We start from the raw sequence: 115343 nt of genomic DNA, 5'->3' as shown, positions 1-115343 counted from the left end.
CCCGCCGGTCGCATCCGGGAGTGCCCGGCGGAGGTGGGTCCGGGACGGCGTGTCGCTACAGGGACGTCCTGTAGGGATCCGACCGAAATGCCGCTTCTGGTGTGGAATGCGTCACATGCCCGCTGTGCGGATGGGGGTGGACCCGGCGAGCCGGCCGCCGATCGTGCGGGGCGCCGGAAAGCCGGGAATTCCGGGGTGCCGAAGGATCTCCCGCACGGCATGGCGACGGCGGCAGAGCGGGGCCATTCCCGGGGGTGTGAGTGATCGGCAGCACTGTACACGCCGTCTCCGGCATGGCCGAACGTGCGAGCGAAGTTCCCGGCGGGCGGCGGATTCCTTGATCGACTTCCGTCGGCCGAGGTCTCTTCGCGGCCCCTCCGGGCCCGGTCGGGGTGCTTTGCCGCTCTCCCGTGATGTGCCATGAGTTCAACTCCAAGTTGCCGTCAGGTGAAGCGATTTGGCGATGTGTCACGTCTGCGCGCCGGCCCTGCGGTCCGGTCCTCGACGTGCCGGTGTCAGGTCCCCGGGGTGAGGACGCCTCCTCAGGAAGTCCCCAGGTGAGTCTTGACGCCGGTGAACACCCTACCTATGGTCGTTCCAAATGCTGGCGCGAGTTCGAGATAATGAACACGGGTGGTCAAAGATGACTCAGCAGGTGCGGGCTCTGGCAGGAACGCGGGTGATCGACGCCGCAACGATGGTTGCGGGCCCGCTGGGCGCGTCGATCCTGGCTGACTTCGGTGCCGACGTGGTCAAGGTGGAGCCCATCGCGGGGGACGAGTCCCGTACGTTCGGCCCCGGCCGGGACGGTATGAGCGGTGTCTACGCCGGGGTCAACCGGAACAAGCGGGCGATCGCACTTGATCTGCGCACGGAGGAGGGCCGGGAACTCTTCCACGAGCTGTGCGCCGGCGCCGACGTGCTGATCGAGAACATGCTGCCCGCGGTGCGTGCCAAGTTCGGCCTGACCGACGAGGAGCTCCGGGAGCGCCACCCCCACCTGATCTGCCTGAACGTGAGCGGCTACGGTGACAGCGGCCCGTCGGCCGGCCGGCCCGCGCTGGATCCCGTCGCCCAGGCACTCACCGGCATGATCCAGGGCACCGGGGACCCCGACGGCCGCGGCATCAAGGCCGGCCCGCCGGTCGCCGACAGCTCGGCCGGATACCTTGTCGCCATCGCGGCCCTGGTCTCACTCTTCGCCAGGCAGAAGACCGGAGCCGGCCAGAACGGCTCGGTGTCACTGGTGGCCTCGCTGTTCCACCTTCAGTCACCGTGGCTGGGCCAGTACATGCTGGCCGACTACGTGGCACCGCGCGTCGGCAACGCGAGCAACTTCTACGCGCCGTACAACGCGTACGCGACACGCGACGGCGGGGCCGTCCACATCGTCGCCTTCAACGACCGGCACTTCGAGCGGTTCGCGAAGGCGGCCGGCGCCGAGCACCTGCTCGACGACGAGCGGTTCACGAACGCGGCGAGCCGGCTGGCCCACCGCGAGGAACTCGACGTGGTGCTCGCTCCCTGGTTCGCCGAGCGCGACCGCGACGACATCGTCACCCTGCTCACCGACCAGAACATCATCTGCGCCCCGGTCCTCGCGTACGACGAGGCCGTCGAGCACCCCCAGATCCGCGCGCTCGAGATGGTCGTCGGCCTGGAGAGCGAGGCACTCGGCGAGGTCCGGGTACCGGGCCTGCCGATCAAGCTGTCGGACACTCCGGGCCGTGTGGAGCGTCCGCCGACCGCCCTGGGCGAGCACACCGCCGAGCTTCTCAAGGAGCTCGGACACAACGACCAAGACATCGCACGGCTGCTGGCCGCGCGCGTCGTCCGCTGAACACACAACGTCCTGACAGGAGCATCACATGAAGGTTGGTATCAGGATCCCCGGCGCCGGTCCCTGGGCCGGACCGGACGCGATCAGCGAGGTCTCCCGCTACGCGGAGAAGATCGGCTTCGACTCGCTGTGGATGACTGACCACGTGGCCCTGCCCACGAAGGTGGAGACGGCCTACCCGTACACCGCCGACGGCAAGTTCCTCTGGGCGCCCGAAACCCCCTACCTGGACTGCCTCACCGCGCTGACCTGGGCCGCGGCCGCGACGGAGACCGTCGAGCTGGGTACGTCCTGCCTGATCCTGCCCTGGCGCCCGCTGGTGCAGACGTCGAAGACGCTCGTGAGCATCGACGTCCTGTCCAAGGGCCGGCTGTCCGTCGCCATCGGCGTCGGCTGGATGAAGGAGCAGTTCGAGGCGCTGGGCGCGCCCTTCAAGGACCGCGGCCGCCGGGTGACCGAGATGGTCAAGGCCATGCGCCAGATGTGGACCGAGGACGAGGTCTCCTGGGACGGCGACTTCTACAACCTGCACGACTTCATGATGTTCCCCAAGCCCGTGCGGGGCACGATCCCGGTCTGGTTCGCCGGCTACAGCGAGGCGTCGCTGCGCCGTATCGCCGCGATCGGTGACGGCTGGCACCCGCTGGCCGTGGGCCCGGAGGACTACGCCGGCTACCTCGCCACGCTGAAGTCGTACGTGGCGGAGGCCGGCCGTGACATGAGCGAGATCACGCTCACCGCGCGCCCGCTGCGCAAGGCGCCCTACAACGCCGAGACGATCGAGGCGTACGGCGACCTCGGCGTCACGCACTTCATCTGCGACACCTCGTTCGAGCACGCCACGCTCGACTCCGCGATGGAGGAGCTGCAGGCCCTCGCCGAGGCGGTCCTGCCGACCGCGCACCGCCTCCCCTGAGGCCCGAACGAAAGAGAGCCGATCATGCGTGCACTGACCTCCAGTGTTCCGCTGGTCCTCGGTGACCAGCTCACGGACGCCTCGAACGGAGCCACGTTCGAGACCGTCAACCCCGCCGACGGCAGTGTCATAGCGAAGGTCGCCGAGGCGACCGTGGACGACGTCGCCCGCGCCGTCCAGGCCGCGCGAGCCGGCGCCAAGGCCTGGCAGCGGATGCGGCCTTCGCAGCGCACCCGCCTGATGCTGCGCTACGCGGCGCTCATCGAAGCGAACAAGGAGCGGCTCGCGGAGCTGCAGACCCGCGACATGGGCAAGCCGATCCGCGAGTCCGCGAAGATCGACCTGCCGGTCATGGTCGAGACCGTCGAGTACTTCGCCGGGCTGGTGACCAAGATCGAGGGGCGGACGACCCCCGCCCCCGGCCGCTTCCTGAACTACACCGTGCGCGAGCCGATCGGTGTGGTCGGTGCGATCACCCCGTGGAACTTCCCCGCCGTGCAGTCGATCTGGAAGATCGCGCCGGCGCTGGCCATGGGCAACTCCATCGTGCTGAAGCCGGCGCAGCTTGCGCCCCTCGTGCCGGTGGCGCTGGGTGAGCTGGCCCTGGAGGCCGGCATCCCCGCCGGTGTCGTGAACGTCCTGCCGGGCCGCGGCTCGGTGGCGGGCAACGCGCTGGTCCAGCACCCGGGCGTCGGCAAGATCACCTTCACCGGTTCGACCGAGATCGGCCAGGAGATCGGCAGGATGGCGGCGGACCGGCTGATCACCACCTCCCTGGAGCTGGGCGGCAAGTCGGCACTGGTCGCCTTCGCGGACGCGTCCCCGAAGGCGGTCGCCGACGTGGTCTTCACGGCCATGTACGGCAACCAGGGCGAGACCTGCACCGCGCCCAGCCGGCTCCTGGTCGAGCGCCCGATCTACGACGAGGTCGTGGAGCTGGTCAGGGCGCGGGTCGACGCGGCCAGGGTCGGAGACCCGCTCGACCCCGAGACGGAGATCGGTCCGCTGGTCAACGCGGCACAGCGGGACTCGGTTCACTCCTACGTGGTGTCGGGTGCCGAGGAGGGTGCCCGTCTGCTGGCGGGGAGCACCGAGGCTCCGGCAGACGGTCCGGGCTTCTTCTACCAGCCGGCGCTGTTCGCGGACGTGGCCCCGGACATGCGGATCGCTCGCGAGGAGATCTTCGGCCCTGTCCTCGGCGTACTGCCGTTCGAGGGTGAGGAGCAGGCGATCGGGCTGGCGAACGACACGATCTACGGCCTCGCGGCCGGCGTGTTCACCCGCGACGTCGGCCGGGCCCTGCGCTTCGCGGGGACGCTGGACGCCGGGAACGTGTGGATCAACAGCTGGGGCGTGCTCAACCCGGCCTCGCCGTACCGCGGGTTCCGCCACAGCGGCTACGGCAGTGATCTCGGGCGCAGCGCGATCGAGAGCTTCACGAAGGAGAAGAGCGTATGGGCACGTCTGGACTAGCGCCGCAGGGCGCCGACGTCCCGGTCGTCGCCCGCCTGCGGGACCTTCGGGGTGTCTCCCGGTGGTCGCCGGCCGCGGACTACTCGATCGCGCAGGACGCGCTCTTCGCGCAGGATCCGGACGCGGTGGCCGTGCTCACGGCCGGACCGCAGGAAGTCGGCGAGATCACGTTCGGCGAGGTCCAGGAGGCCGCGCTGCGGGTCGGCGATGTACTGCGGGCGCAAGGAGTCGCTCCGGGCGACCGGGTCGCGCTCTACCTCGACCCCTCGCCGGCCGCGGCGGAGGCCGTCTTCGGAGTGCTGGCCGCCGGGGCGGTGCTCCTTCCGATCCCGCGTCTCATGGCCGGCGGCTCGGTCGCTCACCGCCTGAGCGACTCGGGGGCGAAGGTGCTCGTCACCGACGGGCTGGGTCTTGACCGGCTGCGGTCGACGGGCTGCGACGTCGAGGGCCTCGCCGTGCTGACGGTCGACGGGACCGAGGGGAGGGGGATTGCCGGCCGTAAGGTCGACGACCACTCCGCCGCACCCTGGCCGGCCGGTCCGACGACCCCCGCGCTGCTGATGTACACCTCGGGCACCAGCGGTCCGCCCAAGGGCATCCTGCACGGCCACCAGGTGCTGCTCGGCCACGCCGGAGTGGACTACGCCTTCGAGCTGTTCCAGCCCGGGGACGTCTACTACGGGACGGCCGACTGGGGGTGGATCGGCGGCCTCATGCTGGGGCTCCTCGTCCCGTGGTCGTTCGGCGTCCCGGTCGTCGCGCAGCGGCAGACGCGTTTCGATGCGAACGCCACGCTGGAGCTGTTCGAGCGGTGCGGCGTCACGACCGCCTTCCTGCCGCCTTCCGTCCTGCGCCTGTTGCAGGCGAACGGCCGGACGCCGGAGCGCAGGCTGCGTGCCGTCGTCACCGGCGGCGAACCGGCGGGGCGCTCGGAGATGGCGTGGTCCCGGCTGCACCTGTCGCAGGCCGTGAACAAGGCGTACGGCCAGACCGAGGCGAACGCTCTCATCGGTGACTCGGCGGCGCTGGGCTCCGTCGACGACGACACGATGGGCGCCCCGTATCCGGGTCACACCATCGCCCTGCTCGGCGAGGACGGCCGGGAGGTCGCCCACGGTGAGGTCGGCGAGATCGCCCTGCGGCTTCCCGACCCGGTCGCGCTGCTGGGGATCTGGGATGCGAGGACCGAGGGGCCGGTACCCCCGGCCGGCGAGTGGCACCGGACGAACGACCTGGCCAGGCGTGCTCATGGACGGCGCCTGGAGTACCTGGGCCGCGCGGACGACGTCATCAAGAGCCGCGGCTACCGGATCGGCCCCTCGGAGATCGAGGACGCCCTGGTGAACCACCCGCTGGTGGCCGAGGCCGCCGCGGTCGGCATCCCGGACGACAGCATCGGCCAGCGGGTGAAGGTCTTCCTGCGGTTCACCGGCGGCGAGACCGGCGGCGAGGTCGGGGAGGCGCTCCGCGCGGAGCTGTGCGACCTGGTGGCCGCCACGGTCGGTCCGCACGCCAGACCCCGGGAGTTCGAAGTGGTCTCGTCCCTGCCGAGGACGGAGACCGGGAAACTCCTGCGTCGCGAACTCGCTCCGGCCCCGCACTGACCGGGCCCCTTCCGAGGCACCACCGCCCGAGACGGCGTCCGGCGGCGTCCGTGCCCGGTTGTCACACACAGACACACATCACGAGAGGGACCACCTATGCGTAGATTCTGGCATGTCGGTCTCAACGTCACCGACATGGACCGCACCATCGAGTTCTACCGGCTCGTCGGCTTCGAGGTCGTGCAGGACAAGGAGGTCGACGACGCCAACCTCGCGCGGGCGTTCATGATCGACCAGGGCAGCAGGCTGCGCTTCGCGCACATGCGCCTGAACAACTCGCCCGACGAGGCGCTGCTCGACATCATCGAGTGGCACGACGTGCCGGCGACCCGCGAACGGGCCGTCGCCGACACCGTCAACCCGGGCCTGTGCCGCTTCTCGATCCTCACGGACGACATCCAGGGCGAGTACGACCGACTGAGCGTCGCGGGCGTCAAGTTCCTGCACACCCCGCAGACCGTGATGGCTCCCGACGGGGTGAACGGCTGGAAGATCCTCTTCGCGGCGGACCCCGACGGTACGCTGTTCCACTTTGTCGAGTTGGTAGGGGACTCAGCCAAGCACTGAGGCTTCCCTGACCGGAAAGTAGGAGACGTGGCGAAGGGGCCTTCCGAATCCAGCGACGTGGTCGCCGACGACGATGCCGAGCAGGGAGCCGGGGTTCTCGTACCGGCGGTGTCACGCACGGTACGGGTACTCGACCACCTGGTCCGGCATGTCGACGGGGCGACGGTCACCGAACTCGCCAAATCATGTGGGCTGGCCAAGAGCACGGCATCGAACCTGATCCGGACGATGGTCAGCGAAGGTCTCATCGAGTACGACTCCGACACCCGGCGTTACAACCTGGGACCGCTGCTCGTGGAGTACGGCGTGGCGGCGGTCACCAGGACCACCCCGGTCGCGGAGGCGCGGCCGTTCATGGAGCGGCTGGCCGAGCGGACCGAGCTGGCGTGTCTCGCGATCTCGCCGATGCCCGACGGGCACTTCACCGCGATCGCGAAGATCGAGAGCCGCAAGGACATCAAGATCACCATCGAGATCGGCTCCCGGTTCGACCGGGACGCGCCGCTGCTCAGCCGGCTGACCGACGCGTGGCATGACGTCGTGCCGGCCGCGGACGACGATGCGCGCCGCGAGGAAGTGCGCTCCCGCGGTTTCGGAGTCGTCTTCGGGGAGTACGCCCCCGAGCTGAACGTCATGGGTTTCCCCGTCTTCGACCGTGACGGGCAGCCCTGCCTCGTGATCAGCCTGCTCGGCATGGGAACGGATCTCACGCCGCAGGACATCGACGAGTTGGCCCCCTACCTGGTCACCGCCGCGCGTGCCATCACCGTGCGCAGCGGCGGCCGGGTACCGGCCGACTACCCGGAGGCCGGACCGGAGGGATCCGCCGGCTGACCCCATCAGACCCACAGGACCGGCGCCCGCACGCCGGTCCTGTGAACCCGCACCGCCGGTCGCGGGCACTTCCTTGAGGAGCACGAACCATGGACAGCCACACCATCGCCGTTGTGGGAGGTACCGGACCACAGGGCAAGGGCCTGGCCCTGCACTTCGCCCGCGCCGGCCACAAGGTCGTCATCGGATCCCGCTCGGCCGGGCGCGCCGAGGAGGCCGCGGCCGAGATCCGCGCGCGTGCCGGCTCGGCCGTCGACGTGCTCGGCCTCGACAACAAGGGTGCCGTCGAGGCGGCCGACGCGGTCCTGATCGTCGTGCCGTGGGACGGCCACGAGGAACTGGTCGCGGCGCTCGCGCCGGTGCTGGCGGGGAAGCTGGTCATCAGCTGCGTCAACCCGCTCGGCTTCGACAAGCGCGGCGCGTACGGCCTGGACGTCGAGGAAGGCAGCGCCGCCGAGCAGACGCAGAGGCTCGTGCCCGACGCCGTGGTCGTCGGCGCCTTCCATCACCTGTCCGCCGTCTCCCTGTGGGAGGCCGAGGGTCCCCTCGGGCACGAGGACGTCCTGGTGGTGGGTGACGACAGGGACGCCAAGGAGAAGGTCGCCGCCCTCGCCGCGACGATCACAGGCCGGCCCGGCATCGACGGCGGGGTCCTGCGGCTGGCCCGTCAGCTGGAGCCGCTCACCGCCGTCCTCATCAACATCAACCGGCGCTACAAGACCCGTTCGGGCGTCTCGGTCTCCGGGATCCCGGCATGATCCTCGAACTGCGCGAGTACACCGCGCTGCCGGACCGGACCGAGGACCTGCACAGGCGCTTCGCCGACGAGACCCTCGGCCTCTTCAGGGATTTCGGTCTCGACCTCAGGGGTTTCTGGCATGTCGTCGACGATCGACGGCGGATCTACTACCTGTGTGCGTTCGAGGATGTGAACGCGGCGATCGAGTTCTGGGATGCCTTCAGGGCGGATCCGCGGTGGATCGAGCTGAAGGAACGCAGTGAGGCCGATGGCCCGCTGATCGAGGAAATCGTGAGCACGTACCTCACCGAACCCGAGTACGTGGCGGCTCATCGCTGAATTTCCGGCGGGGCCGGATGCGGTCGCGCATGCGGCCCCGCCGTGACCGGCCGACGGTCGTTCAAGCCTCGGCCGGAATGGATTCGCAATTCCCTTTTATCCATTGCCGTGGACACTGTTCACCATCGTGAATCGAGAGTCGATGATCAAGGGCATTCAGCTACACGCCTGGGCAGGTGGACCGAGCCTGGTCGAGGTCGCCGAGGTCGCCGCTCGGACCTTCGAGACGATCTGGGTCACCGACCAGATGCAGTCGCGAGGAGTGGGCGCCGTCCTGGGGGCGATCGCGGCCAGGACCGGTGCGGGTGTCGGCACGGCGGTGACGTTCCCGTTCGGGCGCAACCCCCTGGAACAGGCTTCCACGATGGCCACGTTGGCCGAGTTCATGCCGGCCGGCCGCCAGGTGAGCATGGGGATCGGCACCGGCGGTGGCCTGGTGAGCGCCCTGATGGAGCGGCAGCAGCCCGTCGGCCGCGTCGCCGAACTCATCAGGTTCTGCCGCGCGCTCTGGCGGGGTGAGAGCGTCCGCATGGGCGACTACCCCCTCACCTGCGCGGACCTGGGTCTGCGTGCGGAGGGCCGGGCGTCCCTCGACTGGGTGGACGACCCCGCGGTCCGGGTGATCGTGGCCGGCACGGGTCCCAAGATCCTTGAGATGACGGGCGAGCTGGCCGACGGTGTGATCTGCGCCAGCAACTTCCCGGCACACAGCCTCGCGGCCTTCCGCAGCGGCCAGTTCGACGCGGTCAGCAACCTCGACCGCCTCGACGCCGGCCGGGAGCGCAGCGACCGCCCGGAGCTGACCCGTATCTACGGGGTGAACGTGTCCGTCTCGGCGGACCGCGACCGCGCCAACGCCGCCGCCCGCCGGCAGGCCGCCCTGATCGTCTCCCAGCAGCCGCACGAGAGTCTGCAGCAGGTCGGCTTCGAACAGTCCGACTACGCGGCGACCCGTGAGGCCGTCCACACGGGCCGGGGCATCGCCGCCGCGGCCGAACTCCTGCCCCAGCACGTGGCCGACCAGCTCGTCATCTCGGGAACTCCCGGCGACTGCATCGCGTCGCTCGCCGAACTCCTCGAGTACGCCCGCGGGGCCGGCTTCACCGAGGCATACGTCGGAGCCCCCGTCGGTCCCGACCCGGCGGAAGCCGTGGACCTGCTCACCACCGAAGTTCTCCCGGAGCTCATATGAACGCCGTCGCGGACGAGACACCGCTGTGCCTGTCGGAGACCGGGGGCGGCGTCGCGACGGTGACGCTGAACCGCCCCGACGCGCGCAACGCCATGAACATCCCGCTGCTCCAGCAACTGGTCGCGGCGCTCAAGGGCGCCCGCGAACAGGGTGTCGGCGTCCTGCTGCTGAAGGCCGAGGGCCCGGCCTTCTGCGCGGGTGCCGACGTGCGGTCGGACGACGGCACCGCGATGGGCCGGCCGGGCCTGCGCCGGCAACTGATCGAGGAGGCGTGCGACCTCGTCGAGGCGTTCCCCGCCTCGGTCGCCGCCGTGCAGGGCCCGGCCGTGGGCGGCGGGTGGGCCCTGGCCGCCGCCGCCGTGGTCACCCTGGCGGCTCCGGGCGCGATGTTCCGCTTCCCGGAGCTCCGGCTGGGCTTCCTGCCCCCGGACCAGACGGTCCGCCGCCTGCGGGCCGCTGTCGGTCCCGCCGCGGCGTTCCGGCTGCTGGTGGCAGACGAACGTTTCACCGGGGACGACCTGGCCCGGCTGGGCCTGGTCGACGTGGTCGGGGCCGCGGACCTCGGCCACCGGGCCCGGCACCTCGCCGAGCAGTTCGCGGCCGCGCCGTCGGATCTTGTCCAGACCCTTCGGACGGCTCTCACCACCTGATTTCCCCCGCGGCGACCGCACCGTTCGGACCACCCGATCCACCGGCCGCCCGATCCCCTCCGGAAAGGCGACAACCATGAGTGCGAACCCCTTCATCGAGTCCGAGGACCAGGAGCAGTTGCGGGCCACGGCCCGTGCGGTGATCGCACGGCACGCTCCGCAGCGTGACGTGCGGATCTGGGACGAGGAGGGCTCCTACCCCGAGCACCTCTACCGCGAGATCGCGAAGCTGGGCTGGTACGACATCGTCGCGGACGACGAGCCCCTCGAGGGCATGGCCGGCCTGCTGATCGCGCTGTGCGAGGAGGTCGGGCGGGCCAGTTCCGATCTGGTCGCGCTGCTGAACCTGAACATCAGCGGGATCCGCGACCTGATCCGCTGGGGCACCCTCGAACAGCAGGAGAAGTACGCCGAGCCCGTGCTGCGGGGCGACGGCCGGTTCTCCATCGCGGTCTCGGAGCCGGACGTCGGCTCGGACGCGGCGAGCGTGGCGACGACCGCGGAGCGCGTCGAGGGCGGCTGGCTGCTGAACGGGCAGAAGACGTACTGCGAGGGCGCGGGGATCCCGGGCACGGTGATGGAGCTGTTCGCGAAGACCGGCGACAGCGGCCGCAAGCGGGACGACCTCGCCGTGTTCCTGGTCCCCTCCGACCACCCGGGTGTCGAGATCCGCCGGATGCCGGCCCTGGGCCGCAACATCAGCGGGATCTACGAGGTGTTCCTCCACGACGTCCTGGTCCCCGACGAGGCCCTGCTGGGCGAGCCGGGCCAGGGCTGGCAGATCCTCAAGGAGCGGCTGGTCCTGGAGCGGATCATGATCAGCTCGGGGTTCCTGGGCAGTGTCGGACAGGTCCTGGACATGACGGTCGAGTACGCCAACGAGCGCGAGCAGTTCGGGAAGACGATCTCCTCGTACCAGGGTGTGACGCTGCCGCTCGCGGAGATGTTCGTCCGCAAGGACGCGGCGCGCTGCGCGGTGCAGCGGTCGGCGGCGTTCTTCGACGCGGGCCTGCCGTGCGAGACGGAGAGCACGATGGCGAAGTTCCTGTGCGGCCAGATATACGCCGAGGCGTCGGCGCTGGCGGTCCAGCTGCAGGGCGCGTACGGCTATGTCCGCGACCACACCCTGCCGATGCACCACTCGGACGGAATCATCGCGCGGGTCGTGGCCGGCCCGCCGTCGGTGCAGCTGAACTTCATCGCGCGGTCCATGGGCCTGCGCGGCAACTGACCATGCCTGAGCGTCCATGTGAGGAGACCGCGGTGACTTCCGCACCCGTACGCCGTGCGCTGGCCAGGGCCAGGGCGGGCAAGAACATCGACCGCCGGGAGGCGGCGGCCCTGCTCGGGGCGCGCGGCGACGACCTGGCCTCGCTGTGCGAGGTCGCGGGGTCCGTGCGCTCCGCGGGTCTCCTCGACGCGGGGCGGCCCGGCATCGTCACCTACAGCAAGAAGGTGTTCGTACCGCTCACCCGGCTGTGCCGGGACCGGTGCCACTACTGCACCTTCGCGACCACCCCGGGCCGGGTCGAGGAGGCCTACCTCACGCCCGGGCAGGTCCTGGACATCGCCCGCGAGGGTGCCCGACTGGGCTGCAAGGAGGCCCTGTTCACGCTCGGGGACCGGCCGGAGGACCGCTGGAAGGCCGCCCGGGAGTGGCTGGACGCGCACGGCTACGAGGACACCCTCGCGTACGTGCGGGCGATGGCGATCCTGGTGCTGGAGGAGACCGGCCTGATCCCGCACCTGAACCCCGGGGTGATGAGCTGGACGGAACTGCAGCGACTGAAGCCCGTCGCGGGGTCGATGGGCCTGATGCTGGAGTCGACGGCACGGTCGCTGTGGTCGGAGCCGGGGGGCTGCCACTACGGGTCCCCGGACAAGGACCCCGCGGTGCGGCTGCGGACCATCGAGGACGCCTCCCGCAGCAGTATCCCCTTCACGACGGGGATCCTGATCGGTATCGGCGAGAGCGCCGAGGACCGGGTCGAGTCGATCCTGGAGATCCGCCGCATCGCCCGGCAGTACGGGGCGGTCCAGGAAGTGATCGTGCAGAACTTCCGGGCCAAGCCCGACACGGCCATGCGGGCGGTGCCGGACGCGGACCTGGAGGAGTACCTCGCGGCGATCGCGGTCGCGCGCATCCTGCTGGGCCCGAAGACGCGGATCCAGGCCCCGCCGAACCTGTCCGACCCGGACGAGCTGCGGCTCCTGCTCGCGGCCGGCGTCGACGACTGGGGCGGTGTGTCGCCCCTGACGCCCGACCACGTCAACCCCGAACGGCCCTGGCCGCACCTGGAACGCCTCGCGGAACTGACCGCCGGGGCCGGATTCGAACTGCGTGAACGCCTCGCGGCACAGCCGGAGTACATCCGCGCGGGCAGCCCCTGGGCGGACGCCCGCGTCCAGCCGCACCTGCGGGCACTCGCCGACCCGGACACCGGCCTCGCCGCCGACGTGCTGCCGGTGGGGATGCCGTGGCAGGAAGCAGCCGAGGCCGTCTCGTCCGGGCGTACCGACCTGCACACCGCGATCGACAGGGAAGGCCGGCTCACCACCGCGCGCGGTGACTTCGACAACGCGTTCGGCGACTGGCAGGTCCTGGCCGACCAGGTGCACGACCTCCCCACCGGAGCCGGCGCGGGTGCACCGGAGCGCCTCGACAGTGACGTCGCCGACGCCCTGCGGGCGGCCGAGCGGGACCCGGCGGGCCTTACGGACGGACAGGCGTTGGCGCTGGCCTACGCGGACGGTCCGGGGCTCGACGCGATGTGCAGGCTCGCGGATCAGGTCCGCCGGTCCGCCGTCGGAGACACCGTGACCTACGTGGTGAACCGGAATGTCAACTTCAGCAACGTCTGCTACGTCGGCTGCCGGTTCTGCGCGTTCGCGCAACGGGAGACCGACGCGGACGCCTACCGGCTGTCGCTGGGCGAAGTGGGCGACCGGGTCGAACAGGCCTGGGCCGTGGGCGCGACGGAGGTGTGCATGCAGGGCGGTATCGACCCGGCCCTGCCCAGCAGCGTCCACCACGACCTGGCCCGCGCGGTCAAGGAACGCTGCCCCGACATGCACCTGCACGCCTTCTCCCCGATGGAGATCATCAGCGGCGCGTCCCGGATGGGGATCTCCGTCGCCGAGTGGCTCGCCGGGGCGCGCGAGGCGGGGCTGGACTCCGTCCCGGGCACCGCCGCGGAGATCCTCGACGACGAGATCCGCTGGATCCTGACCAAGGGCAAACTCCCCGCCGCGGAATGGATCCGGGTGGTGAAGACCGCGCACGGACTGGGGATCCCCACGACCGCGACCATGATGTACGGGCACGTCGACGAGCCCCGGCACTGGGTGGGGCACCTGCGCACCCTGGTCGGCATCCAGCGGGAGACGGGCGGGTTCACCGAGTTCGTACCGCTGCCCTTCGTGCACCACTCCTCCCCGATCTACCTCGCCGGGATCGCCCGGCCGGGCCCCACCCACCGGGACAACAGAGCCGTCCACGCCCTCGCGCGCCTGCTGATGCACGGGCACATCGACAACATCGAGTGCTCGTGGGTCAAACTGTCGCCCGAGCAGTGCGTGCAGATGCTGCGCGGGGGCGCCAACGACCTGGGCGGGACACTGATGGAGGAGACCATCAGCCGGATGGCGGGCTCGACGAACGGGTCGATGAAGACCATCGCGGACATCGAGGCCCTCGCCGCGGCCGCCGGCCGGCCGGCCCGGCAGCGCTCGACGACCTACGGCCAGGTCAGCGCGGAACGCGCCGAAGCGGCCCGCCGGTTCGACACGGAGGTCCACCGGGTCGTGCCGCTGAGTGTCGGATTCGTACGATGACCACCGGCCGGCCCGGCCGCGGCCGCGCGGACGGGGGTACGCACGGCCGGGCCCACCACCCCGCCGACAGGGACGGACACCGCGACAACCGTGCGCGCGGTGAGGTGCGTTGGGCCGTCGTCGTCCCGCAGAAGGACCTCCGCCTGGCGAAGAGCCGCCTCGCACTCGACTCGCCCGACCGGCAGCGGGTCGCGAGCGCCCTGTTCCGCGACACCGTGGCCGCCGCGCAGCACACGCCTGGCGTGGCCACGGTGATCGTCGTCGTCGACCGGATCCAGGACCTCGAACCCGTCGCCGGTCTCGGTGTCGGACATGTCCTCGGGACCGGCCCGGGTCTCAACGAGGCACTGCACCAGGGAGAACGGGCCGCCCGTGCCGGCCACCCCGGATGCGGTGTCGCCGCGCTCCCCGCCGACCTGCCGCTGATCGAACCCGCGCTCCTCGGCCGGGCCCTGGCCGAGGCCGGGGCCCACGACCGGGCGTTCCTCCCCGACGCGGACGACGAGGGCACCACGCTCCTCACCGCCCGTCCCGGACACGCGCTCGGTCCCGTCTACGGAATCGGCTCCCGCGAGGCCCACCGCCGTTCCGGCGCCGTCGAACTGACCGGACCCGGCCTCGCCGCGCTGCGTTACGACCTCGACTGCCTCGCCCACCTCGCCCTCGTGCCACCCCCGGCACGACACACCCACCTCTCCGACGTCCTCGCCCGTCTGCGGCCCGTACCGTCCCTCGTGGACGCTTCGTACCTCCCCGGCCTCCCCGGCCTCCCCGGCCGTACCGCGCCGCCGGGCGTCGTACGTCACCCGCCGCGGGCATGAGAACGACCTTGGCGGCCGGAGAGATCGAGGGTGCCCGGCCGCCAAGGCCGTTGTTCTTCGGGGATGGCTCTCTTTACGGGTAGTAGTGCGTGAGGGACTCCGCGACGCAGGCGGGCTTGTCGGATCCTTCGAGTTCGAAGGTGAAGGCGCGGTGCACCTGGATGCCGCCCCGGCTCACCTCGCGCACCTCGGTGATCCCGGCGTGCAGGCGGATCCTGCTGCCGACCGGCACGGGCGCGGGGAAACGCACCTTGTTCACACCGTAGTTGAGGGCCATGCCCACGCCGGTGACCTGGAGGAGTTCCGCCACCATGGGGATGCCCCAGCTGAGCACCATGTAGCCGTGCGCGATCGTGCGCCCGAACGGGCCCGCGGCCGCGCGTTCGACGTCGGTGTGGATCCACTGGCCGTCGCCGGAGACCGCCGCGAAGGCGTCGATGAGCTCCTGAGTGACTTCCCTCCACTCGGAGTGTCCGAGATCGCGGCCGGCCAGCTTCGCGATCTCCGGTATGCCGTTGGCGGTCAGTGTCACGATGGACTCCGATTTCCTTGGTTCAGTTCCTGGTTGGATGACGGCCGGTCATCGGCCGGTCGGTGCCTGCGGTCCGGCGGGACGTCAGCCGGTGATGCGTTCGAACACCGCGGCCAGGCCCTGGCCTCCGCCGATGCACATCGTCTCCAGGCCGTAGCGGGTTCCCCTGCGGTGCATCTCGCGCACCAGGGTGGCCAGGATCCGGGCGCCGGTCGCCCCGACGGGGTGGCCGAGGGAGATGCCGGAGCCGTTGACGTTGATCCGCTCGTGGTCGGCGTTGGTCAGACCCAGCACCCGTGTGCAGGCCAGTACCTGGGCGGCGAAGGCCTCGTTGAGCTCGATCAGGCCCATGTCGGTGAGCGTGAGCCCGGCCCTGTCCAGGGCTTTCCGGGTGGCCGGCACCGGGCCGATCCCCATGGTCTCGGCGGGCACCCCGGCGCGGGCGAAGGACACCAGCCGCACCAGCGGGGTCAGGCCCAGACGCCCGGCCGTGGCACGGGTGGTCACCAGGCAGGCGGCCGCCGCGTCGTTCTGACCGCTGGCGTTGCCCGCGGTGACGGTCGCCTCCGGGTCGGACCTGCCCATGATCGGCCGGAGTGCGGCCAGTTGCTCCGCCGTCGTGCCGGGGCGGGGGTGTTCGTCCTCCGCCACGGTGACCTCGCCCTTGCGGGTGCGCACCGTGACGGGGACGATCTCGTCCTTGAACAGCCCGGCCGCCACGGCGGCAGCGGTGCGCTGCTGGGAGCGCACCGCGAGGGTGTCCTGGTCCTCGCGGGAGATGGAGTAGGCGCGGCGGAGGTTCTCCGCGGTCTCGATCATGCCCCCGGGAACGGGGTGGTTGACGCCGCCGGCGGTGGCCCGGCCACGCGCCAGGGAGTCGTGGAGTTCGAGACTCGGCGTCCTGATACCCCACCGGCCGTCGTGGGTGTAGAAGGGGGCCGCGCTCATGACGTCCACCCCGCCCGCGACGACGACATCGCTGAAGCCGCTGCGGATCTGCATGGCGGCGTCGAGGACGGCCTGGAGGCCCGATCCGCAACGGCGGTCGACCTGGACGCCGGTGACCGAGTCGGGCAGCCCAGCGTCGAGGGCGGCGACCCGGCCGATCGCGGGGGCGTCGGAGGTCGGGTAGGCGTGGCCCAGGATCACCTCGTCGATCCGCTCGGGACCGATCCCGGTGCGGCCGACGATCTCGGCGATGACGAGCGCCGCGAGACCGGCCGGACGCTGGTCCGCGAGCGCGCCGCCGAAGCGCCCGATCGGTGTGCGCAGCGGCTCGCAGATGACGACATCGGCTTGTTCGGACATGCGACTGCCTTTCCCTGGTGGGGGAAGCTCTACGGCGGAACCGTTCCCACCGAGCCTCGCACTCCGGCACCAAGAAGATCCAATACCTGATTCACGCCGGACTCGGACGGAAATCGTCTAGGTGCTCAGGGTGGGGGTCGGCAGCGCCTCCTCGGCCACGGTGAGGACCGAGTGCAGCGCGGCCGAGGGATTGTCCGTACGCCAGGCCAGCGCCGCCTGGAGCCGGATGGGCGGCCCGGCCAGCGGGCGGTACACCAGGCCGGTCTGCTGGACGTGCAGGCAGGACGTCAGGGTCAGCGTCACCCCGACTCCGGCGGCCACCAGCGCCAGGATGGTGTGGGAGTCCGGAGCCTCCTGGACCACCCGCGGCGTGAACCCGGCCGTGTCGCAGACCTGGAACGTGGCGTCGCGCAGGCTGGAGCCGGCGTTGGCGGGGAAACTCACGAAGGGCTCCTCGCCCAGGGCGGCGATCGGGATCCGATCGCGCTGGGCCAGGGGGTGGTAGGAGGGCAGCGCGCAGATCATCTCCTCCTCCCCGATGACCCGCAGTGTCACACCCGGGGGAGTTGCCGAGAGCCGGACGAAACCGAGGTCCAGCGAGCCCTCCGCGACGCCCGCCAGGGCCGCGTTGGCGTAGGTCTGGCCCTTCAGGACCAGCTCGATGCCGGGGTGGACGGCTCTGACGGCCCGGGTCAGCCGGGGCAGGCTCTCGTGGCTGGAGGCGCCGGCGAAGCCCACGGTCACGCGCCCGTACTGGCCCAGCCCGGCGGCCCTGGCGGCCCGGGTGGCCAGGTCGAGGTCCTTGAGCACGGTACGCACCGGTTCCAGGTAGGACTGGCCGGCGCTGGTGAGCCTGACCGAGCGGGTGTTGCGCTCGAAGAGCTGGACCCCCAGCTCCTTCTCCAACTGCCGGATCTGCTGGCTCAGCGGTGGCTGGGCCATCTGGAGCCGCTTGGCGGCACGGCCGAAGTGCAGTTCCTCGGCGACGGCTACGAAGGCGACCAGGCGGCGCAGTTCCATGGTGGTTCCCACTGTTCCGACTCCGGGAGGAATCCCGGTCATTCATCGAATGAACGTCTTAAAGCGTGTGCCATTTAGTATTGGACATTAATGGATTACGGCTGGCAGCGTAAGACCGTCCGCTGAACCGGTCCGCGCAGCTCCGGCCTGGCGTCCGGGCGCGGGCGTTCCCGCGTGGCACACCGGCGGACACGTCCGTCCACCTCGGACGGCGGCCGTTCGCGCGGACTTCGGTCTCCCCAGAGTCGGGAGGTCAGGGCGACAGGGCCCCGCGGGGTGCGTCGGCGGTGGGTGGTCACCGCACCCGGGCCGCGACACGCCGGGTGTCAACGGGGCCCGGGCACGGGAGGCGCGGAGTGCCGGCGATCCGCCGGCGGCCGCGGACCGAAGCGGCCGGGTCAGCAGAACGCATCCGGCTCCCGCACCACCGGAGCGGGAGCGGAAATCCGAGAACCGAGAGGGAGGCGAGATCCACATGCGCATCAGGATTGTCGGCGCCGGCGCCATGGGCCGCGGCATCGCCCAGTGGGCGGCGGTCGCCGGCCACACCGTCGAACTCGCCGATGTGCGGCAGGAGGCCGTCGGCGAGGCCGTCGTCTTCGTCCAGCACATGCTCGAACGCGCCGCCCAGAAGCAGCGGATGACCGAAGAGGCCGCCGGAGCCGCTTCGGCACGGCTGCTGCCGGTGGACTCGCCGGCCGCGCCGGGCGACGACGTGGGGCTGGTCATCGAGGCTGTCCGCGAGGACCTGGCCACCAAGACGGAGCTGTTCCGGCAGCTGGAGGACATCCTGCCCGCGGGCACGGTCTTCGCGACCAACACGTCCTCGCTGCCTGTGACACAGATCGCGTCGGGACTCCTTGATCCGTCCCGCCTCTGCGGCCTGCACTTCTTCAATCCCGTGCCGCTGATGAGGATCGTCGAGGTCGTTCCGGGCGCGCTGACGCGCCCCGAGATCCCCCGGACCCTCGTCGAACTGGTCCGGGCCACCGGACACGCCGCGGTAGTCGCCTCGGACACCCCCGGCTTCCTGATCAACCACGTCGGCCGCGGCCTGATCACCGAGGCGTTCGCCCTGCTGGAGGAGTCCGTCAGCGACACGACGGGCATCGACCGCATCGCCCGCGACGTACTCGGACTGCGCATGGGCCCCTTCGAGCTGATGGACCTCACCGGCCTGGACGTGACCGCCGCGGTGACCGACTCCATCTGGCAGGGCTTCCGGCACTCCGACCGGCTGCGCCCCTCCTACCTCGCTCCCAACCGGGTGGCGGCGGGCCTGCACGGCCGCAAGACCGGGCGCGGCTTCTACGCGTACGGCCCCGGCATCCCGGCCCCCGCCGACCTGACGGAACAACCCGTCACCGGCGATCCGGGCCGGCCGGTGTGGGTCGCCGGCGAGGGCCGGGACGGCGACACGCTGCGCACGGTGCTCAGCGAGTCGGGGGCGGCCCTCGAAAAGGCGTCCGCGCCCTCGGAGCAGGCTCTCGTGCTGTGCCCGGTCTGGGGAACGACCGTCGCCTCCGCGATCGCCGAGGGCGGCCTGCCGGCCGAGCGCACCCTGGGCGTCGACCCCCTGTCCCTCACCGCCCGTCGCCGGGTGCTGGCCATGACCCCGGCGTCCGACGGGACCGCGGTGCGCGACGCGCGCGCGGTGCTGGCACGGGCGGCCGGCGGTGCAGAGGCCGTCCCGGTGTCCGTCGTGCGCGACACGGCGGGCTCGGTCGCCCAGCGGGTGCTGGCGTCGATCATCTCGGTGGCGGCCTCCGTCGCGGAGCGTTGCCTCGCGGCCCCCGGCGACATCGACCTCGCCGTCACGGCGGGACTCGGCTACCCGGTCGGTCCGTTGGCCTGGGGCGACCGGATCGGGGCCCGGCGCCTGCTCGCCCTGCAGGAAGGGCTCCACCGCAGCACCGGTGACCCCCGCTACCGGCCGACCCGCTGGGTCACCGAGCGCGCGCATCTCGGCCTGCCGCTCACCGAACCGGGCGCCGTCCCGCCGGTCGCCGACGCCTGAGGCACGCGCCCCCTCCCGCTTCCGGGAACGCATCGCCGGGGCGAGCGCCCCGGCACGACGAACGAATCGCACGACAACGCACGAGCGAAGGAAGAACAGTCATGACCCTGAGGATCACCGTCTGCGTGAAATACGTGCCCGACGCGACAGGCGACCGGCACTTCGCCGACGACTCGACGGTCGCCCGCGAAGACGTCGACGGACTTCTCTCGGAACTCGACGAGTACGCGGTCGAGCAGGCCCTCCGGATCGCCGACGAGTCGGACGACGCGGAGATCACCGTACTGACGGTGGGTCCCGAGGACGCCAGGGAGGCGCTGCGCAAGGCGCTGTCCATGGGCGCCGACCGCGCCGTCCACGTGGAGGACGACGGCCTGCACGGCACGGACGTGCTGGGCACCTCGCTCGTGCTCGCCAAGGCCATCGAGCACATCGGCTACGACCTCGTCGTCTGCGGCATGGCCTCCACGGACGGCGCCATGGGGGTCCTGCCCGCGCTGCTGGCCGAGCGCCTGGCCGTCCCGCAGGCCACCCTGCTGTCCGAGGTCTCGGTGGCCGGCGGTCAGGTCACGGGCCGCCGGGACAGCGACGCGGCGTCCGAGCGGCTTCAGGCGTCCCTGCCGGCGGTCGTGTCGGTGACCGACCAGTCCGGTGAGGCCCGTTACCCGTCGTTCAAGGGCATCATGGCGGCCAAGAAGAAGCCGGTGGACTCCCTGGACCTGTCGGACCTCGGCATCGACCCCGACGAGGTGGGACTCAAGGGCGCCTGGACCGCGGTGGAGGCGGTGGCCGAGCGCCCGGCCCGCACCGCGGGCACGATCGTCCAGGACGAGGGCGAGGGCGGCAAGCAGCTCGCGGAGTTCCTGGCGGCCCGGAAGTACATCTGAGCCCGGGCCGACGCCCACCCGTCCACGTCCTTCTTCTTCATCCGCAGGAGACACGTCCATGACCCACATCCTCGTGTACGTCGACCACGTCGACGGAGCGGTGCGCAAACCCACCCTCGAACTGCTCACACTCGCCCGCCGCCTGGGCGAGCCGGTCGCCGTGCATCTCGGCGCCGGCGCGCAGGCCGCCGCCGAGATCCTGGGCGACCACGGCGCGGTCAGGATCCTCGCGCACGACGCCCCCGAGTACTCCGAGTACCTGGTGGCCCCCAAGGCCGACGCGTTGCAGGCCGCCTGCGCCGCCGTCTCCCCGGCCGTGGTCCTCCTGCCGTCCTCGGCCGAGTCCAAGGAGATCGCCGCCCGCCTGGCGCTGCGCGTCGGCGCCGGCCTGGTCACCGACGCCGTCGACGTCGAGGCGGGCCCCGACGGCCCGGTCACCACGCAGTCGGCGTTCGCCGCGGCCTTCACCACCCGCTCGCGCGTGACCCGGGACGTCGCGGTCATCACCGTCAAGCCCAACTCGGCCCCGGTGGAGGCCGCCCCGGCCGCCGGCACGGTCGAGGAGCTGGCAGTGGTCTTCGCGGACCGGGCGACGGGCACCAGGATCACCTCGCGGACCCGGCGCGAGTCGACGGGACGCCCGGAGCTGACGGAGGCGGAGACCGTCGTCGCCGGTGGCCGCGGTGTCAACGGCGCGGAGAACTTCCGGATCATCGAAGCCCTGGCCGATTCGCTCGGCGCGGCGGTGGGCGCGTCCCGCGCGGCCGTCGACTCCGGCTGGTATCCGCACGCGCACCAGATCGGCCAGACGGGCAAGAGCGTGTCGCCGCAGCTGTACGTCGCGGCGGGTATCTCGGGCGCGATCCAGCACCGGGCCGGCATGCAGACCTCGAAGACGATCGTGGCGATCAACAAGGACGCCGAGGCACCGATCTTCGACCTGGCCGACTACGGCGTGGTCGGCGACCTGTTCGAGGTCGTGCCCCGTCTCACCGAGGAGATCCGGGCCCGCAAGGCCTGATCGCGTCGAGGCCCGCGCACCGCGCGCGGGCCTACGACACCAAGGGGAACCCCTCCCGTTCGCCCCAGCCCCCTGAACCCCCGAAGGCACTGACAGCGACACCGCACATCGATGTCAGTGCCTTCGGGCTGCCCCCAAGCGCACGGACGCCCGGAGCGGAGAAGTCGTCGAAGCCGGTGAACACCCTCGCGTTTCCGGACTCGCTCCGAGACAGGTCGGATGTCGTCATACAAATTCCGTCCCAGGTCTAGGACTTGGCGACACGGTTCCGTACATTCATCGGATGTCTGAGCCTTCGCTCGTCCTGTGGGAGATCGACTATGCGCACCAATGTCGCCGCGTGCCTTGCTGCCGCCGTGGCCTGTCTGGGTTTCACCGGCGGCCCGCCCGAAGCCGTCGCCGCCGACGCGTCCGCCCACGCGGCGGACACTCTGCATGTCGCGCCAGACGGGCGCGGTTCGGCGTGCAGTGACCGGAATCCGTGCAGTCTCGAGACCGCTCGCGACCGTGCGAGATCTCTCGTCCCGCAGGCCCCGGGCGATGTCGTGGTCGAACTGGACGGCGGGACCTACCGGCTCACCGCTCCCTTCCGGCTGGGCGTCCAGAACTCCGGCCGGCCCGGCCACCCGGTGGTGTACCGGGCGGCCGCGGGGCAGACGCCGGTGCTCAGCGGCGCGACCCGGATCACCGGCTTCGCGCGCGTCGACGCGGCGAAGAACATCTACCGGGCCAAGGTTCCCGCAGGCATCACCAGTCGGGAGTTGTTCGTCGACGGGAAGCGTGCCGACCGCGCCCGCGGGACGCGCAACCCGTCGGGGTTCTCCGTGACCGCCACCGGCTTCACCACCGCTGACGCCTCGTACACCGCGTGGACGAACCCCGCGCAGGTCGAGGTCGTGCACAACAGCGGCTGGAAGCAGATGCGTTGCCCGCTGGCGTCCATCACCCGCTCCGCGCACGGCGGCTCGGACCTCACCGTCGATCCCGGTTGCTGGAACAACAACCACAACGCGGTGCCCAACCCGAGCTTTCCCTTCAACGGCGCCGGACTGCCGTCGATGGACGGCATCACCTGGCTGGAGAACGCCTACCAACTCCTCGGCACACCAGGCCAGTTCTATCTCGACGAGAACGCCGGGTACCTCTACTACGTGCCACGCGCGGGCGAGAACCTGGCGACGGCGGACGTCGAACTGCCGGTGGCGCCCGAACTCGTCGACGCCTCGGGCACCCCGGGACACCTGGCCCCGGTCAACGACACCGACTGGCGGGCGACCTACACCGGCAACTGGGGCTACTCCGACGGCCGCCACCTCGGCGACCTGAACGCGGACGTGCACTACACCTCCGGCAACGGCGACGCGGTCAGCTACACCTTCACCGGCACCGGGATCCAGGTGGTGTCGGAGACCAACTCCGACGAGGGCACCGCGGACGTGTACATCGACGGGAAGAAGGTCTCGACGGTCTCCGGCGACGGCCCGGAGCGGCTGGCCCAGCAGGCCATGGTCTCCGTCACCGGACTCCCGAAGGGCAAGCACACCCTGCGTCTGGTCAAGACCGGCGGGACCTACCTGCTCGTCGACGGATTCACCGTGATCCCCGACGTCGTGGCACCCGTGCACGACATCGTCTTCTCCGGGCTGACCTTCGCCTACACCACATGGAACGCCCCGTCCGCCGAGGGCTACGTGGACAACCAGGCCGGGGTGCTCTGGGACCCGGCGACCCGCACCCCGATCCGTATCCCCGCGGCGGTCCAGGTGCACCGGGGCAAACGGATCTCCTTCTCCGGCGACGTGGTCCAGCACACCGGGACCAGCGGCATCGACCTGGCCGACCAGACACAGGACTCCACGATCGAGGACAGCTCCGTCACCGACACCTCCGGCAGCGGTGTCTCGGTCGGCGAGGTGGACGACTACTACCAGACCGACCCCGCCCTGATGACGAGCGGCAACACCGTCTCGGGCAACACCGTGCAGTTCCCCGGCCAGGAGTACCAGGACGCGGTCGGCGTCTGGGTCGGCCACAGCAGGGCGACGACCGTCTCCCACAACGACGTCGGCTACACCCCGTACTCCGGCATGTCCATCGGCTGGGGCTGGGGATGGGCGTCGAACTGCACCCTGCAGGCCAAGCAAGGTCTGCCCGACCCCTGCCTGCACGGCACCACGTACGCCGGCGGCAACAAGATCCTCGGCAACCACGTGCACAGCGTGATGGGCGCGCTCTTCGACGGCGGTCCGATCTACACCCTCGGCGGCCAGTCCGCACCCTCGGAATTCGCCGGCAACGTGCTGTCGGAGTGCATCGACGGCTGCAACATGATCTACCACGACGAGGGCAGCTCGATGTGGAACACCCACGACAACGTCGTGCGCTTCGCCAACGGGTCGCTCTGGACGAACCTGTGGACGCCGAGCATCCACGACGACTCGATCCACGACAACTACAGCGACACCGCCTCCTACAACAACAGCGGCACCGACATCTCGTTCGAGCAGGCCACCGTGGTGACGGACGGGAACTGGCCGCCGGCGGCCAGGGCCATCGTCGACGCCGCCGGCCCCGGCACCCTGCCCGGCCGCACCGTCGACGACGACGACCTGCGGATCTCGTACACCGGCAACTGGTCCTCCAGCGGTTCCCGCGGCTACGGCGACCTCGACAACGGGGTGCACTACGCGCAGCACGACGGCGCCGCCGCCACGATCACCTTCACCGGCACCGGCATCAGCTTCCTCACCGAGACGAACTCCGACGAAGGCGACATCGCCGTCACGCTGGACGGCCACTCCAAGGAGACCGTCAGCGCGAACACCCCGCAACGGCACGCCCAGCAGAGCGTGTTCACGGTCTCGAACCTGCCGGCCGGCACGCACACCCTGACTCTCACCAAGGCCGGCGGCGACTACCTCCTGGTGGACGGCTTCACCCTCGACTGACCGCGGTCACAGGCAACTCACCGCCACCGGGCCGGCCATGCGCCGGGAGAAAGGAAACACCCATGTTTGCCGCACCCAGACGTAAACTGCTCACCGTGCTGACGGCACCCGCCGCGGTCGTCGCACTGCTCGCCGGCGCGCAACTCGCCGTAGGCCGCACCGCCGACTCCCCGGCGACCGCGTCCACCGCCTCGCACGCCCAGGCGCCTCAGGACCGGCGGGTCGCGGCCTGGTCGCCGAGCATGACGGTCGGCGGACCGAACTTCAACGACCAGACCATACGGATGGTCGCCCACTCCACCGTCGACGGCGACGCACTGCGCATCCACCTGTCCAACCTGCGCGGCACGATCCCGCTGTCGGTGGCACACGTCACCATCGGCGCGCAGGCCGACCGGGCCACGGCGGTCGCCCGGTCGCTGCTCCCGGTCACCTTCGACCGCCGGCGGTCCGTGACCGTCCCCACCGGCGGGGAAGTGGTCAGCGACCCGGTGGCCATGCACGTCAAGGCCGACCAGAGCATCCTGATCAGCATCTACCTGCCCCATGCGACCAGTTCCGCCACCTGGCACTCCGACGCCTTCGACACCAGCTACCTGTCGACGCCGGGCGACCACACCGCCGAGACCTCCGACGCGTCCTACGTCGCGGCGAGAACCTCCTGGTACTACCTGTCCGGGATCGACGTCGTCCCGACGCACGCCCGCGGCACCGTGGTGGCCTTCGGCGACTCGATAACCGACGGTTACAACACCCCGGCGGGGGCCTACCGCCGCTGGCCCGACGACCTGGCCCGGCGGTTGGCCGCCACCAGCCCGATGGGCGTCGTGGACGCCGGTATCGGCGGCAACCGCGTCCTGACGGACGTCCCCAACATCTGGCAGGGCGTCAGCGCCACCAAGCGCTTCGCCCATGACGCGCTCGGCCAGCCAGGCGTCAGGGACGTGATCCTCTTGGAGGGCATCAACGACATCGGCAACAACGCCGGTCCCGGCGGCGCGCCACTGACCGCGCAGGACCTGATCGACGGCTACCGCGACCTGATCCGGCAGGCGCACGCCGCGGGAGTCCGGATCATCGGCGGCACCATGCTGCCGGACAAGGGCAACGGCTACTACAGCGACTCCGCGGAGGCGATCCGCCAGGCGGCCAACCAGTGGATCCGCACCAGCGGGGCCTTCGACGGGGTGGTGGACTTCGCCAAGGCCGCCGCCGACCCGGACGACCCCGCCGCCCTCAACCCGGCCTACGACTCGGGCGACCACATCCACCCCAACGAGGCCGGCATGCAGGCGCTGGCCAACGCGGTCGACCTGTCCCTGCTGACGTGACCGTCCCCTCTCCGGCGGTGACCCGTTTCGGATTCCGCCTCCACAAGGCCCGATCGGCACCCCGCGGTGCCGGTCAGCCGCGGTTGTTGGCGGGCAGGGGCGGGGCGGCGGACGCGTCGGCCTGCCGGAGTTCCGCGAGGAGCACGTTCTGCCCGTCGAGGAGTTCGGTGAGGATGCGGCGGGCGGCGCGGAGGAGTTCGGCGACGTCGCCGCCGGCCAGCGCGTAACTGACGCTGGATCCCTCCCGGATGGAGATCACGATGCCGGACCGGCGCAGGACGGCCAGCTGCTGCGAGAGGCTGGACGGTTCGATCTCGATGTCGGCGAGAAGGTCCCGTACCGGGACGGGACCGTACTGGAGCAGTTCAAGGACCCTGATCCGTACGGGGTGCCCGAGCATGCGGAAGAAGTCTGCCTTGGCCTGGTAGAGGGGGACTTGCATGACCGCTCGCTCTCTGCCGGTCGGATCTGTAGGGGATGTCTGGGTGCGGCGGCGCCTCGCGACGCCGCCGCATCGGCCCTGCACAGCCGATCCTTGCCTTCCGAGGCCGTGTGCAGACATGATTTGGGATCATGCTGATGTGGTGACTTGCAGAAGTCTTCACATCGTGGGCGCAGGAAGCCCGGTGTTCTGGAGTGGCGCTAGACCTCGAGCTGTTCCTCCACCCGCCTGAGTTGGTGACGGGCCATGGCCAGGTTCGAGCGCTCCTTGTCGAGAACCAGATACAGGAAGAGGCCGTTCCCGTTGCGGCCGGTGATCAGACGGATGAGGTGATACTGCTTCTCGAGTGTGATCAGGATGTCCTCGATCCGGCTCTTGAGGCCCAGCTCGTCCATCGTGCGTACCTTGGCCCTGATGACGTCCGTGTTCCCGGCCGCGGCGATGGTCAGGTCGAGGCCCTTGCCCCCACCCAGCGTCCCCAGGGCCATGCCGGTGGTGTAGTCGACGACCGCGGCCCCCAGCGATCCCTCGACGGCGGTCATCATTTCCTTCAGTGACACTTCCACGCTCGCCATGACGGCGCCTCCCCTTTGGATGTCGGTGGCGACGAGACCGGTTGTCACGGCCTCGTCCCATGCACGGACCGTAGGCCGGGGCGCGCGAACCAGGGACGGTGTCTTCGGGGCTGACGCATGATGACCGAAGCCCTGCGCCCTCGGTCCGTTCGGGCGACGGAAACTGATCGGGTCACTGCAGGCGCCGTTGATGACCGGCGGCGGCGGTGCCCCGGCCGCTGCAGTCGATGAATCCGGCTATGGCGGCGGCGACGGCTTCGGGCTGCTCATCGGGGATGAAGTGCCCGGCGTCGGGGACGACCACTCCGGTGGTGTTCTCGGCCCACGGGCTGATGGAGGCCGCCATGTCGGGGACGGAGCCGTGGCTGCTGGAGATTCCGAGGACGGGCGACCAGGCGTACCGTCTGGTCGGTACGCTATCGAAGGGCGGCCCGATCGACTACCGCCCTGCACCCGCCCGGTTGCCGACAAGATGCCGGCCGCAGGGCGGGTGACGTCACCGGGCTCGCGAGTGCGCGAGGCTCCTGGCGGGAGGGAGTGTTCCTCTTGGGCATCCCATCTGCCAGGAGCTTCGCCGCCGTGCGGTGCCACCCCGCTCAGCAGGTGAGGTTGGAGCCTGTCGGGACGCCGAGGATGGAGGTGAAGGAGACGTAGTCGTTGACGCGGTCCTGCATCTCGGCGGTGTTGCCGCCGTTGCACTCGATGCTGCCGTTGATGCTGCGGATGGTCTCGCCGAAGCCCGCGCCGTTGACCATGGCGTTGTGTCCGGTCATCGTGCCGGGGCCGGTCTGCGTGTTCCAGTACCAGAGGCCGGTCTTCCAGGAGACTGCCGGGTCCGAGGCAACCAGGCCCGGGTTGTCGAGCAGGTCGATGCCGAGGGCGTCGCCGGCCGCCTTGTAGTTGAAGTTCCAGCTGAGCTGCATCGGGCCGCGTCCGTAGTAGGAGTACGTGCCGGCCGGGCAGCCGTACGGCTCGCTCGCGCAGTAGTTCCCGGACTGATCGACCTCGTTGATGTAGACCAGGCCCCCGGTCTCGTGGTCGACGTTGGCCAGGAACGCCGCGGCCTCCTGCTTCTGCACGGTGGCGCTGCCGGTGGTGGCGAAGCCGGGGTAGGCGCTGAGCGCGGCCACCAGGCCGCTGTAGGTGTAGAAGGAGTTCCGGCTCGGGAACATCTGGTTGAACTGGGCCTCGCTGACCACGAATCCGCCCGTGCCGCCTCCGCCGGAGCCTCCGGTGCAGGTGTAGGGGGACCAGTACCAGGTGCTGATGGTGGGGTCGTATCCGGGGTTGTCGTGGGTGGCGATGTAGTACTGGCCGTTGGGGGTGTACCGCACGATGGCACCGGTCGCATAGGACTGCCCGGCCGCCCATGCGGGGTAGTTGCAGCTGCCGCCGGTGCCTCCGCCACTGGAGCCACCGCAGGCTCCTTGGTCGGCCCAGACGTCGGCGGCGCCGGGTGTCTCACCCTGTGTCCACCACTTGGCCTGCCAGTTGTGGCCGTTGTAGGAGGCGGTCATGCCGCCGGTGTAGACCGAGCCGGAGCTCCACGCCGCAGCGCAGTCCGCCGCGGCCGCCGGGCTCGCGGTACCGAGGACGGTGAACGCGCTGAGGAGGCAGGCCAGGACGGTCAGTACGACCGCCATGTACCTGCCATAGCTGGATCTCTGCTGCCTGCTGGGCATGGTTGTGCTCATCTGCCACTCCAGAGGTAGGGGGGTGAGTGGTGGCTTCAGCAGCAAAGCCTGATTGGTCCAGACCAGTCAAGAGCGGGGGGAGGGTATTTGCCAGGACGTGAGCAAGGGTTGCTTCCCCGGCCGCGGCCCGGCGCAAGCGGCGCGGCGGACAGCCGGTGGCCCTCGGCGGGGTCCGCCTGGACGGACGATCGCGGCGAACGGCGCCCGCGCGACCATGTCCTGGGCCGGCGGGCGCTTCTGCGGCCAGGACGGCGCCGGTCGTCGCTCGGACGTCTTCAAGCGCGGTCCCAAGGTGCCCATCACGCTCCGCGGACACGGGAGATACGAGGGCTGGACCCACGTCCGGTACGTGAAGGTCTGCCGACGGCGCCAGGTGGCCCAGCCCGCATCGGTGAGCGGGGCTGTGGGAGGGTTCGGGTCCTCCCGCAGCCCCGCAGCCCCGCAGCCCCGCTGCCCCGCAGCCCCGCTGCCCCTCGGTCAACGGTCTCGTCGCTGTCCCGGTCAGAGTTATTGACGCCGTGTCATCGACGGTGGTTCAGTGGCTCAGCCACTGAACCACCAATCACCGGGAGCCGAGGTGGAGGCACTGCCACGCGAGACGATCGTCGACGCGCTGGAGAAGCGACTGCGCGAGGACATCCTCGCCGAGCGTCATCCCGCCGGAAGCTATCTGCCTCCCGAACGTGAACTCGCCGACGGATTCGGGGTCACCCGCACCTCCCTCAAGCACGCCTTCGGGCGACTGACGCACGCCGGGCTCCTGGAGACGCGCCACGGAGTGGGGACCCGGGTCAGGGACTTCCTGCGCCTGGGCGGGGCGGACCTCCTGCCGATGCTGGTGCTCCACAGTCCCGACTGGATCGGTGAGATCTTCGAAGTCCGCCGTTCCGTCGGCATGTTGATCGCGGAACGCGCGGCGACCCGTGCCACGGCAGTCCAAGTCACCGAACTGCGCCTGCTGTTGGCGGCCGTAGGGGACGCGGCGGGCGGGGAACCCGTGCAACTGGCGGATGTCGAGGTGCACCGTGCGCTGGCCCGGGCGACGGGCAACCGGGTGTACGTCCTGCTGACCAACACCCTGTTCAACGCCTATCTGCCGGTGCGCGGAGCGCTGGTCGGGCCCTTCGAGGATCCCCGGGCCGCTCGTGACCGTCTGGCTCCGGTCGTCGAGGCCGTGGCCGCCGGCGACCGGGAGGCGGCACGCACCGCCGCGGGCGACTATCTGTCGGCAACGGAAGCCATGATGCTCGACGGGCTGGCACGCTCCCGCCGACGCCGGGAAGGTGCCCTGTGACCTCACGCGGAACGATGTTCAGCGAGACCCTGCTGGGCCGTGTGCGTCTGGCCGACGAGGACCGCGACCGCGCCGTCCGGCTGGACCTGCTGGTCCGTTCCGACATGGTGCCGCTGCCTCATCGCACGACGCGGGCGCAGGTGACCGCACGCGTACGCGTGGCGGGACGCGCCGACGACACCGAAGCCGTGGGCGAACTGGAGACCGCGCCCCGTTCGCGCGACTGGATCCGCTACCGGATCACCTTCACCATGGAAGGCCGCCGCCTCACTCTGGTCGGACGCAAGTCGATGTCGCCCAGGCGTCCGATCGCCTCGCTGACCGTACTGCCGTACACCCTGTACGAGAGCGGTGACCGCGTGGGCGAGGGAACGCTGCGCTTTCCCCTCGTCACCGGCCTGCTGCCCTTCCTCGCGAGCTTCCGCTTCCCGCGCGCCGGCGCGTCCTCCGCCGACAGACATCTGGCGTCGCGCTGGGACGGCACACCGGGGCGGACCGAGGTCTGGTACACGACCCTGACCGATCCGGCCACCGACAGCGGGGTCTGGCTGCACCACGAACTGGTGGCGCCCTCCGACGGTTCCGCCGCGTACGCGCACGGCTGGATCGCCGTCTTCCCCAAGGACGGCCACGTCGAACACGCACGCTTCGGCCCCGTACCGTGGACGGGGCATCCGGAAGGCTTCACCACCGAGGACATCAGCGTCCGACCCGGGCAACTCACGGGCTCCGCGGGCACGTTCACCTGGGCGCTCACCGAGAGCCCCGAGGGCCCGCCGCTGTACACGTTTCCCCGCTGGTCCTGGCGACGCCCCTGGCTTCCGGCGTCGCACATGCTCCCCGCCGGCCGCTCCCGCTACAGCGGAACCATCCGGTACGGCGCCGGTGAGCTGCGACTGGACCATGTTCCGGGGGCCGACGCCCGCATCTACGGCCATGGCAACGCCCGCCGCTGGGCCTGGCTCCACGCCGACCTGGGTGGCGGTGACGTCCTGGAGATCGTTGCCGCGGTGTCCATGCGACGCGGACTCGACAGGCTGCCGCCCCTGGTCTTCCTGCGCCTGCACCGCAACGGCCGCGAATGGCCCCGGCGCGCGGAACGCTCCGCCGTGGGCTGGGCGGGCATCGGCCGGTTCCGCGCGGACCTCGGCCTGCCCGAGTGGCGGGTCGAGGGCAGGGCGGGCCTGCGACGCATCAAGGTGACGGTCACCCAGCCGCCCGACCGGACACTGACGCTCGGCTACACCGACCCCGACGGCTCCGCCGCGGTCTGCCGCAACAGCGAGAGGGCGGACGCGGTGGTCAGTCTGGAGCGCTGGTGGGGCAGATGGCGGCGGGAAGCCGAATGGCGGCTGTCGGGTTCCGCGCACGCTGAGGTCGGCGACCGATGAACCATCGAGATCCCCGCGCCTCGGCGGACACGTGGTCGCCCGGCTCTCCGCCTCGGGCGCGGCTGGGCGGGGGCAGGCCATGGGCACGTCCGGTTCCCACCGGCGCCGGCGAAGAGCCGGCCGTCCCCACTTCGCCCGTGCCGGGATACGGGTCGTCGTCATCGTGACCCGGTCGGCTCACGCCTTCCACCTCTGCTCCTGAGCAGAGCGCCCCGTCCTCGGGCTGCCGGACACCCGCCATCGGCGGTCTCTCCCGAGCGACACCACCCGTTTCCGCGTCCAGGAGGTCCTGTGTCCCCTGTCTCCCCTGTGCACCTGCGTACGACCGCGGCCGGCTTCGCGCTGGCCCTCGCGTTCTGCGCCGCGCTGCTCCCGAGCCATGACGCATCCGCCGCACCCGCCGCACCCGCGGGATCGGCCACCGCCGTCCGTGCGGCGCAGACCGCGAGCACCTCCGCGGTCCGGACGTCCTCCGACGCGCCTCCGGTCGGGCCCTTCACCGAGCCGGGCTTCGCGGCCACGTGCACCTGGCACGACTTCGGCGAGGGTGAACAGCCGCCCCTGTGGCTGATGTTCACGAACCCGCTGTGCGTGGAGTACAGCAAGCGCGACATCACTTTCGACGACGGTGGAGCCCTGCGCTTCCTGGTCGCCGAGCCCTCCCGCTTCGCCATCACCATGCTGACCTGCCGCTACTACCAGAAGGACCACTGGAGCGTGCAGGCCACCCACGGCGCCGTACCGTACGTGGCGTGGGACGGCCAGTACTGGTGGGACAAGACCGCCCGACGGGCCGGCGCCCGCCTGACCCACTTCAGCATCGACGGCCGGACGGTGGGCGTCGGCGACGCCGTCGCCGCCCTGCGCGCCTCGGACTTCGACAACCTCGCCGACGCGCTGTCCGAATACGGCCAGGAGGCCGGAGAGACCGGTCTGACGGTGGCGCTGCCGTACGACCTCGGCTGCGCGCTGATCGGCTGACCGGCCATGTCCACCATCGACCGACGAGCGATCCTCAAGGCGCTCACCGCATCGGTCGCCGTGCTGGCCACCGGGGGGCTCACCGCCACCCCGGCGGCCGCCGCGGCGCATGCTTTTGAGAGCTGGACGACACAGACCCTGGGGGCGTTCGCCGACACCCTCATCCCAGGTGAGCACCGGTTCCAGGGTGACCAGGTGTGTGCCGGAGCGGTCACCGGTCCGGGCGCCGTCCAGGCGGGCGTCATCGACGTCCTGAACTCACCTCAGTTGCCGCTGGCCCCGCTGCTGCCGGAGATCGCGGCCCTCCTCGACGCCCGTGCCGTCGCCTATGCGGCGGTCCGGCTGATCTGGCTGTCACCGAGCCGGCCGCCCTTCGTCGACCTGTCCTTCTCGCATCGGACCAACCTGGTCAGCGGCCTGTTCGGTTCGGGCGACATCGACGAGCCGGTCTGGCAGGTGATGAGCCTGATCGTCGGCATCGCGTTCGACACCGCCGGGCAGTCCGACACGGCCGCCGCGCTGGCCCAGGGCCATCCGGGCCTGACCTGGCTGAGGTTTCCCAAGCCGGACCCGGACGGCCTGTGGCGGTTCGGGGACTTCTCCTACGGCCGCGCGCTCGCGGCGCTCCACCCCGCCACGACCCCTTCCGGGAGCCCGGCATGACCGAGACCACGGACGTTCTGGTGATCGGCAGCGGCTTCGGTGGGGCCATCCCCGCCTACTACATGGCCGCGGGCGGAGCACGCGTCACCGTTCTTGAGCGCGGACCCCGCTGGGGTGCGGAGCAGTTCAGCCACTCCATGCGCCTGGGAACCTACAACAAGATCGTCGATGTCATCCGCGGCGACGGCGTCTCGGTGGTCGCGGGCAACTGCGTGGGCGGCGGCAGCGTCGTCTACTTCGCCGCCTCCCTCCGGGCGCCGTCGTACGCCTTCGAACGCCACGGCAGCATCGGACGGCGGATGTGGCCGGCGTCCATCAGCCGTGCCACGCTCGACCCCTGGTACGACCGCGTGGAGCAGGCACTGCCGGTCGCCCGCACCGGCTGGTCGGACGTCTCCTACGCGGGCGGGGTGCTGGCGGCCGCCTGCCGGCGGGCCGGGCACACCTGTAATCCGGTTCCGGTGGCGGTGGACACCGCGACCTGCACCAACTGCAACTGGATGCTGTCGGGCTGTGCGTTCGACGCCAAGCGCTCCATGCTGCTCAACTATCTTCCCGCGGCGGAAGCCCACGGCGCGGTCGTCCGGCCACTCCACGAGGTTCAGCTGATCACCCCCTCCCTGGAGTCCGGCTACCGCTACGCGGTCGCCTACACCGTCCTCGACCCCGACGACTACACCTGCATCGCGAGCGTGGGGATCATCCACGCCAAGGTCGTGGTGCTGGCGGCGGGCGCGGTGGGCACGCCGGTGATCCTCCAGCGGTCCTCCCCGCTGCTCGGCGGTATCCCGGGTGCTGTCGGCCGCTACTTCTCCGGCAACGGCGACCACGTCAGCGTCGCCGACGTCGACGAGAGCAAGGCAGGGTCGCTGCTCGGACTCTCCCGCCCCGACGGGACGGTCTACCAGGGGCTGCCGATCGGCCGGCCGATCACCTCCGCCACGTACGACTACCTGGATCCGTCCGCACCGGAGTACAGCCGGTTCATGCTCCAGCAGATCTACTTCCCGCCCCTGACCAACGTCCTCGCCCAGACGACCGGCACACCAGGCTGGCTCGGCGTGGACAAGCGGCAGATGCGGGCCCGTTGGCCGTCGTGGCTCACCCTGCTCGCCATGACCGAGGACGACAACGAAGGCAGCTTCGGAGTCGTCCCTCCCACCGGGAGCTTCATCCGCCTGGCACCCGGTCTCGGGCAGGGCACGATGTCCTTCCACCCCACCACGCGAACCCGCCAGGCATGGGACCGGGCGGACACGGCGCTCCGCGCAATCCTGGAGAAGGACGGTCTGTCCCGGGTCCGTCCGTGGACCGAGGCCCTGGCCGGTACGGTCACGGCCCACCCGCTCGGGTCCGCCCGCATCGGCGACGACCCGACCACCAGTGCCCTCGACGACAAGCACGAACTCCGAGGATACCGGGGCCTGTTCGTCACGGACGGCTCGGCTGTTCCCGCCTCGCTCACCGTCAACCCGTCCCTGACCATCGCCGCGCTGGCCGAACGTGCCACCGCCGGGATCGCGACCCGCGCCGCCGAGGCCGGAGTGACGATGACAGGGGGTGTCCCGCTGCCCGGACGATAGAACCGGGGGAGGGCAGGGTGCCGCATCCGGTTGCCGACGGAATATGAGCGCACCGTACTATCAGGGGACGATCCACGGGTTTCCGGGCCCGGCCCGGCCTGATGCCCGTGTGCGGCCGTGCGAGGCGAGCGACCGTGCGGTCATCGACGGCGTCGGCCCGGGAGCGGCCCACCCGGAGCCGACAGCAGGGACAGGCGACGTTGAGCGAGCAGCACGACCCCGCCGACTCGGCGGTCCAGAGGATCAGGGCATTCCTACCGGACGGTTCCACGTTGCGCCGCCGCCACCGAAGGGCGGTGGGGCAATTCGCGTTGTGCGTGTGTGTGCTCGTGCCCTGGACCGTCTACCTGGCCGTCTCACTGCCCCATCGCTTCGAGGCCCGTTACTGGCCCATGGTGTGGGTGGGCTTCGACATCATGCTGCTCGTCTCGCTGGTCGGCGCCGGGGCGGCGGTCTGGCTGAGACGGCAGGCTCTGATTCCGATGTCGTTCGTCGCGGCCACACTCCTGGTCTGCGATGCCTGGTTCGACATCTCCCTGAACCTGGGCGGAGGCGACGTGTGGGAGAGCGTCGCTTCGGCTGTGCTGGTGGAACTGCCCCTCGCCTGCCTGCTCGTGCTGCGCGCGCGCCGGGTGCTGAAGATCTCGGCCAGGCTGGCCTGGCAGCGACTGGGGCTGGCGGGCGAGCCTCCTTCGCTGTACAAGATGCCGCTGTTCGTCGCCATGGCAGCGTCGAGCACCTTCCAGCCGGACTCGGAGGGTGCCCCGGACGCCTGAACAAGGCCAAGGGACTGTCTGCGGACAGGTTCGCCACGTCGGTCTGTCACAGACGGGGAGGCCGTCCGGTCTTTGCTCATGACGTTTTCCATTGGGAGGAATCCATGAGTGCCGACCACGCGCACCTGCCCCCCGGGGTTGAAATCATTGCGATCCGGCCGGACGCGGCGGCCGGGATCCCCGCCGCCGCCGAGGCCAGGACCGTCCGGATCACCCTGAAGCCCGGTGATCCCGGTGCGCCCCCGCACCGGCACCCCGGACCGATCTTCGGCTACGTGACCCAGGGCGAGGTCCTCTTCGAGCTGGAGGGACAGCCGCCCCGGGTACTCAAGGCGGGCGACGCCCTTTTCGAGCCCGGGGGCGACGTGATCCACTACCAGGGCGCCAACAACCTTCAGGACGCGCAGTCGCAGATGGTGGTGACCATGTTCGCGCCTCCTGGCACTCCGGTTCTGACCGTGGTCAGCGCGGAGGAACTGGCCGAACGACGGCATCTGCGGGTCGCCCAGCCCTGACGGCCACCGGTATTGCGGCCCCCTCCGGCAGACCAGGACGCCGTACGAGACAGCCTTGCGGACCGGAGCCGACCGTGGCTGGTGTTCGCGCAGTGTGATGTACGTCTGGCCCGTCATCCCCATCCATGGTGTGACGGGCCAGACCTCTGTCCAGCGCGCGAGGGTGGCCGTGATGGGGTGATCCGGGCGAGGAGGCAGCTGAGCGAGAAGGTGCGCCGTCAGCCATATAAAGTGGGGCGAGAACGGGCGATTCCTGCCACATCGGTCACGGTCGCCAGTCTGAATCCGGTGCCCACCCGTCGCGGGAAGACCCGGTCGCACCCCCGCACCCGGTACTCACCTCGAGGAGAAGACCATGGTGCATCACCACAAGGCCAACCGGCAGGTCGAGGGAGATCCGGACATCGACCACGGACGCGGCATGCCCCGCCGGCCCGACGAGACGGAGCTGGAGCGGCGTACCGAGGAGGACCGGCGCGATGTCGGGTTGCCCGTGGACGCGCCGGAGTCTGCCGGCGCGCAGTACGAGGAAGCCACAGCGGAGGTCGACCGCCAGGCCGGCACAGGCGAACTGCGGTCGAGCCCAGCCCCGCGGAAGGATCGCAAACCGTTTCCGCCGACCCACTACGACCGCTGAGGTTCTCCAGTCCCTGGAGGCATGACCTCAGCAGCACTCCGGTGAGTCAGCATGATGGCCCGAACTTCGTCCAATGCCCTTCGGAGATCACCTCGACGGTTCCGTCGACGACCTTGATGGCCGTCTGTTCGTCGATGGCGTAGGCGGGGCAGCCGATGTCGGCCGCCCATCGCTCCGCGTCAGCCAGCATGTTTCCCGGCCATGCGTCCAGGTGCGGGAAGATCGAGAAGTCGACGACTCCCAGGGTGCGGTCGTCCGGCGCCGGCGGCCACTCGGCGAAGTACTTCCCGATCCTGGGCGTCATCACCATGCTGCCGGCGCTGACCCCCACCCAGACCATGTCGGGCAGCGAAGGCAGGAGATCGGCCAGCCCGGACTCCCGCATCCAGTGGCACAGGTAGGTGGCGTCGCCGCCGTCGACCAGGAGCACGTCGGCCGCCTGGATCCAGGGGATCCATCGCTGCGGTCCGATGGTGGGCAGTGCGGTGAGCTCGATGACGCCGAGCGATGCCCAGCCCAGGCCGGACATGTGCTGCCACCTGGGCTCGGCGGCTACGAAGCCCCGCACCGATGCCGGACCGCACATGGGGTGCCCCCACTGAGCTGTCGGGATGCAAAGAGCATGGCACTCCGAGACCGGTTTGCCGAGAAGCTGCACGAGCGCCGAGTGGATGCTCGGGTTCGTGACGCCGCCTGACGTGAGCAAGAGCCTCACCATGCCTCCACATGCGCGAGCGGGAGTTGCCTGTCGCGTTGAAGACACCGGAGAGTGCGCGAACTCATCGGCCTCATCGGCGAACTTCCCGCAGGAGCTGTTGTCTGGCCGGGCGGCGAAGGTCAGCCTCGCCGGCCCCAGCGAGGCGGTCGGCGAGACCGGCGGCGGTGAACGCGGCCGCCAGTTCGTCGTGGCCTTCGGCGAAGTGGGCCCAACTGTCGTAGCGGACGGGGACCACGCGGCGGGCGCCGAGGAGTTGGGCGGCCTCGGCGGCCTGGGCGCTGCTCAGGATGATCAGCTGGTTGTCGAAGAGCGCGGGGAAGCGGGGGGTTCCGGCGAACAGGAGGGCGGTGTCCATGGGGGGCCGAAGCGCTCGGCTATCTCCTTGACCGCGTCGAGGGAGGCGTTGTCGCCGCTGCCGCAGACGGTCGGCAGAACCTCTCCGGTCAGGACGGAGCCGACGACCTGGCCGGTGATCGGCTCGACCTCCTCACGCGGGCCGGGGCCGTGGACGGCGGGGACGCCGGTCACGGTGATCGTGCCGCCGTCGGGCCGGTCCGGTCCGACGGACTCCCAGTCGGCCCGGCCCTTGGCGCTCTCCTCCAGGCGCTGTGCGCCACCGGGAGTGGTGAGGGCGGTGAGGAGAGGCTGGTGCGGCCGGGCGCCTCCCTCGCGCTCGGCCGCACCACGGTCAGAGAGTGCGGGTCAGCCGGTCGGTGAGCAGCCGGGTGAAGCGGGCCGGGTCGGGCAGGTCGCCCCCTTCGGCGAGCAGCGCGCTGCCGTAGATCAGCTCGGCGATCTCAGCGAGGGCGGGGTCGGCCGGGTTGGCGTCGTGCGCGGTGCGCAGGGTGGTGATCAGAGGGTGTGCGGGGTTGAGTTCCAGGATCCTCTTGACGGTGGGGAGTTGCTGTCCCATCGCTCGGTACATCTTCTCCAGGGTCGGCGTCATGTCGTGAGCGTCACCGACGATGCATGCCGCCGAGGTCGTCAGGCGTGACGACAGGCGAACCTCCTTGACCTGCTCGGACAGGGCGGTGGTCAGCCACGGCAGCAGGGCGGCGAAGTCCTGCTCGCGCTGGGCCTTGTCGGCGTCGGCGTCCTGGTCCCCGTCGGCGGAGTCGTCGAGGTCGACCTGGCCCTTGGCGATGGACTGCAGGCGATGGCCCTCGAAGTCCGGCACCTGGTCCACCCACACCTCGTCGACGGGGTCGGTGAGGATCAGGACCTCGTACCCCTTGGCGGCGAAGGCCTCCATGTGCGGGGAGTTCTCCACCATCGCGCGGGTCTCGCCGGTCAGGTAGTAGATGGCGTCCTGTCCGTCTTTCATGCGCTCGACGTACTCGCGCAGCGTGGTGGTCTTCTCCGCGTCCTGAGTCGAGGCGGCCGACACCAGTTCGAGCAGGGTCGCGGTGTTGTCGGTGTCCTCGATGAGGCCTTCCTTCAGCGCCCGGCCGAACTGTGACCACACGTTCGCGTAGCGCTCGGCATCCTTGGACTGCATGTCCTTGATGGCACCGAGGACCTTCTTCGTCAGGCGCCGGCGCACGCCGCGGATCTGGCGGTCGTGCTGGAGGATCTCCCGGGAGACGTTCAGCGACAGGTCGTGGGCGTCCACGACTCCCTTGACGAAGCGCAGGTAGTGGGGCATGAGCGCTTCGCAGTCGTCCATGATGAACACCCGCTTGACGTACAGCTGCACGCCGCGCCTGGTCTCGCGGGAATACAGGTCGAAGGGCGCCTGCGAGGGAATGAACAGCAGCGCCTCGTACTCGAAGGTGCCTTCGGCCCGCATGTGGATCGTCTCGGCCGGGGCCGTCCAGTCGTGACTGATCTGCTGGTAGAACTCGTGGTACTCGTCCTCGGTCACCTCGGTGCGCGGCCGGGCCCACAGGGCCTTCATCGAGTTGAGGGTGTCCACGTCGTGGGTGGTCGCGCCCTCGGCGTCGGTGCGCTCGGTGGCCATCCGGATCGGCCAGCGGATGAAGTCCGAGTACTGCTTGACGATCTGACGGAGCTTCGACCCGGACAGATAGTCGGCGAGCCCGTCCTCGCTGTCGGCGGCCTTGAGGTGCAGGGTGACCGAGGTGCCCACGGGCAGACCGTCGACGGCCTGGATGGTGTAGGCGCCCTCGCCGTCGGACTCCCATTGGGTGCCGGAGTCGGTGCCGGCCCTCCGGGTCCGCAGGGTGACCTTGTCGGCAACCATGAACGCCGAGTAGAAGCCGACGCCGAACTGCCCGATCAGGTTCTCGGCGGTGGCGGCGTCCTTGGACTCCTTGAGCTTCTCCAGCAGGTCGGCGGTGCCCGACTTGGCGATCGTGCCGATCAGGTCGACGAGATCGTCCCGGCTCATGCCGATCCCGTTGTCACGGACGGTCAGTGTGCGGGCGTCCTTGTCGACCTCCAACGAGATGTGCAGGTCGGTGCTGTCCTCGACGAGGCTGGAGTCGGTCAGTGATTCCAGCCGCAGTTTGTCCAGTGCGTCGGAGGCGTTCGAGATCAGCTCGCGAAGGAAGATGTCCTTGTTGGAGTAGATCGAGTGAATCACCAGCCGGAGCAACTGGCGTGTCTCGGCCTGGAATTCCAGCGTCTCGACGCTGCTGCTCATGTGGGACCTCTCTGTGGAATGTCATGTCTGAGGGAAGGAGATGAATGGACCAGGCGGAGGCGAACCGGTTCCCGCCGTCGGTGTGATCGGAGGCGGACCGACCCGTCCGTGACGGGAATCAGGCATCGTCGGTTGCCGTCTCCCGGATCCGGTCGTCGACGGCGTCCAGGCGTGTGACGAGGTCGGCATGGTGGGCGTTGAGGTGGGGGCGCATGTCAGAGAGAGGGGCAAGGAGTTCGGCGGCATCGGTGGCCCCGAGGGCGACATGCAGAGCGTCCTGAACCGGGCGCGCTTCGGGCGCGAGGTGAGCGAGCGCGGTGATCTGTCCAGCCAGACGACGCAGGTCGGCGGCGTTGGCGCGGGCCCAGGTGACAGCGGCGCGCTCGGCGGCCCTGGCCTGGCGGGTGGCCGTCACGCGTTGCTCACCGGTGGTGCCGGCGGTACCGGGGCGGCCTCGCAGGTATCGGCGTTCGGCGGCCTGGCGGCTGGCGACGCCGAGGGGACGCGCGAGGTCGGCCCAACTGGCGCCCGCCTCGCGGGCGGTTTCGATCAGGCCGGTCTCCCAGCCGGCGAGTTGCTCACGCACCTGCCGAAGCAGCATGAGCGAGGCCAGCGCCTGCTCGGGGCCGGGGCCGACGGAGTCATGGTTCTCGCGCCGTGCCTCGCGCAGCGCGTCGTCTATGGCGGCGAGGGCCGCGGCGGCGGCAAGAAAGGAAGCCGGGCCGTGGCCGTCGGTGCTGGTCGAGGACGGCTGGTCGGCTGCGGTCATGGTCACCTTCCTCGGGCGGTCGTCACATCGACGACATCACACCTGTCGTCCATCGGATGACATGTTAGCGCCCCTGCCGCCAGCGGTGGTCGACTCGATGTCGCCGCAGGCCACCGCGACGGCGTCTGTGTCTCAGCCTTGGCGAGAGCTGAGTTCGCCGAGCCTCTCGACGCCTCGACGGACGGCTCTGTCCACTGAGCCGGAGGACGATCTCATACGCGATGTCGCTGAGGCTCTCCCCCCGTCACGACGTAGTGCTCGCGGCCGGGTAGCCCTCGCCGGCGCCACGGACGGCTACGGAGACGACGGCTCCTCCGAAGGGCACGGGACGATGTCGCAGGTCAGAACGGCGCGCCAGGTCGATCGGGCGGAGGACCCGGCTCACAGCTACTGCCGATGCCGGGCCGTGGCGGGGCTCCTAAGCTGGAAACGCTCGGGACCCGCCGGAGGTGTTCATGTCCGCGAGCACGAGCGGGGGCGCTGCCGTGTAGGGCTGTCGTGTCTCCGCGGCGCGAGAGCCCCCCCGCGGACCCGCCGTTTCCCCGCGGCAGGGAACGACGTCACCGCGCGGTCGTGGGCCGGTCACCCTCCGCGTCCGCCCGCGTCGGCCACACCCTCGGCGAACGATCATCAACGTCACCGCAGACCGGACAGGAGACCGATCATGATCGGACCACGGATCGCCGGTGGCCTGCTGGCAGTCGCCACGCTGGCCACGGCCACCGCCTGCGCAGGCCTGGATCCGAGTGCACGGGCTGAGGAAGCACCGGTGGCCGCGGCATCGGCACGCCCCACCGATCGCCTCGAACCGCTGCTGCAGCAGGCTCTTCCGCAGGTGAAGGGCAAGACGTTCACGGCGGCGATCGTCGACCTCCCGCCCGACGCACGCGCCGCGCCGCACCGGCACGGGCAGGCGTTCGTCTACGCCTACGTCCTCGAAGGCACGGTGCGCAGTCAGCTCGACGGCAAACCGGTGACCACCTACCACCAGGGCCAGAACTGGGTCGAGCAGCCGGGCGCCCATCACCTCCTGACCGAGAACACCAGCCAGACCACGGCGGCGAGGCTCCTGGTCGTCTTCGTCTCCCACACCGGGGACAGCCTCAAGTCGGACGACCCGGGGTCGTAGTCCGGAGCGGACGACGGGCGCCGATGCGGCTGCTGAGGAGCAACGGGGCGACGCCCGGCCCCACATGGCGTAGCCCTGGCGGCAACCGCGACCGTGCCGACCTACGGTCGGGATCACAGGTCACTCCACCAGGGGGCACAAGAATGAAGACAGCCGTGATCGGTGGCACCGGTTTCGTCGGTACGAGACTCGTGGAAAGGCTGCGATCGAGGGGGCACGAGACGACGTCCCACGGCAGGTCCACGGGTCTCGACCTCCTGACCGGCGCGGGACTGCCGGATGCGCTCCGCTCCGTCGACGTCGTCGTGCTCACGATCGACGCGCCGTCCTTCGACGCGGCCGCCTCCCCGTTCTTCCGCAGCACCACGCAGAATCTTCTCGACGGCGCCGGAAGGGCGGGCGTCGGCCACATCGTCCTGCTGTCGATCGTCGGGATCGACCGGGTACCGGGAGTCGACTACTACACGGCCAAGATCCTGCAGGAGGACCTGATCAGGTCGGGCCCGATCCCCTCCTCGGTCGTACGGGCCACGCAGTTCATGGAGTTCGTCGAGCCCATCATGTCGTGGACCAGCGACGGTGACGTGGTCCGCCTCCCCACGACCCGGCTGCAGCCGATCGCCGTGGACGACGCCGTCGGCACGCTGGCCGACGTGGCGACCGGCACACCCGTCGACGGCATCGTCGACGTCGCCGGACCCGACGTCTTCCCGCTGGACGAACTGGGCCGCATCACTCTGCGGGCGCGCGGTGACGAACGCACCGTCGTGGTCGACGAGTCGGCGGGTCTGTTCGGCGCCGTCCCCGAAACCGCCATCATCGCCCCGCCAGGAGCCCGCATCGGCGCCGTGCACTATTCCGACTGGCTCACCAGCGGACCTCCGGTGTCATAGGGCCCGTCTGACCATTCCCGTCGTCGCCCGGGGGCATCCGGCTCGGCGACGCGTGCGGCGGCCATGGCCCTGCGCGAGTACGGCCGCGTCGTCCTCGCACAGCTGCTCACACCTGTACGAACAGCTTCAGGCGTGGCGCCCGGCCTCCGCGAGGGTGTCGCGGACCTGCCGGGTCACGCGGGCCGCGTCCTCCGGGTTGTTGACCACGTCGGTGTTGTTCATGTCGATGATCAGAACTTCACTGGCCGAGTAATGCGTGTGTACCCACTCGTCGTAGCCGGACCACAGCGCCCGGTAATACTCGACGAGAGCGTCGTCCTGCTCGAAATTGCGGCCCCGCAGCCCGATGCGACTCATCACCGTCTCGAAGCTTGCCGTCAGATAGACCATGAGATCGGGTGCCTTGCGGTAGGGCAGGTCCTCGATCTCGCGCATCATCTCGTCGAGCAGCCCCTCGTACACCTGCATCTCCAGGGCGCTGATCCTGCCCAGGTCGTGATTGACCTTGGCGAAGTACCAGTCCTCGTAGATGGACCGGTCGAGAACGTTGTCGTTCTGCTTGTACGCCTCCTTGATCGAGGCGAAACGGGTCCGCAGGAAGTAGAGCTGAAGCAGGAAGGGATAACGCTGTGCCCGGATCTCCTCGGGGCTCGCCGTGTAGAACAGCGGAAGGATCGGGTTGTCGTCCACGCTTTCGTAGAAGACCTTGCTGCCCAGCTCCTTGGCGAGCAGTTCGGCGACGCTCGTCTTGCCGATCCCGATCATGCCTCCGACGACGATCACCGACATGCCTCACTTCCCCAGGGGTCTCATGGCCGCGAGCGGGGTCCGCCGACGACCCTCAACAAAACCACGAGGCACCGCAGAGCCACAAAGGCACCCCTCGGTGGCCGGTCCAGGCCAGGACGACCTGGTGCGCACCGGCGGTCAGGAGGCCGCTTCGGCGGGCTGGGGCCGGGCGTCGGTGACGGCAGGGGCGCGCAGGACTCCGGCAGCCGCCGCGGCGATGGCGCAGAAGAGGGCCGGAAGCAGGAAGGTGTGGTTGAGGTCCATCAGGTGGGTCATCCAGCCGATCACAGCGGGACCGGCGAGCATGCCGATGTAGCCGAGGCCGGCCACGCGCGACACGTTGGCTCCGGCCGCGGTCGGGTCGGTGTGTCCGGCGGCGCTGAACAGCTGGGGGACACAGCCGGACAGGCCCAGGCCGAACAGGGCCCAGCCGGTCAGGGCCGCCGGGATCCACGGGACGAGAGCCACGAGCGTGATGCCTCCCGCGGCCAGGGCCGAGCCGTGGCGCAGCACGTTCGTCGCCCCGAAGCGGGCGGAGATGCCGTCCGCGAGGAGCCGGCCGATGGTCATGGCGGCGGCGAAGGTGCCGTAGGCGAAGGCGGCGGTGCTCTCCGGTGCGCCCAGGACGGTCCTCAGGTGCAGGGCGCTCCAGTCGTTGGCGGCGCCTTCGCACAGCATGATCAGGAAGGCCAGGACGGCCAGGAGCCAGATTCTCGTGGGGACGGCCCGGCTCCCGAGCACAGGGGCGCCGGCCGCGTCGCCGTCCTCGGGCGCGAGGGCCATGGCGGGCAGGAGGCCGCGTGCCGCTGTCAGGGAGACGACGGCGCTGAGGATGCCGACGGCGGTGAGCGCGGCGGGCACGCCCCAGCCGAGGCCGAAGGCGGCGGCGCCGGCGAGTGCGGCCAGGACGCCGCCGACGGAGAACGTGGCGTGGAAGGCCGACATCACCGGGCGGCCGTAGGCGTGTTCGACCTGTACGGCGTGGGCGTTCATGCTGGCGTCCAGGGTGCCGTTGCCGAAGCCGAAGGCCAGGAGGGCGGCTGCGAGGGCCCAGGGCCGGTCGGCCAGGCCGGGCAGCACGAGGGTCGCGGAGCAGAGCACCGCGGCGCCGGGGACGACGACACGGGAGCCGATCCGGTCGCACAGCCTTCCGCCCAGCTGCATGCCGGCGAAGGCTCCCACCCCCAGCAGGACGAGGAATCCTCCCAGGGTCGCGTGGCTGATGCCCACGCGATCCTCGACGGCGGGGATCATCACCACCCACATGCCCAGCAGTGTGCCGTTGAGGATGAAGTACACGAATGTCACGGCGCGTCCGACGCGCAACCCTCTGTCCATGCCGGACACCATAACGAACACAACTGATGTTTGAAACATCGCCTATCGCACACCGCAAATGTTTGAAATTTATGGTGTTGAATCACGGCTATGAGCAGCACTGCGGAACGGCATCGCCTCATCGCCCAGCAGGTCCAGGACGCGGGGACGGCCACCGTCACGGACCTGGCGCGTCTGACGGGCGCCTCCGAGATGACCATCCGCCGTGATCTCGACCACCTCGCGGTGCAGGGGGTCCTGGAACGCATGCGCGGCGGTGCCCGCGCACTGCTGCTACGGGGCGAGGAGCCGCCGTTCGCCCTGCGCGTCCACGAGGCCGTCGAGGCCAAGCGCCGTATCGCCGCCGCGGTGGCCTCGTCCCTCACCGACGGCGAGACCGTGCTGCTCGACAGCGGCACCACCTGCCTGGAAGTCGCACGGCTGCTGCGGGGACGGAAGATCACCGTCATGCCGCTGTCGCTGCAGGCACTCGCCGTCCTGGCCGAGGGCCCCGAACCGACCGGACTTCTGGTCCCGGGCGGCCGGCCACGCCTTCCGGAGGGGGCCCTCGTGGGACCGCTGACCCTGGCCTCGTTGGGCGCGCTGCGCTTCGACACCGCCGTCCTGGGCTGCTGCGGCCTCACCGCCGACGACGGACTGACGGCCTACGACCTCGACGAGGCCATGGTGAAGAAGGCCGCCGTCGCGTCCGCGCGCCGCGTGATCGCGGCCACCGACGGCAGCAAGATCGGCCGGACCGCCCGCGCGTACGTCGGCCCGCCGACCGTCGTGCAGGCGGTGGTCACCGACGCCACCGCCGACCAGGCCCAACTGGCCGCACTTCAGGAAGCCGGCATCGACGTCGTCACCGCCTGAACCGTCCGTCGGCGCATGCGGCAGCCGCCACCCGCGGGTACGCGACCGCCCCGAGGGAGGTGACCGCCTGCTCGGCGATCCTGGCCTCGTTGACGGCGAGGGTGCGGATGCCGGACGGCGGAGCGCCAGGCGACACCACACGTCTCAGGCGGCGGGCGAGCCCTCCGCCGGGCCGGGCGCGAACTCGCCCGCCGCCTCACCGCACTCGCCCGCCGGCTGGAGGCGCGCGACCCGGAGGCGCTGGGCGAACAGCTCGCCCTGCTCCACGACGGCGCCGTGGCCCGCAACATGGTCTTCAACGACACCGGTGGACGGAGCGTTGCGCGGCTGCCCGCTCCTCAATGCCATGGTCGAGGTTCCCGCCACCGACCATCCCGTCCAGCGAACTCCAGGACGGCCTGCTGTCTGCCGAACCGTCGGCCGCCGCCGCCCCCCCCGCCGACAACTTCTCGCATCGGCGGCCTCCGGGCAGGCGGGAAACGGCACGGCACCGGACGGGGGACAGCTTCCGCGCTGAACCGGGCCGGCGAAGGTGAGCAGTCGAGAGATCTTCGGGCCGCGGCGTCATCGCCGAGAGCCTTCAGGCGCCTTTGGCACCAACCCCCTCCAGGCTGTCGTCAACCCCGGTTCACCCGTAGGGATTGCTGCCGTACCACGACGTGCCGTGGCCCGTGCGCCTGCCGTAGCGTTCTGGTAATGCGCCTGCCAGGCGGAGCGCGGCAGGCCGTACCGGGGAGAGGACGGCGTCGGGGTGGTCGGAGATGAGCGGGAGCGGCGCGCTGGTGCGGCGCCGGCCGACTGTGTCCTTCGAGCGGTTGCGACAGCGGCGACCGCGGGGCCCCGGCAACCGGGCCCCCGCCCCACCGTCAGGCACCGCTGAGGCGTGCTCGGCCCTGCTGTGCGCCGGGTCGGAACGGCAGGACGCGAACGAGCGGGATGCCGGACGGAGGCCGGCCGTCGCCGCTCCCCTCGGGTCGGCCGGTCTCGCACCCCTTCCGTGGCGGTGACAGGCTGCGCCTTTGCCCTGATAATTTCAGCAACGCGGTTATCACCTTGGTGACGACGTCAAGTCGTTCTGCAGGTAGGGTCGTTGGCAGCTCCCCAGGAGGTTGGGCGTGACTGGTCCCCGTTCCAGCAGCAACGCACCGACGGCCGTTCGTGAGATGCGCGGGCATCGGCTGCAGTGCGTGCGGCTCGCGTCGTCCGGCCTGGGCCACGGGATACGAAGCGCTTGTGCGGCGGACCGGACCGCGGGCCGTTCGCCGTGACGAGCCCGCTCGTCGGCGACCGTTCCGCCCTGGCCGCAAGGTGACGGGCGGTGAACGGCAGGGACTGCAGTGGGGTCCCATTCCTGGCCTGCGGGCTGACATACATACACGCACGAAGGGGAGAACATGACCACCAGTCAGGCCGGCCGGGAACTCGACACGAGCAAGGCGCACTCGGCCCGGATGTACGACTACTTCCTGGGCGGGAAGGACCACTTCGAGATAGACAAGGAAGCGGCCCTGGTCGCCGCCACCGCCCACCCCGGCATCTATGTGACAGCCCGCGAGAACCGGGCGTTTATGCACCGTGCCACCCGTGTCCTGGCGCAGGAGCACGGCATCCGCCAGTGGCTCGACATCGGCACGGGCATCCCGACCGAACCGAACCTGCACCAGGTCGCCCAGTCCGTCGCGACCGATGCCCGCGTCGTGTACGCCGACAACGACCCTCTCGTCCTGAAGTACGCCGAACGCCTCATGCGCAGCACGAAGCAGGGACGTACGGCCTACGTCGAGGCCGACGTCAGAGACCCCGACGCGCTGATGAGCGCCGTACAGGACGCGGGCGTCCTGGACTTCGACCAGCCCGTCGCGCTCTCCCTCAACGCGCTCATGCACTTCATCACCGACCCGCACGACCCGTACGCCATCATCCACCGGCTGCTCGACCCGCTTCCGGTCGGCAGCGCCCTCGCAATGAACCACTGCACGCCTGACTTCGATCCCGATACCTGGAACAAGGTCGCGGAGGTCTACACCAAGTCCGGGGCACCCGTGCAATTCCGTTCCCACAGCGACGTGCGCCGTTTCTTCGACGGACTCGACCTGATCGAGCCCGGCATCGTGTGCTGCCAGCGCTGGCGGCCTGCCGGACCGGCCGATGGAACGGAGCCCACGGACGCCCAGATCAGTCTGCTGGCGGGCGTAGGCATCAAGCGCTAGGCGGTGTACGGGCGATCTTGTAACGGAGTCGTGGGGGAGGGCGGGCCGGTGTGCCGTCAGGTGGGGTGCGGCCGGCCGGTCGGGTCAGGCTGCCGGAGACGTGTGCACGGCCTCGGCCGCCAGCCGGAGATTCCTGATCATCGGATTCAGGTCGCCCCTGCGGCTGGCCAGGACGACCTGGCTGGGAGGAGCGCCCTCGACCGGGACGGTCACGAGGTTGGGACGCAGAGAGCTGCGCCGGTCGCCGACCGGTAGCACGGCGATCGCCCTGCCACTCGCGACGAGTTCGAGCTTGTCCTCATAGCTCTCGATCGGCGGCACACCGGCCCCGAGGATCCGGTAGGAAGTCCAGTCCGCGGTCTCGAACGCACAGGGCGCCGCCTCTTCACCGGCCAGTTCTTCCGCGGTCACCGACGTGCGGCCGGCCAGGGGATGGCCGCGCGGGACCACGAGCATCCGGGGCTCCTCGTACAGCGGGGAGGTGACCACGTCGTCGGTGGGGAGCGGCAGCGGGGCCCGCGCGATGAGGGCGTCGACGTGCTTGTCGGGCAGCGCACCGACGTCGCGGCAGCTCAGGTACCGGGTGGTGATCTCGGCGTCCGGGTGACGGCGGCGCAGTTCCCGTACGACGGCAGTGATCACCAGGTCTTCGACGTAGCCGATGCTGATTCGTTCGGTCTCGGCTTGTTCGCGTACGGCCAGCTCGGCCTGGCGAGCTGCCCGCAGCAGGGCTCGGGCCTGAGGGAGGAACCTCTGGCCGGCCGCGGTGAGCCGGGTGCCCTGGGGTACGCGGTCCAGCAGCCGTACGCCGAGGTACTTCTCGAGCCGCTGGATCTGGCGGCTCAGCGCCGGCTGGGCCACATGCAGCTCGGTGGCCGCCCGGCCGAAGTGCTGGTGCGCGGCCACCACGGTGAAGTAGCGCACGAGCCGCAGTTCCAGATCCTGTCCGAGATCGTTCACATCGCCAGCTTAACGCGCCATGCCTTTTCGGAATGATCAGGTTGCCGAACCGGTCTTGGACGGTCATGCCGCCGTGGGCCTTGACTGAAAGAGCGACGCGATCCCGGCGTTTTCCAGGAAAGAGACAGGCGTGATGAAGGCGATCCAGTTCCACGAGGCGGGCGGCCCGGAAGTCCTGCAGTACGACGAGGTTCCGGTTCCCCGGACCGGTCCGGGGGAGGTGCTCGTCCGGGTGCACGCGGTGGGCATCAATCCGCCGGACTGGTACCTGCGTGAGGGGATGAAGGTCATGCCGGCCGAGATGAGGCCGGCACTGGAATACCCCCTGATCCCCGGAACGGACATGTCGGGCGTGGTCGAGGCGGTCGCTCCGGATGTACGGGGGTTCGCCGTCGGTGACGAGGTCTTCGGCATGCTGCGTTTCCCCGGATTCGACGGCCGGACATACGCCGAGTACGTGGCCGCGCCGGCCTCGGACCTGGCCCACAAGCCGACCGGACTCGACCACGTACAGGCGGCCGGCGCCCCGATGGCCGCGCTTACGGCCTGGCAGTACCTGGTCGATCTCGGCCACGACGTGCCGTCTCCCTTCACCGGCCAGGTACACCAGCCGGTGCCGCTGACGCCGGGCATGACCGTACTGGTCAACGGGGCCGCCGGGGGAGTGGGCCACTTCGCCGTCCAGCTGGCGGCATGGAAGGGCGCCCACGTGATCGCAGTGGCCTCGGGACGCCACGAGCAGTTCCTGCGCGAACTCGGCGCCGACGAGTTCATCGACTACACCAGGACACGTGCCGCGGACGTGGTCAGCGGTGTCGACCTGGTGATCGACACGGTCGGTGGCCCGGACAGCTCACGCTTTCTGAGCGTGCTCAAGCGTGGCGGCACCATGCTTCCGGTGTTCTTCGCCCAGTACGACCCCGAAGAGACGGCGAGTCTGGGCATCAGCGTCTCGAACATTCAGGTGCGCTCCAACGGCGCCCAACTCGCCGAGATCGGGCGCCTGCTGGGGGATGGCAGGCTCCAGGTCGGGGTGGACAGCACCTACCCGCTGTCCGAGGCGCACAGCGCACACACGCGAGCCGCGCAGGGCCACATCCAGGGAAAGATCGTGCTGACGGTGGCCCCGTGAGCGCCGACCTCCCGCCGGCGGTGGCGAGGCACTGTTGTGGTCACGACGAAGGGTGGCGGATCGCCCGGCTCACCCTGACACCGGCGTACTCGATCGTGGCCCCGACGGACGCGCTGCTCAGTCGAAGATGGCGCAGTTGACGGCGTCCATGAGGGCCGCGCCGGTCTGGTGTGCCTGTTTGCCGAGGGTGGAGGTGGCGAAGAAGAAGGCGGCGGTGCGGCGGCCGGTGGAGTCGGTGACGTTGTAGGTCGCATAGCCCGGGACGATGCCGACATGGTCCCAGACCGTGCCGCAGTCGGTCTTCGCCCTCTCGATGCCCAAGCCGTAGCCGAGCTCCTCCGGGTCATCCGGCCCGCTCTCCGGCACGGTGGTGCGCATCTCCGCCAGTTGGGCGGCGGGCAGCAGACGGCCCGACATCAGCGCGCCGTAGAAACGGGACCAGTCGCCGGCGGTGGACACGATCGCGGCATCCGCTCCGTCGGCCGTGACGTAGTCGCCGGTGACGTCCACGTGGTCGTCGTGCCGCGGTCCGGCGTAGACCCTGAACTCCTCGGGGACGTCCGGTGGCATGTGGGCGGCGTCAGGTTCGTAGCCGTGCGCGTGCCGGTCGCGCCAGGCGGGGCCGGTGGCGTAGAAGGTGTGCCGGAGCCCCAGGGGCCCGGCGATCCGGTCCCGCACCAGCGCCGCGAGGCTCTTCCCGGTGGCCTTCTCCAGGACGGCACCGATCGCGATGTAGTTGGTGTTGCTGTACGACCACTGGGTGCCGGGCTCGAACAGCGCCGGGTGTCCGCTCACCAGGCCCAGGATCTCCCTCGACGTCCACACGTGGGAGTCCCGGCCGGTGAGCGCCGGTGCGAGGGCGGGGTCCTCGGTGTAGTCGAACAACCCACTCGTGTGGTTGAGCAGCATGCGCAGGGTGATCGCCCTGCCGTTGCGCACCTGGCCGGGCAGCCACTTGCCGACGGGGTCGGTGAGGGCGAGTCTGTGCTCGGCGACCAGTTGCAGGACGAGGGTGGCCATCACCGTCTTGGTGTTGGACGCTTCCCGCACCTCGTCGTCCGCCCTGAGCCGATGGTCCTTCTTCGTCCAGGCGGCCTGCTCGGAGATCTCGATGGGCCTGCCGTGACCGTCGTTCACCCGCACGATCACCCCGGGTACTCCCTCTTCCACCAACTTCCGCGCCAACTCCCGCAGGCGAGCGCGTGTTTGCGCAGTGCCGTCGTGCCGGGCCTCCGAGACCGTCCGAGAGCCGACGGCCGCACTCCCGCGGACCGCGTCCGCACGCGACGGGGTCGCGGCGAGGGGCACGACGAGGGCCGCGGACACCGCGACGGTCGCCATCGCGCGAAACCCCGCCAGTCGCGGGCGCCGTCGAACACGCACCTTCACCTGCGCTTCACGCTCCTTCGAGACTCCGGGAAAGCCGATGGGCACGATCGGTGTACGGGGAGGAGAACAAGGCCCGCGGTCCGGCGAGTTGGCGCCCAGCCCCGGGACGAAGCCGATACCGCCGGGCTTTGTACAGCCCTGGGGAATCCTTCGGAGGGTAGCCGACGGCGGGGAGAAAACGAGGACGTTTGGTTACTCCAGCACCGCCCGCGCCGCGCCCAGGGGGCTCGGGACCACCGCCGGCCGTATGTGTGGTCGTTCACCCGACGGCTCGAGCAGGGCGCAGATTTTTTCGCGGCTCGCGACAACCTCGGGTGGGTCCGCACGTCTGGTGGGGTGAAAGGCGGTTTCCGGGGCGGGGTTTGCGGTCCGGGCGCTGTCTGACCTGTCAACGTTGTCTGAACTCTTTGGAGTCGTTTCCCATGCGGCATTCCCGCGCCAAGAAGTCGAACCGTCCCCTGCGCACCTGGGTGCTGGGGTCGGCTGCCGGTCTCGCCCTGGTGGCGGGCGGCGGCATCGCCGCTCAGGCGGCCACCGCCGGCCACGCCCACCCGGCCAAGTCCGCGCCGGCCGAGCCGAAGCCCGTCCCGTCCACTCCGGGGACGCACACCTCCGGCGACAGTGACCCGTCTCCGGTGCCGGGTGACGCGAACGGCAAGCCGTACCCGAAGCCCGTCCCGTCCACTCCGGGGACGCACACCTCCGGCGACAGTGACCCGTCTCCGGTGCCGGGTGACGCGAACGGCAAGCCGTACCCGAAGCCCGTCCCGTCCACTCCGGGGACGCACACCTCCCACGGCACCGACCCGATTCCGGTGCCCGGTGACGCGAACGGCAACCCCTACCCGGGTACCACCGGCCGCTGAGCCACCGACCATGGGTGCGGTGGGGCCGGACCGGATCCGGCCCCGCCGCACCCCTGATCCGAACGAGGACGATGCAGCTCACCCTTGCCCTGCCATGGTGGGTCCGGCTCCTGCGCCGCACCGGGACCACCCCCTCTACGGCGCCGGGCGCGCCGCACCCCGGCCGGCGATTCCGGCACCTGAGTCCGGTGGCGGACCGGGACGGTGAGGAAGGTTCCCCCACACTCGCCGATCTGTACCGGACCCGGCGTCTCGACATGGTCCGGCTTGCGGCCTTCCTGGTGGACGACCTGCACACCGCCGAGGATGTCGTCCAGGATGCCTTCGCCGCCGTCTGCCGCCGGCACGGCGAACAGTTGGACGACCTCCAGGACGCGCACGCCTACCTCCACACCGCGGTGGTCAACGCCGCCCGTTCGGTGCTGCGCCGGCGGCGCACCGCGCGCACGTACACCCCGCCGTACCAGGGCCCGGGAGCACCGGTCGACGAACTGCTGCTGCTCGCCGAGGAGCACCGACAGGTCTTCGACGCACTGGCCCAGCTCACCGCCCGCCAGCGTGAGGTACTGGTTCTGCGCTACTGGTCCGACCTGAGTGAGGCGCAGATCGCCGAGACTCTCGGCGTGTCCCGTGGCACCGTCAAGTCCACCGCGAGCCGTGCGCTCGCCACTTTGGAAGGACTCCTGGAGGTGGACCGATGAGCAGCCGGGCGCCGCTCGAGGAACGGCTGCGCGCCGCGCTGGAAGCGCGCGGGCAGCTCATCAGCGCTCATGACCTGTCGCCGGCCCGGCCGCCGGCCGGCAGGACCTGGGGCACACGCCGGATCCGGCGGATGCTGTCCGTCGCCGTCGCCGCCACTGCGGCAGCCGCCGCCGCCGTCGTCCTCCTGCTGTCCTCCCACACCCCGGACCGCCCCCGCCCGGCACCACCCGCACAGCACTCCAGCCCCACCGCGACCCCTCCCTCCACCGACCCGCAACCGGTGCCCTCGGCTGTCGCGTCCGTGCCCTAGCAGGGGGTCCTGGGGGATCTGGTGAAGGGTGGGCCCGCCGTATCGGCTTGCGGGTCTCGGTCGCCGAGACGACGGACGGACGAGGACCGGCGGGCCACGCGTGAGGATGTCAGCCGGTGAAGGTGATGTACTTCCAGGCGCCGTGGGTCGTGGAGTTGACCGTGTCGCCGGAGGAGGAGTTGATGTACGAGGAACGCACCCGGGCGCGGACCCCCGATGTGCCCGGTGCTTCCAGGCTGACCGCCGACTTGCCGTTGGTCGCCAGGGCGAAGTAGCCGGAGGCGGAGTCGTACCAGCGGCCCTGGTGGTACACCTGGACCTGGAGGCGCTGCTTGCGCCCCTTGTAGTAGGTCATGGTCGTGGTGAACACCGGGTCGGTGTTCTTGTGGAAGCAGGAGTACGTCGTGGAGCCGATCCGGCCCGTCTTGTAGTGCTTGGAGACGGTGGTGGACACCTTCACGTGGGCGTACGCGGTCGAGTTGACGGTCTTTCCGGCGTACCGGCCGTCCCCGGTGAAGACGGCGCTGACGGTGGTGTCGCGGGTCATGTCGTCGGTCGCCGACAGATTCCCCTTGGAGTTGACCTTGGCGGTCCTCAGCAGCTTCTCGGGCTTGTCGGAGCCGAAGGGGTCCGCGTAGATCGCGACGGTACGGTTCTGGTACGTCGTTCCCAGGTGCGCGGTGAACGTGACGTCTGTGCCGTACGAGTACATCTTGCCGTTGTTCGTCAGCGTCAGCGCGGTCGCCTTGCGGGCGACCGTGACCGTGTCGGATCCGGTGGTGGAGCTGTGGGCGGTGTCGCCTGCGTAGGACACCCTGAAGGTGACCTTGCCGCCGGCCGGCGGGGTGTCGGCGAAGGAGAACCCGCCGTCCGCCTTGGTCGTGACGGCGGTCAGCGCCTTGCCGGTGGGGGACTCGACGTCCGTCCGGGTCACCTTCAGGCTTGTGCCCGCGGGGACCGGCGTCTTCGAGGTCAGCTTGCCCGTGACGGTGAGCTTCTTCGCGCGGTCCGACGTCGCGGGGGCCGCCACCGTGAGGGTGGGCAGCTCCTTGGTGGGGTCGGTCAGGACACGCAGCGTGTAGGTGCTGGCGGTGTTGACCGAGACGGCGAAGAGGCGGCTCTCGTCGGGTGCCCAGGCGAGCGCGCCCTCCACCAGGGTGTCGGCGCCACTGCTGTCGCCGGTGTTGGGGAAGTCCCACTCCCGCAGGGGTGACGCCGCGTCGGGGCGGTAGACGTGCACGTCGGGTCCGTACCAGGATTCGCTGCCGCCGGCGACGGTGCCGTCGGGGGCGACTCGTACGGCGTTCGGGTAGGGGTCGATCGGATACCCCGCCGCCGTGGACAGGGCGGTGGCCGAGTAGGCGCCGATGCCGTAGCCGCGGTCGGGGGCGGGGTCGCCCCAGGAGGTCAGGACCTGGCTGCCGTCGGACGTCAGGTCCAACTGCCGCACCGAGGTGTCCATGGAGCCCTTGACCCGAAGCGAGGCGCCGTCGCCCGACACGTCGTAGACGGCGAGAGCACCGCCGTTGCCGGCCACCAGGACGCCGGGGACCGCCGGGTCGGAGGCCAGGAACATGCCGAAGGCGCCGTAGAAGTCGACGTCACCGCGTTGGCCACGGTGGACGACGGGCTCAGGACCGGAGAGGTCCAGGACACCGATGTCGGTGTTGTAGGTGAACCAGACCCTCCCGTCCACCACCTCCAGGTCGCCGGGGGCCACGCCGACGGAGTAACTGGCGGTCTGGGTGTACGTGCTGGTGTCCACCGAGACGATCCGGTGACGTTGGAGGTGAATGCGTTCCTGCGTCTTCTGCTTCGCGGTTGACGGCTGCGGGCGCCAGGACTCGGCCGGGCCCCTTCGGTCCCCGTCAGCGTGCCCATTGCCGTCTGCGGCTGGACCAGTACGGTTGGTGGCTTGGGTTTGTCCACTTCCCCTCGCCCAGGGCGATCCAGGTCAGCGGTCTTCAGTTCGGATCCATGCGGTTGCGGTGCGAGACAGGGATGCTGACAGAGTATGGGCAGTACGTTCCCTTCGAAGCTCTGTGAGGCAGCCATCGTCACCGGGAGTCAGCCCATGCTGGAGGATGTCCTCGCCCCCGGGCTGGACGTCGTCTTCGTCGGCATCAATCCGGGTCTCCCGTCGGCACTGCGGGGCCACAACTTCGCCACCCCCGGCAACAGGATGTGGCCGGCCCTGCACCGCTCCGGTTTCACCGCGTTCCGGTTCCGGCCCGAGCAGGAGCGTGACCTGCTGGCCCTGGGGCTCGGCATCACGAGTATCGTGCGCAGGCCGACGGCCCGCGCGGCGGAGCTCACGCGCAGCGAGTACGTCCGGGGAGGCGAGGACCTGCGCCGCCGGGTGGAGGTTCTGCGCCCGAGGTGGCTCGCTCTGCTGGGTGTGACCGGGTACCGCGCGGCCTTCGGAGTCGGCGACGCCGCCGTCGGTCCGCAGGCCGCGTCTATCGGCGGCACCCGTGTGTGGGTCCTGCCCAACCCGAGCGGTCTCAACGCCCACTACCCGCCCGCGGCTCTGGCCGTGGAATTCGCCAGGCTCCGGGTCGCCGCCGGTCTGCCCGACCGTTCCGGCCTGCTCGGCGACGGACCCTTCGACGCCTCCTGACCGGGTCCCTCACCACACTCCTCATGGCCGCCGCCATCATCACGCTACTGGCCGTGCTGCTCGACATCGGCTCCTTGATCCGAGGCATCACCTTTGCCCAGGCCTGTGGTGGCTGCACACCTTCGGCATCAGCGCCTGACATCTTCACAGCACCCAGGTCCTGGCAGCGCGTCGCGAGAGCCAGTACCGCATCAGGCCTCGTTCGGGCTGGACGTCCCCCGTCCCTCCCCGGCCTCAGTTGCCGGAGACTGGAGAGAGCGCGGACGGGTGGTCAGAACCCGATACCCCATCTGTCCCAGTCGGGAAAGACGATGGATCGTCGGGCACTGCCCGCTTTACGGTGACGCCATGAGCGAACATCCGGAAGCACCTGTCACGCCCGTCCAAGCCTATGAACCTCCGTACTACGTAGCTGTTTTCACTGCGGTGCGAGCCCGAGATCAGAGCGGCTACAGCGAGACAAACGCTCGCATGGAAGACCTGGTGAAGGACATTCCCGGGTACCTGGGAATGGACCATGCGCAGACTCCTGGCGGGCTGGGCATCACCGTCGGGTACTTCCGGGATGCCGACGCCCTCACGGAGTGGCGGACCAACGCCGAGCACCGCGCAGCACAGAGGCGCGGGCAAGCCGAGTGGTACCAGAGCTACACACTGCACGTGGCGAAAGTGGAACGGAGCCACGGATTCACGCGAGCGTAGATCCTACGGAGCCTGACAGCAGGCTGCGGCGCTGACCTGGCCCACCATCGCGGTCGCGAACGGGTCGGCCGTCCCAGACCCTCCAAGACGAACGAATCCGTATGTGGCTGTCCGGCCAGCCCAAGGTCCCCCTGGCCCCGGAGCCGATATAGCGGGCTCACCCTGCACCAGATCCTCGGCGCCCTCCAGGACCTGCTGAGCTGCCGGACCGGCATCCGCAACGGCACCACCTGCCACCAAGCTCTGCCCAGCAGAACGACTCCGAGGGCAAGGAAGACCTGACGGAGTACATGACGGGGGGCTCGGCGTAACCGAGCCCCCCGAGAAGTCCGGTCCGGCCGCTCAGCGGACCCGGATGAAGACCACGTCGTAACTGCTGTTGCTCGCACGCGACTTGACGTAGACGCCGTCGCTGCCGCCGTTGGGGTTGCTCGTGTTGCCCTCGACGGTGGTGAAGGACGACCCCGACACCGTCCGCACGATGCCTATGTGTTCGTTGCCGCCGGTGAAATCGCTCCCGCCGTCCCAGTCGAAGGCCACGATGTCACCCGGCTGCGGACTGGTCGTCACCGACAGATGGTAGTTGCCGGCCCGCGCCTGCTTGACCCAGCCCGACACGTAGGAGTTGCGGTAGGAGGTGGCTCCGGTCTGCTTCGCCACCCAGCTCACGAAGGTCGCGCACCAGGCGTAGTCGCTGGTGGACAGCGAGAGACCCACGGCCGAGCCGTAACTGTTCGCGCGGGCGCTGCCCTCGACGGTGCCCACCTCGGCCTCGGCCACGTCGAGGATCTTGGCGTAGCCGCCCCCGGGCGCGGGAGACGACGGCGGCGTCACCGCGCCGTACAGGGCGGCCTTGGTGTTCGGTCCGACATGGCCGTCGACCGAGAGGCCCTTCTCGGCCTGGAAGTCCCGGACGGCGCTGTCGGTGAGCGGACCGAAGTCGCCGTCGACGGCGAGATCGGCACCGTGGTGGTTGAGCAGGCTCTGCAGTTCCGTGACGCAGCCGCTGCGCTGTCCCTGCACGATCTCGGCGGGGCAGGAGGCGGAGGTGAGGTTGATCGGCGTGGGCGCGCCGCTGCCGCCGCCACCGCCGATGTTCGCGTACAGCGCGGCCTTGGTGTTAGGGCCGACCTGGCCGTCGGCGGTGAGACCGGCGGAGGACTGGAACGCCTTCACCGCTGCCAGGGTCTGCGGGCCGAAGCTGCCGTCGACGTCGAGGCTCTGGCCCTTGCCGTTGAGCAGGGACTGCAGAGTGGCGACGCAGCCACCACTCTGGCCTTCCACGATGTTCTCCGGGCAGGACGACGACCTCAGGTCCAGGCTCGTCGACGGAGACTCGTCGTCGTCGTACAGGGCGCGCTTGGTGTTGGCGCCGACCTGGCCGTCGGCTGTCAGTCCGTGGGAGGACTGGAAGCTGCGGACGGCACTCGCCGTGCCGGGGCCGAAGTCCCCGTCCACGTCGACCGCGTAGCCGAAGTGGCCCAGCAGCCGCTGGAGTTCGGTGACGCAGCCGCCCTTGTCCCCCTGGACGATGTTCGCGGCGCAGGAGGAGGACCGGAGGTTGATGGCCGCGGGTGCCGTGCCCGCGGTCGCGTACAGCCTGCTCTTGGTCTGGGGGCCGACCCGCCCGTCCACGGCGATCGCGGTGGCGGCCTGGTACTCACGGACGGCGTGGAGCGTGCTCGACCCGAACTGACCGTCCACGACCAGACCGGCACCGTGCGCGTTGAGGAGGTTCTGCAACTCGGTGACGCAGCCGCTCACCTGACCCTGCACGATCTCGGTGGGGCAGGACGCGGAGGTCAGCTTGACGGCGACTGGGGCAGCGTTCGCCGGTCCCGCACCGAGCACGATGCCGGCCGAGACCATCGCGGCGGTGGCGGCGAAGGTCCCGACGCGGATCCGCCACGTCGTTCCGGTGCGACGTGCGTTGCGGTGCCGTGATCTCTCGTCTTCGGCGGGAACGAGGAATGCGAGTCTTCCCATGGTGGCGAGGTTCTCCTTCGGGGTGCCGGGGCGTCGTCTGACGATGCGTCGTGGGGGAGACCGCCGTGTTCGTCCGGTGGTCTCCAGCCCGGCCGGCGCGCTTGAGACGCCTGGCGAGGCGGGACGAGGAGATGCGGTGCGAGACGGGCGGCGGGGCGGGGGAGGTCATCGCCGGAGTCAGAACGGAGGTCTCGCACGACGACCTGCTCGACGCCGACCCGGATGAGTGCTCGACGGAGCGGTTCGACGCCCCGGCGGTCGATGCGGTCCGGAGAAGTCGCTGTGCTCCGCTCGCCGTGACAGCTGTCCCGAGTGACCCGGTCCCGGCCGGTTGCCGAGCGGGAACGCGGTCCCCGGCCCGTCCCTGCCGGGCACGGACGGGCCGGGGCGCTCACTCAACAGGGCAGCCGGGCCGACCGGTTGGGCGGGGCGAGCACGGTCAGGCGGCGAAGCGCTTGAACGCCGCCTTGGTACCCGCACCCGCGATACCGTCGATCGCGCCCGTGTAGCCGTAGTCGGCGGCCAGCAGACGCTGCAGCGCCTTGATGGTGTTGGTGCCGGGGTCGCCGTCGATGGCGCCGGTGTAGCCCCAGTACGTCTGGAGGCAGCGCTGGAAGGCCTTCCAGCTGTTGGTGCCCAGCTGGCCGTCGATGCTGTCGGTGTAGCCCCAGTAGTCCGCGAGGAACTCCTGGACGTTCTTGGCCTCGGAGGTGGTCAGACCGAAGTTCTGCGTCGCGGCCACGGCGGCGGGCTGGGCGGTCACCGCCGTGTGCGCGGTCGTCGCGGTCGCCGCGTAGCTGGTGCCCGCGATCGCCACACTGCCGGCGGTGAGACTGGCAACGGTGACGAGGCCGGCGATGGTCCTGCCCAGAGCGTTCGGTCGCATGCGTTCCTCTTTCGGTCGTGGGTCGGCACCTGTCCCGCTCGGCGGGCAGGTGGCGAGATCAAAGGTGCAGGGTGTCTGGGCGAGGGGGCCACGGCTGTGGGGCAAGTGGCGGATTTACGGGACGATCACCCTGCTGAGCTGCGGCGACAGCGTCGGGCGGGACAGTGTTGCGGGACGCCGCATGGGACAGCTGTGACAGATGTGGCGGGCTCATGCAGAATGCGGAGTAGTGGAGGGGGCCGCGTATTCGATCATGTCCGCTTTGGGGGAAACATGTCGCGCTTCAAGCCGCTACCCGCCGAACTCGACCCTCCCGCACGGCAGTTGGCGGTGCGGTTACGCGAGCTGAAGAGTCACGCTGAGCTGACGGTCCGCCAGCTCGCGGCCAAGACCGGCTACAGCGCCAGATCGTGGGAACGGTACCTGGGAGGTACGTCACTGCCGCCCCGGGCAGCGGTGGAGGCGCTGGCCCGTATCACCGGTGCCGATTCCGTTCACCTGCTCGCGTTGCACGAGATCGCCGCCGACTCGTGGGACCTCCACCGTGCCGAGCCTGCCGCACAGCCGCAGCCCACTGAGCAGGAGCAGGAGCAGGAGCAGGAGCAGGAGCCGGATCCGGGGCCACCGCCCACACCGTTGGCGCTGACGGCATCACCCGCCACGGCATTGGCCGGACGCGGATTGCCGCACGTCGCCCTCACCGCCGGTGTCGTCGCCCTGACCGCGGCATTCATGGCGGCGCTGCTGCTGGTACTGCGTCTGGGTGAGGACGTCACCCCGGCAGCCGTCGCCACTCCGGCCGGCACCGCCGCGACCTCGTCGCCCCCTTCCTACACGTGCCGCATCATCCGTGCGGACGGCCGCTGGTCGGCAGGCATCAACAACGGCCGTGACACCGAGATCACCTACGGCGACACAGGCGCCGACGTCGCCGAGGCTCAGTGTCTGCTCCGCCGGGCAGGCATCTCGCCCGGAGGGATCGACGGCATGTTCGGCCCGCTGACCCTGCGGGCGGTCAGGACATTCCAGGACCGCGCGGGCCTGGTCGTCGACGGCATGCTGGGGCCGAGGTCCTGGAAGGCGCTCCGCGGATGACGCCCGGCGCACCCTCACCGTCGGGCGCCCGACTGGCCCTGGTGCTTCAGCAGTTGAAGCAGCACACCGGCCTGAGCCTGGCCCAGCTCGCGGACGCGACGACTTTCAGCAAGTCGTCCTGGGAGCGATATCTCAACTCCAAGAGCCTGCCGCCGCGCAGTGCGGTCGAGGAGCTGTGCCGCCTCGCCGGTGAAAGCGCTGACCACCCGTTGGCACTCCTGGACATTGCCCGGACGGACCGGAGGGAGGCCGGCAGGCCGACGCCGGATCGACGGCGCCCCGAGACCCCGCCCGACAACGACGGTGGGGATACGGTCCCGGGCGACGCGGGCGACGCGGGCGACGCGGGCGACGCGGGCGACGCGGGCGACGCGGGCGACACGACGGGCCAGATCCGGAACCGGACTCAGACGCGATCACCCGACAGCGAAGCGGACCGGACGGACCGGAGACGCGCCGACGCCACCCCCTCCGGCCCCGCCGGGCACCGGCACGCAACCGTCCTCACCGCCCTCGCGTCAGCCTGTGCCGTGGTTCTTGGGGCGCTCGTGCTCACCCACCTTCCCCCCTCGCACCGCAAGGGGGCGTCAGTGGCCGCCACGTCCTCTCCCGCCACGGGGGTGCGCTGCCGGCGGACCGCATGTCAGAACAAGGACCCGATCACGATGAACTGTGCCGCCGCCCCGTTGACCCTGGCCGAGCATGAGACGGCCACAGGTGCCTGGATCCAGATCCGCTACAGCCCGGAATGCGGTACCAGTTGGGCCCGGATGTGGGGCGCGGCCCTGGAGGACCGCGTCGAGATGCGGGCGGGCGGCCAGGACGGCGCCCTGCGGTACGCCCGGGTCACCACTCGCGGCGAGGCGGACACATATGTTCACACCCGGATGAGCGTGGTGAGCCCCGCGACCTCCGTGCAAGCCTGCTTCAGCCCCGCGGCGGGCGGCGGGAAGGAATGCATCGAGACCCGCCTGGACCAGGCCACTCCGTCCCCTTCGCAGTGACCGGGTGGCGAGGCTCCCCGACGAGCGTGTCCGGCCCACCGGCCGGGTTTCGGGGTGTGCAGGCCGCCAGGAGGGTCCCCCTGGCTCGGAGTGGGTCAGCCGCTGAGCTGGTCCACCAGCGCGAGGGCGTTCTCGGTCTTGGGATGGGTGCTCCCAAGCCGCGTGCGCAGGATCTGTGCGCCCCGGCGTGCGAGGCTCACCGCGGACGAATCGTCCACGGCGTGCAGGGCCTTGGCCTTGAAGAGCAGCGCGTAGCCGATGTACAGGTGGTCCGGGGCGTAGAGGGTCTCGCGGATCCGCAGCGCCCGTGAGATCAGTGGCACGGCCGTGGCGGCGTCGCCGAGGTCGAAGTGGACGGTTGCCAGGGCGATGAGATCAAAGCTCACGTAGGGGTTGTCCGGCCCGTACGCCTCCTCGTCGATCCGCAGTGCCCGCTCGGCAAGCGGCAGTGCCGCCTCGTGATCGCCGAGAAGGCAGAGCGTCCGGGCGAGCGTCGCCAGGTCCGTCGCGATGGCGGGGCTCCCTGTCGGCAGACAGGACTCGTGCAGGCGCAGTGCACGCTCCGCCAACGGACGAGCCCTTTCCGGCGTACCGAGGTCGCGGTGGATCTGCGCGAGGGTGATCAGGTCGAAGCCGACCTCGGTGTCCCGCCCCCCGAGCGCTTCGTCGAGTGCGAGGGCGCGTTCGCAGAGCGACAGTGCCGCCCCGTAGGTGCCGATCTGCAGGAGGAACTCGGAGGCAAGGCGCAGCAGCACTGCGGTGTCCGCGGCGCATTCGGCCGGCGGTTCGTCCTTGGTCATGGCCAGCACGTGCGGGAGGAGCGCATGCCAGCGGGGCCGCGCGTCCGGGTCGCCGTGGATGTCGTGCGGTACGGCCGCCAGCAGTGCACGGCGCAGCCGGACCCCGGCGGTCGCAAGCACGTCGTCCGGTGTCGCGGCCCGGATCGCTGCCTGGACCAGCCGGTGCAGTACCAGGGAGGAGCGCTCGCGCCGTGCGAGCCCCAAACCGGCCAGGGCGCCGACCGTCGTGTCCCACGTCAGCGGATCGGCGGCCGCCGCGATCAGCGGTTCCGGGCCGGCGGTGAACAGGTCCAGCGGGATCGGCTCGGGCGCGAGCAGAGCGCACAGCTCCAGCAGCCGCACTGCTTGCGGCCGTTCCCGCTCCAGCCTGTGCACGCTGAGCTGCCACAGAGTCGAGACGACGACCGACGGCCGGTCGGCCAGCTCGCCCCTTGAGAGCATGTCCTCCAACCGCGACGTCAGCAGGCTCAGGTACTCCTCCGGCGCCGTCCGGTTGTAGTCCATGTAACCGGCTGCCTGCTCCAACGCGAGCGGCAGGTCGCCCAGTTGCTCCGCGATCCGGTCCGCCGTCCCCTCGGTCGTGCCGGGAACCCGCCGGACCAGCAGTGCCACCGACTCCTGCCTGGTGAACACCTCCAGGTCCATCACTGTGGCCGTGCCCGACCATCCGCTCACTCTGGTCGTGACGAGGACGTGCCCCTTCCTCGCCAGCTCTCCCGACGGCAGTGCCGGCACGAGCATGCCCGGCCTCTCCCCGTTGTCGAAGATCACCAGCCAGGGCCTGCGGTCCCGCAACTTGCCGTACACCTCCGGGACGACTTGTTCCGAGCCCACTTCAACCAGCCCCAGCTCCCTGGCCAGGGAGGTGAACTGCGACGCCACCAGGTCGGGGTCCTCTGCGTCGACGAACGCGACGAACCGGTACTTCGACAGGTACCGGTACGCGTACTCGACAGCGAGCTGTGTCTTGCCCACGCCACCGAGGCCGTGCACCACCTGGACGGCGGTCTCGCCTGCCGAGGCGAGTTGCCGGCGCAACTCCCGCATGTCGGCGTCGCGACCGGTGAAGTGGGCGTTGCGTGGCGGCAGCCGGTACGTCGTGGGCGCTGCCGGGCGCGGTGTGCGGCTTCCGATTGACTCCCGCCGCAGTTCGAGCAGTGCGAGCGGCACCAGGAGCAGGAGCGCCACCCACGGGTGCACGCGCACGATGTCGAGCGGTCCGGGCCAGTGACTCTGTCCGGAGGCGGCGTTGAAGGCGAGGCTGCCAACGAACAGCACGAGCAGAGCGGCCACCGCGCCGATCAGCCTCCGCCACATGGCTCCCTCTCCGGTCGCGACGGCGACCGTGACGACCACAGCCGACGTGATCGTAGCCGAGAACTCCGCCAGTCCGACGGGCGATTACCGACGCCGGTGACAGGCCGGCGGCCGAGCCGGCTCATCCCGGTCCGCCGGGCACGGCCCAGCCAGACCAGCTCCCGACGGCCGAAGACGCCGTCCAGCCGAGCCCGAACGCGCCGCTCAGCGGTTCTCCAGGGATGGTCCCGCAACCTGCACCGTGTTGGTGCGGAGGAGGCGCCAAGACCAGGTTCCGCGCCGCGCGGACGGCGAGGACCGAGCCCCGGCGTCCCGTCCGCATGCCTTGACCATCGGGTTCGTGATCACTGGCGGTCGCCCTGTTGACCGAGGGCGCAGAGCCAACAGGAGCGCAACGGGTCTACGGTGCCGACAGAGCCGTGCTCTCGGCCTTCTCCAACCATCCGGTGTACCAGCGCGCGAAGGTCACCGGCGTACCGTCGTCGTCGAGCAGCGGGGCGAGGTCCACGTCGTCCACCCGGCAGATGTCCGCCTACGAGCGGAAGTGACCGCGACGCCATGGACCTGACCCTGCTCTACCGCGGCCCGCTCGCCTCCTGCGACTACGACTGCCCGTACTGCCCGTTCGCCAAGCGGCGCGACTCCACCGAGCAACTGCGATCGGACCGCGCCGCGTTGGAACGCTTCACTCAGTGGGCCGGGGCGCAGACCGAGGACCGGCTGTCGGTCCTGTTCACGCCCTGGGGCGAGGGGCTGGCCCGGTCCTGGTACCGGCGGGCCCTCGTGGAACTGTCCCACCGGCCGCATGTGCGCCGGGTGGCCATCCAGACCAACCTGAGCTGCCGCACCGACTGGCTCGCCGACGCCGACCCCGGCACGCTCGCCCTGTGGTGCACGTACCACCCTGACCAGACGCCCTACGACCGGTTCCTCGCCAAGTGCCGGGACCTGGCGGCGCGCGGCATCCGGTACAGCGTGGGGGCGTCGGCCTCACGGACCACCTGGACGCGGCCCGACGGCTGCGCGCGGACCTGCCGGACCATGTCTACCTCTGGGGCAACGCGGCCGAGGGCCACACCTACACCGACGCGGAGGCCGCCCTCTGGACGGACCTCGACCCGCTGTTCCCCTACAGCCGGACCCCGCACGCCAGCGGCGGACTGCCGTGCCGGACGGGCGAGTCGGTGGTCTCGGTGGACGGGGCGGGTACGGTCCGCCGCTGCCACTTCGTCCCGGCGCCGCTCGGCAACCTCTACGACGGCTCCTTCCGCGCCGCGCTCCGGCCCCGGGCCTGCCCGCTGGCCGTCTGCGACTGCCACATCGGCTACGTCCACCTGGAGACGCTGCCGCTGTACGACGTGTTCGCGGGCGGGGTCCTGGAACGCATCCCGGCGTCCCGGACGGCCGTTTCCAGGTAGGGGAATGACAGCCGCAACCAATCTCGCTCTCTTTCCCCGGGCCTCGAACGGTGTCTCGACCCGGTGGCTCACCAGAGGGTTCGCCGGACACAGGGGCTCCTTCGTCCGATCGTCTGCTCCGACCGAGGTGCCCGTGACCAAGGTGAAGGCCGTGACGGTGAGATGGGACCACGACCACGGTGTGGCCGTGCTCGCTGCCCCCGCACCCGGCGACCGGTGCAGCGCTCATCCGTCCCTGTCGATGCCCCGTTCGATCGCCAGCCGGGTCAGCTCGACGCGGGAGTTGATGCCGAGCTTGGTGAAGATGTGCTTCATGTGGGTGTTGACGGTGTGTACGGACACGTAGAGCCGGTCGGCGACGGCGCGGTTGGTGAGGCCCTCGGCGACGAGTGGGACGAGGTTCCGCTCGGACTCGGTCAGGTCCTGCCAGCCCCACGGGCCGGCGGTGTCGGTGCGCGCAAGGACGGAACGGACGCCGAGCCGCCGCAGACGTTCCCTGATGCGTCCCTGGTCGCGATCGGCGCCCGAGGCCGACGTGAGGCGTGAAGCCTCCTCGAGGTAGGGGATAGCCGCAGCCGCCCGGCCCGTCCTGGCCATCAGCTCGGCGAGGTCCTCGCAGGCCGCGGCGAGGGCCAGTGGTCTGCCGGTGTTCCGGTAGGCGGCGACGGCGGACTCCAGGGCGCCGGCGTCGTGGTGCAGCAGGCCGTCCACGTGGGCGCGGACCGCCCCGGTGATCTGCCGGCTCCCGTCCTCCGCGGTCAGGTCGAGCAGGGCACCGCAGACAGCCTCGGCGAGCGCCTGGTGCTCGCCGCGGAGTGCAGTGCGGACGACCGTGGGCCAATGAGACGGTGTGAGGACCAGCAGACACGCCGGTTCCCCGGTCCCGAAGCACTCCGCGAGTGCGACCGCCGACGCACCCGCGTCGCCCTCCGCGTCCGCCAGGCAGGCCCGGGCGAGGCTCACCCACGGTCCGTAGCGCTGCGTGTGGGCGCCGGTGGGAGCGGCGGCGAGGTGAACCTTGGCCTTAGCGAGGTCACCGCGTCGCAGCTCCACGAGCGCCAGCACCGCGCGGGCCTGCGGGCTGGACAGGGTGATCTCCAGTTCGTCCGCCACCGCCAGGCTGGCCTCGGCCTCCACGGCCGCGTCGTCCAGGGCTCCCTGTTCGAGGAGCGCGCAGGCGCGGGTGGCGTGCCAGTGGGGCAGTGACCAGCCCAGGCCCAGCGCCTCCGCTTCGCGCTGTCCTTCCCGCAGGACCTGCTGGGCGTCGGCGATCCGGTCGGTGACGGTCAGGACGGTGGCCAGCCACAGCGCCGCGATCCGCGGGGGCCGCAGATAGAGCGCGACGGGCACGGTGCCGGCGCGCCGGGTGGCCTCCTCGGCGAGTTCGAGGGCGCGGGCCAGCCGGCCGCGGTAGAAGCAGGTCTGGGACTGGAAGATCAGGGCGCTGACCACGACGGCCGGGTCGTCGCTGCCGTGGGAGGCCTCGACCAGCCCGGTCCCGGTCCGCTCGGCGGCGGCGATGTCTCCCAGGTAGACGTGGCCCGTGGCCTTCGTCTTCAGCAGCCGGACCCGCAGGTCGGACGGCAGCCCGGGCAGATCGAGGGCCGTCTCCAGGTGGCTCATCGCGGCGGCGTCGTCACCCGCGGCCTGGTGGATCTCGGCGGCCGCCAGCCGCAGCCGCGCCTCCTGCGCGGGTTCGAGGCCCGCCGACGTCGTGGCGTCGACCAGGTCCAGCGCCTCGTGGAGCCGGCGGGTGCGGCCCAGGTACTCGACGGCGTCGGTCAGCAGCGCGATACGGCGCGGGTCGTGCCGGGGCAGCAGGCCGGCGATGCGTTGGGCCAGGTCCGCGGCGGCGTCGGGCGCCGAGGGCGACATGTCCCGTACGGCGGTGGTCAGCGTGGTCACGGCCTGGTCGTCGACCGGGCCGCCCGACAGCAGCACGTGCCAGGCCACTTCGGCGGGGCGTGCCCCGACGGCGCGCAGCGTGTCCGCCGCCTCCTGATGCAGAGCGGTTCGTATGGCCTGGGGCAGGTTCTCGTGGAAGGCCTGCCGTATGAGGTCGTGGCGGAAGGCCAGCCGGGGGCCGTCGGCTGAGAGAAGACCGGCGTCCAAAGCCGCCTCGGCGCCCGAGAGCAGACTGCCCACCCGTCTGCCGAGCATCCGGGCGGCCGCGCCGAAGTCGAATTCACGGCCGAGGACGGAGCCGATCTGGAGCAGGCGTACGGCGTCCGGCGGGAGCCGTTCCAGACGCGCGGCGATATTGCGCCGGAAACTTTCGGGAATACTGTCGTGGAGGAGGCTTGCTCCGCCCTCTTCCGCGGCGACGTCGGTGAAAGCGCGCACCAGTTCAATCGCGAGGAAGGGATTGCCCCCTACGCCGTGCAGGCGTCTTACCAGACCGGGTGACGGCCGCTCCCCGAGGACGTCGGCAGCGATGTGCCGCAGATCTCGCTGCGGCAGCGGGCCGAGGGCCAGCCATCGGGCGCCGAGATGTTCGAGGTCCTCCCGGACCCTGGCCACGATCGGCCTCTCGTTGTCCGACCGGAGGGCCAGCACCCAGAGGATGCGGGAGGCGACGAGCCGTCCGGGCAGGGTGCGCAGGACGAACAGGGTCGCGGGATCGGCCCACTGCGCGTCGTCCACGAGAACGGCCACCGGCGCGCGCTGCGCCCGCTCCTCCAAGGCGTCCGCGATGGAGTCCAGGAGCAGGAGCCGCTGATCGTCCGCGGCTTCCGCGATCCGGACGGAACCGGAGGAGGAGCACAGGGCGGACAAGAGCGTGGCTCTCGCCGCGTACTGGTCGAGCTCATCGGCGCGCACCGACACGACGTCGAAGCCGAACCGCCGCGCCATCCCGTCGAGCTCCGTGAGGAAACGGCTCTTGCCGACGCCGGGCGAGCCCTCTACGACGACGCAGCGGCCCAGCCCGCCATGGACCGCGTCCAGGGCCTCACGGACCGTCGAGATCTCGCGGTCCCGCCCCCGCAGGCTCAGCCCGGTGACGGTCTGGTCCCCGCACCCGCCGGCCTGGCTCTCGGCTGGGTTCGTGCTGCTCATGGAACAAGCATGGCGTACGGGTCGTGTCCGCTACGAGCGTGGGTTCCCATCGGCGTGGTCACGCACCCTGATCAAAGCGGAGTTTCCGTACACCGCCCGATGCGGCGATCACCTTCATATAACCCATCTGTGGGATGCCGACGGATGCCAGGGCGTTGGAATGTGGACGCGAGATGTCACCAAGGTGAGCAGCGACGAAACGGACTTGTTTGTTGAGTGGCCCCGTAACCACCGCAATTACTGCAAACGTCAAGGGACTCGGCTCCCGCTGTGACTCGCCCGCGGTACCTCGGGAGTCGGTGTCGCCGGGTTGCGGGTGGGTGCGTGAGGGCCGAAGAGCACGGAATCTGGTCATTCCCAGTCTTGGAGTAGCGAGTGCTCCCAGTTGATCTCCGACAGTTCGAATGTTTCATCGTCGTCGCCGAGGAGGGAAACGTCAGCCGGGCCGCGGCGCGGCTGCACATGACCCAGCCGCCGTTGACCCGGCGGATCGTACGGCTCGAACGGGCCATCGGCGCCCGCCTCTTCATGCGCACCCCCGGCGGTGTCGAGTTGACCGAGGCCGGTGCACTCCTGCTCGAACAGGCCTACCGGATCGTGCAGCTGACCGCCCACGCCATCGACCGCGCACGGCTGGCCGACGCGGGACAGGCAGGCTCCCTGGTGGTGGGCTACTTCGGTTCCCCCATGTTCGACACGGTGCCGCGCCTGCTGCGGGGATTCCTCCAGACCCGTCCCGCGGTGAGCCTGGTCCTCGAAAGGGCCACGAAGAACGTGCAGGCCGATGCGATCCGCGACGGACGCATGCACTTGGGTTTCAGTCGCCAGTACCGAAGCGAAACGGGGCTCGCCGTGCGACACGTCGCCAGCGAACCCCTCTACCTCGCCGTTCCCGAGGCTCATCCGCTCCTGCAGACGGGCAAGGCGGCGCTGGCCGATCTGCACGACCAGGAACTCGTTCTCTTTCCCGCGGCCCCTCGCCCCAGCTTCGCCGACGAGGTCAGCCAATTGTGCACCCAGGCCGGGTTCACGGCGCATGTGGTCCGAGAGGCCGGGGACGTGCTCACCGCCCTGGGATATGTGGCATCGGCCGGATTCTGCTCGGTGGTGCCCCGGTCCGCGACCGGAATCACGCTCCCGGGCGTCGGCTTCGTACCGCTGGCCGACACGCCTCAGGAGAGGCTGAGTTGCCTGTACCGCGCGGACGACACGCCCTCGCTCGTCCAGGCGTTCCTCGATCACGTCTCCGCCACCTCGCCCGGGGCCGGATGACCCGGGAGACGGGCCGGCGTGATACTCGTGCGGCTCGGTGGTCCGTTCCGATCGGGTATTGGCCCGTGGTGTGCGGGCGCGGTTAGCGTGATCGTGGAATCCGGTCGTCGGTCGCGCGGATGCCGGATCCCTGTCCACCTTCGTACCGCAACCCCATACCACGTGACAGCGCACCCCTCGCTCGAGGCCCTCGGTCGTGGACCGGTTGCGCAGATCCCCGTCACCTGCCCGATGCGGGCCGCGGACCGATGGCGGACCGGTGCGCGTGCACCGGGGGCGGCACGACCACCTCGACGGGAAGCAGGTCGGAGGTGCCGCCCGCACCCGGTACCGGCGGCAACGAGGCCGAACATCTCTGGACTCGAACCACGAGCCCTGTTGAATGAGGAGAGCCGTCATCATGAACGAGAACGATCCGTCCTTGCCTTCGGCAGAACTCACGGGCTTCGTCCACGAATGGCCTGCTTCACGGGTCGTGTTCGGGCCCGGCCTGATCTCGGTCGCCGCCCGTGAGGCATCCCGGTACGGCGATCGGATCGCGGTGATTCACGATCCGACCGCCCAGAGCGCCGCGGACCGGCTGACAGCGGATGCGGCGGGAGGGGTCTGCGCGCGCATCGGCGAGGTGGTGCAGCACGTACCCGTGCACGCCGTCGACAAGGCCGTGACCACCATCCGCGACGCCCGCGCGGGAGTACTGGTCTGCATCGGCGGCGGTTCGGCCACCGGTCTCGCCAAGGGTGTCGCCAGGAAACTGGAACTGCCGCTGGTCGCCATTCCGACCACCTACGCCGGCAGTGAGATGACGTCGATCTGGGGGATGACCCAGGACGGCAAGAAGACCACCGGGCGAGCGACCGCGGTCCGGCCCCGCACGGTGGTCTACGATCCCGAACTGACCCTGGATCTCCCCGCGGAGATCTCGGTGACGAGCGGTATCAACGCCATCGCACACTGCGTGGAGGCACTGTACGCCCACGATGCGTCCCCGCTGACGCGGCTGACCGCCGCCGAGGGGATCCGCTCCATGGCCCGGGCTCTGCCGACCATCCTCGAACGGCCCCGTGAGGTGTCCGCCCGCAGCTTCGCGCTGCGAGGCGCCTGGCTCTCCGGATGGTCGCTGGAGGTGGCCACCACCGGTCTGCACCACAAACTCTGTCACGTCCTCGGCGGCCTGCTCGACCTTCCGCACAGCCCCCTGCACACCGTGCTCCTTCCCTACACCGTCGCGCACCTCGCGCCGGCCGCCGCGAGCGACACCCAGGCCGTCCTCGAGAGTCTCGGAATCACCGGTCCCGTGAGCGACGCCGGCGGCCTGATCTGGGACCTCCACCGGCTCCTCGCCGCACCCACGGCGCTTGCCGGAATCGGTATGCGCGAGGCAGACGTGGACGTGGCGGTCGCAGCGGCCTCGGCGGTGCTGGCCGACCTCCCGCTGCCACCGCGTCCGGTGACGGCCTCCGACCTCCGAGACTTGATCCGGGAAGCGTTCGACGGCAACCGGCCCGCGTCGCGGTGACATGTCGTCGCGCCGCAGCACACACCCTCGATGCCGTCCCTCTGCGTGAGCGCCTGAACGCCGCCGCTGCGTGACGTTCAGGTCCGGGGCCACCGGTTCAGCCCGACGCTGTCCGATCGCCGTCGGACCAGCAGCTACGACGACTGCGCCGCCGGCCCCGGCATACGCGCGTACACATTCGGCTCGCTCGGTGCCAGGACACGGTTCGACGGGAGCGGCGCCGTGGGGGCGGAGGGGAGACTGATCGGTGGCTGCGTCGAAACGCCGTGGCTCTCTCGACGTGCCGATCACCGCCGGCATCGAGCGCGGCCACACATCACCCCGGATGCCGATCGTCAACGGGACGTAGCCCGGGTCCACGAGGCCGATGTTCCGGCCGCCGCCGTTGACGGGAAGTGCCTTCTGGGGAGGCGGGTCCGGAGCGGCCGGCCTCACCTGCCGTCCGGGGCCGGCGCGGGGGTCCCCTTTGGGATACACCCTCGTCGCCGGCCCCGGCATTGCCGTCGCCTCCTGGGAGTTCAGCGGCTGTTGATGCACGTGCCCCTCATCGGACACCGCGCGCTGTCGTGGGCTCGGGCCACCAGGCCGCGTCCGAGATCGGTGTCGCCGGCGAGCCGGTGAGCCGGGGGACGACGTCGGTGACCGTGGAGACCTCGCCCCTGTCGATCGCCTGGAACCACGAGATCCAGGTCTCGATCTGTTCCCCGGTGACACCCCGTCGCCAGCGCCGCGCGAAGGCTTCCTCAAGGGTCTCGGTCTGGAAGCGGTAGGGGCGGCCGGTGGCCGCGGCGATCCGGGTGACCGCTTCGTCGAGGGTCAGCGCCTCGGGCCCGGTGATCTCCAGGACCGCGCCGTCGTGTTCGGAGCGGGGTCCGTCGTCGAGGGCGACCGCCGTGATCACCCGAGTGATGTCCTCGTGGGTGACGAAGGCGGCCCGGCCGGTGTGCGCCGGGCCCCTCACGACGAAGTCCTCGTCGGCGAGGGCCGCCGGTGTCGACGAGTACCAGCCCGCGCGGAGCACCGTGTGACGGATTCCGGACCCGGCCAGGAACTGTTCGGTCGTCCACTGGTCGCGTGCGTTGAGATACGTGGCGACCGGGGAGGCGCCGACGAGGGACACGTACAGGACGCGCTCCACGCCGACCGCCGTCGCCGCCTCGATCGCGGTCGCGTGTTCCTCCAGTCGGCGGCCCGTACGGTATCCGGAGACCAGGATGAGGGTCGACGCGCCCTCGAGTGCCTTGCGCATGGCCGGGGCGTCGTCGTAGGCGGCAGGACCGCGCCGCTGGGCACCCGGCAGGTCGGACATACGGTCAGGGCTGCGCCCGACGAGGAGCTGGGGCACGCCGTGCAGGGCGAGCCGGGCGGCGATTCTGCTGCCCAGCGCACCGGTCACACCGGTGACCGCCACCGCGGCGTGGTTCTCCTCAGACATGGGCATGGGTTTTCCTCCATCCGGGGCCGCGGTCGATCGCGGAACCCCTTGAATCCGATTGCTTGCCTAGAAGGGGCGCGTGTCGCGCACCGGGCCGGTGACCGCGGGGAGTTGAACGGACCGCGCGACTCGCGGATCCGGTCATCCCGGGCAGGGGCCAGGTCGGAGGCCAGGTCTGAGGCCATCCGTCGCGACCGGACGCACCCGTGTCTCGCGCTCGTCGAAGGTCCGCGTCGGTCCGGCTGACGGCCGACCCCGTGCGCGTCGTGCGGGCAAAGCCGCACCGGAACAACGAACTTCAGGCGCAGGGCGCTAAGGGCTGTCCCGTGATCCCCGGCGGGCGCACGACGACAGCTACGGCACCTCGCAGCGTTGTCGGGCTCGCCCGAACACGCCCAGTATGAGGACGACCCTCCGCCTTGCGATGCACCGCATCCGACGCCGCGCGCTGATCCACCAGGGATTACGGGACAGCCCTTAGTCGACCAGCCGGCCGACGCAGAAGTTGTCCATGTGCTTGAGCGCCGCCTTGCTGTGGAAGTCGGAGAACTCCGCGGTCGCGTCCCGCCCGGCGTACATGCGGGCGACGAACGCTCCGCCCGGGTGGTGGTCCTTCCACTCGCTGAAGTCGTACACCTTGCCACCGATGACGATCCAGCAGTCGTCGAAGGTGTTGTGCCCCGCGAGCTCGTCCCTGGTCACCTCCCGGTCGCCGGTCGACGGATTCTGCGGTTTCCACAGGTTGCGCATCACTTCCCTGCGCGCGCTGGCGATCACTTCTCGGTCGCGGAAGTCCCACGGGCCGAGCTTCTTCCTCGGCAGCGTGTCCCCGACGTTGCGTGCGTCGAAGTCGTAGATCCACGCGTCGTCGTTGCCGGCTCGCTGCTCGTGGGCGAACAGCGGGAAGTCGCGCTCGTCGGCCGCCGCCAGCAGAGCCTTGCGCTCCGGTGTGTCCTCGGGCTCCAGGACCTTGAAGTTGAACTTGGACGCGAACTGGAAGCGGCTCGCCCGGTAATGCCTGACGCGCTCGTAGTGCAGAAGGGCGCTGTAGACGTCGTCGCCGTGCAGCTTGAAGCAGCTGCTCAGCGCCGCGCCGTCCTCAAGGGTCTGGTTGACTCCCTGACCGAACGTCGGAAGCATCGGGTGCGCCGCGTCCCCGAGCAGGCAGATCCGGCCCTCCTGCCAGTCTTCGAGAGCGTCCCGGTCGTAGAGCCCCCACTTCGTCGGTTCGACCATCGCGGCGCCCATCGCGAGGATGTCGTCCTTGCGAGGATCGCCGGCGAACGCACGCTCGGTCGTCTCCAGGATGTCGGCGTTCTCGATCGGCTTCCAGCCCGCCCAGTCCTCGGGGAACTCACCCGAGTCCGGGGTGTACACGCCGTACCACACGTTGAGCAGTTCCCCGCCGCGGACCCAGTACGTCATCACCCACGCGGTGTCGTGCCGGCGGGTGTCCATGCTGTACGAGTCGATCGGGTTGTGGTCGAGCGGGCTGCCGTCCGGCTTCCGCAGGGCAGCGACCTTGTCGCGCGGGATCAGTCCCCGGTAACACACGACGTCCGTCCAGCGCCGCTGCCCCCTGCCGGGCCACGTCTCCTTCAGTACCCTGGACCCGATTCCGTCGGCTCCGACCACCAGGTCGGCGGTGACCGTCGTCCCGTCCTCGAAGACGGCCGTCGCGCGGTGCTCGTCCTGCGACAGCTTCGTCAGACGCTTGCCCATGTGCACGCGGACGGGGCACTTCACACCGGACTCGGGGCCGAGCTCGCTCACCCGCTTGTGCAGGCACATCAGCAGGTCCTGCCGGTGCATGTGGTGGAAACCACCGCCTTGGCTCAGCTGCTCCGGCGTGTTGTACGGGATCGGCTTACGAGACACCGACCCGTCGGCCAGTATCTCCCGGGACGCTTCCAGGATCGCGGCACGCCCGCCGTCCGGCACGCCGTCGGGGCCCTTGGGGTCGCCACCGTCGAGGTCGACGCCCAGCCAGTGGCACAGCCGGGCACCGTTGGGGGATATGTTCAGGCCGGCGCCCGCGGTGGTGGGAGTCCTGGTCTGCTCGTAGACGTCGATCGAATCGAACACGCCCTCTGCTTCACGGAGAGCCAGGGCGGCGAAAAGCCCTCCCATTCCGCCACCGATGATCACAGCATGCATACGTCCTCCAGGTCGTCTTCGATTCAGGAAGGATTCGGGTGGTCACGCCGGGCACGTTCAGCAGACGTTAGGCACCGGCGTCGTGTGCCGTCCAATACCGAGAACTCGCCGCCGTCATACCTTTCGCGACCCGCGTCATGCAGCCGGTTGTGTTTTCTGACCGCCGGTGGATTCCACGGTCCACGACAGCCGAAATCGCGTACGCCGGGTCGCGTGCGGACGCGCGTCGGTCGGCGGCTCGGCCAGTCCCCGCCGCTCCAACAGCCAGCTCAGCCAGCACTGTTCACTGACTCATGGATCTCATGGCGACGGACTTGCCGACATGCCCCGGGAGTTCGCCTCGATAGCGTGATACCCGTACGGCACGGTGGGCCGTTCCGATCCGGTATTGGCCGGTGTCGTGTGGGTGCCGTTAGCGTCGTCGTCGAATCCGGTTGCCGGTCGCCCGGATACTGGATTCCCGTTACGGCGGCTTCCACAGGAGGATGAGATGGCGGATCAGCGTGTTGTGGAGTTGTTCGACGAGTTCATGGAGATGGTGAAGGACTTCATTGTTCGTCACCGTCTTCAGTACGAGGACTACGCGGCGGTCACTCGGTATCTGGTCCGGGTGAGCGAGGCGGGTGAATGGCCTTTGTGGATGGACAATTTCCTCGAGGCGACCGTGGACACCACCAGTTACGGCGAGGGTCCGTGGACGCCGAGTGCCATCGAGGGCCCCTACTACAAGCCCGGGGCGCCGCTGCTGAGCCGGCAGCCGTACACGCTGCCGATGCGCCCCGACGAGGCGGGCGACAAGATGCTGTTCAAGGCGTCGGTACGCAATCCGGCCGGGGAACCTCTGCCCGCGGCGGTGATCGACGTGTGGCACGCCACCGACAAGGGGCTGTACAGCTTCATCGACGCGGGCATGCCCGACGACTTCATCCTGCGGGCCCGTGTTCCCGTCGACGAGGACGGCACGACGGCGTTCCGCAGCATCCGTCCCGCCCCGTACGAGATCCCGAAGAACGGGCCCACCGGCGACCTGCTCAACTCGGTTCTGGGCCGGCACACCTGGCGCCCCGCTCACCTGCATTTCAGGATCACGGCCGAGGGCTACAAGCCGTTGGTGACGCAGCTCTACTTCGAGGGCGACCCCTACCTGGACAGCGACTGCGCCGAGGGCGTGAAGCAGGGCCTGATCATTCCGCTGAGCAAGACCGACGTGGACGGCGACAGCTGGACGCACGGCGAATTCACCTTCGTACTGCAGCCCCAGTAGCCGCGAGAAAGGAACCGGTACTCCGATGTGCCATGTCCACTCCACCGCTCCGCGGCCCAAGCTGACAGTTCGTCAGGAAAAGCGGCGAACAGCCGGTACCGATCCGGTTCCGTACCTGGTGTTCGAACCCGACACAGTCCGTGCGGGAGGTGCCGAGGCGCCTCAGATCGTCATCGCGTCCGACATCTTCGGGGTCAACCCGTTCTACCGGTACCTGGCCGGCCTGCTCGCGGAGCACGGCTACCGCACGATAGTCCCGGACCTGTTCCACCGGGTCGGCGAGGCCAGGGACTCAAGCCGGGAAGCCGCGTTCGCGCGGCGTGCCCTGCTCGACGACGTCCAGGCCGTCGGCGACCTCGGCAAGGTCATCGACGAGATCGGTGGGGGGACGGGACGCTTCGGCATGCTGGGGTTCTGCCTGGGCGGTACCTTCGCCCTGCTGGCGGCGTCGAGCCGGCCGAACCAGGCGACCGTGACCTACTACGCGTTCCCGAGGGGCGTGGCAGGGGCGAAGGTCCCGACGGACCAGCCGATCGCGGTCGCCGCCCGGATCCCCGGTCCGGTGCTCGCCTTCTGGGGCCGGCAGGACTACATCGACCCGGACGAGGTGGACCTGCTGGAGGCGGCACTGGAGCGGGCACCCGGCGAGCACGAGGTCGTCTGGTACGAGCGCGCCGGGCACAGCTTCCTCGCCGGGTTGTCCGAGAAGGGACACGAGTCGGCGGAAGCCGCCGCCGACTCGTGGCACCGCACGCTGCACTTCTTCCACGGGCACCTCGGCGGTTCGCCGGCGGCGGGAGAGTCATGAGGGGCTGGAACACGGCACGCCGGGTGAGGGTCGAGGGGCGAAGGCAGGTCGTAGACGACGTCGTCGAGATCCGGCTGGCCGATGCCGCGGGCGGGCCGCTCCCGGCGTGGGAGCCGGGAGCGCACATCGTCCTCGGTCTGCCGGCCGGCCTGACCCGGCAGTACTCACTGTGCGGCCCCGACCGGGAGGACGGCAGCTGGATCATCGCCGTCCACAGGTCGCCGACGTCGCGCGGCGGCAGTACGTACGTCCACGACGAACTGGACGTGGGGTCCGTCGTCCCGGTGGAAGGTCCCTACAACAACTTCCCGCTGGTGCGGGCAGACCGGTATCTCTTCCTCGCCGGAGGTATCGGGATCACCCCGATCCTCAGCATGCTGCGGCAGGTGCGGGCCGCCGGCGTCCCGGATTTCGAGTTCGTCTACTGCGGCCGCCGTCGCTCGCTGATGGCCTACCACGACGAGATCGTCTCCTGGGCGGACAGCAGGGTCACCATCCATGCCGATGACGAGCAGGAGGGCCTCGTGAACCTGCAGGCGCTCCTCGACGGACACAGGGGGTGGACCGTGTACTGCTGCGGGCCGGAGGCAATGACCCGGGCCGTGGAGGATCTGGCACTGGATCCGTCGGCGGTCAGAGTCGAGCGCTTCCAGCCGTCGTCGCGGGCGGCCGCCCCGAACGACACCGGCTTCGACGTGGTCATGTCCGATTCGGGACACCGGGTGCGGGTCGGCCCGGACCAGTCGATTCTCGAAGCTCTCGAAAGCGAGGGCTACGACCTGGACTTCGACTGCCGGGACGGCATCTGCGGCACGTGCGAGACCAAGGTGGTCAAGGGACTGCCCGACCACCGCGACGACGTGCTGGGCGAAGCGGAGCGCGCCGGGAACACGGTGCTGATGATCTGCGTGTCCAGGGCACTGAGCGAGGAGCTCGTCCTGGAACTGCCCGAGTGACGAGACGACCCCCTGATCGGCCTGCACCAGGCTTCGTCCAAGAAAGGAACATCCGTGAGCACGCTACGGATCGGCAAGCTGCGGACCACGATCGTCGACGTGCCGACGTCCCGGCCGCATCGGTTCGCCAACCACGAGATCCGCCACCAGAGTTACCTGCTGGTGGAGGTGCACACCGATGCCGGTGTCATCGGCATCGGTGAAGGGGTGTCGCCGGGCGGTCCGTGGTGGAGCGGCGAGAGCATCGAGGGACAGCAGCAGCTCATCGAGCTCTACCTGGCCCCGGTACTGGAGGGCATGGACTGCCTGGCGCTCCCGCTGATCCGCGCCGCGATGGACAGGGCGAGCCACGGCAACGAATTCGCCAAGGCCGCCGTGGAGATGGCAGTCCTGGACGCCACCGGTCGGGCCCTCGAAGTGCCTGTCCACCGCCTGCTCGGTGGTGCCGCGCGCCCGCGGCTGCCCGTGCGCTGGGCACTCAGCGGCAGCGGAGAGCAAGAAGTCGTCGACGAGGCCGTCGAGCGTCTCGGACAGGGGCACCCCGCGCTGAAACTGAAGCTCGGCGCGCTGCCGCCCGCCGAGGATCTCAAGCGGGCCGGCCGGCTCATCACCAAAATCGGCGCCGACTGCGACTACCTCGTCGATCCGAACGGAAGCTGGGACTACCGCACGGCGGTGACCTGCGTGACAGAGCTGGAAGCGATGGGCGTGAGCGTGGTCGAACAGCCGGTCGGCCGCCGGGACCTCGCGGGGATGGCGGCGCTGGTCGAGCGGTCGACGACCCTGCGCATCATGGCAGACGAAAGCATCTGCCGGCCCGGTGACGCGATGTCCGCCGTCACCGCGAGGGCGTGCGACTCGGTGTCCGTCAAGATCGGGAAGGCCGGTGGGCTGCGGGCGGCGGTGGAGGTGGCGACGATCGCCAACCACGGCGGTCTGCGGTGCTACGGCGGCACCGCCATCGAGACCTCGATCGGTACCGCGGCCGCCGCGCACGTGTTCGCCTCGGTGCCGGAACTCGAGATGGGGTGTGAGCTCATCGGGCCGTTGCTGCTGCAGGACGACCTCACCGTGACCCCCGTCCGCTACGACGACGGTCACCTCGTCGTGCCCGAAGGCCCAGGGCTCGGCGTGGACATCGACCGGGACCGGGTCGACAGATACAGGCGGCCACGGTAGCCAGACCGTGGCCGCGGGCCGGCGTCCCGATGCCGCGCCACAAAACGGCTGACAGGCGGCGACCGTCCTTCCGCAGGACCGAACTCCACGACCGCACCCGGGTCCGTGCCGGAGTCCCGGCTGTTCCACGCGCCGCACACATACGAGCAGTGCCCCCGCCGGCGAGCACGCGGCGGTATCCCCCGCGCGCCCCGAAGTCGCGGGTCCTGCGTCCGCGGGTCCGCGTCCCCTCCCACCGGCCGACGGCCGGACAGGCGCCCGCGTCACCGGAACACACCCTCACTGCAACACACCATCACCGTAAAGGAAGAACGCCGTGTACATGATCGATCTCGCGTACGTCGGGCGGGGCCCCCACGAGGAACTGGTGACCTACATCGCCGACCAACAGGGCTTCTACGCCGACGAGGGCGTGCACGTCGCCCTCCGCGACGGCTGTACCTGGGACTCGGAGCAACTGCGCCGCGTCGCCGTCATCGGGCTCGGCCGGACGGTTCTGTCCAGGCTGAACGAAGGCATCCCGTGGGTCGCGCTCAATGTCAACACCGCCCGCCCGCTGTTCTGGTTCCTCGCCCGTCCCGGCCTGACCTCCCTGGCCGACCTGGCCGGCCGGCGGCTGGCGGTGACTCCGCCGCACACCGGCCCCGGGGTCTTCACCCGGATCGTGCTCCGCCAGGCCGGCATCGACGTCGACCGTGACGTCCAGACGATCGTCCGCTGGCCCGGCGACTACGCCATGGACCTGCGCCGGCTGCGGGAGGGCGACATCGACGCCGCCATGGTCGGCGACACCATGGCGCCGGAGGCACTGGCCGTCGAGTACGGCTGGGAGGTGCTGGCCTTCGTCGGCGACCACTTCCGGATCCCCACCGTGGGCGTGGCCGTCGACCCCACCTACATCGACCCGGACGGTCCCGCGGTCCAAGCCGTCGTACGAGCCCACCGGCGTGCCCTGGAGGTGATCCAGAAGGATCCCGAGACCACGGTGCGCTATCTGCAGACATTCCTCGGCCGGCACACCGCGGACGAGGTCCGAGCACACTACGAGAAGTTCATCGCCCCGCATTTCAGCACCGACGGCCACACCGATCTAGCCACCGCAGAAGCCGGGCTCACCGCGGTCGCCGCCGAACTCGGTGTCCCCGCCACCTTCACCGCGGCCGAGTTCTACCGCACGGCCACCACCGCACCGTAGAGCCCCCTGCGGACGGCCGCGAAGACCCGCCTCTGCCGCGGAGACAAACGCCGGAACACGAAGCCACGAACCAAGAGAGGAAGAGACCATGAAGGAGTTTCTGGTGGAGCTGACCGCCCGTGTGCCCGAGGGCACCGACCCGGCGGAGGTCGACCGGCGCCGTGCCGCCGAGGCCGTGCGGGCCAGGGAACTCGCCGCCCAAGGCCATCTGTTCAGGCTGTGGCGGCCGGTCGGCGAGTTTCGCGTCATCGGCGTGTGGCGCGCCGACGACGAGACGCAGTTGCGCGAGGGAGTCCTCGGAAGCCTGCCGATGTGGCCGTGGGCGACCGCGGCGATCACCCCGCTGCAGACGCACCCCAACGACCCGGGCCCGGCAGTCAGCTGATGTCCGCGAGGTGTCATGCGGAGGGTGGCGGGTCGTTCACGTGAGACCAGCCCCGCCATCTCCACTGCCGGTGGCCCGCATCGACGGTGTTCTGGGCGCCGTGACGGTGAGCGCGGGCCACCGTGGCGTCACGGGCCACTCGGCACCCTCCGGCTGTGGCAGGAGCCGATGTCCAGCCGGGAGACATCACCTGTGGTGACCGGTCGGGCCACCAGGACGTCGCCGACGACGCCGAACTCTTCCCGGCGATGACCACCGTGGCCAGTTCGTACGAACCCGTGAAGCCCTTCGGCGTGGCGAAAACCCGTAGATGGCCGGCCTCACGGCACCCGCGGTCCGGCTCGGCCTGCACCTCTTCGAGGAACTCGACCGGGCCCGGTCCTTGGCGGTGGGCCGGCGCACCACGGCGGCCCTCGGTCGCATGGAGAAGCCGAGCCCACGTCGCCCTGGTGGGCGACAGACCCCAAGCACGGGTTCGAGCCGCCTCCGTCGCCGGTGTACCGCGTCCCGGAGATCTGCGGGTTCCGGCCGCGACCAGAACGGGGGAGGGGGCCGGGCGCAGGCAGTCGCAGCCGCGCTCGCGATTCTCCCGACGGAACGGAACACAGTGGCCCGAATCGGTTGGTGTGTCGGAGACACCCTGGTGAAAGCGGTGCCACCACGGCGGGACCGCAGGGATAGGGTCGGCGCTGCGTAGTGGCGTTCGGCTGAGGGGAGTTGGCAGTGGCAGGGGGGACGCCTAAGGACCGTGGTCGGCTTCCGGCGCTGTCCGCGCCGCGGTTCGTCGGCCGGGACGGTGAGCTGGACGCGCTCGAGTCGGCCGTCCAGAGAGCCCCCGTGGTCGTGTTGGTCGAGGGTGAGGCGGGTATCGGCAAGACCAGGCTGCTGCGTGAGTTCCTGGCGTCCCAGGAGGAGCGGGGGCGGCAGGCTCTGGTCGGTGCCTGTCCGGAGCTGAGGGTTCCGTACACCCTCGGAGCGGTGGTGGACGCGGTACGCGATGGTGTTGACAACGTTGCCGGTCTCGGGCTGAGCGGACTGGGAGGTGCGTTGCGGCCCCTGTTCCCGGAGTGGGCCGACGACCTGCCTCCGGCGCCCGAGGCCCTGGAGGACGCCACCGCGGCCCGGCACCGTCTGTTCCGGGCATTCATCGAGGTCCTAGGCCGGCTCGACATCTCCGTCCTCGCCCTGGAGGACGTCCACTGGGCGGATGAGGCGACGCTTGAGTTCCTGCTGTTCCTCGTCTCCCGCCGGCCGCAGCCGGTGAGCATCGTGCTGACCTTCCGGCGGGACGAAGTGCCCTCGGCCTCCCTGCTGTTGCGGCTGTCCTCGCGGCTGCCGTCCGACGCCCACCTGGTCAGACTGACACCGCGGTCGCTGGACGTGGCGCAGACTGCCTCGTTCGTCTCGTCGATGCTGGCCGGGGAACACGTGTCGAACGAGTTCGCGGCGTTCCTGCATGCGCGCACGGAGGGCGTGCCGCTGGCGGTGGAGGAATCGGTCCGGCTGATGCACGACCGTGCCGATCTGGTCCGCCGGGACGGCGGTTGGGCGCGGCGTCGGCTGGAGCGCATCGAGGTTCCGCCCACGATCCGCGACGCCGTGCTCGAACGCGTGCAGCGGCTTCGCCCCGACACCCGCACCGTTCTCTACGCGGCGGCGGTGCTCTCCGGCCCGGCGGACTGCACGACGCTGCTCGCGGTCACAGGTCTGCCCGAGGAGCACTTCGCTGCACAGGCGGCCGAGGCGCTCGGCAGCGGCCTGCTGCGCGAGGACAGGTCCGGGCAATGGTCGTTCCGGCACCCGTTGGCGTCCTATGCCGTGTACGACGCCATCCCGGCCGGTGACCGACGGGCCATGCACCTGCGAGCCGGCCGCGACATGGAACAGTGGCCGGTGCCACCGGTGGCCCAACTGGCGCGCCATTTCAGGTTGGCCGGGGACGCGGTGGCCGCGTGCCGGTACACCGAGGAAGCGGCCGACCTGTGCATCCAGTCCGGGGACGTGGCCACCTCGGCGTTGCTGATGCACAGCCTGGTCGCCACCGTGTCACTTCCGGCCGCGGCGCTGGTACGCCTGGTGACGAAGATTCAGTTCCAGGCCCTGTCCGGTTCCGACCCGCACGCACCGGTCGTCGAGTCGCTGCGCGCGGCCCTCGCCGGCCAGGTCCTCACACCGGTGGAGCAGGCGTTCGTCCGTTTCCAGGTCGGCCGGGTCCTCATGGCCGCCGGCGAGATGGACGCGGGCCGCAGCGAAATCCTTGTCGCGGTGGGGCATCTGCCGCTGGGATCAGCGGAGTTGGCGCGTGCTCGCATCCTGCTGGCGCTGCCGCTGGGGAGCCCGCGGCCGATCTCGGAGCACCTGCGATGGCTGCAGGAGCCGCCGCTGCTGGCACAGTCGATCCCTCCCCTCGACCGGCTCCGCCTGTCGGTGGATCGCGCTTTCGCGCTGCTCACGCTGGGCGAGGAGGCGGGATGGACCGCCGCCCGGGAGATCCCGGACGACGCTCTGGATCCCAGGGCGGCGTCCATCGTCACGATAGGCCACACCAACGTCGGCGAGGAGGCGACGCGCTGGGGACGGTACGAGGAGGCGGGCGCCCGGCTGGCCAAGGCCAGGACCCTTGCCGAGCGCCACCTTCTCCTGGACTACCTCGACAGCATCGCGTCCTCCCGGGCTCACCTCGACTGGTTCACCGGCACCTGGTCAGGACTCGCCGAGTGCACCGCACGCCTGATCGGCGACGCCGGCGGTGTACGGCTCAAGGACCGGTGCGAGGCGGCACTCGTCGCAGGCCTGCTCCAGGCCGCCGGCGGAGACCGGGAAGAGGCGAGGGAACAGCTGCGATTCGCCGGACGCGACGACCAGCAGCGTATCGAGGCCACGGCCGCGCTGGCCCAACTGTCCCTGCACGACGGTGATGTGGAAGAAGCGCTCCGACTGACCGACCAGATCGCCGAGATCGCCGTGGGCGGCGGTTTGTGGTCGCGCACCGTCGAGTTCACACCGGTGCGCACCGCGACCCTGCTCGCCGCGGGCCGGTTCGGCCTCGCCTGGGAGGTGGCGAACGCTTTCGCCCGGGCCCTGGGCGACCGTGATGCGCCGGCTCCCCAGGCGTCGTTGACGCTGTGCCACGCGCTCCTCGCCGAGGCCGACGGCCGCCTGGCGGAGGCCTCCACACTGTTCGTCCGTGCGGCCGCCGCATGGGAGGCACTTCCGCGCCCGTACGACGCGCTGCTCGCCAAGGAGCGCTCCGCCCGCTGCCTGCTCGCGGACGGCCGGGACGACGACGCGCTGCCCGTGCTGGTTCAGGTGGCAGGGGCGCTGACGGAACTCGGAGCTCACAACGACGCCGACCGGATCGTACGGCTCCTCACGGGGCGAGGCGGGAACACCCTCCCCGTGGCGCGTGGCCGGGGCCGTCCCGGGTACGGCAACCGGCTCTCGCCGCGCGAGCTGGAGGTGACCCGGCTGCTGGTGGAGGGGCTGACCAACCGGCAGATCGCCGACGCTCTGACGGTGTCGGCGCAGACGGTCGCCAGCCAGGTGAAGTCGGCGATGCGCAAACTGGCTGTGACCTCGCGCACGGCACTCGCGGTCCGGGTCGTCGAGTCGGGCCTGATCGGTGACCTGGCCGTACCGCCCCTGAACGACGAGTGAATTCCGTCGGCCCGGCGACCCGGACGACGAAAAAAAGCGGCAGCGGAACGACCCTATTAATTCCCGCATCTGACCGATCGTGCCGGAAGCCGGCACGATCGCACACTCGTTGCCATGCCTTCCGCTGTGCCACCGACGCCCGAGTCGAAAGACGACCAGCCCGAGCCGGTACTTCCTCCCCAGGAGGACCAACCCGTGCCGGCCGGAGGGCCGTCCGAGGCGGCGGGCGTCACCACCAGCCGCGGCGGCGGGTCCGGTGCCGACGACGACGCCGAGTACGAGCCGCTCTGACGCGGCAGCCCATGCCGCGAGGCTCCAGGTGCCCCGGGTCCGTAGGAGGGCGCGGTGTCCTCGTACGGACGAGCGGCTCACACCCACCCGCCGCGGACCTGCGGCCCGAACCTGTGCCCAGGATCCACGTCGTTCCTCACAAGGGAGAACTCTCAGATGAGGTCAAGCCCAGGCAGACGCGTCCACAGACGCTGGGGCGCGGTGACCATCGGCCTCGCGGTCTTCGGCGCGCTCGTGACGCCGACGGCCCACGCCGTCGAGCCGGCTCCGCGGCCGGAACCGTCCGGTGTCGCACGGACGAACAGCGCGCAGGCCGCCGCCAGTGGCGACCTGGCACGGGTCGTCTCCGCGGCCGGCGGATCCGTCCCGGTCACGCTGGTCACCGGCGACACGGTGGACGTCGGAGTCGACGACCACGGCAAGCCGGTCGTCCGCGACACAGACGTCGCGCCGAGGCCGGACGGTCTGCCGGTCGTGCTGCACACCCTCACGCGCCAGGGCAGGGTGTACGCCGTGCCGGACGACGCCCTCGTCCTGGTCGGCCAGGGCCTGCTCGACTGGTCGCTGTTCGACCTCGACGAGCTGGTGACGCTCCACGCGGCAGGCAGGGGCGACACGGTACCGGTGCTCGTCACGTACACCGACTCCGCCACGGGCGCCAAGACGCGCAGGGTCGCCGGCGCCCTCGGCGGGCGGGCACTGCCGAGCATCAACGGCCGCTCGCTGAAGATCGACGACAACGGGCAGTGGTGGCAGGGAGTGCGGGGCAAGACGGCTTCCACCCCGGCGACGGCCCGGTCGGCCGGTTCCCTGGCCGGGGTCAAGAAGGTCTGGCTCGACGGACTGTCCCACATCGACCTGGAGCAGTCGGTACCCCAGATCGGCGCGCCGGTCGCCTGGAAGCGCGGCTACGACGGCACCGGCGTGACCGTGGCGGTACTGGACACCGGTATCGACGACACCCACCCGGACGTGTCCGGGAGCATCGCCGGGGAGGTCGACTTCACCGGCAGTCCCCACGGTGCCAAGGACGGGCACGGGCACGGCACCCACGTCGCGTCCACCGTCCTGGGAAGCGGCGCCGCCTCCAACGGGCTGCGCAAGGGCGTGGCACCCGGCGCCAGGCTGCTCGTGGGCAAGGTCTGCGACGACGAGGGGCAGTGTCCCGACGACGCGATCATCGCGGGCATGGACTGGGCAGCCCACTCCGGGGCCAAGGTCGTCAACATGAGCCTGGGCGGTGAGCCCACCGACGGCACCGACCCGCTGAGCCAGGCGCTGAACGAACTCAGCCGGTCCACCGGAACCCTGTTCGTGGTCGCGGCCGGCAACTCCGGGTTCATCGCGCAGAAGGTCGTCGCCCCCGGCTCGGCCGACGATGCGCTGACCGTGGCCGCCGTCGACAAGAACGACGCGATGGCGACGTTCTCCAACCGGGGACCGCGCATCGGAGACGGAGCCGCCAAGCCCGACATCGCGGCCCCGGGCGTCGACATCACCGCGGCCCGCGCCGCGGGTACGACCATGGGCACTCCGGTGGACCAGTACTACACCACCGCCAGCGGAACCTCGATGGCCACGCCCCATGTGGCCGGCGCCGCGGCGATCGTCGCCCAGCAGCACCCCGAGATGACCGGCCGGCAGATCAAGGCACTCCTGATGGACACCGCCTCCGATCTGGGCCACGACCTCTACGCCCAGGGCGCGGGCCTCGTGGACCTCGCGACCGCCACCAACCCGCAGATCGTCCCGAAGGGGAACCTGAACTTCGACCGTCTCGCCTACCCGCAGCCGGCGCTGACGAAGAAGATCACGTACACCAACAGCACCGACAGGGCGGTCACGTTGCACCTGACGCTGCCGGTCACCTTCGGCGACGGCAGAGCAGCCCCGGCGAAGTTGTTCACCCTCAGCACGGACACGGTGACCGTCCCCGCGAACGGATCCGCGGACGTATCGGTGACCGTCGACCCCACCGTACTGGGTACCGACGGCCCCTACGGCAGCTACAACGGGCTGCTGAGCGCTCAAGACGACTCCGGCGCGATACAGGTCGGCTCGAGGATCCACACCTTCCTCGAGGCGCAGAGGTTCCCGCTCACCCTGAAGATCGTTCCCCCGGCCGGCGCCACCGACGTCCGCTACGGGAACACCACCTTCATGCCGGTCGACGGCCAGGTCTACCTGCACTCCGGCCAGATCATCGAGACCGGCTCCGACACCGTGACCGAGCAGCTGTTCCGCGGCGCCTACGCGGTGCAGACATCGGTCAGCTGGCGGACCGCGGACGGCACCCTGCAGCAGGCCGCGCCCACCGCGCCGGAGGTGAGCCTCACCGAGGCGACCACGGTCACGCTGGACCTGCGCAAGGCCAGGCGGCTGACCGTGCAGTACCCGGAGTCCACCGAGACGTACAGCGCGATCGACACCGTCAACCGGGTCTCGGCGACCGGAGCATGGACGATGGGCTCGGTGCTCAGCTACGCCTACCGGGCCGCCGCCCCGAACTGGTGGGTGCTGCCCACCGGCAAGGTCAGCCAGGGCACCTTCACCCACGACTTCTACAGCTCGGCCGCGACCGCCGTCACCACCCTGCGTGCCACCGGCGGCGGTGCCTCCACCGGTCTCTCCGCCCGGTACGTGACCCCGAACGCGGCGCTGTCCGAGACACAGGCATGGCTGCGCGACAACGGGGACCCGACCACCCGCGAGGCCTCGATCCCGATTCCCCGGCTACCGGTCAAGGGAGACCTGCCGGTGGTGTACGCCGGATCCGGTTCCGCCGCCGAACTCGCGCAAGCCGGTGTCCGCGGCAAGCTCGTACTCCTGACGCCGACCGACATCTGCCAGGGCATCTGCGACTACGCCAAGTTGCGCGACGACCGCGTGGCCCCCGCTTCCGCCGCCGGCGCCGTCGGCGTGCTGGTCGCCGCACCGGGCCTCACCTCGCTGGGCCGGCCCTCGGAATTCGACCAGTGCCTGGACGGACCGCAGAGCTGCCCGGCGATCCGGTCGTACGCCGCGCTGCCCGTCGTGAGCGTGCCCTACGCCGAGGCCGAAGCACTCATCCACCGGATCAGGGCCGGCGGCCCGCACGTCCGGATCAGCCTGGGTGGCAGCGTGGTGCCGAGGGCGTACGTGGCGACCTACCACGACAACGGACAGATCCGGCCGGCCACTTACCGGCTCCGAAAGGACGACCTCGACCGGGTCGACCTCTCCTTCCACGCGGCGCGGTCCGGCGTGGTGCACCAGTTCAGCTGGAAGCAGCCCATCCAGGGCGTCACCGCCTCATCCCTGGTGTCACTGCCGCAGCCGCCCACACAGCAGGTCATGACGGTCTTCGTGAAGCACGAGGACAACTCCATCAGCCAGTTCACCGCCTCCTGGGCCGAGACCGGAGCGGACCACTTCCTGGCGCACAACCGCCAGGAGACGAACGACGTCGTCCTCACCGGCAGGAACGAGATCCACTGGAACGCGGGGCCGTCCGTACCGGGCGCCGCGCAGCAGGTGCGGACCAAGTCCGGTTTCTCGGTTCCGACCGGGCCGTGCTCGGGATGCCGGCAGGGTGACACCTTCTACCCCACCCTGTACCTCACGGGCAGCGGTGGCGGCCGCCAGGCCCTGATCGGCATCGTCGACGACGAGCTTCTCCAGCACGACTTCAGCGATCTCGCCTCGTGCGGTACGGCTCCCTCACCGGCCGTGCCGAACCTCGACCACACCTGCGACTTCGAGCTGCTGAACGCGTCGGGTGCCGCGATCGAGCGTCACACGCAGCACCTCCCCGACCAGGACTGGACGAGCCTGTGATGGCACCTTTCACCGCGAAGGAGACCGAATCGATGAACATCCCGGTGCCATCGGCACGGCGCCGCAGGGGGGCCCTCATGCTGCTCGCAGCCGCGGCGGTGATGGTGCTCTCCGGCTGCAAGGGCGGTGACCTCGTCTCGTACGACCTGCCGGCGAAGTCCGCCCGGTACACGTTCGAGACGAACACCGACGGAGTCAAGACCGTGTGGCACTACACCTCGGCCACGGCGGCCAAGGACGACGCACCGACGCAGAGCCCGTGCATCGGCGAGCTGGTCGGCGGCAACCGGGCGGCATGCCGCCCGGAACCTCTGATCTTCCTGCGCTACGACCTCGGCCTGGCCCTCGACAACACCGCCAAGGCCGGGGAGAACCACCAGGTGACCATCGTCGGCTACTACCAGCAACGCCTCACCGACCTGCCCGAGGTGACGTCCCTGAAGGCGGAGACCACCATCGACGGCGGCAGCACCTGGCACCCGGCGACGACCAGGGCGTCGGGTAGGAACACGTTCACCACGACGATCAAAGACCCCCGGCGGGACCAGGCTGCCAAGGGCGTCGGACTGAGGATCAGCGCGACCGACAGCCAGGGCGACACCGTCACACAGACCATTCCCACGGCGTACACGCTGCGCTGACGGCATCCGTCAGCGTGACCCGAAACGGCGGGGGCGGGATCGAATCCGCCCCCGCTCGCGCCTCTTGCCACAGGGGACTTGCAGGGTGCTCTGCGCCAGTAGCGGTGTCTGGTGATCGGTCCTGCCGACTTGCTGCGCGGGGTGGTGCGACCACTGGCTGGGCCGGGCGGTTCAATGTGGAGACGAACGATTCCCCGTGGGGTCGTCTCCCGGTCTCGGACCAGCGGGAAGTGGACCGCCTGACAGCCGCCGGTCGCAACGTGCAGGCCCTCGCGGTGACACGCGATGGCGCCGATGGGCCGGCGCCGGGGCTGCACGAGTGCGTGGACGTCGCATGCCGCCGCGGTTACAAGGGCCCGTCCAGGAGCGACTGTTCCGTGGCCAAGGACCCTTGGATGTGTCGGCGGCGGCTGTTCAGAGCCAGCCGCGGCGGGCCGCCTGCCAGGCGAGCTGCATACGGGTCGTGGCCCCGGCGAGGGTCATCATCCTTTGGATGTGGCGCTGGATGGTGCGCCGGCTGAGCCCCATCTGACTGGCTATGGCCTTGTCCGTGATGCCCGCCACCAGCAGGGAGAGGATGCGGCGGTCGGTGCCGGAGAGCGGTTCGGCCGCCTGCACGGCGGCGATGTCGGGGATGGTGCCCGCGGTGCTGAGGTCGAGGGGGACCGCGGTCTCCCAGTAGCGCTCGAAGAGCGAAGTGAGCGCCTCCAGGAGACTGCTCTCGCGGACCAGGGCCGCGGTGGGTTCACCGGGGGAGCCCTGCGGGCCGCCGGGCACCAGCGGGCAGATGGCGACGGACCTGTCGGCGACGGCCAGCCGCAGCGGCAGATGGGGCACGCTGCGGGCGATCTCCCCGGCCTGTACCCCCTCGATCACGTTGTCCACGGCGTGATCGTCGTCGAAGAACGCCTGCTCGTACAGGACGCGGTAGCGCACCCCGCGGGCGAGGGCGTCGTACTCCGCGCGGTTGCTGCCCGACGGCATGGCGACGTACTGGGCCTTGCAGAACCAGAGCATCTCGTGCCCGGCGTTGTCCTGCATCTGCCGGAGGTGCTGCCGCAGCGACTCGGCGCCCGTGATCACCTCGATCAGCTGGCCGGCGTCCTGGCGGCGCCGGGCGCCCCGGTACAGGTCCAGCAGATCCGTGACCGTGCTGCGGGCCTTGTCGAGTTCGTCGGTGCGCCGTTGCAGCCGGGGCAGCAGCGCCACGTCCGGGGGTACGGCGGAGTACTGGGGTGGCACGTGGTCGGTGGGGCTGGCGAGTCCCTTGCCGGTGAGGGCCGTCAGCACCGCCTCCAGCGTGTCCTGCGGCAGTTCGCTCTGCTCCGCCAGTTGGCGCGCCGAGGCCGTGACCGCTCCGACCAGGAGGCGGTACACGGTCTCTTCGACGGCCGTCAGCCCTGCCGCCTCCAGCATCGGCGATCCCTCTCTGCCCCTCGCGGGGCTGCGGCCGCCGGTGCCGTGCGCACCGGCGGCCGCAGCTTCCCGTTCTGCTGCCTCACCAGGTCACTGCCGTGCGGCGGAGCCCCGGTGGAGGAAGGCGCGGTCGATCGTCTGCCGGACGCTGTGCCCGGCGTCGTCAGCCGCTGTGATCCGCAGTGTGACACAGGAGTTGCCGTGTACCCGAGACGGCCGTTCGACGGCCGCGGTGAAATGTCCGGCCTTTCCACGGGGTGCGGAGGTCTGTGCCGTCACCCAGGTCTTGCCGTCGTCGTAGGACGTCTCCACCTTGAGCCTCGTGCCGTGCGGGGCGGGCAGGCCGTCGGGCATGCGGACGTCGAATCCCAGCGTGTACGTGCGCTGCGGGCCCACGGCGTTCTCGGCGTCGACGGGAACCGAGTAGTCCACCTGGAGCAGGGGAAGCAGCGTGGGGCTCGTGGTGGTGTCCGAACCGAAGGACCAGGAGGTCTCGGTGCGGGTGCCGAAGCGCCAGTCGTCCGAGTCGCGTCCCGTCGTCAGGTCCAGCCGGTAGCCGCCCTGACCCGCCGGAACCTCGAAGGCGCCCCACGCGCCGGTGTCTGAATGGGCGACGCGCTGTCCGTCGCGGTACAGGTCGGCGACCGCGGTGTCGCCCGTACCGGACGCACGGGTGCCGATGCCGCCGAGACTGTCGCTCTCCGCGAAGGACCAGTGGCCGGCGGCGTCGGTGAAGTCCGGGACGTACAGGGACAGGGTGTTGCCGTACCTGGTGGAGGCGGGCCAGCCGGCCACGCCGTGCGGGACGGACGGGCGGACCGGGGCGGTGAACCATCGCTCCGTGGCCTGCTGTCCGGCCCGGTAGGTGTGGGTCGCGTCCCGCATGCCGACCTGGAGCGGGAAGTCCTGGTCCAGGATGGTGTCGTGATGGACGACGTGGTTCCAGAGGGTGTCGCCGGCGGTCACGTACTCCACGCGCTCGCGGCCCACGGGCACGTTGCGCGTGTACTGGTTCCACGCGGTGTCCTGGTAGGGCCGCCAGGCGAAACGCTGCTCACTGGCCCAGTCGGAGGCGCCGGTGCGGGCGTAGGTGGCGTGGACGACCGCACTCCCGTGTCCGGAGACGGTGTGCACGAGGTGCTGCGGGACGCGCTGACGGGACACCTGCATGACGTCATAGAGGTAGGGGCTGCGCACCGTGCCGGTGAACCGGACCTGGGTGGCGGCCCGCCCGCTCCGCTTCAGGATCGCGGTGCCGTCCGCGTGGCCCGCGCGCATGACGGGCAGGGCGAGGCGTGTTCCGTCCGGGCTCCAGCGGGTCCACGGGTAGAAACCCTCCGGCATGACGAGCATCAGAGCCTTGGCGCCGGCGTCGGCGGCGGCCCGCGCGAGGGCGGTGTCGTCACCGAAGTCGTAGCGGATCACGGCCAGTCTGCCGCGTACATGGGCGGCCTTGAGGTCGGCGGCGGTGCCCGTCCCGGCGTCCACGGCGGTCAGTCGGACGCCCTTGTCGTCGAACACCGGTGACGTCGGCAGGTAGTAGGGGGCGAAGGACCGCGAACTTCCCTGGCTCCTGGCGGTCAGTTGGGGAGCCGTCAGCTGCCAGCGGGAGGCGAACTCGAAGGTGCCGTCCGTGACCTGCGCGGTGGGGCTGACGTAGATCCGCTTGGCGATGTCGAAGTACATGACGCCCTGGATCAGGCTGTTCCCGTCGATCTGGCGGTATGTCTGATAGCTGAGTGCGCCGTGCTGTTCTGACGGGCGCGGGGTACGGATCTTCACTTCCGTCACCTTCGAGGCGTTGAGGGTGACGGTCGAGTCCTTGGTGACCCGCACCTGCGGGTTGATCACCTCGCGGAGTTCCTGGCCGTCGGCCGCGTTGTCCAGGGTGCCGAAGCTGACCTGGTAGGTGCCCTCTTCGACGTCGGCGACCGCCGGGTCCAGGCTGGAGTACTGGGCGAAGCCGTCGGCTCCCCAGATCGTCGGGGCGGCCTGCGGTATCACCTTGCCGTCGCGGTCCTTGGCGATCACGGTGAGCCGGTGCAGAGGCGCGTGCACGACGAGGGACAGCGTGGTGTGGGCGAGCGCGGTGCCGTCCGGTCCGGTCGCGGTGGCGTAGCCGTAGTAGGCGCCGCGCGCGGCATGCGCGCCGTCCGCGCGGACCGGGACGTCCGCCGAGGCCCCGGGGGCGAGACGGACGGTGCCGGAGTCCAGGGTGATCACGCCGTCGGCCAGGGCGACACCGTTGTCGCGGGTGAGTGAGGCCGACAGCCTGAGGTCGAGCGGGTGGTCGCTCTCGTTGGTGTAGTGCAGCGTCGCCACCTGCCGCGGTCCGCCCGCGTCGGCGGTCTGGAGCGCGGGCAGGGTGACGGAGCCGGTGGCCGTCAGGGCCCCCATGGCCGCGCCGATGTCGATGCGCCCGCCGCCCTGTTCGGTCACCTTGGTACCGGAGACGAGGTGGGCGGTGCTGATGAGCGCGTCCTTGAGCTGCGGCCCGCTCCACTCGGGGTGCCGCTGGGCGAGGAGGGCGGCGGCCCCGGCGACGTGCGGTGTGGCCATCGACGTACCGGACGCGGCGGTGTAGTAGGTGTCCACCGGGGTGCCCATGGCCGTCCCCGAGGCGCGGGCGGCGACGATTCCGACACCGGGCGCCGTCACGTCGGGCTTCACGGCCTTGTCGCCCGGACGCGGGCCGCGGCTGGAGAAGGGCGCCAGGGAGTCGTCCCGGTCCACGGCACCGACGGTGAGGGCGGCGTCCGCCGCACCGGGCGCGCCGATGGTCGAAGCGCCCTGCTCCCCGGCGTTGCCCGCGGCGACGACGAACAGTGTCCGCCCGGAGGCGGACAGGGTGTCGACGGCCTGGCTCATGGGATCGGTGCCGTCCGAGGGCGCGTCCGAACCCAGGCTCATGTTGACGACCTTGGCGTGCTCCGCGGTCGCCCACTCCATGCCGTCGATGACCTGCGACTCGGAGCCGTACCCGTCGTCGCCCAGCACCTTGCCGATCAACAGGTCCGCTCGCGGCGCGACCCCGCGACGGGTCCCGGAGGACGCCGCTCCACTGCCGCCGACGATCGACGCGACGTGCGTGCCGTGCCCGAAGTGGTCGGTCACGCTGCCGCTGTCCGAGAAGTCCCTGGACTCGGCGATCCGGCCCGCCAGGTCCGGGTGGCCGGCGTCCACACCGGTGTCCAGGACGGCCACCTTGACGCCCTGCCCCTCGAAACCGGCCTTCCAGGCGGCGGGCGCGCCGATCTGGGCCGTGCTGCGGTCCAGCGCCGGTGCCACTCTGCCGTCGAGCCACACCCGGGGGGTCTGCGCGATCCGGGCGGTGCCCGCGGGACGCAGAGTCTTCCAGAACGCACCGAGGTCGTCGTCGTCCACCCGCAGGGACGTTGCGCCGATGCTCTGCAGCCGGCGCTCGGGCACGGACGCCGTGTTGAACGCGGAGAGCCGGTCCGCGGTCGTCGCCACGGCCTTGCGGCTCGGCCCCGTCCCGGCCGCCGCACCGCCCGGCTCGGAGGAGATGATCAGCGGGAGCGCCGAGGTGCCGGACTCGTCGTAACCCTGGGCGATGAGGCCGGTGACGTCGAACAGACGCCGGTCCAGGGTTCCGGCGGCCACCAACTCCGCCGCGTCGGAAGGGAGTACGGTCATCGTGCCGTCGTCCTGCTCGTACGTGCGGAAGACGATGTCCCGGCGGCCCGGACCGGGCACCACCGAGGCGGCGCGCCGCCCGTCGCTGCCGGGTGTCACCGTCACCCGGTCACCGGTCACCAGCCGTACGGTGGACGGCGACCGGCCGGCGCCCTTCGTCTCGGGAGTGCCCGGGGAGGACGCCCGCGCGGAGGCGGACGACAGGCCTCCCGTGGTCAGTACCAGTGCTGTTGATATCGCCGCCGTCAGACGGATCCATGCCATCAGTCACACACCTTTCGTGCAACGCGTGATCGCGCGCTGTTCGAAAGAATCTGCTGAGCGGATCGCCATGTCACGGGCCCACGATGTCGCGACTGCGACATGTCACAACTGCGCCACCCGGCCGGGCCGGAGGCCGGTGGCCGCGGTCGCCGCTGTGAGGGGCCGGCGTCCGGCGGCGCCCGCGAAGCCGGCCCGGGGCGGGATGGACCCGGGGATCGCGGGGCCGACGGCGAAAGCGGTTCGCGAGGTGACGGACTCGCTCATCGACCTGTCCTGCCGGGCCCGGACGGCGGAGTCATCGGCCGCCCTGCGGCCCCCGCCTTCGCGCCGCCAGGAACACCAGCGCGCCGCCGGCCATCAGCAGGGCGGCGGTGCCTGCCCGCAGCAGGACTCCGTCCGCGCCCGTGGCGGCGAGCCCGCCGCCGGTCGTCGTCCCGCTCACGGTTCCCGGCCCGGAGCCGGACGGGCTCGCGGTGGCCGTCGCCGACGGCGGCGGGGAGGCGGGTGAGGGGCTGGACGTCGCCGATCCGGTGGCCTTCACCGTGATCGCCGCCGTGTCGTTCACCCGGTCGTCGTCACGATTGGGGTACTTGGGGTTCTCCAGCGCACGCACGCTGCCCCGCGCGCCGGGGACGACCCGGTCGATCCGCACCGTGAACCGCTGCGTCACGGAGTCGCCCGGCCGGAAGTCCGTGCTGTTGATGTCGCAGGTGTAGCTCTTCGCACCGGCCTTGCCCGGTGTGCAGTTCCACAGCGGCCCGGGGTCGCCCTGCTCGCCGGGGCCGGGGGCGCCGGTGATGGTGGTGCCGGCAGGCGGGGTCACCACGAAGGTGCCGGAGGTGCCGGCGTCCGCCCACTGGAAGTCCATCCGGCCCGGCCCGTTGTTCCGCACGCCCACGGTGATGCTCACCGTCTCTCCGGCCTTGCCCTCGACCGTGTCACCGAGCGCCTGGTAGTCGGCGTGCTGGGTGGTGGCGAAGGTGCCGTACCCGGAGCCGGTGAACGCGGAGCCGGAGGCGACGGACCTCAGACCGAGCGGCACGCCGGTGCCGGTCCCGGGGAAGTCGGACGGGTCGAAGGAGTCGGGCGCGGTGCCGCCGACCGGCCACACGACGTAGGTGTTGTAGCCGTACAGTGTGTCCTCGGAGGCGGTGTAGCGCAGCGGCGCGCGCGTCTCATAGGCCGCGCCGGGCGCGACCGGGGTGTCGAACCGGCACCAGGCGCCGACGTCGGGCCGGTCCGAATAGTGACAGTTGGAGTGGTCACGGGCGAGAGAGACGCCTTCTGAGTCCTGCACCAGCAGCATGACGCCCTTGTCGGCGGGGGCCGTGCCGGTGTTGGCGAAGGCCGGGGTGCGCTCGAAGACGGCGCCGGGCGCGATGCCCTTCAGCGTCGGGTAGGGCCGGCGGACGAGCTTCGGCCCGCCGACCAGGACGTCCGTCTCTCCCGTTACCGTGGCGGCGTCGGAGGCGGTGGCGGTGTAGGTGATGGCACCGGTGTCGCCCGCCTTGGCGGCCGCGGTGGGCTTCAGGAAGAACGGGTCGATCGACTCCCTGCCCGACAGCGGGCCCACGTCGCACCGCACTTTCAAGGTGCCGGTGCTCACGCAGTCCCCCGTGACCACCATCGTCGCCTTCCCGGCGAGGGACGACGCGTCGACCGCGACCGAGACGTCATGGGCGTCCCCGGCCGAGGCGGTGATGCCGAGGTCCAGGTTCGGGCCCTCGCCCTCGGTGGGGAGGTAGTAGTTCTCCTGGGCGTCCAGGACGAGCGTCGTTCCGGCGGCGTGCGCGGCCGGGGTCGCGAACGCCGTAGCGGCGGTCGCGAAAGCGGCGGTCGCGAAAGCGGCGGCCGCGGCTGTCCGCCATGTTCTGCGTATCGTCAACACACTACGTGGACACGCCCGGACATCGGAAGGTTGCGCCCGAGTGTCCGTCAGCTGACGGGCGGGTGCCGCTCCGAGAGCCTCTCCGGTGACAGCCGACGGCCAGGAGTCCACCGGGCATCGGCACGGACCAGCCCGGGACCGGGATCCCCATCGGCCGGAGGCCGCGTTTCCGCAGGGCACCGAATGCCGTCGGCAGCCGTCTCGTCCCTGTTGCCGCTCGCGGGCCGCAGGCAGACCGGTCCGACGTGGGCTGCCACCGTCACCACCGGGTGCAGGGGGAGTCCGTGCTCCCTTCCGGCAGCCGCTGGCGACCGGCGACGGAGAGCGGACGGCGGGGGAGAGCCGGCCGGGGTGCCGATGAGGTACGGGGTGCTCGGAGGGTGAGCCGCTACGGGTTCGGCAGAGGCCGCTGATCCTCGGGAAGACGCGTCCATGCCTGTCCGGTCGATTCGAATCGCGGCGCGCTGCGGTCCCAGTCCTGACCGACGTACGCCATCCTTGTCCCGCGCTCTGTTCACATCCCGTCGGCGCCCGGGCCGTCGGGCGGGTCACGGGGTCGTGGCGGCTGCGGTGTCGGTGTGTTCGCCGGTGACGAGGTAGACCATGCGGCGGGCGATGGAGACGGCGTGGTCGGCGAAGCGTTCGTAGTAGCGGCCGAGGAGCGTGACGTCGACCGCGGTCTCCACCCCGTGGTGCCAGCGGTCGTCCATCAGGTGCTGGAAGATTCCGCGGTGGAGTTCGTCTATGCGGTCGTCGTCCTGTTCCATCTGTGCGGCCGCGTCCACGTCGCGGGTGACCAGGACGTCGGCGGCCTGTGCCATCAGGCGCTGGGCGAGATGACTCATCTCCAGGAGGGTGCGGCGCAGATCCTGCGGGACGGCCTGTTGGGGATAGCGGCGCCGGGCGACCTTGGCGACGTGCTGGGCCAGGGCCGAACAGCGTTCCAGGTCCGCGCTCATGCGCAGCGAGGTGACCACGATCCGCAGATCGGTCGCGACGGGCTGCTGGCGTGCCAGGACCGTGATGGCCCGGTCTTCCAGCTCTCGTTGGAGGTCCTCGACACGGCCGTGCGTGCCGAGCACGCTCTCGGCGAGGTCGATGTCCGCGTCCAGCAGGGCGCTGGTGGCCCGTCCCATGGCTGAACCGACGAGGTTCGCGATGCCGACCAGGCCCTCACTGATCGAATCCAGTTCCGCGTGGTACGCGTCCCGCATGCCGGTCCTCACTCTCCAGTTGTCCATCGTTTTGCACCCGCAAGGCTCCCACACTTACGCACACCCGGATCCGAGCCCTCCGACCGCATGGTGCGGGACACCCACCGGCGCGCCGGTCCGCAACCGGACGCCCGGCCGGAAAAGGCGGCGTACGCTCCGTCAGCCGAGGACGTCCGGAACGTGATGTGCCCACGGTGTCCTCCACGCCGCCGGCTCGGGGGTATGGGCGCCGTGGCCAGGGAGGGGCGCGGCACGTGCTCTTACTGGTCCCCCGCCCGGCCGCGGCTTCCCGCGGCCCTGTTCCCCGCGTCCGCGGCATGATCCGGTGGGCGTCGGCGGTCCGCTGCGGGGCAACCGTACCTGTCGTCGCCATCAACAAGTGGCTGTGACTGACGCATTCGATCCGGTCCTGGCCGTCCTAGCGCCGGAATTATGAGTATTCCGATCCCCACCATGCACCGACTCGCCAGCAGGATCTCAGGCGCGGGCCGTCCGCGTTTGAGCCCGGCACGATCCGCACACCGCGGGCTGCATTCGGCGGATGAACATCAAGCAGCCGGCAGCGGCCGGCAAGTGACCCGAGGCTCTAGTCGGGGGCTGACCCGTCGGCGAGTCGGTTGCTGCGGTCGATCTCCGGCATGTGCGTCTCGGCCCAGACCCGCAGGGCGGAGAGCGGGACTTCCAGGGACAGGCCGAGCTCGGTGAGCCGGTAGTGGACGGCGGGCGGCACGGTGGGTTCCACGCGGCGCGCGACCAGGCCGTCGCGGACCAGGCTCTGCAGGGTGACGGACAGCATCTTCTGTGAGATGCCCGGGACACGGCGGCGCAGTTCCGCGAAACGGAGCTCGCCCGGAGCCACCTCGGCCAGCACCTTGACCGCCATCGACGTCCACTTGGTGCCGATACGGTCGAGCAGCTGACGGGTCGGGCAACGCGGATCCAGCAGGTCACCTCGCTCACCGATCCGCCGGACGGGTTCGCCGGGCTTCGATGTGGTCACCCGGGGCTCACCACCTGAAGGGAAAGTGCCGTCTTGGACGGGTCAGGTTAGTTCCCTAGCGTGACCTTGTCACCATTTCTCACCACCCTGGAGTCCCTTGATGCCCGAGCTGCGACGTGTCCTCGCCAACGGTGTCGAACTGAACGTCGCCCTCTGCGGATCGGGCCCTGCCGTCCTGCTGCTGCACGGCTTCCCGCACACCTGGGAGCTGTGGACGGACGTGATGGCCGACCTGTCCGGCCGCTACCGCGTGATCGCGCCGGACCTGCGCGGGTTCGGCGCGAGCAGTCGGACCGCCTCCGGATACGACGCGGGCACCCTGGCCGAGGACGCGGCGGCGCTTCTCACCGCGCTCGGTGTGTCCTCGGCGGCGGTGGTGGGCATCGACGCCGGCACCGCGCCGGCCTTCCTCCTCGCCGTGCGCCGCCCCGGTCTCGTCCGGCGCCTGGTCGTCATGGAGTCCCTGCTGGGCAGGCTGCCCGGCGCCGACGACTTCCTCGCCGACGGGCCCCCGTGGTGGTTCGGCTTCCATTCCGCCGCTTGCAGCCTCGCCGAGACCGTGCTGGAGGGCCACGAGGCCGCCTACGTCGACTGGTTTCTGAGCGCCGGCACGCTCGGCGACGGGGTGCGCCCATCCCTCCGGGACGCCTTCGTCCGCGCGTACACCGGCCGCCAGGCATTGAGCTGCGCGTTCTCGTACTACCGGGCGCTGCCCGAGAGCGCGGTACAGATCGAGCAGGCGGTCGCCACTGCACGCCTGACGGTGCCCACGATGGCGCTGGGCGCCCGGCCCGTCGGTGCTGCGCTGGAACGCCAGCTCCGCCCGGTCACCGACGAGCTCACCGGACATGTCATCGAGGACTGCGGCCACATCATCCCGCTGCACCGTCCGCGCGCCCTGCTCACGCTGCTGCGTCCGTTCCTGGCCGGTGAGGACGCGACAGCAGCGTGACCGGGGCGGGGCTCGTCGCCTCGACCCGGCCTCGGACCGCACCGGGCAACGGGACCGACGCCCACGTCTGGCCCGAGTCGGACAGGCCGGCCGCGGCAGCCCGGACGGCAGTGATCGCGGACGGCGCCTGCCTGGGCACCGGACTGATCGTCCCGCACCGCAGGAGACCCGGACGGCCACTCCTGCGCGGACCGGAGGAGGACGACGCCGAGCCAGGCGCGTCCACGCCCGTGCCGAGCGTCTTCGTCAGCGATCTCGCGGGTCCGGGGTAGGAATGGTCGACGACCACAGGATCGAGCGAGGAGTCGAGCGTTCGACTTCGCAGGAGCCCCGTCTCCTTCACGACCTCCCATGTCTGCTGTACTTGAGTAGACTCTGTGCAGAATTCACCGTTCGCATTGGTGAACTTGCCGGAGTCGCCCTGTTGCGGTGCGTCACCGGAACCGGGGCCGATCCACGTTCCCACGACGAGTCGAAACGACCCGCCCGAAAGCCCGGAAGCGATGCGGTCGACATGATTTTCGCGATGGCATTTGCCGTGCTCGCCGCCGGCAGCAACGCCTGGGGCACGGTCCTGCAACGGCGCGCCGCAACCGCTACGCCCGAGGCGCATTCCCCTTTCGCACTGGCCCTGGCCCTGGTGCGCAATCCCGTCTGGCTCGGGGGCATCCTCGGAGTCGTCGGCTCGGCGCTGTTCCAGGCGCTCGCGCTCAATTTCGGCAGCCTTGCCGCCGTCCAGCCGATCTTCATCCTCGAGCTGCCGCTCGCGCTGGTCTTCGGCAGCCTTGTCTTCCACGTCCAGGTCTCCCGGAAGGCATGGGGATGCGTCGTCGCCATCTTCGCGGGCTTGGCGATCAGTCTCTTCTCCGCCGCGCCCACCGGCGGCCGAGAGCAGGTCCCCGGCATGTGGTGGATCCCGACGGTCGTCGCCGTCGGCGTGGTGGAGACCGTCCTCATCACCGTCGGCCTGCGCCGCCCGCACGGCCTGGCCCGCGCCGCCTGTCTGGCCGCGGCGGCCGCCGTCGGCAACGCCCTCACGGCGGCGTTCGTGAAGTCCGCGACGCACATCCTGTCCCGGCAGGGAACCGTCGCCTTCTTCCTCGCGTGGCAGACCTACGCCTTCGCGGTCGTCGGCTCGCTCTCCATCGTTCTGCTCGGCTACGCCATGCAAGGCGGCCCCCTCATCGCCTCCCAGCCCGCGCTCACCCTCGGGGACGCGGTGGTCAGCTTCTGCCTCGGCGTCACCCTCTTCGCGGAGTCACCCCGGCAGGGCATGTGGCTCATGCCCGCCTTCCTGGGGGTCGCCATGCTCTCGTACGGCGTCTTCGTGCTCTCCCGTACCCGCTGCCTGGCGAAGTGCGTCGACCGGGACGAGGTGGGAGAGGCGGACCAGCCGCAGCATCGGACCGCGACGACGGTCCTGTAGCCGTCGGGCGGACCGGCCGGGCATCGTTACGGCGTGCATCGTGTCGCGCACGCGGACTGCGCATTCGTCGGCCTCGGTGCCCGCACCACCGGGCCGGCCGCGATCTGCCTGCGGCGGGCGAAGTCCTCGCTGACGTCGTCCGGGTGCCAGGGCGTGGCGATTGCCGTCACCGGTGGCAGCGGTCAGATGACGGCCCAGTCGCGCAGCTGGCGAGCGATCCGGGCGACGCCGAGTGCTCCGGAGGCGGCGTCTCGTACCAGTGCGACCGCGGCTTTGGGCAGGTAGTCGAGCTCGCGCGCGTTGAGGATCAGATAGGCCTCGGCCGCATGCCAGGCGAAGGCGTCGTTGGAGTGTTCCAGACACGGCAGCCTGGCCAGGGTCTGCAGCAGCGCGGCGGCCCTGAGATACAGAGAGCCGTAGACGTCTTGCTCCATCGCCCGGGCATTGACGCGGGCGACGGCCGCGTACAGCGGTCCGAGGTCGTCGACCTGCGGATCACCGTCCAGGAGTTCCGCGGCGTGCAGCAGGAACGTGATGTCAAGCGGGTGGGGCTCCGGCTGGGTCACGCGGCGTGGCCTCGCTCCTGGGACTGCTCGATGTCCCGACGCGCTTCCTGCTCGGCCGTCCGCTGCTCGGCAGTCGGGTCCAGACTGCCGGGCTCAGCGCTGAAAGCCGCTCCGCTGCGGGCCATGGACGCCCGGAAACCATCCAGGAACCTCCGCTCCACTGCCGTCGCGCGATCGTAGGCCGCCGAGAGGATGTACTCCTGCATGCTCACCCCTGCCTGCTTGGCCGCTGCCGCGATGGCGGCCCGCTGCGCAGGGTCGGGGAAGCGCAGGTTCATCGCTGTTTTGCCATCAGACATGGCACTGATGGTACCAGCGGTACCATGCGCGGACCTCGGGATCGATACAACCCGTCCGCCTTCCGTCGCCCCCACCACCGATGAGGCTGGCCGTGTGGCGTTCAGGTACGAGGAAGTCCCCTGACGGCGGTTCCGTCACTTCTACGGGCCGGGCGAGGACATCCCCGGACACCAGGGCGGCACGATCGCGGTGGGAGCCCTGGCGGCGCCGTTCCTGATCCGGATCGCGGCAACCGGGCGCGCCGAACTCCGTGCCCGAACTCTTCGCCTGGTCGCCGAGATCGGCCGCCGCAGCACATGGGCGACGGATCGCGGGAAGGCCTGCTCCAGGTCGCCGAGGAGCCGTTGATGATCGAGGGCAGCACGATGCGCCCGGTGGACTGGACGATTCAGGCCGCCCGTCAGGCCGTCACGGACGACCTGCACCTTGTGCTCCCGCATCTCTGCGGCACCGACCCGGAGGTTCGCTCCGTGACCGCCTACGCCCTGGCTGCCACCACAGGCGGGCTCGCACACGTCTCCTCGGCTCTGGAGTGCCAGCCCACGCACGAAGACGATGCGGTGGTCCGGGTGGGCCTGGTCCTGGCGATCGCCCAACTCGCCCGCCAACACCAGGATGAACACGCTCCCAGCTGGGCCCGGGACCTGTGGTCGGATCCCGGACGACCGCCCGAGGTCCGTATCGGCGCCGCCCCGGCCTGGCTGCGCCTGGTAACCGATACCGCTCCCGACGAGCTCCGCACCCTCCTCACCGACCCCGGCATCCGTCCATACGACGACCTGCTCCAGCCGGTGCCGTGGCTTACCTGGGTCGACCCCCGCCGGCGTCTGGCTGCGCAGTTGCATCGACGACATGCTCACGGCGAACATCCCCGCAAGAGCGCTGGACGATCCTTGGGGTGGGAGAGCATCGGCCTGAAGCATCCAGCGGTCAGCCGGCCTTGGCGGATGCCTCGGCCCGCGCCCGGGTGCCGGCGAGGCGGTAGGGGCCGTCGCGCCGGTTCCGGGATGGCCCAGTTGAAGCTGAGCCGGTCGACGATGGCCGTGCAGAGGCTGCGCTCACGAACGGGTCGTGGGCCAAGGCGGCACCGTTGGGCCCGGGACGGCGCGATACGCCTCGTTGATCACGGCGCACGGGGCGACGGCGGCGACGAGAGAGCCCTCGTGCTCGTCGTGCTCAGAGTGAGCGTCGGCACCTCCGGGTTGCCAGAGCCGCGACGAGGACGAACACCCCGAGGGCGATCCCGGCAGTCGTGTAGAGACCAGGAGTGGCCCAAGCCGGGCCCGGCCACACGGACACCGCGACGTCGGCGCTGTCGTTGACGGTCGTCGGGTCGTTGCTCGGGTGGTGGCTGTCGCCGTCGGTGACGGTGACCCGCCCGCCACGATGCGCCGTTTCCTTGTCGATGCGGAGCGTGAAGGGGAAGGTCGTGGTGGCTCCCGCCTTCCCCGCCTGTGCTGTACACACGTACCGGCGGGCGCTCGGCTGCCTCACGGACGCTTCGGCAAGCGAAGAGCCGTCGGCGGCGAGGGCTCGGCAGACCTGGTCGATCACCTCCTCGTCCCGCTCGGGGTCGTAGGGCGACGACACGACGGTGGTGCCCGCCGGAACCGTGAACTCGACCTTGACCTTGGCCGGAAGCGCGCCTGGGCCGTCGTTGCGTACGCCGACCCGTACGTCCGCCCGACTGCCGACGGGCCCCCTCGCGGTGTCGGCGAGCGCGACCAAGTCGGTGGTGCTGCGCACGGCGAACTGGAGGTGCGCCGCGCTCTCGCCCGTCGCGTGCGGCGCTCCCGCGTCCTTGCCGTCCTCCTGGCCCGCCCCGGGGACGTAGCGGAGTGCGGATCCCTGTCCGGACTCGTACTGCGAGGCCATCTCCTCCGGCGGGACGTAGTCCTCCCCGAGCCCGGCGGCCTCGAAGGTCACGGTCGGGTAGATGGCGTCGTCGGCAAGCGTGAAAGCCTCGGGAGCGGCGAGGTGGTAGGACGCGCCGGGCGCGATGACGACATCGTCGGCGGGCAGCCTGCACCAGGCCGATGTGGTGCCGCGATAACGGCAGTTACGGTGCCTGCCTGCCATCCGGAGACCGTCGCGGGTACCGATGAAGAGGGAGACTCCGCGAGCGGGGACATCCCCGGCGTTGCGCAGGGTCAGCAAGACGGCGACCCGTCCGCCCGGCGTCACGCCTCTCCGGTCCGCCCGTGTCTCGACGGCCAGCGTCGGCTTGCCGACGACGATGCGGGTGCTCGCCGTGACGCTCGGCAGGCCCGGCGAGGTCAACCGGTAACGCAGCACTGCCGAGTCGCCCGCCTCGGCCCCGTCCGCGGGACTCACGCGGAAGGACTGCCTGCTCCCGCCGTGCCGGCGATCGACCAGTTCGCCACCGCAGCGGAAAGTGGGCAGCCGGACCGGGCAGTTGTCCTGACCCGTTTTCAGGACGGCGACGCCCCTGAGGTCCTTCGCGTCAAAGGCGACCGTGTAGTGGCCCGATCCTTGCTCCCCGAACTGCTCCTCGATGCCGAACCTCGATTCCGGGTTGTCCTCGGGATCACGCGAGACGTAGAAGACGAAGGGAACATCGAGCTCGGGACGGGATGTGTCCGACGAGGCCGAGCAGCCGAGGAGCCCCGCCAGCACGCCGAGGACGAGGACCACCACCGCGACCGCCACCTGGAAGGACCGGGGGCGCGAGGCACCACTGCCCGGTATTCGCTGAAACCTGGTGCTGACGCGCTTCGACGTGTACACGACGGTTACTGTGCCATGCCGTCAGAGAGACGGCGTCGTTGACGCCGTATGGTGTCCCGGCGTCGATGTTCAGCCGGCAGCGGGCCTTGCCGGCGGCCCGGTCGGTCGCTCCTGACTCAGCCGCCAACGGCGTGAACCGCGAGGTACGGAACATGGAGCCGGCCCCACGGGCGATCCCGACGACGGGGTCGATGTTCCTGAGGAAGACCACGTCGACATCCGCCTTGCCCGGCCGTCCCGGAGTCTGGAGGACAGCGAGGGCGGCCTGGTCGTCAGAGGCTGGGAAGTAGTCGCACGTGGGTATGGCGGGGATTCCGGCACCGAGGGCCCAGGCCACAAGTAACGCGGACGCCTCGACCGGAACGCCCTCGGCTTCGGGAGGACTTTCGATCGCGGGGGGTGCCCCTATGTCTTCGGTCAAGCTGTCTGGGTCATGTCGTTCGTGGCGGTGTCGGCCAGGTGCATGGCTGGACGTCAGGACTGTGGAAAGAGGGGTGGATTCATCAGCGCGGCCGTGTCGGTGCCCGGGACCGTCACGGTCTGCTCGTCCGGGGCGGCAAAGATCTCCTCGACGCTCGGCCGTCCTCTGGGCCTTCGGCCGCACCAGGGTGATCAGGCGCCGCCTGCCAGCTTTGCGGACGCGTCGGTCTTGGCCTCGCCCGGACAGAGGTCGGCGATCCGCCGCAGCGTCAGCCCGGGCAGGACGGCCAGCGGCAGGGCACGGACCGAGGCCGGCGGGTCGACGACGACCAGCACTGTTCCGTGCCTGGCCTTCAGCTTGGCGAACAGTTCGCGGAGCTTGGGCTCGGTGTTGGGCAGGGCCTGAGCAACAACGGGGGAAGTCGTGCCGGGCCCGAAGGTCGGAGGCCCCATTGCGAAGCCCATGGAGACCGTAACGGGGGGCGACAGCCAGCCGCCGAGCAGCGATCCGACTCCCCATGACGGCGCCCCTGGCACAGATGAAGCCAACGGTGCCAACGGCGGCGGTGATGGCGGTGGCCTCTTCGGCGGACCGGCCGCATGACACTTGGGGAACCTCAGCGAGCGGGCTCTCGGCGAGTTCTCCGTGCGGTCGTGCTGTGCGGCGGGCGTGGGGGTGCCTGGTGGTCATGAGCAGTCGAACCAGTGCCCGGTGGGGCGCTCGGGACACGTGCGGCATTCGAAGATGTACACGCCTCCGGCGTCGCCGAGGCACAGTCCGGCAGGGTTGTGGGCATCGGCCTTCCAGCGCCGGCCGCCGGATGCGTTTTCGTCGGTTCGGTCCTCTTCGGGTAGCCAGGTGCGCCAGGACTCGCCGTCGAACTCCCAGCTGGACACGGTCAGGAGGTGCTCCATCCGGCTGCCGCATCCTTCGCAGTCGGGCCATACCGGGTTCCTGGGTCCACCCCGGGTAGCCGCCCAGCTTGATCCCTGGTGCCTCCGCGAGGTGGTAGGAGTACCGCAGTCCGGTCTCGTCGAAGAGTGTGTCGAAGCGTCCTTTGAGCGCGTCGTGGATCTCGCTGGAAAGGTCCCGGCTCGGATACTCGGTCACCTGCTCCGGGTGCACTGCACAGCGGTCCGGGTACCAGTCTTCGGGAAGGCCTTTTGCCGGTGCAGGGGTGGGCTGTACGTCGCCGACGGCGGCGGAGTCCCGCCAGTGGACCTGGGGCAGGGGATAGCAGAACTCGCCGTGGGCGTAGGGGCACCACAGGACCTGCAGCAGGTCTGTGCCCTCGGGGAAGGGCAGGCCAGGCACGTCGGCACGACGGATCTGCACGACGGGAACCATGGCCACGGAGGGCTCCAACTGGCTCGTGGTGTCCATGTCGTAGTGCTCTTCCTCGCACACGGGCCACGGTTCCTCCGCCGGCCAGAGCAGAGGGCCGCCCACGGAACTGTCCTGACAGGTCGGGGAGCCAGGACGCGGGTGCAGGCGGACGGACTCACGACGGAAGGGGAGCAACTCGGGAAAGAGATGCTCGACGTCGACAGGACGGCCGGGTGTGTGTCGGGACATAGGCAGGACTCTAGAACTCAGGTACGACATACGGTCGTCGGGTGCACGAGACTCGTTCATGGCCGGTGCAGCCGGCCCGGTCGGCGCACCGGGTGCGGTTGATCACCGATGCCGCCGGTATCCCGTTTGCTGCCACCCTGACGGGCGGCAACCGCAGCGACGCCACCCAGCTCATCGCACTGTTCCAGACGGTGTCTTCCGTAGCTTTGGACGCTCCTCGTCTGCCGGCGGAAGCTCTGCTCACTGCGGTGACAAGTGAGCGTCCCAGGCGCGAAGTACGGCGCCGAGCAGGCGCCGGTGGGTCGCGATCCAGTCGGCGGGTAGGCAGACCGGCACTCGAACGGTCACCATGGAGACGAGATCGTCTTCCACCACCACCTCGGGACAGTCACGCTCACCGCCGAGATGGATGAAGACGGACGGTCCACGCTGGACGTGCAACCAGGCGATGTCCTCACCGGCCTCAAGACGATCCAGGGCCTCGCCCCACGAAGTCAGTCGTGACCGCCACAGCGAGAGTTTCACGCGTCCGGCGACGAATGGCATGTCAACGACGACCTCCGCGGCGAGGCCACCAGCCACGCCCTGAAGCGCGCCGAGCACCGTGATGCGAACGCTGTTGCCCTCGTCATCCTGGAACAGAGCCAGATTCAGCTGTGCTGCCGTCTCCTTGTCGCCTCCCACCAGCATGAAGCGATCTTGACGCACGACCGGTCAGGTGACCAGTGACCCGGACCTGCGCAGAGTAGTTCGCCGGAGGGCAGGAGCCGACGGGGCCGATGGCGACGCAACCCCTCGAAAGAGTGCACTGTGTGCTTCTACCTCGTCTGGGGCCCGTGGCGGGGCAGTTGGCTGTCAGCGGCGGGCCGTAGGGTCGCTGTCATGGCTGACGGGGATGCGGTGCGCGACGGGCTGGCCCGCTGGATGGAAGGAGACCACGAGTGTCGAACTCTCGGACTGTGGCGCGGTACGTGGTCACCCTCGCCGCGGAGTGAGTGGCCCGGTTCCGTCACCTTGGCAGGGCGCGGCGGCATTAGCATCTGTGTCCGCACGCATATCGACACTGACCACAAGGCGGAACCACTCGATGGCTGACGAGGCTTACCTCTTCCTGCTCCCCGACCGTCACCCGAGCCTCGGCGCCGCCATGGCGGCCGTAGCACCGCTGGAATGCGACCAGACCCCGGCCGTGCGGGGCTGGATCTCCGCCCACGACGTGGCTCCCTCCTCCGAGCAGTTGAGGATCCTTCCCGCCGGATCGGAGGTACTCATCCCCGAGGAGGCCGAGCGGCTGCCGGTCCCGCTGACCGCGCAGGAGGAGGTCCGCGTCCAGCAGGAGTGCGCACCCCAGACAGTCACCGACATCGAGCGCGAACTGCTGGACTACCGGGACACCACCCAGGGCTGGGAGACCCTCGTGCACCGGGCGCTGACCGCGGGCATCCCGGCCCCGCGCATCGCCCGGCTGACCGGACTCGACCCCCAGGAGATCGGCCGCATGACCGGCGTGTGACGCCGGGCCTCCCTCAGCGGGGAGCGGAGTGCGGCTCGGGCTTCGGGTCGGTGAGTTCCGGCTCCGGGCCTTCACCGACCGGCACCGGCGGCCGGCCCGTGTCGGCCCGCCACGCCTGGAAGGCGCGGGCGGTCAGCGCGACGACGGCGAGCCCGAGCAACCATCCGCCGAGCACGTCGCTGAACCAGTGCACGCTGGGCGCGACCTGGGTGAAGCAGACCCCGGGCAACCGACGGGGCGGCCACGGTCCGGCAGGCGACACGAGCCCGGCGCGGCGGCACGGGCAGCAGGACCGGCAGGAACACCGCGAACGAGGTGGTGGCGGTCATCGCGTGCCCGGGCGGGAAGGAATGGCCCGGTGCGTGCGCGCCGGGATCCTCCAGCGCCGGTCGTGCCCGCTCGACCAGCGTCTCGATCCCGAGCCCGATCAGACCGCCGGCCACGGCGGTCACCGCCGCCCACGCGTCCGGCCGCCGGGCACACTGCTCACAGCGGATGAGCACGAAGCGTCGATACTTCCGCAGAGGTCCTGTGGTTCAGGCGGTGGACGGCTGGCCCTCGGCCTGGGCGGACCGCTTGCCCAGGTTCCGCCAGGCTATGGCGCCCAGGATGGGGAACAGGACCATGATGATCAGCCAGCCTGCTTTGGGCAGCATGCGAATGCGGGCTGCAGGGGTCCTGACGCAGTCGACCAGGGAGTAGATGTACAACACTGCGACTACCACGTAGATCGCGCCGACCAGCAGCGACGTCATCGGGTCCCCTTACGGGCCAGGGCGGATGCCCGTCTACGTGCGGCTCGGGCCGGCCGCACTGTCGGTTGATGTTACTAGGCACCTGGGGCGAATCTGTGATCGCCCTCGGCCGGGATCCGTCTGCGCGGCAGGACTTGGTGCCGGTCGCGGTACGGCGTCGCGGGAGAGTGCGCGTGAGCGAGGATGATGGCGGGGGTGGCGGTGGCCAGATCTGCACCGGCGCTCGCGGGGCCTCTGCGGCCGGCGGGAGCGGGCAGAGTCCTGGACGTCCGGTCGATGGTGGGAACCACGGTGTTACGTGCCGGCCCCGCTGGCCGGTCCGAACCTTGCTCCGTCGGCAACGGCCCTGCGCGCCGTGGCCGTCGTCGCCCGCGCCGAAGTCTGATCCGCACCGTTGACGTTTCCTCCGCCGTTGCCCAGCGCGGAGTACGTGGACCACGCTCCTTGCGTCGCGTCGCGTCGCGTCGACGTTCAGGAAGGCCTGCCGGGTCTCCCTCTTGCGCGGATGCGCGGAGGGTGACCGCGGACGATACTTGTCGAATGGTCGAGCGTGTGGTCAGGGTAGGTGCGCCGGTCAGGGGGCAGGGCCGTCAGGTGCATGTGGACGGCGCGGCGGTCGGGGCGGTGTTCAGTCTGCGTGAGCTGGCCGAGATCATGCGCAGGGAGGGCTGGGCGGGCGTGGACGAGGTCGATGTGGCGAACTCACGTGACGTCGAATGGCACGGCGGGGGAGCCGAGGTGTGGTGACAGCACCTCTGCCCATGACCCGGATGTTCCCGGCCGGTCGACGTCGGGTGGGAAACCGGCTGCCCCGCCGGCGGAGCTGGCGCTGTGGGGATGACGCGCTCCGCCGAGCGGCACCGGCGGCCGGTCCCGGACGCGGGACGGGAGCGAACCCGGCGTGCGGACATGCGGCCAGGTCTCTGAGCGCCGCCGGGGGTGTCACGGGGAGGGGGGCGTCCGCCAGTCGGGGAGGTCTTCGAAGTGGACGTCGTAGCGGTCCTGTTCGGGCAGGAGTGAGGCGAACTCGGCTTCGCCTCGGCTGATCGCGGCGAGTTGCTCGAAGTAGCCGAAGCGTTCGATGCCGGGGCTGAGCACGACGACGACGTCGGCGCTGTGGCCTTGTGCTGCTCCGAAGACGTGGGGCAGGCCTGGCGGAATGACGACGAGGCCGCCCTTGCTCACGGTGGTGAGGGTGTCGCCGAGACGGAAGAGCATGGTTCCCTCCAGGACGTAGAAGAGTTCGTGGGAGCGCTTGTGGTGGTGGGGCGGTGCTCCGTCGGCGCCGGTGGTGAGGGTGAGCCGGCTGGCACTGACCGCGCCTCCGTCGGCGAGCAGTTCGAACGCGCCGTCGGTGAGTGCGGCTCCGGCTGCTTCTCCAGGCTGTACGACCAGGGCGTGGGGTGCGGCGTCCATGGACGACTCCTTCAATTCGGATGGTTTGACACGTTATGTCTACCGTGCATGTTCGGTAGCGGGGGTGCGACTGCGCTCGTGCCGCGCTCTGCGGCAGGCCGGGTGCAGTGGCCTGCCGCTCAGGTGGGCGTTCTTGGGAGGGGTCACTCCCAGGCGCCGCCGCCGTTGACCGCGGCGATGGTGCCCGTGACGAAGCCGCTGTCCTCGTTCGCGAAGAAGGCGACGGCGCGGGCCACGTCGTCGGGTGTGGCCATCCGGCCGAGCACGGTCTGTGCGGCCTGGCGCTTGCGGTGCTCGTCGCCGAGGAGGTAGGCGATGCTGGTCTCGTCGACCGGGCTGGCGGTGATGACGTTGGCGGTGATTCCGTGAGGTCCCATCTCCTGTGCCACGTAGCGGGCGAACTGGTTCAGGGCCGCTTTGGAGGTGCCGAGCGCGATCATCCCCTGCCGGGGCTGGCGGCTTGTCCCGGTGCTCATGAAGACGATGCGGCCGTAGCCGTGTGCCCTCATGCAGGGGATTACGGCCTTGGTGACCAGGAAGGCCGCGCGCATTTCCTCATCCAGCTTGGTGCCGAGCTCGGCCCATGAGATCTGTTCGAAGGACTTGACGGCGAACGGGATCAGGGCGTTGTGGACCAGGACCTCCACCTCGCCCATGGAGGCGCGGACCTGTTCGGTCATGCGGGCCACGGCGGCTGCGTCACGCACGTCGGCCTGGACGGCCATCGCCTCGCCTCCGGCGGCCTGGATGGATGCGACGACGTCGTTCGCGTCCTTGTCGCTGCTGAGGTAGTTGACGACTACGCGCATGCCGCGGGATCCGAGCAGCCGTGCCGTTGCTGCGCCGATCCCTCTGCCGGCGCCCGTGACGAGGGCGATGCGGCCGTTGTCGTGATGGTCTGTCATGAGGCTCTCCAGGGGGTGTGCGGGTGTGTGGTGCGGATGAACGGGCATCCGGGTCTGCATGTCCTGCGGGGCCGCCCGGCTCAGGGGGTTGCCGAGGTGGTGGCCGGCCCCGGGGGCTGCTGCTGGTGTCCGGCCGGTGCACGAGGCGCCGGCACGGCCGGTGTTCGCTCCGGCTCGCGCCCGGTGCGCAGCGCGACCAGGGCGAGGAGCGCCGCGGCCAGAAGTGCCGCGCCGCTGACGGCCGCGGCCAGGTGGACGCCGTCGGTGAAGGCGCGGCCGGCCGATGCGACGACGACGCGTCGTTCGGGGCCTCGCGGGAGTCTCTCCAGCGCGTGCAGACCGCCCTGGCCCAGCAGGACGCGGGCGCGGGAGGCGGTGGCCGGGTGCACGTGGCGGGATGCGAGCGCGCCCGGGAGGATGCCGGCGACCCGGCTGGTGACGACGGCTCCCAGTACGGCCGGCCCGAGCGCTGCGCCTGTCTGGCGCAGGGTGTTGCTGGCGGCTCCGGCCATGCTCATCAGGGCGGGCGGCACCGAGCCGACGGCGATCGCCGTCATCGATGCCAGGACGAGGCCGAAACCGGCCCCGATCGCGGCAAGTCGCCACCACAGGACAGCGAGAGCGCTGGTGGGGTTCAGGACGGTCAGGCTGAGGATCCCGGCCCCGGCGAGGACCAGCCCGAGGACGAGCGGCACCTGCGGGGCCAGGCGCCGCGCCATCCGGGCGGCGAGAGGGCCGGTGACGATGACGGGGCCGTTGATGATCGAGAACCGCAGGGCGATGGCGCCCTCGCTCTCGTGCTGGACACCGCCGAAGAACAGGCTCAGCAGGAACAGCATCCCGATCAGTCCGAACATCACGAGGACGGCCACGATGCCGGTCACGCTGAATTCCCGGCTCCGAAACAGCCGCAGGTCGAGCATGGGCGTGGAAGCACGGCGCTCACGCAGGGTGAATCCGGCCCCCGCGAGTGCTGCGACCGCGAAGCCCGTGACGACGCGCGTCGAGCCCCATCCGGCGGTCGGCCCCTCGATCACGGCGAAGACCAGCGCCGCGATGGCCAGTGCGGCCGCGAACTGCCCGGGAGCGTCCAGGGACCGGCCAGGTCGCCGGGGTGTCTCCTGCACGCCGGGGCCGGCGAACAGGAGACCGGCCACCGCGGTGGGCGCCAGTGCTGCGAAGATCCAGGGCCAGCCCGCACCGGCGGCGTCGAGTACCAGGGTGCTCAGCCAGGGACCGGCCACCAGGCCGATCGCCAGGCACGAGGCCCAGGCGCCGATGGCCTGGGCGCGCCGGCGGGGGTCCGGCACGGCGTGCGACACCACCGCGAGCGAGGAGGCCATCAGCGCCGCGGCCGCGAGTCCGAGGATCGCCTGAGCAGTCCACAGCAGCCGGACCGATGACCCCGAGCACAAGCCTGTCAGCGAACCGGCACAGATCAGAACCAGGCCTGCTACCAGCACCTTCTTGTGCCCGTACCGTTCGCCGAGCGTTCCCGAGAGCATGATGAAGGCCGCCAGGGCCAGCACGAACGCGTCGATCACCCAGGCCAGCGCACCGGTGGTCACACCGAGGCCGGCCTGGATGGACGGCAGGGCCGACGACACCGCGGTCTGGGGAACATACGCGCAGAAGATGGCCAGACACGCGACGCCCACGCTCAGGGCCGGCCGTCGCGGTCCGCCGGCCGCCGACCGAGACGGCGGGGGAGTGACGGAGCGGGACGGTCCCGGCACGGGGCGGGGTGGCGATGCCATGAAGTGCACCTCTGGGAGTTCAGTGAGAGGGGACTGCGCGATCCGGACCGGGCGCGTGTTCACCGGAGCCGTAATAACTGTACATGTACAGTTGTAAGGTGCAGGCGTTGTACATGTACAGGTGGGGAGTGTCACACTGCGTATATGGCCGCAGTGAACCCCCCGCCCCTCGACGCAGACCCGCCCGTCACCCCGAAGCCCGGCGTGACCCGTTCGCGGGACGGCGAGGCGACACGCGCCGCGATCCTGACGGCTGCCCGCGCCGCATTCGACGACAAGGGTTACGCCGGCACGTCGCTGCGCGAGATCGCCAGGAACGCGGGGATCAAGCCCTCACTCGTCGTCCACTTCTACGGCTCGAAGGCGGGCCTGCTGGCCGCCACCGTGGAATGGCCCTTCGACCCCGAAACGGTCGTCCGCGAGGTACTCGCCGAGGGCCCCGACCACATCGGCGAGCGTCTGGCCGACGTGTTCCTCAGAACCTGGGACCAGGAGGGCCGGCCCAACACCGCGCTGACTCTGATGCACGCGGCGTGCGAACGTCCGGAGGCGGCCACGCTGGTGCGGGAGTTGTTCACCGGCTGCGTCGTCAGCCCGATCGTCGCGGTGATCGACCCGGAGCAGGCCGGACTGCGGGCGTCCCTGGTGGCCAGCTACCTGCTGGGCCTGCACGTAGGACGCTATCTGCTGGCGTTCGACGCCCTCGCCGAAGCCGACGCCGACCTGCTCAGACAGAGCCTGGCGTCGACCATTCAGCACATGTGCACCGGCCCTCTCCGGTAGATCGGCCGGCCATCGTGCCCGGGCGCGGAGCCGTCGGGATCCGGCGGCCCTCTCCCGCCCCCGGGTGGCTCCGGTAGGCGACCGCACAGGACCCTGGCCGGCGGACGAGACCAGCTGATGGGCCGGCACGCATCGCGCCTTCGTCACTCCCGGCGGGGGTGCGCCGCGCGGCGCGGGCCGGATCGGCTCATGCACTGAGGGCTCTGGCACCTCTCCGCGGCGGGAGGAGGTCCGCGCGGTCGGCGGCCGGGCACCACGACAGCTGTCTCGCAGCCGCGGTGCCCGCCGGGGTGCGGGGGAGTGCCTGTGCTCAGGGAGAGGTCATCTGGGGGTGGGGGTGAACCAGTCCTCGGACTCCAGTTGGCGCCAGACCTCCTGGACGACGTGCGCGCCGCGGGCGATCACCCTGCGCTCGTCGTCGACGACCAGTCGGCCGTCGCTGACCTGCAGGACGCCTTCCGTCATGACGTGGCGGACGTGAAGTCCGTTGGCGTACAGCAGATTGTGCAGCGGCTCTGGCGGGGTGGTGCCTGAACCGGACAGGAACCCGCTCACGTCGATCGAGGTAAGGTCCGCCTTCGCGCCGACGGCGATGCGGCCGAGGTCGGTTCTGCCCAGGCCGTTCGCGGGGTTCAGCGTCACGCTCTTGATCATGTCCCACACGGTCGGGCGCCGCACGGGAACGGCGCTCTGGCCGTTGGTGAGGTCGTACCGGAGCCGGCCGTAGAGAACAGCGAGCTTGGCGTTCTCCAGAAGGTCGTTGGAGTGGGTGTCCAGGCCCACGTTCGTGTTGATCCCGGCCGCCAGCGCCTCGATGAAGGGCTGCCATCCGCCGGCGGATCCGGCCCCGTTGCCCGTCGGGCAGTGCGCGTAGGTGAACCTGACCTGTTCGGCCAGGAATTCCGCGTCCGTGGCCGCGTCCCACCCGCCCATGTGCGCGCCGAAGAACGGTATGTCGTAGAAACCGAACTCCTCGAGCCACGTGACCGGCCCCTTGCCCCACAGCCGCTGAACGGTCGCCGAGTCCCGGGCGATGGTGGCGAGATGGGTGTGGACGCCGTTGCCGAGCTGCCTCGCTCCTTCCATGACGGCACGGAGCGTTTCCGGTGTGTGCGTCTCCGGGCCGTGCGGCGTCATCATCGGCCGGATGCGACCGCCTTCGGCGCCGTTGACGGACAGGGCGAAATCCAGATTGGCCTGGATCTCGGCGAGGGTGTCCGGTACGGAGTCCAGGAGCACCTGGTCCGACTGCCGGAACCAGATCGGCATGACGCGCGACCAGCCGGGCACCATGCCGCCGGGATACCCCCGGACCCCCCAGGATCTCGCGACGCGCACATAGGACTTGGCCTGCCTGAGCGAGACGGACTGTTCCACCTGGGTGGTGCAGCCGCCCCGCAGGATCTCGGCGAGGTTGTAGGCGGTGAGGGCGTCGAGGTCGTCGTCGCTGAGCGACTCCGTGACCAGAAGCGGCCTGGCGAAGGGACGGCCGCTCTCGATCAAACCGCGCGTGGGCGAGCCGGCCGCGACGTGTGTGTGCCCGGAGATCATCCCGGGAATGAGGAGCTGCCCCTTCATCGGCAGGCGCACTTCCCGCCCCTGGACTCGTCCCGGCACGATGGCCGCGATGTGCCCGTTCTCCACGACGACGGAGTGGTCACGCCGGAGCTGCAGCTCGCCCCGTTCGTAGGTGAGCGTCCAACTCGGCTCGAGAACCAGTGGCTTGGCTCCCCTGCCCAGGACGGACACGGTTGCCTCACCCTCGCCGGCCACAGCAGGACCGGTGAGTGCTCCTCCGCTTCCGGCGCGGTCGGCCACCGCGTCATGCAGCGGGACGCGGCCGGCGGATCCAGGAAGAGATGCTTCCTGGGCCCGGGTGTGATCCGCTCCGGAACACACGGCACATCCGTCCGCGGCCGGCTCGCCGCCGGCGCGAGTCGCAGACCGGCGTCTCTCGGTCTCCCGCGAGGAATCCGTCATGGTGAGCCTTTCCTTCCATCTCTGCATTGCTGTGCGATCAGCCAGGTAGTCGACAAGTGCCGTACCAGGAGTCCCGCACGGAAGCGGCCGAGCCGAACAGCCGGGTGGAGTGCCGAGCCGCTGCCGGCAGCGCAGCCGCTGACAGCCGAGACGGGCGTCAACACATGCCCCGTGGATGCCGTATGACTGCGGCTACCGGCAAGACTATGGAAATCGGCTCCGTCAGCCGGTGCGGGTGTTCGTACTGTACATGTACAG

Annotated in this window: 94 protein-coding genes and 6 pseudogenes; 57 read left to right on the top strand and 43 right to left on the bottom strand. The window is 70.4% G+C overall.

Translation table 11 applies throughout. The features are described 5' to 3' along the window. Nucleotides 1-601: 601 nt before the first annotated feature. The 13 genes from ACFXI4_RS13805 (at nt 602) to cofC (ending at nt 14809) form a co-directional block, all read left to right on the top strand. On the top strand, nt 602-1840 hold the full coding sequence (locus tag ACFXI4_RS13805; protein WP_384990172.1) for a CaiB/BaiF CoA transferase family protein: 1239 nt from the start codon (nt 602-604) through the stop codon (nt 1838-1840). 28 nt (nt 1841-1868) lie between these two features. Then, a complete protein-coding gene (locus ACFXI4_RS13800) occupies nt 1869-2756 on the top strand; it encodes a TIGR03619 family F420-dependent LLM class oxidoreductase (RefSeq protein WP_095856956.1) in 888 nt (295 codons plus the stop codon). A gap of 24 nt (nt 2757-2780) precedes the next feature. Continuing rightward, nucleotides 2781-4229 (top strand): aldehyde dehydrogenase family protein, encoded by a 1449-nt coding sequence (locus ACFXI4_RS13795; RefSeq protein ID WP_384990170.1) that lies wholly within the window; start codon nt 2781-2783, stop codon nt 4227-4229. Next, nucleotides 4211-5833: an AMP-binding protein gene (locus tag ACFXI4_RS13790; RefSeq protein ID WP_384990169.1), complete on the top strand. Its 1623-nt coding sequence runs from the start codon at nt 4211-4213 to the stop codon at nt 5831-5833. The genes ACFXI4_RS13795 and ACFXI4_RS13790 overlap by 19 nt, the downstream gene beginning before the upstream one ends. Nucleotides 5834-5929: 96 nt before the next feature. Further along, nucleotides 5930-6400, top strand: a complete 471-nt coding sequence (locus ACFXI4_RS13785; RefSeq protein ID WP_384990167.1) for a VOC family protein — start codon at nt 5930-5932, stop codon at nt 6398-6400. Between the two features lie 27 nt (nt 6401-6427). Then, entirely contained in the window at nt 6428-7234 is an 807-nt protein-coding gene (locus ACFXI4_RS13780) for an IclR family transcriptional regulator (protein WP_384990165.1), read from the top strand. 89 nt (nt 7235-7323) lie between these two features. After that, nucleotides 7324-7992 carry an NADPH-dependent F420 reductase gene (gene npdG / locus ACFXI4_RS13775; protein WP_384990163.1) on the top strand — a complete coding sequence of 223 codons (669 nt, stop codon included), beginning with the start codon at nt 7324-7326 and terminating at the stop codon, nt 7990-7992. Beyond that, the gene (locus ACFXI4_RS13770) at nt 7989-8312 is read left to right on the top strand and encodes an NIPSNAP family protein (protein ID WP_121417694.1); all 324 of its coding nucleotides are present in this window, start codon (nt 7989-7991) and stop codon (nt 8310-8312) included. Before npdG ends, ACFXI4_RS13770 begins: the two co-directional genes overlap by 4 nt. Nucleotides 8313-8454: 142 nt before the next feature. Continuing rightward, nucleotides 8455-9504, top strand: a complete 1050-nt coding sequence (locus ACFXI4_RS13765) for an LLM class flavin-dependent oxidoreductase (RefSeq protein WP_384990160.1) — start codon at nt 8455-8457, stop codon at nt 9502-9504. After that, nucleotides 9501-10154, top strand: coding sequence for an enoyl-CoA hydratase/isomerase family protein (locus tag ACFXI4_RS13760; RefSeq protein WP_121417695.1), 654 nt, complete (start codon nt 9501-9503; stop codon nt 10152-10154). Before ACFXI4_RS13765 ends, ACFXI4_RS13760 begins: the two co-directional genes overlap by 4 nt. 76 nt (nt 10155-10230) lie before the next feature. Next, a complete protein-coding gene (locus tag ACFXI4_RS13755; protein WP_121417697.1) occupies nt 10231-11385 on the top strand; it encodes an acyl-CoA dehydrogenase family protein in 1155 nt (384 codons plus the stop codon). Between the two features lie 2 nt (nt 11386-11387). Next, on the top strand, nt 11388-13988 hold the full coding sequence (locus tag ACFXI4_RS13750) for a bifunctional FO biosynthesis protein CofGH (protein WP_358582807.1): 2601 nt from the start codon (nt 11388-11390) through the stop codon (nt 13986-13988). Further along, nucleotides 13985-14809: a 2-phospho-L-lactate guanylyltransferase gene (gene cofC, locus ACFXI4_RS13745; protein ID WP_384990159.1), complete on the top strand. Its 825-nt coding sequence runs from the start codon at nt 13985-13987 to the stop codon at nt 14807-14809. The genes ACFXI4_RS13750 and cofC overlap by 4 nt, the downstream gene beginning before the upstream one ends. A gap of 73 nt (nt 14810-14882) precedes the next feature. Here cofC and ACFXI4_RS13740 read toward each other — a convergent pair whose 3' ends face one another. The 3 genes from ACFXI4_RS13740 to ACFXI4_RS13730 all read right to left on the bottom strand — a co-directional run bounded on the left by ACFXI4_RS13740 (nt 14883) and on the right by ACFXI4_RS13730 (nt 17669). Continuing rightward, a complete protein-coding gene (locus ACFXI4_RS13740) occupies nt 14883-15341 on the bottom strand; it encodes a MaoC family dehydratase (RefSeq protein WP_384990157.1) in 459 nt (152 codons plus the stop codon). Between the two features lie 84 nt (nt 15342-15425). Next, a complete protein-coding gene (locus tag ACFXI4_RS13735) occupies nt 15426-16649 on the bottom strand; it encodes an acetyl-CoA C-acetyltransferase (protein WP_384990155.1) in 1224 nt (407 codons plus the stop codon). Between the two features lie 117 nt (nt 16650-16766). Then, a complete protein-coding gene (locus ACFXI4_RS13730) occupies nt 16767-17669 on the bottom strand; it encodes a LysR family transcriptional regulator (RefSeq protein WP_121418689.1) in 903 nt (300 codons plus the stop codon). Between the two features lie 475 nt (nt 17670-18144). Here ACFXI4_RS13730 and ACFXI4_RS13725 point away from each other — a divergent pair, with 475 nt between their 5' ends. The 5 genes from ACFXI4_RS13725 to ACFXI4_RS13705 all read left to right on the top strand — a co-directional run bounded on the left by ACFXI4_RS13725 (nt 18145) and on the right by ACFXI4_RS13705 (nt 25873). After that, the gene (locus tag ACFXI4_RS13725) at nt 18145-19686 is read left to right on the top strand and encodes a 3-hydroxyacyl-CoA dehydrogenase (RefSeq protein WP_384990154.1); all 1542 of its coding nucleotides are present in this window, start codon (nt 18145-18147) and stop codon (nt 19684-19686) included. A gap of 101 nt (nt 19687-19787) precedes the next feature. Then, nucleotides 19788-20573: an electron transfer flavoprotein subunit beta/FixA family protein gene (locus tag ACFXI4_RS13720; RefSeq protein WP_384990153.1), complete on the top strand. Its 786-nt coding sequence runs from the start codon at nt 19788-19790 to the stop codon at nt 20571-20573. Between the two features lie 58 nt (nt 20574-20631). Then, nucleotides 20632-21594, top strand: a complete 963-nt coding sequence (locus ACFXI4_RS13715; protein ID WP_384990151.1) for an electron transfer flavoprotein subunit alpha/FixB family protein — start codon at nt 20632-20634, stop codon at nt 21592-21594. Between the two features lie 320 nt (nt 21595-21914). Then, nucleotides 21915-24542 carry a hypothetical protein gene (locus ACFXI4_RS13710; protein WP_384990150.1) on the top strand — a complete coding sequence of 876 codons (2628 nt, stop codon included), beginning with the start codon at nt 21915-21917 and terminating at the stop codon, nt 24540-24542. Between the two features lie 62 nt (nt 24543-24604). Continuing rightward, nucleotides 24605-25873, top strand: a complete 1269-nt coding sequence (locus ACFXI4_RS13705; RefSeq protein WP_384990149.1) for an SGNH/GDSL hydrolase family protein — start codon at nt 24605-24607, stop codon at nt 25871-25873. Between the two features lie 73 nt (nt 25874-25946). On the opposite strand, the gene ACFXI4_RS13700 is transcribed toward ACFXI4_RS13705, so the two are convergent. The 4 genes and pseudogenes from ACFXI4_RS13700 to ACFXI4_RS13685 form a co-directional block, all read right to left on the bottom strand. Beyond that, nucleotides 25947-26315: a metalloregulator ArsR/SmtB family transcription factor gene (locus ACFXI4_RS13700; RefSeq protein WP_362713675.1), complete on the bottom strand. Its 369-nt coding sequence runs from the start codon at nt 26313-26315 to the stop codon at nt 25947-25949. Nucleotides 26316-26515: 200 nt separating this feature from the next. Next, a complete protein-coding gene (locus ACFXI4_RS13695; RefSeq protein ID WP_362713673.1) occupies nt 26516-26890 on the bottom strand; it encodes a hypothetical protein in 375 nt (124 codons plus the stop codon). A 172-nt stretch (nt 26891-27062) separates the two neighbouring features. After that, nucleotides 27063-27293, bottom strand: a pseudogene (locus tag ACFXI4_RS13690) (alpha/beta fold hydrolase); the annotation flags it as partial. Between the two features lie 193 nt (nt 27294-27486). Next, on the bottom strand, nt 27487-28533 hold the full coding sequence (locus ACFXI4_RS13685; protein ID WP_384990326.1) for a glycoside hydrolase family 19 protein: 1047 nt from the start codon (nt 28531-28533) through the stop codon (nt 27487-27489). A 589-nt stretch (nt 28534-29122) separates the two neighbouring features. On the opposite strand from ACFXI4_RS13685, the gene ACFXI4_RS13680 reads away from it, so the two are divergent. The 8 genes from ACFXI4_RS13680 to ACFXI4_RS13645 all read left to right on the top strand — a co-directional run bounded on the left by ACFXI4_RS13680 (nt 29123) and on the right by ACFXI4_RS13645 (nt 36424). After that, nucleotides 29123-29878 (top strand): FadR/GntR family transcriptional regulator, encoded by a 756-nt coding sequence (locus tag ACFXI4_RS13680; protein WP_384990147.1) that lies wholly within the window; start codon nt 29123-29125, stop codon nt 29876-29878. Continuing rightward, on the top strand, nt 29875-31269 hold the full coding sequence (locus ACFXI4_RS13675) for a hypothetical protein (protein WP_384990145.1): 1395 nt from the start codon (nt 29875-29877) through the stop codon (nt 31267-31269). The genes ACFXI4_RS13680 and ACFXI4_RS13675 overlap by 4 nt, the downstream gene beginning before the upstream one ends. Nucleotides 31270-31560: 291 nt before the next feature. Then, nucleotides 31561-32250 carry a hypothetical protein gene (locus tag ACFXI4_RS13670; RefSeq protein WP_384990144.1) on the top strand — a complete coding sequence of 230 codons (690 nt, stop codon included), beginning with the start codon at nt 31561-31563 and terminating at the stop codon, nt 32248-32250. Nucleotides 32251-32256: 6 nt separating this feature from the next. After that, the gene (locus ACFXI4_RS13665) at nt 32257-32913 is read left to right on the top strand and encodes a DUF5987 family protein (RefSeq protein WP_384990142.1); all 657 of its coding nucleotides are present in this window, start codon (nt 32257-32259) and stop codon (nt 32911-32913) included. Next, nucleotides 32910-34496 carry a GMC family oxidoreductase N-terminal domain-containing protein gene (locus ACFXI4_RS13660; RefSeq protein ID WP_384990140.1) on the top strand — a complete coding sequence of 529 codons (1587 nt, stop codon included), beginning with the start codon at nt 32910-32912 and terminating at the stop codon, nt 34494-34496. Before ACFXI4_RS13665 ends, ACFXI4_RS13660 begins: the two co-directional genes overlap by 4 nt. A 296-nt stretch (nt 34497-34792) precedes the next feature. Further along, nucleotides 34793-35272 carry a hypothetical protein gene (locus ACFXI4_RS13655; RefSeq protein WP_384990139.1) on the top strand — a complete coding sequence of 160 codons (480 nt, stop codon included), beginning with the start codon at nt 34793-34795 and terminating at the stop codon, nt 35270-35272. 104 nt (nt 35273-35376) lie between these two features. Next, entirely contained in the window at nt 35377-35787 is a 411-nt protein-coding gene (locus ACFXI4_RS13650; RefSeq protein WP_384990138.1) for a cupin domain-containing protein, read from the top strand. Between the two features lie 355 nt (nt 35788-36142). Beyond that, nucleotides 36143-36424, top strand: coding sequence for a hypothetical protein (locus tag ACFXI4_RS13645; RefSeq protein ID WP_384990136.1), 282 nt, complete (start codon nt 36143-36145; stop codon nt 36422-36424). Nucleotides 36425-36470: 46 nt separating this feature from the next. Here the strand turns inward: ACFXI4_RS13645 and ACFXI4_RS13640 are convergent, their stop codons facing one another. The 4 genes and pseudogenes from ACFXI4_RS13640 to ACFXI4_RS13625 form a co-directional block, all read right to left on the bottom strand. Then, the gene (locus tag ACFXI4_RS13640; RefSeq protein ID WP_384990135.1) at nt 36471-37142 is read right to left on the bottom strand and encodes a Type 1 glutamine amidotransferase-like domain-containing protein; all 672 of its coding nucleotides are present in this window, start codon (nt 37140-37142) and stop codon (nt 36471-36473) included. A gap of 70 nt (nt 37143-37212) precedes the next feature. Then, nucleotides 37213-37772: pseudogene (locus ACFXI4_RS13635) on the bottom strand (MBL fold metallo-hydrolase); the annotation flags it as partial. A 58-nt stretch (nt 37773-37830) separates the two neighbouring features. After that, nucleotides 37831-39747: a molecular chaperone HtpG gene (htpG, locus tag ACFXI4_RS13630; RefSeq protein ID WP_384990134.1), complete on the bottom strand. Its 1917-nt coding sequence runs from the start codon at nt 39745-39747 to the stop codon at nt 37831-37833. Nucleotides 39748-39865: 118 nt separating this feature from the next. Continuing rightward, entirely contained in the window at nt 39866-40516 is a 651-nt protein-coding gene (locus ACFXI4_RS13625; RefSeq protein WP_384990133.1) for a type III effector protein, read from the bottom strand. 664 nt (nt 40517-41180) lie between these two features. Here ACFXI4_RS13625 and ACFXI4_RS13620 point away from each other — a divergent pair. Together ACFXI4_RS13620 and ACFXI4_RS13615 are read left to right on the top strand one after the other, a co-directional pair. Then, nucleotides 41181-41645 carry a cupin domain-containing protein gene (locus tag ACFXI4_RS13620; RefSeq protein WP_384990132.1) on the top strand — a complete coding sequence of 155 codons (465 nt, stop codon included), beginning with the start codon at nt 41181-41183 and terminating at the stop codon, nt 41643-41645. Nucleotides 41646-41788: 143 nt separating this feature from the next. Further along, nucleotides 41789-42538 carry an SDR family oxidoreductase gene (locus ACFXI4_RS13615; protein ID WP_384990130.1) on the top strand — a complete coding sequence of 250 codons (750 nt, stop codon included), beginning with the start codon at nt 41789-41791 and terminating at the stop codon, nt 42536-42538. A gap of 126 nt (nt 42539-42664) precedes the next feature. Here the strand turns inward: ACFXI4_RS13615 and ACFXI4_RS13610 are convergent, their stop codons facing one another. Both ACFXI4_RS13610 and ACFXI4_RS13605 read right to left on the bottom strand, forming a co-directional pair. After that, a complete protein-coding gene (locus ACFXI4_RS13610) occupies nt 42665-43327 on the bottom strand; it encodes a deoxynucleoside kinase (protein WP_384990129.1) in 663 nt (220 codons plus the stop codon). Nucleotides 43328-43465: 138 nt separating this feature from the next. Beyond that, nucleotides 43466-44665 carry an MFS transporter gene (locus ACFXI4_RS13605; protein WP_384990127.1) on the bottom strand — a complete coding sequence of 400 codons (1200 nt, stop codon included), beginning with the start codon at nt 44663-44665 and terminating at the stop codon, nt 43466-43468. Nucleotides 44666-44755: 90 nt separating this feature from the next. Here ACFXI4_RS13605 and ACFXI4_RS13600 point away from each other — a divergent pair, with 90 nt between their 5' ends. Beyond that, complete coding sequence (locus tag ACFXI4_RS13600) at nt 44756-45520, top strand: DeoR/GlpR family DNA-binding transcription regulator (protein WP_384990126.1); 765 nt, start codon at nt 44756-44758, stop codon at nt 45518-45520. Here ACFXI4_RS13600 and ACFXI4_RS13595 read toward each other — a convergent pair. Together ACFXI4_RS13595 and ACFXI4_RS13590 are read right to left on the bottom strand one after the other, a co-directional pair. Next, entirely contained in the window at nt 45510-45659 is a 150-nt protein-coding gene (locus tag ACFXI4_RS13595; RefSeq protein WP_384990124.1) for a hypothetical protein, read from the bottom strand. The genes ACFXI4_RS13600 and ACFXI4_RS13595 overlap by 11 nt on opposite strands. A gap of 5 nt (nt 45660-45664) precedes the next feature. Next, entirely contained in the window at nt 45665-45868 is a 204-nt protein-coding gene (locus ACFXI4_RS13590) for a hypothetical protein (protein WP_384990123.1), read from the bottom strand. A gap of 1046 nt (nt 45869-46914) precedes the next feature. Here ACFXI4_RS13590 and ACFXI4_RS13585 point away from each other — a divergent pair. After that, complete coding sequence (locus ACFXI4_RS13585) at nt 46915-47730, top strand: SAM-dependent methyltransferase (protein ID WP_384990121.1); 816 nt, start codon at nt 46915-46917, stop codon at nt 47728-47730. 84 nt (nt 47731-47814) lie between these two features. Here the strand turns inward: ACFXI4_RS13585 and ACFXI4_RS13580 are convergent, their stop codons facing one another. Further along, the gene (locus ACFXI4_RS13580; protein ID WP_384990120.1) at nt 47815-48690 is read right to left on the bottom strand and encodes a LysR family transcriptional regulator; all 876 of its coding nucleotides are present in this window, start codon (nt 48688-48690) and stop codon (nt 47815-47817) included. A gap of 133 nt (nt 48691-48823) precedes the next feature. On the opposite strand from ACFXI4_RS13580, the gene ACFXI4_RS13575 reads away from it, so the two are divergent. Then, entirely contained in the window at nt 48824-49822 is a 999-nt protein-coding gene (locus ACFXI4_RS13575) for an NADP-dependent oxidoreductase (RefSeq protein WP_384990119.1), read from the top strand. Between the two features lie 117 nt (nt 49823-49939). Here ACFXI4_RS13575 and ACFXI4_RS13570 read toward each other — a convergent pair whose 3' ends face one another. Then, the gene (locus ACFXI4_RS13570; RefSeq protein ID WP_384990118.1) at nt 49940-51163 is read right to left on the bottom strand and encodes a serine hydrolase domain-containing protein; all 1224 of its coding nucleotides are present in this window, start codon (nt 51161-51163) and stop codon (nt 49940-49942) included. A gap of 470 nt (nt 51164-51633) precedes the next feature. On the opposite strand from ACFXI4_RS13570, the gene ACFXI4_RS13565 reads away from it, so the two are divergent. From ACFXI4_RS13565 to ACFXI4_RS13555, 3 genes are all read left to right on the top strand, one after another. Then, nucleotides 51634-52077: a hypothetical protein gene (locus ACFXI4_RS13565; RefSeq protein ID WP_384990117.1), complete on the top strand. Its 444-nt coding sequence runs from the start codon at nt 51634-51636 to the stop codon at nt 52075-52077. A 71-nt stretch (nt 52078-52148) separates the two neighbouring features. Then, entirely contained in the window at nt 52149-52778 is a 630-nt protein-coding gene (locus ACFXI4_RS13560) for a SigE family RNA polymerase sigma factor (RefSeq protein WP_384990115.1), read from the top strand. Next, nucleotides 52775-53089: a hypothetical protein gene (locus ACFXI4_RS13555; RefSeq protein WP_384990114.1), complete on the top strand. Its 315-nt coding sequence runs from the start codon at nt 52775-52777 to the stop codon at nt 53087-53089. The genes ACFXI4_RS13560 and ACFXI4_RS13555 overlap by 4 nt, the downstream gene beginning before the upstream one ends. A 109-nt stretch (nt 53090-53198) precedes the next feature. Here the strand turns inward: ACFXI4_RS13555 and ACFXI4_RS13550 are convergent, their stop codons facing one another. Then, a complete protein-coding gene (locus ACFXI4_RS13550; protein ID WP_384990112.1) occupies nt 53199-54854 on the bottom strand; it encodes an Ig-like domain repeat protein in 1656 nt (551 codons plus the stop codon). Nucleotides 54855-55166: 312 nt separating this feature from the next. Between ACFXI4_RS13550 and mug the strand changes: the two genes are divergently transcribed. Together mug and ACFXI4_RS13540 are read left to right on the top strand one after the other, a co-directional pair. Beyond that, nucleotides 55167-55709 (top strand): G/U mismatch-specific DNA glycosylase, encoded by a 543-nt coding sequence (gene mug, locus ACFXI4_RS13545; RefSeq protein ID WP_384990324.1) that lies wholly within the window; start codon nt 55167-55169, stop codon nt 55707-55709. A 348-nt stretch (nt 55710-56057) separates the two neighbouring features. Continuing rightward, on the top strand, nt 56058-56411 hold the full coding sequence (locus ACFXI4_RS13540; RefSeq protein ID WP_384990110.1) for an antibiotic biosynthesis monooxygenase family protein: 354 nt from the start codon (nt 56058-56060) through the stop codon (nt 56409-56411). A 342-nt stretch (nt 56412-56753) separates the two neighbouring features. Here the strand turns inward: ACFXI4_RS13540 and ACFXI4_RS13535 are convergent, their stop codons facing one another. Next, a complete protein-coding gene (locus ACFXI4_RS13535; RefSeq protein WP_384990108.1) occupies nt 56754-58397 on the bottom strand; it encodes a peptidoglycan-binding protein in 1644 nt (547 codons plus the stop codon). A 439-nt stretch (nt 58398-58836) separates the two neighbouring features. Continuing rightward, complete coding sequence (locus ACFXI4_RS13530; protein ID WP_384990107.1) at nt 58837-59283, bottom strand: peptidoglycan-binding protein; 447 nt, start codon at nt 59281-59283, stop codon at nt 58837-58839. 273 nt (nt 59284-59556) lie between these two features. On the opposite strand from ACFXI4_RS13530, the gene ACFXI4_RS13525 reads away from it, so the two are divergent. Together ACFXI4_RS13525 and ACFXI4_RS13520 are read left to right on the top strand one after the other, a co-directional pair. Further along, on the top strand, nt 59557-60378 hold the full coding sequence (locus tag ACFXI4_RS13525; RefSeq protein ID WP_384990106.1) for a peptidoglycan-binding protein: 822 nt from the start codon (nt 59557-59559) through the stop codon (nt 60376-60378). Next, nucleotides 60375-61382: a DUF2690 domain-containing protein gene (locus tag ACFXI4_RS13520; protein WP_384990105.1), complete on the top strand. Its 1008-nt coding sequence runs from the start codon at nt 60375-60377 to the stop codon at nt 61380-61382. Before ACFXI4_RS13525 ends, ACFXI4_RS13520 begins: the two co-directional genes overlap by 4 nt. Before the next feature lie 95 nt (nt 61383-61477). Here ACFXI4_RS13520 and fxsT read toward each other — a convergent pair whose 3' ends face one another. Next, nucleotides 61478-63538, bottom strand: a complete 2061-nt coding sequence (gene fxsT, locus ACFXI4_RS13515) for an FxSxx-COOH system tetratricopeptide repeat protein (protein ID WP_384990104.1) — start codon at nt 63536-63538, stop codon at nt 61478-61480. Nucleotides 63539-63899: 361 nt separating this feature from the next. Then, nucleotides 63900-64022: pseudogene (locus ACFXI4_RS13510) on the bottom strand (SMI1/KNR4 family protein); the annotation flags it as partial. Nucleotides 64023-64057: 35 nt separating this feature from the next. On the opposite strand from ACFXI4_RS13510, the pseudogene ACFXI4_RS13505 reads away from it, so the two are divergent. Continuing rightward, nucleotides 64058-64917 (top strand): annotated as a pseudogene (locus tag ACFXI4_RS13505) (STM4011 family radical SAM protein). 225 nt (nt 64918-65142) lie between these two features. Here ACFXI4_RS13505 and ACFXI4_RS13500 read toward each other — a convergent pair. Further along, nucleotides 65143-67974 carry a helix-turn-helix transcriptional regulator gene (locus tag ACFXI4_RS13500; protein WP_384990102.1) on the bottom strand — a complete coding sequence of 944 codons (2832 nt, stop codon included), beginning with the start codon at nt 67972-67974 and terminating at the stop codon, nt 65143-65145. Nucleotides 67975-68349: 375 nt separating this feature from the next. Between ACFXI4_RS13500 and ACFXI4_RS13495 the strand changes: the two genes are divergently transcribed. Together ACFXI4_RS13495 and ACFXI4_RS13490 are read left to right on the top strand one after the other, a co-directional pair. After that, entirely contained in the window at nt 68350-69246 is an 897-nt protein-coding gene (locus tag ACFXI4_RS13495) for a LysR family transcriptional regulator (RefSeq protein WP_384990100.1), read from the top strand. Nucleotides 69247-69646: 400 nt separating this feature from the next. Continuing rightward, a complete protein-coding gene (locus ACFXI4_RS13490; protein ID WP_384990099.1) occupies nt 69647-70765 on the top strand; it encodes a maleylacetate reductase in 1119 nt (372 codons plus the stop codon). A 544-nt stretch (nt 70766-71309) separates the two neighbouring features. Here ACFXI4_RS13490 and ACFXI4_RS13485 read toward each other — a convergent pair. Beyond that, complete coding sequence (locus ACFXI4_RS13485; RefSeq protein ID WP_384990097.1) at nt 71310-72206, bottom strand: NAD(P)H-binding protein; 897 nt, start codon at nt 72204-72206, stop codon at nt 71310-71312. Nucleotides 72207-72677: 471 nt separating this feature from the next. Beyond that, nucleotides 72678-74357, bottom strand: coding sequence for a cytochrome b5 domain-containing protein (locus tag ACFXI4_RS13480; protein ID WP_384990095.1), 1680 nt, complete (start codon nt 74355-74357; stop codon nt 72678-72680). Between the two features lie 490 nt (nt 74358-74847). Here ACFXI4_RS13480 and ACFXI4_RS13475 point away from each other — a divergent pair, with 490 nt between their 5' ends. The 10 genes from ACFXI4_RS13475 to ACFXI4_RS13430 all read left to right on the top strand — a co-directional run bounded on the left by ACFXI4_RS13475 (nt 74848) and on the right by ACFXI4_RS13430 (nt 88549). Then, nucleotides 74848-75621: a dioxygenase gene (locus ACFXI4_RS13475; protein ID WP_384990094.1), complete on the top strand. Its 774-nt coding sequence runs from the start codon at nt 74848-74850 to the stop codon at nt 75619-75621. 118 nt (nt 75622-75739) lie between these two features. Beyond that, nucleotides 75740-76429: a dienelactone hydrolase family protein gene (locus tag ACFXI4_RS13470; protein WP_384990093.1), complete on the top strand. Its 690-nt coding sequence runs from the start codon at nt 75740-75742 to the stop codon at nt 76427-76429. Next, complete coding sequence (locus ACFXI4_RS13465) at nt 76426-77385, top strand: PDR/VanB family oxidoreductase (protein ID WP_384990092.1); 960 nt, start codon at nt 76426-76428, stop codon at nt 77383-77385. Before ACFXI4_RS13470 ends, ACFXI4_RS13465 begins: the two co-directional genes overlap by 4 nt. 54 nt (nt 77386-77439) lie before the next feature. Further along, a complete protein-coding gene (locus tag ACFXI4_RS13460) occupies nt 77440-78564 on the top strand; it encodes a muconate/chloromuconate family cycloisomerase (protein ID WP_384990090.1) in 1125 nt (374 codons plus the stop codon). Between the two features lie 322 nt (nt 78565-78886). After that, a complete protein-coding gene (locus ACFXI4_RS13455; protein WP_384990323.1) occupies nt 78887-79759 on the top strand; it encodes an ABC transporter substrate-binding protein in 873 nt (290 codons plus the stop codon). Nucleotides 79760-79847: 88 nt separating this feature from the next. After that, nucleotides 79848-80144, top strand: a complete 297-nt coding sequence (locus ACFXI4_RS13450; protein ID WP_384990088.1) for a muconolactone Delta-isomerase family protein — start codon at nt 79848-79850, stop codon at nt 80142-80144. Between the two features lie 723 nt (nt 80145-80867). After that, nucleotides 80868-83801, top strand: a complete 2934-nt coding sequence (locus ACFXI4_RS13445; protein WP_384990087.1) for an ATP-binding protein — start codon at nt 80868-80870, stop codon at nt 83799-83801. Between the two features lie 114 nt (nt 83802-83915). Then, a complete protein-coding gene (locus ACFXI4_RS13440) occupies nt 83916-84092 on the top strand; it encodes a hypothetical protein (RefSeq protein WP_384990086.1) in 177 nt (58 codons plus the stop codon). 156 nt (nt 84093-84248) lie between these two features. Further along, nucleotides 84249-87908 carry a S8 family serine peptidase gene (locus ACFXI4_RS13435; protein ID WP_384990085.1) on the top strand — a complete coding sequence of 1220 codons (3660 nt, stop codon included), beginning with the start codon at nt 84249-84251 and terminating at the stop codon, nt 87906-87908. 77 nt (nt 87909-87985) lie between these two features. Then, nucleotides 87986-88549, top strand: coding sequence for a hypothetical protein (locus ACFXI4_RS13430; protein ID WP_384990084.1), 564 nt, complete (start codon nt 87986-87988; stop codon nt 88547-88549). Nucleotides 88550-88963: 414 nt separating this feature from the next. Here the strand turns inward: ACFXI4_RS13430 and ACFXI4_RS13425 are convergent, their stop codons facing one another. From ACFXI4_RS13425 to ACFXI4_RS13400, 6 genes are all read right to left on the bottom strand, one after another. After that, on the bottom strand, nt 88964-89965 hold the full coding sequence (locus ACFXI4_RS13425; protein WP_384990082.1) for a helix-turn-helix domain-containing protein: 1002 nt from the start codon (nt 89963-89965) through the stop codon (nt 88964-88966). A gap of 90 nt (nt 89966-90055) precedes the next feature. Continuing rightward, the gene (locus tag ACFXI4_RS13420; protein ID WP_384990081.1) at nt 90056-93886 is read right to left on the bottom strand and encodes a S8 family peptidase; all 3831 of its coding nucleotides are present in this window, start codon (nt 93884-93886) and stop codon (nt 90056-90058) included. Nucleotides 93887-93988: 102 nt separating this feature from the next. Then, nucleotides 93989-94150 (bottom strand): hypothetical protein, encoded by a 162-nt coding sequence (locus tag ACFXI4_RS13415; protein WP_384990080.1) that lies wholly within the window; start codon nt 94148-94150, stop codon nt 93989-93991. A gap of 31 nt (nt 94151-94181) precedes the next feature. Then, complete coding sequence (locus tag ACFXI4_RS13410) at nt 94182-95774, bottom strand: hypothetical protein (RefSeq protein WP_384990078.1); 1593 nt, start codon at nt 95772-95774, stop codon at nt 94182-94184. Between the two features lie 548 nt (nt 95775-96322). Continuing rightward, nucleotides 96323-96988 (bottom strand): phosphate signaling complex protein PhoU, encoded by a 666-nt coding sequence (gene phoU / locus ACFXI4_RS13405; RefSeq protein ID WP_362729712.1) that lies wholly within the window; start codon nt 96986-96988, stop codon nt 96323-96325. A gap of 586 nt (nt 96989-97574) precedes the next feature. Next, on the bottom strand, nt 97575-97988 hold the full coding sequence (locus ACFXI4_RS13400; protein WP_384990077.1) for a winged helix-turn-helix transcriptional regulator: 414 nt from the start codon (nt 97986-97988) through the stop codon (nt 97575-97577). A 100-nt stretch (nt 97989-98088) separates the two neighbouring features. Between ACFXI4_RS13400 and ACFXI4_RS13395 the strand changes: the two genes are divergently transcribed. From ACFXI4_RS13395 to ACFXI4_RS13385, 3 genes are all read left to right on the top strand, one after another. Next, on the top strand, nt 98089-98940 hold the full coding sequence (locus tag ACFXI4_RS13395) for an alpha/beta fold hydrolase (protein WP_384990075.1): 852 nt from the start codon (nt 98089-98091) through the stop codon (nt 98938-98940). Then, nucleotides 98937-99212 carry a hypothetical protein gene (locus tag ACFXI4_RS13390; protein WP_384990074.1) on the top strand — a complete coding sequence of 92 codons (276 nt, stop codon included), beginning with the start codon at nt 98937-98939 and terminating at the stop codon, nt 99210-99212. Before ACFXI4_RS13395 ends, ACFXI4_RS13390 begins: the two co-directional genes overlap by 4 nt. A 254-nt stretch (nt 99213-99466) precedes the next feature. Then, nucleotides 99467-100366: a DMT family transporter gene (locus ACFXI4_RS13385; RefSeq protein ID WP_384990073.1), complete on the top strand. Its 900-nt coding sequence runs from the start codon at nt 99467-99469 to the stop codon at nt 100364-100366. A gap of 182 nt (nt 100367-100548) precedes the next feature. Here ACFXI4_RS13385 and ACFXI4_RS13380 read toward each other — a convergent pair whose 3' ends face one another. From ACFXI4_RS13380 to ACFXI4_RS13355, 6 genes and pseudogenes are all read right to left on the bottom strand, one after another. Further along, a complete protein-coding gene (locus ACFXI4_RS13380) occupies nt 100549-100932 on the bottom strand; it encodes a fic family toxin-antitoxin system, toxin component (protein WP_384990072.1) in 384 nt (127 codons plus the stop codon). Next, nucleotides 100929-101231, bottom strand: coding sequence for a DUF1778 domain-containing protein (locus ACFXI4_RS13375; protein WP_384990071.1), 303 nt, complete (start codon nt 101229-101231; stop codon nt 100929-100931). Before ACFXI4_RS13375 ends, ACFXI4_RS13380 begins: the two co-directional genes overlap by 4 nt. Before the next feature lie 1177 nt (nt 101232-102408). Further along, on the bottom strand, nt 102409-103980 hold the full coding sequence (locus tag ACFXI4_RS13370) for a hypothetical protein (protein WP_384990070.1): 1572 nt from the start codon (nt 103978-103980) through the stop codon (nt 102409-102411). A 639-nt stretch (nt 103981-104619) separates the two neighbouring features. Then, nucleotides 104620-104853 (bottom strand): annotated as a pseudogene (locus ACFXI4_RS13365) (transposase); the annotation flags it as partial. Between the two features lie 234 nt (nt 104854-105087). Continuing rightward, on the bottom strand, nt 105088-105315 hold the full coding sequence (locus ACFXI4_RS13360; RefSeq protein WP_384990068.1) for a hypothetical protein: 228 nt from the start codon (nt 105313-105315) through the stop codon (nt 105088-105090). 901 nt (nt 105316-106216) lie between these two features. Beyond that, complete coding sequence (locus ACFXI4_RS13355) at nt 106217-106666, bottom strand: DUF5959 family protein (RefSeq protein ID WP_384990066.1); 450 nt, start codon at nt 106664-106666, stop codon at nt 106217-106219. A gap of 397 nt (nt 106667-107063) precedes the next feature. On the opposite strand from ACFXI4_RS13355, the gene ACFXI4_RS13350 reads away from it, so the two are divergent. Beyond that, nucleotides 107064-107489 (top strand): DUF6003 family protein, encoded by a 426-nt coding sequence (locus ACFXI4_RS13350; RefSeq protein WP_384990065.1) that lies wholly within the window; start codon nt 107064-107066, stop codon nt 107487-107489. A 13-nt stretch (nt 107490-107502) separates the two neighbouring features. Here ACFXI4_RS13350 and ACFXI4_RS13345 read toward each other — a convergent pair. Both ACFXI4_RS13345 and ACFXI4_RS13340 read right to left on the bottom strand, forming a co-directional pair. Next, a pseudogene (locus ACFXI4_RS13345) lies at nt 107503-107968 on the bottom strand (phosphatase PAP2 family protein); the annotation flags it as partial. A gap of 57 nt (nt 107969-108025) precedes the next feature. Then, nucleotides 108026-108244: a PLD nuclease N-terminal domain-containing protein gene (locus tag ACFXI4_RS13340; RefSeq protein ID WP_362715558.1), complete on the bottom strand. Its 219-nt coding sequence runs from the start codon at nt 108242-108244 to the stop codon at nt 108026-108028. 540 nt (nt 108245-108784) lie between these two features. On the opposite strand from ACFXI4_RS13340, the gene ACFXI4_RS13335 reads away from it, so the two are divergent. Beyond that, entirely contained in the window at nt 108785-108991 is a 207-nt protein-coding gene (locus tag ACFXI4_RS13335; protein WP_384990063.1) for a hypothetical protein, read from the top strand. A 195-nt stretch (nt 108992-109186) separates the two neighbouring features. On the opposite strand, the gene ACFXI4_RS13330 is transcribed toward ACFXI4_RS13335, so the two are convergent. The 3 genes from ACFXI4_RS13330 to ACFXI4_RS13320 all read right to left on the bottom strand — a co-directional run bounded on the left by ACFXI4_RS13330 (nt 109187) and on the right by ACFXI4_RS13320 (nt 112322). Beyond that, nucleotides 109187-109660 carry a cupin domain-containing protein gene (locus ACFXI4_RS13330; protein WP_384990062.1) on the bottom strand — a complete coding sequence of 158 codons (474 nt, stop codon included), beginning with the start codon at nt 109658-109660 and terminating at the stop codon, nt 109187-109189. A 143-nt stretch (nt 109661-109803) separates the two neighbouring features. Beyond that, the gene (locus ACFXI4_RS13325; protein ID WP_384990060.1) at nt 109804-110565 is read right to left on the bottom strand and encodes an SDR family NAD(P)-dependent oxidoreductase; all 762 of its coding nucleotides are present in this window, start codon (nt 110563-110565) and stop codon (nt 109804-109806) included. 80 nt (nt 110566-110645) lie between these two features. Continuing rightward, the gene (locus ACFXI4_RS13320) at nt 110646-112322 is read right to left on the bottom strand and encodes an MFS transporter (protein ID WP_384990059.1); all 1677 of its coding nucleotides are present in this window, start codon (nt 112320-112322) and stop codon (nt 110646-110648) included. A 144-nt stretch (nt 112323-112466) separates the two neighbouring features. On the opposite strand from ACFXI4_RS13320, the gene ACFXI4_RS13315 reads away from it, so the two are divergent. After that, a complete protein-coding gene (locus tag ACFXI4_RS13315) occupies nt 112467-113105 on the top strand; it encodes a TetR family transcriptional regulator (RefSeq protein WP_384990058.1) in 639 nt (212 codons plus the stop codon). 321 nt (nt 113106-113426) lie between these two features. Here ACFXI4_RS13315 and ACFXI4_RS13310 read toward each other — a convergent pair whose 3' ends face one another. Beyond that, entirely contained in the window at nt 113427-114854 is a 1428-nt protein-coding gene (locus tag ACFXI4_RS13310; protein ID WP_384990057.1) for an amidohydrolase family protein, read from the bottom strand. Nucleotides 114855-115343 lie beyond the last annotated feature (489 nt).

Origin of the sequence: Streptomyces sp. NPDC059224 (genome assembly GCF_042754285.1) — a bacterium.
Lineage (GTDB): Bacteria > Actinomycetota > Actinomycetes > Streptomycetales > Streptomycetaceae > Streptomyces.
The sequence above is the reverse complement of the archived record's forward strand: the minus strand, read 5'-3'. Positions and strand labels throughout refer to the sequence as shown.

What these genes read in the sequence shown, in the direction of transcription:
- ACFXI4_RS13640 (WP_384990135.1), bottom strand. Translation starts at nt 37,142, where the DNA reads ATGGTGAGGCTCTTGCTCACGTCAGGCGGCGTCACGAACCCGAGCATC.
- ACFXI4_RS13455 (WP_384990323.1), top strand. Translation starts at nt 78,887, where the DNA reads ATGATCGATCTCGCGTACGTCGGGCGGGGCCCCCACGAGGAACTGGTG.
- ACFXI4_RS13725 (WP_384990154.1), top strand. Translation starts at nt 18,145, where the DNA reads ATGCGCATCAGGATTGTCGGCGCCGGCGCCATGGGCCGCGGCATCGCC.
- ACFXI4_RS13540 (WP_384990110.1), top strand. Translation starts at nt 56,058, where the DNA reads ATGAGCGAACATCCGGAAGCACCTGTCACGCCCGTCCAAGCCTATGAA.
- ACFXI4_RS13520 (WP_384990105.1), top strand. Translation starts at nt 60,375, where the DNA reads ATGACGCCCGGCGCACCCTCACCGTCGGGCGCCCGACTGGCCCTGGTG.
- ACFXI4_RS13560 (WP_384990115.1), top strand. Translation starts at nt 52,149, where the DNA reads ATGCAGCTCACCCTTGCCCTGCCATGGTGGGTCCGGCTCCTGCGCCGC.
- ACFXI4_RS13450 (WP_384990088.1), top strand. Translation starts at nt 79,848, where the DNA reads ATGAAGGAGTTTCTGGTGGAGCTGACCGCCCGTGTGCCCGAGGGCACC.
- ACFXI4_RS13785 (WP_384990167.1), top strand. Translation starts at nt 5,930, where the DNA reads ATGCGTAGATTCTGGCATGTCGGTCTCAACGTCACCGACATGGACCGC.
- ACFXI4_RS13480 (WP_384990095.1), bottom strand. Translation starts at nt 74,357, where the DNA reads ATGCATGCTGTGATCATCGGTGGCGGAATGGGAGGGCTTTTCGCCGCC.
- ACFXI4_RS13420 (WP_384990081.1), bottom strand. Translation starts at nt 93,886, where the DNA reads ATGGCATGGATCCGTCTGACGGCGGCGATATCAACAGCACTGGTACTG.
- ACFXI4_RS13435 (WP_384990085.1), top strand. Translation starts at nt 84,249, where the DNA reads ATGAGGTCAAGCCCAGGCAGACGCGTCCACAGACGCTGGGGCGCGGTG.
- ACFXI4_RS13430 (WP_384990084.1), top strand. Translation starts at nt 87,986, where the DNA reads ATGCTGCTCGCAGCCGCGGCGGTGATGGTGCTCTCCGGCTGCAAGGGC.
- ACFXI4_RS13325 (WP_384990060.1), bottom strand. Translation starts at nt 110,565, where the DNA reads ATGACAGACCATCACGACAACGGCCGCATCGCCCTCGTCACGGGCGCC.
- ACFXI4_RS13465 (WP_384990092.1), top strand. Translation starts at nt 76,426, where the DNA reads ATGAGGGGCTGGAACACGGCACGCCGGGTGAGGGTCGAGGGGCGAAGG.
- ACFXI4_RS13535 (WP_384990108.1), bottom strand. Translation starts at nt 58,397, where the DNA reads ATGGGAAGACTCGCATTCCTCGTTCCCGCCGAAGACGAGAGATCACGG.
- ACFXI4_RS13735 (WP_384990155.1), bottom strand. Translation starts at nt 16,649, where the DNA reads ATGTCCGAACAAGCCGATGTCGTCATCTGCGAGCCGCTGCGCACACCG.
- ACFXI4_RS13315 (WP_384990058.1), top strand. Translation starts at nt 112,467, where the DNA reads ATGGCCGCAGTGAACCCCCCGCCCCTCGACGCAGACCCGCCCGTCACC.
- ACFXI4_RS13665 (WP_384990142.1), top strand. Translation starts at nt 32,257, where the DNA reads ATGTCCACCATCGACCGACGAGCGATCCTCAAGGCGCTCACCGCATCG.
- ACFXI4_RS13485 (WP_384990097.1), bottom strand. Translation starts at nt 72,206, where the DNA reads ATGCCCATGTCTGAGGAGAACCACGCCGCGGTGGCGGTCACCGGTGTG.
- ACFXI4_RS13320 (WP_384990059.1), bottom strand. Translation starts at nt 112,322, where the DNA reads ATGGCATCGCCACCCCGCCCCGTGCCGGGACCGTCCCGCTCCGTCACT.
- ACFXI4_RS13620 (WP_384990132.1), top strand. Translation starts at nt 41,181, where the DNA reads ATGATCGGACCACGGATCGCCGGTGGCCTGCTGGCAGTCGCCACGCTG.
- ACFXI4_RS13525 (WP_384990106.1), top strand. Translation starts at nt 59,557, where the DNA reads ATGTCGCGCTTCAAGCCGCTACCCGCCGAACTCGACCCTCCCGCACGG.
- ACFXI4_RS13605 (WP_384990127.1), bottom strand. Translation starts at nt 44,665, where the DNA reads ATGGACAGAGGGTTGCGCGTCGGACGCGCCGTGACATTCGTGTACTTC.
- ACFXI4_RS13650 (WP_384990138.1), top strand. Translation starts at nt 35,377, where the DNA reads ATGAGTGCCGACCACGCGCACCTGCCCCCCGGGGTTGAAATCATTGCG.
- ACFXI4_RS13795 (WP_384990170.1), top strand. Translation starts at nt 2,781, where the DNA reads ATGCGTGCACTGACCTCCAGTGTTCCGCTGGTCCTCGGTGACCAGCTC.
- ACFXI4_RS13700 (WP_362713675.1), bottom strand. Translation starts at nt 26,315, where the DNA reads ATGCAAGTCCCCCTCTACCAGGCCAAGGCAGACTTCTTCCGCATGCTC.
- phoU (WP_362729712.1), bottom strand. Translation starts at nt 96,988, where the DNA reads ATGCGGGACGCGTACCACGCGGAACTGGATTCGATCAGTGAGGGCCTG.
- ACFXI4_RS13660 (WP_384990140.1), top strand. Translation starts at nt 32,910, where the DNA reads ATGACCGAGACCACGGACGTTCTGGTGATCGGCAGCGGCTTCGGTGGG.
- ACFXI4_RS13360 (WP_384990068.1), bottom strand. Translation starts at nt 105,315, where the DNA reads ATGGAGCACCTCCTGACCGTGTCCAGCTGGGAGTTCGACGGCGAGTCC.
- ACFXI4_RS13710 (WP_384990150.1), top strand. Translation starts at nt 21,915, where the DNA reads ATGCGCACCAATGTCGCCGCGTGCCTTGCTGCCGCCGTGGCCTGTCTG.
- ACFXI4_RS13555 (WP_384990114.1), top strand. Translation starts at nt 52,775, where the DNA reads ATGAGCAGCCGGGCGCCGCTCGAGGAACGGCTGCGCGCCGCGCTGGAA.
- ACFXI4_RS13500 (WP_384990102.1), bottom strand. Translation starts at nt 67,974, where the DNA reads ATGAGCAGCACGAACCCAGCCGAGAGCCAGGCCGGCGGGTGCGGGGAC.
- ACFXI4_RS13770 (WP_121417694.1), top strand. Translation starts at nt 7,989, where the DNA reads ATGATCCTCGAACTGCGCGAGTACACCGCGCTGCCGGACCGGACCGAG.
- ACFXI4_RS13570 (WP_384990118.1), bottom strand. Translation starts at nt 51,163, where the DNA reads ATGGCGACCGTCGCGGTGTCCGCGGCCCTCGTCGTGCCCCTCGCCGCG.
- ACFXI4_RS13355 (WP_384990066.1), bottom strand. Translation starts at nt 106,666, where the DNA reads ATGCTGGTGGGAGGCGACAAGGAGACGGCAGCACAGCTGAATCTGGCT.
- ACFXI4_RS13800 (WP_095856956.1), top strand. Translation starts at nt 1,869, where the DNA reads ATGAAGGTTGGTATCAGGATCCCCGGCGCCGGTCCCTGGGCCGGACCG.
- ACFXI4_RS13755 (WP_121417697.1), top strand. Translation starts at nt 10,231, where the DNA reads ATGAGTGCGAACCCCTTCATCGAGTCCGAGGACCAGGAGCAGTTGCGG.
- ACFXI4_RS13475 (WP_384990094.1), top strand. Translation starts at nt 74,848, where the DNA reads ATGGCGGATCAGCGTGTTGTGGAGTTGTTCGACGAGTTCATGGAGATG.
- ACFXI4_RS13375 (WP_384990071.1), bottom strand. Translation starts at nt 101,231, where the DNA reads ATGTCTGATGGCAAAACAGCGATGAACCTGCGCTTCCCCGACCCTGCG.
- ACFXI4_RS13330 (WP_384990062.1), bottom strand. Translation starts at nt 109,660, where the DNA reads ATGGACGCCGCACCCCACGCCCTGGTCGTACAGCCTGGAGAAGCAGCC.
- ACFXI4_RS13695 (WP_362713673.1), bottom strand. Translation starts at nt 26,890, where the DNA reads ATGGCGAGCGTGGAAGTGTCACTGAAGGAAATGATGACCGCCGTCGAG.
- ACFXI4_RS13335 (WP_384990063.1), top strand. Translation starts at nt 108,785, where the DNA reads ATGGTCGAGCGTGTGGTCAGGGTAGGTGCGCCGGTCAGGGGGCAGGGC.
- ACFXI4_RS13385 (WP_384990073.1), top strand. Translation starts at nt 99,467, where the DNA reads ATGGCATTTGCCGTGCTCGCCGCCGGCAGCAACGCCTGGGGCACGGTC.
- ACFXI4_RS13425 (WP_384990082.1), bottom strand. Translation starts at nt 89,965, where the DNA reads ATGCTGGAGGCGGCAGGGCTGACGGCCGTCGAAGAGACCGTGTACCGC.
- ACFXI4_RS13715 (WP_384990151.1), top strand. Translation starts at nt 20,632, where the DNA reads ATGACCCACATCCTCGTGTACGTCGACCACGTCGACGGAGCGGTGCGC.
- cofC (WP_384990159.1), top strand. Translation starts at nt 13,985, where the DNA reads ATGACCACCGGCCGGCCCGGCCGCGGCCGCGCGGACGGGGGTACGCAC.
- ACFXI4_RS13685 (WP_384990326.1), bottom strand. Translation starts at nt 28,533, where the DNA reads ATGGCGGTCGTACTGACCGTCCTGGCCTGCCTCCTCAGCGCGTTCACC.
- ACFXI4_RS13565 (WP_384990117.1), top strand. Translation starts at nt 51,634, where the DNA reads ATGCGGCATTCCCGCGCCAAGAAGTCGAACCGTCCCCTGCGCACCTGG.
- ACFXI4_RS13575 (WP_384990119.1), top strand. Translation starts at nt 48,824, where the DNA reads ATGAAGGCGATCCAGTTCCACGAGGCGGGCGGCCCGGAAGTCCTGCAG.
- ACFXI4_RS13720 (WP_384990153.1), top strand. Translation starts at nt 19,788, where the DNA reads ATGACCCTGAGGATCACCGTCTGCGTGAAATACGTGCCCGACGCGACA.
- ACFXI4_RS13625 (WP_384990133.1), bottom strand. Translation starts at nt 40,516, where the DNA reads ATGACCGCAGCCGACCAGCCGTCCTCGACCAGCACCGACGGCCACGGC.
- ACFXI4_RS13705 (WP_384990149.1), top strand. Translation starts at nt 24,605, where the DNA reads ATGTTTGCCGCACCCAGACGTAAACTGCTCACCGTGCTGACGGCACCC.
- ACFXI4_RS13790 (WP_384990169.1), top strand. Translation starts at nt 4,211, where the DNA reads ATGGGCACGTCTGGACTAGCGCCGCAGGGCGCCGACGTCCCGGTCGTC.
- ACFXI4_RS13750 (WP_358582807.1), top strand. Translation starts at nt 11,388, where the DNA reads ATGCCTGAGCGTCCATGTGAGGAGACCGCGGTGACTTCCGCACCCGTA.
- htpG (WP_384990134.1), bottom strand. Translation starts at nt 39,747, where the DNA reads ATGAGCAGCAGCGTCGAGACGCTGGAATTCCAGGCCGAGACACGCCAG.
- ACFXI4_RS13530 (WP_384990107.1), bottom strand. Translation starts at nt 59,283, where the DNA reads ATGCGACCGAACGCTCTGGGCAGGACCATCGCCGGCCTCGTCACCGTT.
- ACFXI4_RS13730 (WP_121418689.1), bottom strand. Translation starts at nt 17,669, where the DNA reads ATGGAACTGCGCCGCCTGGTCGCCTTCGTAGCCGTCGCCGAGGAACTG.
- ACFXI4_RS13350 (WP_384990065.1), top strand. Translation starts at nt 107,064, where the DNA reads ATGGCTGACGAGGCTTACCTCTTCCTGCTCCCCGACCGTCACCCGAGC.
- ACFXI4_RS13610 (WP_384990129.1), bottom strand. Translation starts at nt 43,327, where the DNA reads ATGTCGGTGATCGTCGTCGGAGGCATGATCGGGATCGGCAAGACGAGC.
- npdG (WP_384990163.1), top strand. Translation starts at nt 7,324, where the DNA reads ATGGACAGCCACACCATCGCCGTTGTGGGAGGTACCGGACCACAGGGC.
- ACFXI4_RS13395 (WP_384990075.1), top strand. Translation starts at nt 98,089, where the DNA reads ATGCCCGAGCTGCGACGTGTCCTCGCCAACGGTGTCGAACTGAACGTC.
- ACFXI4_RS13765 (WP_384990160.1), top strand. Translation starts at nt 8,455, where the DNA reads ATGATCAAGGGCATTCAGCTACACGCCTGGGCAGGTGGACCGAGCCTG.
- ACFXI4_RS13415 (WP_384990080.1), bottom strand. Translation starts at nt 94,150, where the DNA reads ATGAGCGAGTCCGTCACCTCGCGAACCGCTTTCGCCGTCGGCCCCGCG.
- ACFXI4_RS13760 (WP_121417695.1), top strand. Translation starts at nt 9,501, where the DNA reads ATGAACGCCGTCGCGGACGAGACACCGCTGTGCCTGTCGGAGACCGGG.
- ACFXI4_RS13615 (WP_384990130.1), top strand. Translation starts at nt 41,789, where the DNA reads ATGAAGACAGCCGTGATCGGTGGCACCGGTTTCGTCGGTACGAGACTC.
- ACFXI4_RS13645 (WP_384990136.1), top strand. Translation starts at nt 36,143, where the DNA reads ATGGTGCATCACCACAAGGCCAACCGGCAGGTCGAGGGAGATCCGGAC.
- ACFXI4_RS13590 (WP_384990123.1), bottom strand. Translation starts at nt 45,868, where the DNA reads ATGGCATTGAGGAGCGGGCAGCCGCGCAACGCTCCGTCCACCGGTGTC.
- ACFXI4_RS13490 (WP_384990099.1), top strand. Translation starts at nt 69,647, where the DNA reads ATGAACGAGAACGATCCGTCCTTGCCTTCGGCAGAACTCACGGGCTTC.
- ACFXI4_RS13600 (WP_384990126.1), top strand. Translation starts at nt 44,756, where the DNA reads ATGAGCAGCACTGCGGAACGGCATCGCCTCATCGCCCAGCAGGTCCAG.
- ACFXI4_RS13340 (WP_362715558.1), bottom strand. Translation starts at nt 108,244, where the DNA reads ATGACGTCGCTGCTGGTCGGCGCGATCTACGTGGTAGTCGCAGTGTTG.
- ACFXI4_RS13440 (WP_384990086.1), top strand. Translation starts at nt 83,916, where the DNA reads ATGCCTTCCGCTGTGCCACCGACGCCCGAGTCGAAAGACGACCAGCCC.
- ACFXI4_RS13585 (WP_384990121.1), top strand. Translation starts at nt 46,915, where the DNA reads ATGACCACCAGTCAGGCCGGCCGGGAACTCGACACGAGCAAGGCGCAC.
- ACFXI4_RS13805 (WP_384990172.1), top strand. Translation starts at nt 602, where the DNA reads ATGCTGGCGCGAGTTCGAGATAATGAACACGGGTGGTCAAAGATGACT.